This is a genomic window from Mesorhizobium sp. FG116 (assembly GCF_057809835.1).
In genome coordinates this window covers 170551-268685 of sequence record NZ_JBMDKS010000003.1, presented here as the reverse complement: position 1 = coordinate 268685, position 98135 = coordinate 170551, and the positions used below count along the sequence as shown (strand labels likewise).

99 protein-coding genes and 2 tRNA genes (1 of these 101 running past the window's edge) are annotated in these 98135 nt (G+C 61.5%); 71 read left to right on the top strand and 30 right to left on the bottom strand.

What is annotated here, in order from left to right; genetic code table 11:
- Positions 1-188 precede the first annotated feature (188 nt).
- The 5 genes from glcF to ACODTY_RS04920 form a co-directional block, all read right to left on the bottom strand.
- Positions 189-1499: a glycolate oxidase subunit GlcF gene (glcF, locus tag ACODTY_RS04940; RefSeq protein ID WP_488993177.1), complete on the bottom strand. Its 1311-nt coding sequence runs from the start codon at positions 1497-1499 to the stop codon at positions 189-191.
- Positions 1500-1579: 80 nt separating this feature from the next.
- Entirely contained in the window at positions 1580-1960 is a 381-nt protein-coding gene (locus ACODTY_RS04935; protein WP_488993160.1) for a DUF4870 family protein, read from the bottom strand.
- The gene (locus tag ACODTY_RS04930; protein WP_488993159.1) at positions 1957-3213 is read right to left on the bottom strand and encodes an FAD-binding protein; all 1257 of its coding nucleotides are present in this window, start codon (positions 3211-3213) and stop codon (positions 1957-1959) included. The genes ACODTY_RS04935 and ACODTY_RS04930 overlap by 4 nt, the downstream gene beginning before the upstream one ends.
- 3 nt (positions 3214-3216) lie before the next feature.
- Positions 3217-4713 (bottom strand): FAD-linked oxidase C-terminal domain-containing protein, encoded by a 1497-nt coding sequence (locus ACODTY_RS04925; protein WP_488993158.1) that lies wholly within the window; start codon positions 4711-4713, stop codon positions 3217-3219.
- 149 nt (positions 4714-4862) lie between these two features.
- A complete protein-coding gene (locus ACODTY_RS04920; RefSeq protein ID WP_488993157.1) occupies positions 4863-6185 on the bottom strand; it encodes a DUF3422 family protein in 1323 nt (440 codons plus the stop codon).
- A gap of 216 nt (positions 6186-6401) precedes the next feature.
- On the opposite strand from ACODTY_RS04920, the gene ACODTY_RS04915 reads away from it, so the two are divergent.
- From ACODTY_RS04915 to ACODTY_RS04905, 3 genes are read left to right on the top strand one after another with little or no spacing between them, the layout of a single operon-like run.
- A complete protein-coding gene (locus ACODTY_RS04915; protein WP_488993156.1) occupies positions 6402-7184 on the top strand; it encodes an FCD domain-containing protein in 783 nt (260 codons plus the stop codon).
- A gap of 54 nt (positions 7185-7238) precedes the next feature.
- On the top strand, positions 7239-8375 hold the full coding sequence (locus ACODTY_RS04910) for an alpha-hydroxy acid oxidase (RefSeq protein ID WP_488993155.1): 1137 nt from the start codon (positions 7239-7241) through the stop codon (positions 8373-8375).
- A gap of 13 nt (positions 8376-8388) precedes the next feature.
- On the top strand, positions 8389-9183 hold the full coding sequence (locus ACODTY_RS04905; RefSeq protein ID WP_488993154.1) for a metallophosphoesterase family protein: 795 nt from the start codon (positions 8389-8391) through the stop codon (positions 9181-9183).
- Here ACODTY_RS04905 and ACODTY_RS04900 read toward each other — a convergent pair.
- Both ACODTY_RS04900 and ACODTY_RS04895 read right to left on the bottom strand, forming a co-directional pair.
- Positions 9156-9287, bottom strand: coding sequence for a hypothetical protein (locus ACODTY_RS04900; RefSeq protein WP_488993178.1), 132 nt, complete (start codon positions 9285-9287; stop codon positions 9156-9158). The genes ACODTY_RS04905 and ACODTY_RS04900 overlap by 28 nt on opposite strands.
- Positions 9288-9608: 321 nt before the next feature.
- Positions 9609-10307: a type 1 glutamine amidotransferase gene (locus ACODTY_RS04895; protein WP_488993153.1), complete on the bottom strand. Its 699-nt coding sequence runs from the start codon at positions 10305-10307 to the stop codon at positions 9609-9611.
- Positions 10308-10415: 108 nt separating this feature from the next.
- Here ACODTY_RS04895 and ACODTY_RS04890 point away from each other — a divergent pair, with 108 nt between their 5' ends.
- On the top strand, positions 10416-11078 hold the full coding sequence (locus ACODTY_RS04890) for a hypothetical protein (protein ID WP_488993152.1): 663 nt from the start codon (positions 10416-10418) through the stop codon (positions 11076-11078).
- 31 nt (positions 11079-11109) lie between these two features.
- Positions 11110-11844 carry a 16S rRNA (uracil(1498)-N(3))-methyltransferase gene (locus ACODTY_RS04885; RefSeq protein WP_488993176.1) on the top strand — a complete coding sequence of 245 codons (735 nt, stop codon included), beginning with the start codon at positions 11110-11112 and terminating at the stop codon, positions 11842-11844.
- Between the two features lie 5 nt (positions 11845-11849).
- Here the strand turns inward: ACODTY_RS04885 and ACODTY_RS04880 are convergent, their stop codons facing one another.
- Complete coding sequence (locus ACODTY_RS04880) at positions 11850-13754, bottom strand: AI-2E family transporter (RefSeq protein ID WP_488993175.1); 1905 nt, start codon at positions 13752-13754, stop codon at positions 11850-11852.
- A gap of 398 nt (positions 13755-14152) precedes the next feature.
- On the opposite strand from ACODTY_RS04880, the gene ACODTY_RS04875 reads away from it, so the two are divergent.
- Together ACODTY_RS04875 and ACODTY_RS04870 are read left to right on the top strand one after the other, a co-directional pair.
- On the top strand, positions 14153-15526 hold the full coding sequence (locus ACODTY_RS04875; RefSeq protein ID WP_488993151.1) for a glutamate--cysteine ligase: 1374 nt from the start codon (positions 14153-14155) through the stop codon (positions 15524-15526).
- 102 nt (positions 15527-15628) lie between these two features.
- The gene (locus ACODTY_RS04870; RefSeq protein WP_488993150.1) at positions 15629-16540 is read left to right on the top strand and encodes a DUF937 domain-containing protein; all 912 of its coding nucleotides are present in this window, start codon (positions 15629-15631) and stop codon (positions 16538-16540) included.
- A 94-nt stretch (positions 16541-16634) separates the two neighbouring features.
- Here the strand turns inward: ACODTY_RS04870 and ACODTY_RS04865 are convergent, their stop codons facing one another.
- Positions 16635-16901, bottom strand: coding sequence for a DUF1127 domain-containing protein (locus tag ACODTY_RS04865; RefSeq protein WP_488993149.1), 267 nt, complete (start codon positions 16899-16901; stop codon positions 16635-16637).
- Positions 16902-17075: 174 nt separating this feature from the next.
- On the opposite strand from ACODTY_RS04865, the gene ACODTY_RS04860 reads away from it, so the two are divergent.
- Positions 17076-18032 (top strand): LysR substrate-binding domain-containing protein, encoded by a 957-nt coding sequence (locus ACODTY_RS04860; RefSeq protein ID WP_488993148.1) that lies wholly within the window; start codon positions 17076-17078, stop codon positions 18030-18032.
- A gap of 17 nt (positions 18033-18049) precedes the next feature.
- Here the strand turns inward: ACODTY_RS04860 and ACODTY_RS04855 are convergent, their stop codons facing one another.
- A complete protein-coding gene (locus tag ACODTY_RS04855) occupies positions 18050-19003 on the bottom strand; it encodes a DMT family transporter (RefSeq protein ID WP_488993147.1) in 954 nt (317 codons plus the stop codon).
- 139 nt (positions 19004-19142) lie between these two features.
- Between ACODTY_RS04855 and xseA the strand changes: the two genes are divergently transcribed.
- Positions 19143-20717: an exodeoxyribonuclease VII large subunit gene (gene xseA / locus ACODTY_RS04850; RefSeq protein ID WP_488993146.1), complete on the top strand. Its 1575-nt coding sequence runs from the start codon at positions 19143-19145 to the stop codon at positions 20715-20717.
- A 17-nt stretch (positions 20718-20734) separates the two neighbouring features.
- Here xseA and gnd read toward each other — a convergent pair whose 3' ends face one another.
- The 4 genes from gnd to ACODTY_RS04830 form a co-directional block, all read right to left on the bottom strand.
- Positions 20735-21733 (bottom strand): phosphogluconate dehydrogenase (NAD(+)-dependent, decarboxylating), encoded by a 999-nt coding sequence (gene gnd, locus ACODTY_RS04845; protein ID WP_488993145.1) that lies wholly within the window; start codon positions 21731-21733, stop codon positions 20735-20737.
- A 148-nt stretch (positions 21734-21881) separates the two neighbouring features.
- Entirely contained in the window at positions 21882-24191 is a 2310-nt protein-coding gene (locus ACODTY_RS04840) for a Tex family protein (RefSeq protein WP_488993144.1), read from the bottom strand.
- 93 nt (positions 24192-24284) lie between these two features.
- Positions 24285-24737, bottom strand: a complete 453-nt coding sequence (locus tag ACODTY_RS04835) for a TspO/MBR family protein (protein WP_488993143.1) — start codon at positions 24735-24737, stop codon at positions 24285-24287.
- A 74-nt stretch (positions 24738-24811) separates the two neighbouring features.
- Positions 24812-26101 carry an RsmB/NOP family class I SAM-dependent RNA methyltransferase gene (locus ACODTY_RS04830; protein WP_488993142.1) on the bottom strand — a complete coding sequence of 430 codons (1290 nt, stop codon included), beginning with the start codon at positions 26099-26101 and terminating at the stop codon, positions 24812-24814.
- 177 nt (positions 26102-26278) lie between these two features.
- Here ACODTY_RS04830 and ACODTY_RS04825 point away from each other — a divergent pair, with 177 nt between their 5' ends.
- On the top strand, positions 26279-26956 hold the full coding sequence (locus ACODTY_RS04825; RefSeq protein WP_488993141.1) for an aquaporin: 678 nt from the start codon (positions 26279-26281) through the stop codon (positions 26954-26956).
- 68 nt (positions 26957-27024) lie between these two features.
- On the opposite strand, the gene ACODTY_RS04820 is transcribed toward ACODTY_RS04825, so the two are convergent.
- Positions 27025-27201, bottom strand: a complete 177-nt coding sequence (locus ACODTY_RS04820) for a hypothetical protein (protein WP_488993140.1) — start codon at positions 27199-27201, stop codon at positions 27025-27027.
- A 337-nt stretch (positions 27202-27538) separates the two neighbouring features.
- On the opposite strand from ACODTY_RS04820, the gene ACODTY_RS04815 reads away from it, so the two are divergent.
- Together ACODTY_RS04815 and ACODTY_RS04810 are read left to right on the top strand one after the other, a co-directional pair.
- On the top strand, positions 27539-28726 hold the full coding sequence (locus ACODTY_RS04815) for a tyrosine-type recombinase/integrase (protein ID WP_488993139.1): 1188 nt from the start codon (positions 27539-27541) through the stop codon (positions 28724-28726).
- Between the two features lie 697 nt (positions 28727-29423).
- Entirely contained in the window at positions 29424-30251 is an 828-nt protein-coding gene (locus ACODTY_RS04810) for a KilA-N domain-containing protein (RefSeq protein ID WP_488993138.1), read from the top strand.
- A 109-nt stretch (positions 30252-30360) separates the two neighbouring features.
- Here ACODTY_RS04810 and ACODTY_RS04805 read toward each other — a convergent pair whose 3' ends face one another.
- Positions 30361-30921 (bottom strand): Arc family DNA-binding protein, encoded by a 561-nt coding sequence (locus tag ACODTY_RS04805; RefSeq protein WP_488993137.1) that lies wholly within the window; start codon positions 30919-30921, stop codon positions 30361-30363.
- Positions 30922-31036: 115 nt separating this feature from the next.
- Here ACODTY_RS04805 and ACODTY_RS04800 point away from each other — a divergent pair, with 115 nt between their 5' ends.
- From ACODTY_RS04800 to ACODTY_RS04635, 34 genes are all read left to right on the top strand, one after another.
- Positions 31037-31225 (top strand): Arc family DNA-binding protein, encoded by a 189-nt coding sequence (locus tag ACODTY_RS04800; protein WP_488993136.1) that lies wholly within the window; start codon positions 31037-31039, stop codon positions 31223-31225.
- 12 nt (positions 31226-31237) lie between these two features.
- Entirely contained in the window at positions 31238-31774 is a 537-nt protein-coding gene (locus tag ACODTY_RS04795; RefSeq protein ID WP_488993135.1) for a twin-arginine translocation signal domain-containing protein, read from the top strand.
- Positions 31771-32022, top strand: coding sequence for a hypothetical protein (locus ACODTY_RS04790; protein ID WP_488993134.1), 252 nt, complete (start codon positions 31771-31773; stop codon positions 32020-32022). Before ACODTY_RS04795 ends, ACODTY_RS04790 begins: the two co-directional genes overlap by 4 nt.
- Positions 32019-32216 carry a hypothetical protein gene (locus ACODTY_RS04785; RefSeq protein ID WP_488993133.1) on the top strand — a complete coding sequence of 66 codons (198 nt, stop codon included), beginning with the start codon at positions 32019-32021 and terminating at the stop codon, positions 32214-32216. The genes ACODTY_RS04790 and ACODTY_RS04785 overlap by 4 nt, the downstream gene beginning before the upstream one ends.
- Complete coding sequence (locus tag ACODTY_RS04780; protein ID WP_488993132.1) at positions 32213-32500, top strand: hypothetical protein; 288 nt, start codon at positions 32213-32215, stop codon at positions 32498-32500. Before ACODTY_RS04785 ends, ACODTY_RS04780 begins: the two co-directional genes overlap by 4 nt.
- Positions 32497-32739 carry a hypothetical protein gene (locus ACODTY_RS04775; protein WP_488993131.1) on the top strand — a complete coding sequence of 81 codons (243 nt, stop codon included), beginning with the start codon at positions 32497-32499 and terminating at the stop codon, positions 32737-32739. The genes ACODTY_RS04780 and ACODTY_RS04775 overlap by 4 nt, the downstream gene beginning before the upstream one ends.
- Positions 32736-32936 (top strand): hypothetical protein, encoded by a 201-nt coding sequence (locus tag ACODTY_RS04770; RefSeq protein ID WP_056243400.1) that lies wholly within the window; start codon positions 32736-32738, stop codon positions 32934-32936. Before ACODTY_RS04775 ends, ACODTY_RS04770 begins: the two co-directional genes overlap by 4 nt.
- On the top strand, positions 32933-33187 hold the full coding sequence (locus ACODTY_RS04765; protein WP_488993130.1) for a hypothetical protein: 255 nt from the start codon (positions 32933-32935) through the stop codon (positions 33185-33187). The genes ACODTY_RS04770 and ACODTY_RS04765 overlap by 4 nt, the downstream gene beginning before the upstream one ends.
- A complete protein-coding gene (locus ACODTY_RS04760; RefSeq protein ID WP_488993129.1) occupies positions 33184-33429 on the top strand; it encodes a transcriptional coactivator p15/PC4 family protein in 246 nt (81 codons plus the stop codon). Before ACODTY_RS04765 ends, ACODTY_RS04760 begins: the two co-directional genes overlap by 4 nt.
- A complete protein-coding gene (locus ACODTY_RS04755) occupies positions 33426-33602 on the top strand; it encodes a hypothetical protein (protein ID WP_488993128.1) in 177 nt (58 codons plus the stop codon). Before ACODTY_RS04760 ends, ACODTY_RS04755 begins: the two co-directional genes overlap by 4 nt.
- On the top strand, positions 33602-33886 hold the full coding sequence (locus tag ACODTY_RS04750; RefSeq protein WP_488993127.1) for a hypothetical protein: 285 nt from the start codon (positions 33602-33604) through the stop codon (positions 33884-33886). Before ACODTY_RS04755 ends, ACODTY_RS04750 begins: the two co-directional genes overlap by 1 nt.
- A complete protein-coding gene (locus ACODTY_RS04745) occupies positions 33886-34674 on the top strand; it encodes a hypothetical protein (RefSeq protein ID WP_488993126.1) in 789 nt (262 codons plus the stop codon). The genes ACODTY_RS04750 and ACODTY_RS04745 overlap by 1 nt, the downstream gene beginning before the upstream one ends.
- On the top strand, positions 34619-34972 hold the full coding sequence (locus ACODTY_RS04740) for a DUF6074 family protein (protein WP_488993125.1): 354 nt from the start codon (positions 34619-34621) through the stop codon (positions 34970-34972). Before ACODTY_RS04745 ends, ACODTY_RS04740 begins: the two co-directional genes overlap by 56 nt.
- Positions 34969-36060: a hypothetical protein gene (locus ACODTY_RS04735; RefSeq protein ID WP_488993124.1), complete on the top strand. Its 1092-nt coding sequence runs from the start codon at positions 34969-34971 to the stop codon at positions 36058-36060. Before ACODTY_RS04740 ends, ACODTY_RS04735 begins: the two co-directional genes overlap by 4 nt.
- Complete coding sequence (locus ACODTY_RS04730; protein WP_488993123.1) at positions 36057-36743, top strand: hypothetical protein; 687 nt, start codon at positions 36057-36059, stop codon at positions 36741-36743. The genes ACODTY_RS04735 and ACODTY_RS04730 overlap by 4 nt, the downstream gene beginning before the upstream one ends.
- Before the next feature lie 2 nt (positions 36744-36745).
- The gene (gene nusG, locus ACODTY_RS04725; protein WP_488993174.1) at positions 36746-37291 is read left to right on the top strand and encodes a transcription termination/antitermination protein NusG; all 546 of its coding nucleotides are present in this window, start codon (positions 36746-36748) and stop codon (positions 37289-37291) included.
- Between the two features lie 123 nt (positions 37292-37414).
- Positions 37415-37491, top strand: a tRNA-Met gene (locus ACODTY_RS04720).
- A gap of 526 nt (positions 37492-38017) precedes the next feature.
- Positions 38018-38587, top strand: coding sequence for a terminase small subunit (locus ACODTY_RS04715; RefSeq protein WP_488993122.1), 570 nt, complete (start codon positions 38018-38020; stop codon positions 38585-38587).
- Positions 38584-40152 carry a terminase gene (locus tag ACODTY_RS04710; RefSeq protein ID WP_488993121.1) on the top strand — a complete coding sequence of 523 codons (1569 nt, stop codon included), beginning with the start codon at positions 38584-38586 and terminating at the stop codon, positions 40150-40152. The genes ACODTY_RS04715 and ACODTY_RS04710 overlap by 4 nt, the downstream gene beginning before the upstream one ends.
- Entirely contained in the window at positions 40149-40409 is a 261-nt protein-coding gene (locus tag ACODTY_RS04705) for a hypothetical protein (protein WP_488993120.1), read from the top strand. The genes ACODTY_RS04710 and ACODTY_RS04705 overlap by 4 nt, the downstream gene beginning before the upstream one ends.
- Before the next feature lie 8 nt (positions 40410-40417).
- Complete coding sequence (locus tag ACODTY_RS04700) at positions 40418-40657, top strand: hypothetical protein (protein ID WP_488993119.1); 240 nt, start codon at positions 40418-40420, stop codon at positions 40655-40657.
- Between the two features lie 11 nt (positions 40658-40668).
- Positions 40669-40857, top strand: coding sequence for a hypothetical protein (locus ACODTY_RS04695; RefSeq protein ID WP_488993118.1), 189 nt, complete (start codon positions 40669-40671; stop codon positions 40855-40857).
- 5 nt (positions 40858-40862) lie between these two features.
- On the top strand, positions 40863-42497 hold the full coding sequence (locus tag ACODTY_RS04690) for a portal protein (RefSeq protein WP_488993117.1): 1635 nt from the start codon (positions 40863-40865) through the stop codon (positions 42495-42497).
- Positions 42494-42784 carry a hypothetical protein gene (locus ACODTY_RS04685; RefSeq protein WP_488993116.1) on the top strand — a complete coding sequence of 97 codons (291 nt, stop codon included), beginning with the start codon at positions 42494-42496 and terminating at the stop codon, positions 42782-42784. Before ACODTY_RS04690 ends, ACODTY_RS04685 begins: the two co-directional genes overlap by 4 nt.
- Entirely contained in the window at positions 42784-43761 is a 978-nt protein-coding gene (locus ACODTY_RS04680) for a hypothetical protein (RefSeq protein WP_488993115.1), read from the top strand. The genes ACODTY_RS04685 and ACODTY_RS04680 overlap by 1 nt, the downstream gene beginning before the upstream one ends.
- 176 nt (positions 43762-43937) lie before the next feature.
- On the top strand, positions 43938-44777 hold the full coding sequence (locus ACODTY_RS04675) for a phage capsid protein (RefSeq protein ID WP_488993114.1): 840 nt from the start codon (positions 43938-43940) through the stop codon (positions 44775-44777).
- Between the two features lie 14 nt (positions 44778-44791).
- Complete coding sequence (locus tag ACODTY_RS04670) at positions 44792-45049, top strand: hypothetical protein (RefSeq protein ID WP_488993113.1); 258 nt, start codon at positions 44792-44794, stop codon at positions 45047-45049.
- 63 nt (positions 45050-45112) lie between these two features.
- Entirely contained in the window at positions 45113-45571 is a 459-nt protein-coding gene (locus ACODTY_RS04665) for a hypothetical protein (RefSeq protein ID WP_488993112.1), read from the top strand.
- Between the two features lie 3 nt (positions 45572-45574).
- On the top strand, positions 45575-46198 hold the full coding sequence (locus ACODTY_RS04660) for a phage connector family protein (RefSeq protein ID WP_488993111.1): 624 nt from the start codon (positions 45575-45577) through the stop codon (positions 46196-46198).
- Positions 46198-48888, top strand: a complete 2691-nt coding sequence (locus tag ACODTY_RS04655; protein ID WP_488993110.1) for a phage tail protein — start codon at positions 46198-46200, stop codon at positions 48886-48888. The genes ACODTY_RS04660 and ACODTY_RS04655 overlap by 1 nt, the downstream gene beginning before the upstream one ends.
- Positions 48888-49247: a hypothetical protein gene (locus tag ACODTY_RS04650; protein WP_488993109.1), complete on the top strand. Its 360-nt coding sequence runs from the start codon at positions 48888-48890 to the stop codon at positions 49245-49247. Before ACODTY_RS04655 ends, ACODTY_RS04650 begins: the two co-directional genes overlap by 1 nt.
- The gene (locus ACODTY_RS04645) at positions 49229-49732 is read left to right on the top strand and encodes a hypothetical protein (protein WP_488993108.1); all 504 of its coding nucleotides are present in this window, start codon (positions 49229-49231) and stop codon (positions 49730-49732) included. The genes ACODTY_RS04650 and ACODTY_RS04645 overlap by 19 nt, the downstream gene beginning before the upstream one ends.
- 12 nt (positions 49733-49744) lie before the next feature.
- Positions 49745-52426: a lysozyme family protein gene (locus ACODTY_RS04640; RefSeq protein WP_488993107.1), complete on the top strand. Its 2682-nt coding sequence runs from the start codon at positions 49745-49747 to the stop codon at positions 52424-52426.
- A complete protein-coding gene (locus ACODTY_RS04635) occupies positions 52426-56661 on the top strand; it encodes a hypothetical protein (RefSeq protein ID WP_488993106.1) in 4236 nt (1411 codons plus the stop codon). The genes ACODTY_RS04640 and ACODTY_RS04635 overlap by 1 nt, the downstream gene beginning before the upstream one ends.
- Here ACODTY_RS04635 and ACODTY_RS04630 read toward each other — a convergent pair.
- Positions 56658-56882, bottom strand: a complete 225-nt coding sequence (locus ACODTY_RS04630) for a hypothetical protein (RefSeq protein WP_488993105.1) — start codon at positions 56880-56882, stop codon at positions 56658-56660. The genes ACODTY_RS04635 and ACODTY_RS04630 overlap by 4 nt on opposite strands.
- A complete protein-coding gene (locus ACODTY_RS04625) occupies positions 56861-57088 on the bottom strand; it encodes a hypothetical protein (RefSeq protein WP_488993104.1) in 228 nt (75 codons plus the stop codon). Before ACODTY_RS04625 ends, ACODTY_RS04630 begins: the two co-directional genes overlap by 22 nt.
- On the opposite strand from ACODTY_RS04625, the gene ACODTY_RS04620 reads away from it, so the two are divergent.
- The 7 genes from ACODTY_RS04620 (at position 57087) to ACODTY_RS04590 (ending at position 60886) form a co-directional block, all read left to right on the top strand.
- Complete coding sequence (locus tag ACODTY_RS04620; RefSeq protein ID WP_488993103.1) at positions 57087-58577, top strand: hypothetical protein; 1491 nt, start codon at positions 57087-57089, stop codon at positions 58575-58577. The genes ACODTY_RS04625 and ACODTY_RS04620 overlap by 2 nt on opposite strands.
- Before the next feature lie 8 nt (positions 58578-58585).
- Complete coding sequence (locus ACODTY_RS04615) at positions 58586-58921, top strand: hypothetical protein (protein WP_488993102.1); 336 nt, start codon at positions 58586-58588, stop codon at positions 58919-58921.
- Complete coding sequence (locus ACODTY_RS04610; RefSeq protein ID WP_488993101.1) at positions 58918-59244, top strand: hypothetical protein; 327 nt, start codon at positions 58918-58920, stop codon at positions 59242-59244. Before ACODTY_RS04615 ends, ACODTY_RS04610 begins: the two co-directional genes overlap by 4 nt.
- Positions 59245-59279: 35 nt before the next feature.
- Positions 59280-59954, top strand: a complete 675-nt coding sequence (locus tag ACODTY_RS04605) for a lysozyme family protein (RefSeq protein WP_488993100.1) — start codon at positions 59280-59282, stop codon at positions 59952-59954.
- Positions 59951-60154 (top strand): hypothetical protein, encoded by a 204-nt coding sequence (locus ACODTY_RS04600; protein WP_488993099.1) that lies wholly within the window; start codon positions 59951-59953, stop codon positions 60152-60154. The genes ACODTY_RS04605 and ACODTY_RS04600 overlap by 4 nt, the downstream gene beginning before the upstream one ends.
- Positions 60151-60399: a hypothetical protein gene (locus ACODTY_RS04595; protein ID WP_488993098.1), complete on the top strand. Its 249-nt coding sequence runs from the start codon at positions 60151-60153 to the stop codon at positions 60397-60399. The genes ACODTY_RS04600 and ACODTY_RS04595 overlap by 4 nt, the downstream gene beginning before the upstream one ends.
- A gap of 187 nt (positions 60400-60586) precedes the next feature.
- Positions 60587-60886 (top strand): hypothetical protein, encoded by a 300-nt coding sequence (locus ACODTY_RS04590; RefSeq protein ID WP_488993097.1) that lies wholly within the window; start codon positions 60587-60589, stop codon positions 60884-60886.
- On the opposite strand, the gene ACODTY_RS04585 is transcribed toward ACODTY_RS04590, so the two are convergent.
- Both ACODTY_RS04585 and ACODTY_RS04580 read right to left on the bottom strand, forming a co-directional pair.
- Positions 60876-61283, bottom strand: a complete 408-nt coding sequence (locus tag ACODTY_RS04585) for a hypothetical protein (protein WP_488993096.1) — start codon at positions 61281-61283, stop codon at positions 60876-60878. The genes ACODTY_RS04590 and ACODTY_RS04585 overlap by 11 nt on opposite strands.
- 105 nt (positions 61284-61388) lie before the next feature.
- Positions 61389-61464, bottom strand: a tRNA-Thr gene (locus tag ACODTY_RS04580).
- A gap of 223 nt (positions 61465-61687) precedes the next feature.
- Between ACODTY_RS04580 and ACODTY_RS04575 the strand changes: the two genes are divergently transcribed.
- Positions 61688-62941: a hypothetical protein gene (locus ACODTY_RS04575; RefSeq protein WP_488993095.1), complete on the top strand. Its 1254-nt coding sequence runs from the start codon at positions 61688-61690 to the stop codon at positions 62939-62941.
- Between the two features lie 10 nt (positions 62942-62951).
- Here the strand turns inward: ACODTY_RS04575 and ACODTY_RS04570 are convergent, their stop codons facing one another.
- Both ACODTY_RS04570 and ACODTY_RS04565 read right to left on the bottom strand, forming a co-directional pair.
- Complete coding sequence (locus tag ACODTY_RS04570; protein ID WP_488993094.1) at positions 62952-64550, bottom strand: cisplatin damage response ATP-dependent DNA ligase; 1599 nt, start codon at positions 64548-64550, stop codon at positions 62952-62954.
- 58 nt (positions 64551-64608) lie between these two features.
- On the bottom strand, positions 64609-65619 hold the full coding sequence (locus ACODTY_RS04565) for a ligase-associated DNA damage response exonuclease (RefSeq protein ID WP_488993173.1): 1011 nt from the start codon (positions 65617-65619) through the stop codon (positions 64609-64611).
- A gap of 131 nt (positions 65620-65750) precedes the next feature.
- Between ACODTY_RS04565 and ACODTY_RS04560 the strand changes: the two genes are divergently transcribed.
- Positions 65751-66665, top strand: coding sequence for a class I SAM-dependent DNA methyltransferase (locus ACODTY_RS04560; protein ID WP_488993093.1), 915 nt, complete (start codon positions 65751-65753; stop codon positions 66663-66665).
- A 992-nt stretch (positions 66666-67657) separates the two neighbouring features.
- On the opposite strand, the gene ACODTY_RS04555 is transcribed toward ACODTY_RS04560, so the two are convergent.
- Positions 67658-68137, bottom strand: a complete 480-nt coding sequence (locus ACODTY_RS04555; protein WP_488993092.1) for a VOC family protein — start codon at positions 68135-68137, stop codon at positions 67658-67660.
- A 199-nt stretch (positions 68138-68336) separates the two neighbouring features.
- On the opposite strand from ACODTY_RS04555, the gene ACODTY_RS04550 reads away from it, so the two are divergent.
- Complete coding sequence (locus ACODTY_RS04550) at positions 68337-71036, top strand: ligase-associated DNA damage response DEXH box helicase (protein WP_488993172.1); 2700 nt, start codon at positions 68337-68339, stop codon at positions 71034-71036.
- Positions 71033-71746: a ligase-associated DNA damage response endonuclease PdeM gene (gene pdeM, locus ACODTY_RS04545; protein WP_488993091.1), complete on the top strand. Its 714-nt coding sequence runs from the start codon at positions 71033-71035 to the stop codon at positions 71744-71746. The genes ACODTY_RS04550 and pdeM overlap by 4 nt, the downstream gene beginning before the upstream one ends.
- On the opposite strand, the gene ACODTY_RS04540 is transcribed toward pdeM, so the two are convergent.
- From ACODTY_RS04540 to ACODTY_RS04530, 3 genes are all read right to left on the bottom strand, one after another.
- Positions 71743-72519 (bottom strand): TIGR02186 family protein, encoded by a 777-nt coding sequence (locus ACODTY_RS04540; RefSeq protein WP_488993090.1) that lies wholly within the window; start codon positions 72517-72519, stop codon positions 71743-71745. The genes pdeM and ACODTY_RS04540 overlap by 4 nt on opposite strands.
- Positions 72519-73442, bottom strand: coding sequence for a sulfite exporter TauE/SafE family protein (locus ACODTY_RS04535; protein ID WP_488993089.1), 924 nt, complete (start codon positions 73440-73442; stop codon positions 72519-72521). The genes ACODTY_RS04540 and ACODTY_RS04535 overlap by 1 nt, the downstream gene beginning before the upstream one ends.
- A 180-nt stretch (positions 73443-73622) precedes the next feature.
- Positions 73623-77390, bottom strand: coding sequence for a peptidoglycan-binding protein (locus ACODTY_RS04530; RefSeq protein WP_488993088.1), 3768 nt, complete (start codon positions 77388-77390; stop codon positions 73623-73625).
- 472 nt (positions 77391-77862) lie between these two features.
- Here ACODTY_RS04530 and ACODTY_RS04525 point away from each other — a divergent pair, with 472 nt between their 5' ends.
- The 8 genes from ACODTY_RS04525 to ACODTY_RS04490 all read left to right on the top strand — a co-directional run bounded on the left by ACODTY_RS04525 (position 77863) and on the right by ACODTY_RS04490 (position 87206).
- Positions 77863-78315 carry a MerR family transcriptional regulator gene (locus tag ACODTY_RS04525; RefSeq protein ID WP_488993171.1) on the top strand — a complete coding sequence of 151 codons (453 nt, stop codon included), beginning with the start codon at positions 77863-77865 and terminating at the stop codon, positions 78313-78315.
- 284 nt (positions 78316-78599) lie between these two features.
- Positions 78600-80396, top strand: a complete 1797-nt coding sequence (locus ACODTY_RS04520; protein ID WP_488993087.1) for an acyl-CoA dehydrogenase — start codon at positions 78600-78602, stop codon at positions 80394-80396.
- Between the two features lie 29 nt (positions 80397-80425).
- Positions 80426-81595 (top strand): acyl-CoA dehydrogenase family protein, encoded by a 1170-nt coding sequence (locus ACODTY_RS04515; RefSeq protein ID WP_488993086.1) that lies wholly within the window; start codon positions 80426-80428, stop codon positions 81593-81595.
- A gap of 32 nt (positions 81596-81627) precedes the next feature.
- Positions 81628-82836 (top strand): acetyl-CoA C-acetyltransferase, encoded by a 1209-nt coding sequence (locus ACODTY_RS04510; RefSeq protein ID WP_488993085.1) that lies wholly within the window; start codon positions 81628-81630, stop codon positions 82834-82836.
- Between the two features lie 14 nt (positions 82837-82850).
- Complete coding sequence (locus ACODTY_RS04505; protein WP_488993084.1) at positions 82851-85070, top strand: 3-hydroxyacyl-CoA dehydrogenase NAD-binding domain-containing protein; 2220 nt, start codon at positions 82851-82853, stop codon at positions 85068-85070.
- A gap of 9 nt (positions 85071-85079) precedes the next feature.
- Positions 85080-85631, top strand: a complete 552-nt coding sequence (locus ACODTY_RS04500; RefSeq protein WP_488993083.1) for a thioesterase family protein — start codon at positions 85080-85082, stop codon at positions 85629-85631.
- A gap of 106 nt (positions 85632-85737) precedes the next feature.
- Complete coding sequence (locus ACODTY_RS04495) at positions 85738-86382, top strand: S24 family peptidase (protein ID WP_488993082.1); 645 nt, start codon at positions 85738-85740, stop codon at positions 86380-86382.
- Positions 86383-86390: 8 nt separating this feature from the next.
- Positions 86391-87206 (top strand): thermonuclease family protein, encoded by an 816-nt coding sequence (locus tag ACODTY_RS04490; RefSeq protein WP_488993170.1) that lies wholly within the window; start codon positions 86391-86393, stop codon positions 87204-87206.
- Here ACODTY_RS04490 and ACODTY_RS04485 read toward each other — a convergent pair.
- Positions 87169-88821 carry a lysine--tRNA ligase gene (locus ACODTY_RS04485; protein WP_488993081.1) on the bottom strand — a complete coding sequence of 551 codons (1653 nt, stop codon included), beginning with the start codon at positions 88819-88821 and terminating at the stop codon, positions 87169-87171. The genes ACODTY_RS04490 and ACODTY_RS04485 overlap by 38 nt on opposite strands.
- Before the next feature lie 160 nt (positions 88822-88981).
- A complete protein-coding gene (gene gstA, locus ACODTY_RS04480; protein WP_488993080.1) occupies positions 88982-89587 on the bottom strand; it encodes a glutathione transferase GstA in 606 nt (201 codons plus the stop codon).
- A 284-nt stretch (positions 89588-89871) separates the two neighbouring features.
- Here gstA and dnaK point away from each other — a divergent pair, with 284 nt between their 5' ends.
- The 6 genes from dnaK to ACODTY_RS04450 all read left to right on the top strand — a co-directional run bounded on the left by dnaK (position 89872) and on the right by ACODTY_RS04450 (position 95682).
- Positions 89872-91788: a molecular chaperone DnaK gene (gene dnaK / locus ACODTY_RS04475; RefSeq protein WP_488993079.1), complete on the top strand. Its 1917-nt coding sequence runs from the start codon at positions 89872-89874 to the stop codon at positions 91786-91788.
- A gap of 290 nt (positions 91789-92078) precedes the next feature.
- On the top strand, positions 92079-93209 hold the full coding sequence (dnaJ, locus tag ACODTY_RS04470) for a molecular chaperone DnaJ (protein WP_488993078.1): 1131 nt from the start codon (positions 92079-92081) through the stop codon (positions 93207-93209).
- 127 nt (positions 93210-93336) lie between these two features.
- Positions 93337-93942 carry a phospholipid N-methyltransferase PmtA gene (gene pmtA / locus ACODTY_RS04465; protein ID WP_488993077.1) on the top strand — a complete coding sequence of 202 codons (606 nt, stop codon included), beginning with the start codon at positions 93337-93339 and terminating at the stop codon, positions 93940-93942.
- 129 nt (positions 93943-94071) lie between these two features.
- On the top strand, positions 94072-94668 hold the full coding sequence (locus tag ACODTY_RS04460; RefSeq protein ID WP_488993076.1) for an NADPH-dependent FMN reductase: 597 nt from the start codon (positions 94072-94074) through the stop codon (positions 94666-94668).
- Positions 94665-95366: an orotidine-5'-phosphate decarboxylase gene (gene pyrF, locus ACODTY_RS04455; RefSeq protein ID WP_488993075.1), complete on the top strand. Its 702-nt coding sequence runs from the start codon at positions 94665-94667 to the stop codon at positions 95364-95366. Before ACODTY_RS04460 ends, pyrF begins: the two co-directional genes overlap by 4 nt.
- 28 nt (positions 95367-95394) lie before the next feature.
- Positions 95395-95682, top strand: a complete 288-nt coding sequence (locus ACODTY_RS04450; protein ID WP_488993074.1) for a DUF1330 domain-containing protein — start codon at positions 95395-95397, stop codon at positions 95680-95682.
- A 50-nt stretch (positions 95683-95732) separates the two neighbouring features.
- Here the strand turns inward: ACODTY_RS04450 and ACODTY_RS04445 are convergent, their stop codons facing one another.
- Both ACODTY_RS04445 and ACODTY_RS04440 read right to left on the bottom strand, forming a co-directional pair.
- Positions 95733-96800 carry an ABC transporter ATP-binding protein gene (locus ACODTY_RS04445; protein WP_488993073.1) on the bottom strand — a complete coding sequence of 356 codons (1068 nt, stop codon included), beginning with the start codon at positions 96798-96800 and terminating at the stop codon, positions 95733-95735.
- Positions 96800-98135, bottom strand: partial view of an ABC transporter permease gene (locus tag ACODTY_RS04440; protein WP_488993072.1) — the 3' portion only. It continues 338 nt past the right edge of the window; the window shows 1336 of its 1674 coding nt (coding positions 339-1674); its start codon lies beyond the right edge, outside the window; the stop codon is at positions 96800-96802. Before ACODTY_RS04440 ends, ACODTY_RS04445 begins: the two co-directional genes overlap by 1 nt.

Sequence of the window (98135 nt, the reverse complement as noted above, 5' to 3'; positions counted from 1 at the left end):
CTCATCCGCCTTCACTTCGTTCAGGCACCTTCTCCCACAAGGGGAGAAGGGAGGGCGAGCGACGCAGCTCTCCGGCGTCATCCCGGAAGCGAGCCGAGCGAAGTGAGGCGATGCTGTCCGGGATCCATTCCGTGAAGTTGGGGCAATCAAAAACCGAACCGGAAGTCCCTCGGACAGCCCCACCCAGTTCAATGCGTCGTCAGCCCCTCGGGCTTCGGCCCGCCATAGGCCCAGTCGAGCAGCTTGACGGTGTGCACCACCGGCAGATCCGCCGCCGATGCGATCTGGGTGATGCAGCCGATATTGCCGGTCGCGACGACCGCCGCACCGGTCGCCTTGATGTTCTTCACCTTGCGGTCGCGCAGCCGAGCCGAAATCTCAGGCTGCATGATATTGTAGGTGCCGGCCGAGCCGCAGCACAAATGCCCCTCGCGCGGTTCCTTGACCACAAAGCCGGCCTTGGCGAGCAGCGCTTTTGGCTGGCGGATGATCTTCTGCCCATGCTGCATCGAGCAGGCCGAATGATAGGCGACCACCGTGCCGGGCTTTTGCTTCGGCTCCGGCAGGTCGAGCGTGTCGAGATATTCCGTCACGTCCTTGGCCAGCGCCGAAACCCGTGCAGCCTTTTGCGCATAGGCCGGATCAAGTCGCAGCATATAGCCATAGTCCTTGATCGTCGTGCCGCAGCCCGACGCGGTGATCAGGATAGCGTCCAGGCCGCCCGTCTCGATCTCGCGTGTCCATACGTCAACGTTGCGGCGGGCGAAATCCAGCGCCTCGTCCTCGCGGCCCATATGATGAACCAGCGCCCCGCAACAGCCCTCGCCCTGCGGCACCACCACCTCGACGCCGAGGCGATTGAGCAGCGAGATCGTCGCCTCGTTGATGCCGGGGTCGAGCACCGGCTGGGCGCAGCCAGTGAGGATCGCGACGCGCCCACGCTGCGCCGCTCCCTTGGCACTGTGCGTGCCCGGCTTCGCCATCGCCGACTGGGCCGGCACCGTTGCCGGCGCAAGCTTCAGCATCGCCGTCAGCGGCTTCAGCGCGGCGACGCTCCCGAACAGGCCGGCGAACGGCCTGCCGAGCTTCGCCAGTTTGAGCGCGGTGCGGAAGCGCGCCGGATATGGCAGCACGAAGGCAAGCACGGCACGGATCAGCCGGTCCGCCAGTGGCCGCTTGTAGGTCTTTTCGATATGCGCGCGGGCATGGTCGACCAGATGCATGTAGTGGACGCCGGACGGGCAGGTCGTCATGCAGGCGAGGCAAGACAGGCAGCGGTCGATATGGGTGACGATCTCCTTGTCGGCGGCCCGACCTCCTTCCAGCATGTCCTTGATCAGGTAGATGCGGCCACGCGGGCTGTCGAGTTCGTTGCCGAGCGTGACATAGGTCGGGCAGGTCGCCGTGCAGAAGCCGCAATGCACGCACGCGCGCAGGATCTTCTCCGCTTCCGCGACATGCGGATCGGCAAGCTGGGCGAGCGAGAAATTGGTCTGCACGTCGGGTGCCTCTGGCTGGTGCAATTCCGGGAAAAGCGGGATGCGGTTTTCCATCCGGAATTGCGCAAAAAATGTTGGTCTCAGGTTCCGAGGAACCAGCTTGTCGGGTTCTTGATCGGTTCGTTGCGTTGCACCGCCTGCAATCCGATCAGGCAGCGCGCGATGATCCAGATGGCAACCGCCAGCATCAGCACGACGCCGATTGCGGCGACGATCAGCACCGCCGAGATCAGCGCGTAGGTAAGCCCGATCCAGAAGGTGCGGATCAGGAACGTGTAGTGGGTCTCGACCATGCCGCCGGCCTTGCCACGGTTGATGTAGGCCATCACCACGCCGACGATTGCCGTGATGCCGACGACGAAGCAGGCGAGGTAGAGGAAGTAGATCACCTGCGCGTTGGTCGAACCTGGCTCCAGCCAGCGGTCGGTCTTGCGCGGCGCAGTCGGGTCGGTGTCGCTCATGTCGATGCTCCTTCTGTTGCTGCATCGACTTTAACAGATACGCCGCCCGCCATCATGCGGCCCGGGTTGAGGATGTGGTTCGGATCGAACTCGGCCTTGAGGCGAGCAGAGAGCGCCGCAAGCGCAGGTGGCTGCGGCTGGAATACGGACATAGCCGCGCGATAGGCCGGTGCGGCTCGCACCAGCGTCGCGTGGCCGCCGCCGAATTTCTTGACCAGTGCGCGCACCAGCTCGGCCTCCGGGTCGCCGGCGGCCATGGCCAGCCAGATCAATCCGCCCTGCCAGTCGTAGAAGGCTTCGACCGCCGCCTGCATGCGCAGCGCCATCACCATGTGATGCCCGTCGGCAGGAGCCATAGAAATGCGCCACACCGGCGTGTCGCTGCCGTTAGCAAACGGGATGCAGTCGCGAACCTCCCGCCATAGCGCCTGCGAGGCGGCGCCCGTGATTTCCTCCAGCGGCCCGGCGTTCTTCAACAGGTCCTTCAGCTTGTTGATGCGGTAGGCGACCGATGGGCCGAACCCCTCGACCCTGAGCAGCGTCGCGCCGTCGCTGCCGAGCTTGCCGCCGGCAACACGTGTCACCGCCGGATAAGGCAGATGCGCTGCGCTCGAAACTTCCGCGCTCGACCCGAGCGCAAGCGCCATCGCCACGGCAGCGTTGTCGTCGAGCAGGCCGCGCACCGCAAGTGTGGTCTCGGTTTCCGCCGTGGGCAGCACCTTGAAGGTCACGTCGGTCGCCACAGCCAGCGTGCCCCAGCTATTGGCCATCACCTTGGAAAGGTCGTAGCCGGTCACGTTCTTCACCACGCGCCCGCCCGACTTGAAGGCTTCGCCCCGTCCGGAAACCGCATGGATGCCGAGGATGTGGTCGCGCGCCGCACCGGCCTTCAGCCGGCGTGGCCCGGAGAGATTGGCGGCAAGCACCCCGCCGATCGTGCCCTTGCCGGGCGCTTGCCCGAGCAGCGGGCCATAGTCCATCGGTTCGAAGGCGAGCTGCTGGTTGTTCTTGGCCAAAAGCGTCTCGATCTCGGCAAGCGGCGTTCCGGCCCCGGCCGAAAGCACCAGCTCCGCCGGCTCGTAAAGCGTAACGCCACTCAGCTTCGACAGGTCCAGCGTGTGTTCGCTCTGCGACGGCCGGCCGATGCCGCGCTTCGAACCATGCCCGATGGTCTCCAGCGGAGCCTGCTCGCCAGCCGCCCACTGGACGGTCGAAATCACGTCTTCGGCATGTTCGGGGGTGAAAGTGGTCATCCCTCAAAACCTCGGAATATCGGGAAATGCCACCTGCCCGCGATGGACATGCATGCGGCCAAGCTCGGCGCAGCGGCGCAGTTGCGGGAACACCTTGCCGGGATTGAGCAGGTGGTTGGGATCGAAAGCGCATTTGACCCGCATCTGCTGGTCGAGGTCGGTCTGGTTGAACATCTCCGGCATCAGGTCGCGTTTCTCGACACCGACGCCATGCTCGCCGGTCAATACGCCGCCAACCTTGACGCACAGCCGCAGGATGTCGGACCCGAAGGCTTCCGCCTTGTCCAGATCGCCCGGGATATTGGCGTCGTAGAGGATCAGCGGATGCAAATTGCCGTCGCCGGCGTGGAAAACATTGGCGACGCGTAGGCCATATTGCTCGGAAAGCTCGCGCATGCCGGCCAGAACGCGCGGCAGTTCCTTGCGCGGAATGGTGCCGTCCATGCAGTAATAGTCCGGCGAAATGCGGCCGACAGCCGGGAACGCTGCCTTGCGTCCGGCCCAGAATGTCAGCCGCTCCTGTTCGCTTTGCGAGATGCGGCAGGTCGTCGAGCCATTGTCGATAGCGATCTTCTCGACCAGCCCGATGAGGTGGTCGACCTCGACCGCTGGGCCGTCCAGTTCCACGATCAAAAGCGCTTCGCAATCGAGCGGATAGCCGGCATGGACGAAATCCTCGGCCGCATGGATCGCAGGCCGGTCCATCATCTCCATGCCGCCGGGAATGATGCCGGCGCCGATGATGTCGGCAACGCACTGGCCGCCCTGCTCGCTGGTTGGGAAGGCGATCAGCAGCGCGCGTGCCGTTTCCGGCTTCTTGAGAATACGCACCGTGACCTCGGTGACCACGCCGAGCAGACCTTCGGAACCCGTCATCACGCCAAGCAGGTCATAACCTTCCGAATCCAGATGTCTGCCGCCCAGTCGCACCACCTCGCCGTCCATCAGCACCATCTCGATGCCGAGCACGTTGTTCGCCGTCAGCCCGTATTTCAGGCAATGCACGCCGCCGGAGTTTTCCGCGACATTGCCGCCGATCGAGCAGGCGATCTGGGAGGATGGATCGGGGGCGTAATAAAAGCCCTCCTGCTCGACGGCGGTGGTGATGCCAAGATTGGTGACGCCGGGCTGCGCCACCACGGTGCGGTTGGGAAAATCGATCTCCAGGATGCGGTTGAAGCGGCTCATCACCAGAAGTACCGCGTCCTCCAGCGGCAGCGCGCCGCCGGAGAGCGACGTGCCCGAACCGCGCGGCACCACGCGAATGTTGCGCTCGTTGCAGTATTTCAGGACGCGTGACACCTGCGCCACCGTTTCCGGCAGCACCACCACCAGCGGTAGTTGCCGGTAGGCGGTCAGGCCGTCGCTCTCGAAGGCGCGCATTTCGTTGGTGGTATCGACCACGCCTTCGCCGGGTACGATGATGCGCATGTCGGCGACGATCTCGGCGCGCCGGCCAAGTGTCGCTGCATCGGGTTTCGGCATCGCCAGGCCGGTCATTGGCAGTCCCTATCAGTACTGGTAAAAAGCCTTTACCAGTTTGAATGCCTGCTTGCAAATTGTGCTTTGGTGGAGTTTTGGCGCACGACGCGCTTGAAATTCCGCAGCGTCAATCTGACGCTGCGGACCATCGAAATGGCGGGTAATGCCTATTCGCTGGCGGACTTGCCGTGCTCGGAATGATGATGACGGATACGGCGTACCGCCCACCAGACGAGAAGCAATGCCACCGGCACGGCAGCAGCGGTGACCACTTCGGGCGCAAAGGCGTGGCCGAACAGCGACGCGCCCTTGGCAAGATAGCTGATCAGACCGACGACATAGTAGGAAACGGCGGCGACCGACAGGCCCTCGACCGTCTGTTGCAGGCGCAGTTGCAGGCGGGCGCGGTTGTTCATTGAGGCGAGCAGGTCGCGGTTCTGCTTTTCGACCTCGACATCGACCCATGTGCGCAGCAGCGTGGTGGCGCGCGTCAGCTTGCGCGACAGATTGGCTTGCCTTTCCTCGACCGAACGACAGGTGCGCATGGCTGGAGCGACGCGCCTTTGCAGGAAGCCGCCCCAGGTGTCGTATCCGGGCACGGCTTGTTCATCGAGCGCTTCCAGCCTTTCGCGCACGATGCCGTCATAGGCACGGCTGGCCCCGAAGCGGTACAGGCTGGAGGCCGCATCCGCTTCCAGTTCCGCAGCAAGTTCCGTGAGGTCGGCAAGCAGCGTCTGGCTGTCGCGGGTCTCGGCGTCCTTCATTTCCCGCGTGATCACCGCCAAACGGTCCTCGATGCGGCGCACCCTGCCCGACAGTGAGAGCGCCAGCGGCAGGCCCAGCATGGCAAGCGTGCGGTAGGTCTCGATGTCGATCAGCCGTTGCGACAGCGCGCCCGTCCGTGCCGGCGTCAGGCCCCGGTCCAGCACGAGTATGCGGGTCAGGCCGTCGCCATCCTGTCGGAAATCGGTCACGATGGCGGCATTGCCCCGTTCCACCAGCGAATAGCACAGGCTGGTCGGGTCGAAGCCGGCGATCAGCTTCTCGCTTGCCGGCGTCCATTTGCGGATTTCGAGCCTGATGCCGGAAATCACTGTTCCCGGCGGCGAAAAGCCGTTGCCGAACGGCGAATCTTCCTGCGCCTTGCCGGCCTCGGACAGCGGACCTTCCCACAGATATGTCGAGAATTCCGTATGGCGTTCCCAGCGCAGCGTGCCCTTGCCCCAATTCATGGCATGGTGGCGGGCTTGCCGGTCGGGAGCTGCGATGCCAAGCCGGCGCGACAGTTCCGACAGCACGGCATGGTCGACGCTCGATCCGCCTTCGGTCATGAAGGAGAGTTGCACCAGCACGCGTGGCTTCTCGACCAGCGGATGCGGGCGGGAATGGACCTCGCCAAGCGCACCTGGCCGGCCTTCGTGCGCAGGAAACCCCATGACGGACCCCGTTGGGCGCGGCTTGAATTCCAGGTTCGATGGATCGTCCGACACGGTGGGGCCCCTAGGTCGTAGTGACGAATGCGCGCTTTTAAGCAACGCGTCCCTCTAGTGCCAAACCTGGGTCGACGCAAACAAGAACTTGCCCTGCATCGCCACATCGTTCGCAGCCGGAACCTCGCCGGGCAAGCCAAATTGGATAAATTATTTGACCACTATGGGCGGTTGCCTTAATGCTGGGCTCTACAGGCTCTTTCGTTGGGCACTTCGTTGACGGACATTTTTTCAAGGATCGAACATTCGCGCACTGCCGACGAGGTGGTGCAGCAGATCGAGATCCTTATTCTGGAAGGCGTTCTGCGCACCGGCGACCGCTTGCCGGGCGAGCGCGAACTGGCAAAGCAGTTCGAGGTGTCGCGGCCCATCCTGCGCGACGCGCTGAAACTGCTTGAGGCACGCGGGCTTCTCATCACCCGCCACGGCGGCGGCACCCATGTCGCCGACGTCATCGGGCAGGTATTTTCAAAACCGGTGATCGAGCTGATTTCCAGCCATCGCAAGGCCGCCGCGGATTATCTTGAGTATCGTCGCGAGATCGAGGGCGTCGCCGCCGAATACGCCGCGCGACGGGCCACCGCTGACGACCTCGCCCTTCTCGATGCAATCATCGCCCGCATGGACGAGGCGCATCGCAGCGGCGACTTCGTCGATGAAGCGCAAGTCGACGTCGAGTTCCACCACGCCGTCGGCGAGTGTGCACACAACATCATCCTGCTGCACACGCTGCGTTCCTGCTACCGGCTGTTGTCGGAAGACGTTTTCCAGAACCGTCTCACCGTTTTCGCACTGCCTGGCGCGCGTGAAAAACTTTTAGCGCAGCATCATGACATTCATGATGCGATCAGGGCCGGCGACCCCGCCGCTGCCCGCAAGGCCGCGATGGACCACATCACCTATGTCGAGCGCGCCGCAAACGAGGCGGAGCGTCATGGTGACTGGCAGCGTGTGTCGCGGCTGAGGCTACGGCAACGCTCCGACGTCAACGACACCTGACCGGCTCTCCGGCCCGATTTCAACCACCATCGCTTTTTCTTGATTGGAACATCCATGGGCGAAATCCTCACGATAGACGATCTCAAGCAGCGCGCTCAGCGGCGTGTACCGAAGATGTTCTTCGACTACGCCGATTCCGGCGCGTGGACTGAAAGCACCTATCGCGCCAACGAGGAAGATTTCGGCAAGATCAAGCTGCGCCAGCGCGTGCTGGTCGACATGACCAACCGCTCGCTAGAAACCACCATGCTGGGCGAGAAGGTTTCGATGCCGGTTGCACTGGCCCCGACCGGCCTGACCGGTATGCAGCATGCCGACGGCGAGATGCTGGCCGCACAGGCGGCAGAAGAATTCGGCGTGCCGTTTACACTTTCGACGATGAGCATCTGCTCGATCGAGGACGTTGCGGCGGTCACTAAGAAGCCGTTCTGGTTCCAGCTTTATGTCATGCGCGACCGCGACTTCGTCTACAATCTGATCGACCGCGCCAAGGCGGCGAAATGTTCGGCGCTGGTTCTTACGCTTGACCTGCAGATCCTCGGGCAGCGGCACAAGGACCTGCGCAACGGCCTGTCCGCGCCGCCCAAGTTTACGCCCAAGCATATCTGGCAGATGGCGACGCGGCCAGCTTGGTGCCTTGGCATGCTCGGCACCCAACGGCGCACCTTCCGCAACATTGTCGGCCACGCCAAGGGGGTCGGCGACCTTGCCTCGCTGTCGTCATGGACCAGCGAACAATTCGATCCGCAACTGTCGTGGAGCGACGTCGAGTGGATCAAGCAGCGTTGGGGCGGCAAGCTGATCCTCAAGGGCGTTCTCGACAATGAAGACGCCGTCATGGCGGCCAAGACCGGGGCGGATGCCATCATCGTCTCCAATCATGGTGGCCGTCAGCTCGACGGGGCGCCGTCCTCCATCTCGGTCCTGGAAGACATAGCCACAGCCGTGGGCGACAAGCTCGAAGTGTTCATGGATGGCGGCATCCGCTCCGGCCAGGATGTGCTGAAGGCGCTCTGCCTCGGCGCCAAGGGCACTTTCATCGGCCGTCCGTTCCTCTACGGCCTGGGCGCCGGCGGCAAAAAGGGCGTCACAACAACACTGGAAATCATCCGCAAGGAACTCGATACGACATTGGCGTTGTGCGGAAAGCGCGACATAAGGGACGCTGGCAAGAACCTTCTTCATCGGTGACCCTGGAGAACGCGTGACGGAAACCGGCATTCACTTCAACGAGTCGAAATCTCCGCAAGGCATGCGCCTTTATGCGATCGGCGATATCCACGGCCGGCTCGACTTGCTTGAGATCATGCATCGCCATATCGCGATTGAATTGGCGGCGGATCCGTCGTCGGATTGGCGTATCGTTCACCTTGGCGACTATGTCGATCGGGGGCCGGATTCGAAGGGTGTCCTCGATTTTCTGATCGCGGCGAGGGCACGCGATCCGCGTAATGTGATGCTGGCCGGCAACCATGATGTGGGCTTCGTCGATTTCATGGAAAATTCAGACCCCAATGGCCTCTTCATGACATTCGGCGGAATTGAGACAGCGCTTTCATACGGCATCAGTATGCAGCGCAAGGGGTTCTTCAAAAGCGCGGAACGCGCGGTGCAGGAAGGCCACGCGGCGCTTGTGGAAGCGGTGCCCGCCTCGCATCTTGATGCCTTGCGCGCTTTGCCGCGTTCATTCGAGGCCGGCGACTTCTTCTTCTGCCACGCAGGCATCAGGCCGGGCATTCCGCTCGCCGATCAACTGGAACATGACCTGATCTGGATACGTGGCGAGTTCCACGCACATGCGGCGCTCTATCCGAAGGTTATCGTGCACGGCCACACGCCCGTCACAGACGTCGATGTGCGGGCAAACCGCGTCAACGTCGACACCGGGGCTTACAACACAGGAAAGCTCAGCGCGCTCGCCGTTGACGGCGCGTCAAAAAATATCCTGACAGTGACGGAAGCAGGTGTTGTTCAGCGCAGCGTGGCGGTTACGCCGTAGCCGTCCACTGCGTTGTGGTCATTGGCTGCGTCGGCGGCGTAGATGCCGAGGCCACCGAATACGATTGCCGACAGCATGGCGAAGGTCAGGAGGGCTGCTTTCACGGATGTCATCTCAGATTGAGCCTTCCGAACGTCTTGCATGGACAGGTTACCGTTGCGTTGAAACGCGTAATTTTCTGAAAAGTTTCGTGACTGAAAGTTCGGCAGTCGCCATATTCCGGCTCTGTGTTGCCGATTGGTGACAGCGGCATCGCCAGCCCCGGCAGCGACGTCGGCGGGCTTCTAGCGCTACCGATGCACACAAGCCAAGGTGGAAAATTTCAATCCACAGCGGATTCGAAAGCGCGTGCCAAAATTGTCACTAGCGGCCCGCTCAGGATAGAAAATCCGCCCGCTTCCGGCCTGAAAAACCGTGACGTTTTTTCAGATCGCAGCAACCCATGCGCGCGCGATCGTTAGCCCTGCCGCGTCGGCTTGTGGGCCGTGCTGCGCCATCTCTTCGTCCAGCCGTCCGGCCCAACCGGGCTGCTTGGTGGCGATCAGTTCCGCGAAGCTTTCGCTCCACTGCCGCACCATCGGTCGGTCCGCCTCGAAGTGGAACTGGAAGCCGTAGGTAGCGCGGCCAATGCGGAACGCCTGGTTGCCGGTGACAGAGCTGGCGGCCAACCGTACAGCGTCCGGCGGCATCGAAAATGTGTCGTCATGCCATTGGAAGGTTGGAAACCTCTCCGGCAGTTCGCTCAGCACGCCGTCTTCGCTTGCTTCTTCGGTCAGCGAAACTTCCTGCCAGCCGAATTCGGTCGAACCTCCAATCCGGTTGTGCCCGCCAAAGGCCCGCGCGATCAGTTGGCTGCCAAGGCAGATGCCAAGCACGGCACGGTCCCTGGCCTCGAAGTCACGGATCAGATCGAGCAACGCCGGGAAATAGGGATAGGCTTGGTCTGCCAGCGCGTTCTGCCCACCGCCAAGTACCACCAGCGCATGATGGTCGCGGGAATCGCCGGGTAGCGCATCACCGAGATAAGGCTTGCACAGGTCGATCTCGCCCCCAACCTCTGCGATTGCCGCGCCGACTTGGCCAAGGCTGGTATTCTCGTAATTCTCGACGACAAGTACCCGCATCGAAACCCCGCCGTTCAGCCAATACGATGACAATGACGGTGCTTGCGTTATCATGTCGGCGGCGGATCAGCCAATAACCGGCTGGATGTAGAAATCGGAAAAAGCACTATGCCACTGCAGAACCGGGTCGATCCGTTCGGCTCGATCCATGCCGTCCCGGACCGAGGGCTGTTCACCGGCAATCGCGGCATCATCCACGACCCCGGCACCAGGACGCTGTTGAAGAAGCGTTGGGCATTGCATGCGTGGATCATCTGCGTATGCGAATTCCGCAACGTCCAACGCATACCGATGGGCCGCAATCGGCCGGGCGGCCCCGGCGAACCTGACAAAGCCGGTTGGACAGAACTGTTCTTCCTCGACGAGGTCACGGCGTTTGCCGCCGGTCATCGCCCCTGCTTCTACTGTCGCCGCGAGCGGGCCAAGGATTTCGTCGACCGCTTTGGCGAGGCATTCAAGATTGACGAGCCTCGTGCCCCGCAGCTCGACCAGCGCTTGCACAAGGAACGGCTGGCGTCGGGAGGAAAGCTGGTGCCGACTACTGCCGCACAACTTTCGGCCTTGCCGGAGGGCACGATGGTGACAGACGGGGCAGGCTGCTACGCCTTGCGCGGTGGCGCTGCCCTGCGCTGGTCCTTCGCCGGCTATGACAAGCCTGTCATTCCTGCCAGCCTGTCTGGCCGGCCTCTGCATCTACTCACCCCTGCGGCCACGCTGGCGGTGCTTCGGCTTGGCTACCGGCCTGTCTGGCATCCGTCCGCACCCGCTTGACGCTCAGCTCAGGCTGCCGCATGTCTGGCCGATGCGCGCAAATTACCGACTGCAACGCCTGTTCGTGCCGAACGACCTGTCTGCCGGAGCCGAGTTCGAGGCCGATCCGCAGCAGAGCCACTATCTTGCTCACGTCCTGCGCCTTGCAGACGGAGCCGAGCTTCTGTTGTTCAACGGGCGCGACGGTGAATGGTCGGCTTCGGTTGCCGGCAAGACGAAGAAGGCGGTACGCCTTGCCGTCGGCACCTTGCAGCGACCGCAGCCGCCTTTGCCTGATCTGGTCTACTGCTTCGCGCCGCTGAAACAGGGACGGCTCGATTACCTTGTACAGAAGGCCGTCGAGATGGGCGCGGGCGTCCTGCAGCCGATCATCACCCAGCACACGCAGGTGCCGAAGCTTGGAATCGACCGGCTGCAGGCCAATGTGGTCGAGGCCGCCGAGCAGTGCGGCATCCTTGCCATTCCCGAGGTGCGCCAAGCAGAAAAGCTCGAACGCGTGCTGGCTGGCTGGGATGTCGGGCGACGGCTGGTCTTTTGCGACGAGGATGCCTCCACCAACAATCCGATGCCGGCGCTGAAGAACATTTCGGAACGGAAACTTGCCCTTCTGGTCGGCCCCGAAGGCGGCTTTTCCGAAGAAGAGCGCAAAATGTTGCGGGCCTTGCCGTTCGTGACGGCAATTCCGCTCGGACCGCGCATCCTGCGTGCCGATACGGCGGCGGTTGCAGCACTTGCCGTCATCCAGGCCAGCATCGGCGACTGGTAAAACTGTCAGGCTTTCGCCGTCTCACGCGCCTTCGGCCGGCTTCGCTTGCGCGAAAGGCGGTTCGCCGTAGCCTTCAAGGGCACGGCCTTCTTGTCGGAAAGACCTGAAATCACGGCTTCGGCAATAGACTCAGCGACGAAATCCGCATTGACGGCTTCTGCTGTCAGCGGCTTGCCGTCGTCATCCTCGAGACGAGGAAGCAGGATGCCGACACGCAGCCCGCGCTTGGCCCGCTTCAGGCGGCGCACGGCGTAGCGGGCATGCGCGGCCGACCTCGAATTGAGAAAGGCGACAATTGCAGTATCGGCGTTCTTGAGGTCGAGCATGGCGACATTGCCGGGTTCCAGCGCAGCATGGCTTGCGCTGGTGGCAATCGCGCCTTGCACTTCCAGCACCTGAGCCAGCATCGCGGCGGCGGCATCGTCGATCTCGCCGCGCCCGCCGAGGCAAAGCAGTGTCCTGCCCTCGCCGTCGGGTAGGTCGGGCGTTTCGTCTTCCTCTGCCTGTTCGTCGAGCAGATCCGGCTCCTCCTTGGAAGCAGGCTCGTCTTCCTCCTCGCCCTCCTCCTCTTGCGCCACTTCCTCCAGGTTGGAAACGAGCGCTTGCGCGCTGGCGGCCAGCTTGCGACGTTGCTCGTCGGACATCACGCCTCGCTGGCGGTCCTGTTCGCCAAGCTGCAGGGCCGGAATGCCGATCCGGTCGTAGTAGTCGACCAGATAACGGTCCTCGAGAAATTCCTCGGCATTGTCCGTCGCCTCGTCCGGATCACCGGCCAGCAGGCGTTGGTAAAGCCGTGTATGCGGCTCCAGCACCGGTTCGTTGCCTAACAGCACGTCCAGAAACGCAAATTGCGGCACGTGACGTCCGAGCACCACAAGGCACACGGTCAACGGCGTCGACAGGATCAGGCCGAGCGGTCCCCACAGCCATGTCCAGAAGATCGCCGACACGATGATCGCCAACGGCGACAGGCCGGTGCGCGAGCCGTAAAGCCACGGCTCGACGATATTGTTGATGATGAGTTCCATCACGATGAACAGCGCAGCCGTCCAAAGCACCAGTGACCATCCCGGCGCGATGGCCAGCGCCAGAAGCAAGGGCAACAGCATGGCGATGGCTGGGCCGATATAGGGTACGAAGCGCAACACCAGCCCCAGCAAACCCCAGAGCGGCGCATTGGGAATGCCGATCAGCCACAATCCTATGGCAACGGGCACCGCGTAGCTGGTGTTCACCACCAATTGCATCAGCAGGTAGCGTCCCACCCGCTTGCCGGCATCCTGCAGCGCCTCGGTGGTGCGATGAAGGTCGCTATAGCCGACAAGCCGGATGAAGCGGTCGCGAAGGTCCTCGCGTTCCAGAAGCATGAAGATGACGACCACGATGATGAGACCGGCCGTGGCAAAGGGGCTGGCCAGCGGCACGATCACGTTCTTAAGCGTGTCGATGGTGGTCTGCCGCGTCACGATCTCGACCGGCATCGGCTTTTGCGGTTCGGTTTCCGCAGCCGTTGCGCTCTGCTGTTGCGTTCCCTTCTCCAGCTCGGCGCCGACACGTTCGACCGCGCCGCTCAGCCGTTCAATGATGCCGCCATTGGCGCCCATCTCTTTTAGCGAACGGACCTTTTCAAGAATGTTGGTCTGGTAGGTGGGGATGTTCTGGGCGACTGTGGTCACCTGCGATGCGACCACGAAGGAAAACAGCCCGATCGCCATGAATGCTAGCGCCACTGTGAGAATGACGGCCGGTATCTTGGGAAGCGACCGTTTGCGCAGCGCCGACACCATCGGCGCCAGCGCAAAAGTCAGCAGGAAAGCGACAGCGAGCGGTAAAAAGACCTCCCGACCCAGGTAAAGCACGGCGGTAACGCCAACCAGCGTGAACGCCGTCGGTATGACGGGCCGCACCATGTCGGCATTGTCTGCCGAGCCGGACCCGCTCCGTGCAGGCCTGTCGCGCGCATCGTCCGTGGCAGCCATGAAAGCCCCTCTCGCCAGTGCAATCACGCCGGCAACTGTGCGTGACGATAGTCTGTTTCCCGGGAAGACGCGACTGCAGGCATCGCATCGGTGCGGTCATCTCGAAAATGCCGGCGGGGCTGCAAGGTTCCGGTCCAGCGCCAGTTTGACAGGACGCAACGATCAAACCTTGCTGCCGGTGTCTCTATTCGCTGGATGGCTGGCGCGCAGACGCGGTACCTAAGTGAAGTTTCCTTGAGGCGACGCTTAATAGTTTTTGCTTGATCGGCCACTGACATATCGTCCAAGTAGCGCGGCGATTTTCCCCAATCGCCTCCGAAGAGGTTTTCATGGCGCGCGACACCACCGATTTCAGGCCGATAGAGGGCGTAGACGAACTGGTTGCCTATCTGGCGGCCGGCTGCAAGGCGCGTGACAAATGGCGCATCGGCACGGAGCACGAGAAGTTCCCCTTCTATGTCGACGGCAACGCGCCAGTCCCTTACGGCGGCGAACGCGGCATTCGCGCAATTTTGGAAGGCATGCAGCAGAAACTCGGCTGGGATCCCATAATCGACGCCGGCCGTATAATCGGCCTTGTCGAACCGACGGGTCAGGGCGCGATTTCGCTGGAGCCGGGTGGTCAGTTCGAGCTTTCCGGCGCGCCGCTGGAAAACATCCACCAGACCTGCCGCGAGGGCAACGCCCACTTGTCGCAAGTCCGCGAGATCGCCGAACCGCTCGGCATCCGCTTCCTCGGCCTCGGTGGCAGTCCGAAATGGACGCTGGCCGAGACGCCGAAAATGCCCAAGTCGCGTTACGAGATCATGACACGCTACATGCCCAAGGTCGGCACCAAGGGCCTCGACATGATGTACCGCACCTGCACTATCCAGGTGAACCTCGACTTCGAGAGCGAAGCCGATATGCGCCGAAAGATGCAGGTGTCGCTCAAGCTGCAACCCTTGTCGACGGCGCTTTTTGCCAATTCGCCGTTCACCAACGGCAAGCCGAACGGCATGCAAAGCTGGCGCGGCGATATCTGGCGCGACACCGACAACCAACGCGCCGGCATGCTGGAATTCTGCTTCTCGCCGGATTTCGGCTTTGCCGACTACGTGGAATGGGCACTCGACGCGCCGATGTATTTCGTCATCCGCGAAGGCGAATATCGCGACATGACGCATATGACCTTCCGCCAGTTCATGGCCGGTGCCGCCCGAAACGAAATTCCGGACGGCATGCCGACCATGGGTGACTGGGCGAACCACCTCTCCACGCTTTTCCCCGATGTGCGGCTGAAGCGGTTCCTCGAAATGCGTGGCGCCGATGGCGGACCGTGGCGTCGCATCTGTGCGCTGCCCGCCTTCTGGGTCGGCCTGCTCTACGACGACGAGGCGCTGGATGCGGCTGAAAGCTTGACCGCAAGCTGGAGCTATCAGGAAGTTCTGGCGATGCGCGACGCCGTGCCTGAAATGGGTATCTCCGCGCCGTTCCGAAACGCCACCTTGCGAGAGCTTGGCCGCGATGTGCTTGCCATTTCCAGGATTGGCCTCAAGAACCGCGCCAGGCTAAATCGCGACGGCTATGACGAAACTTCGTTCTTGCAGACGCTCGACGAAGTGGTCAGTCGCGGTACGACCAGCGCCGAGGAGATGCTTTCCGCCTACCACACTCGTTGGGGCGGCTCGATCGAGCCGGCTTTCCTGGAGTACGCTTACTAGTCCGAGCTGAGATTTAAGTTCGCGCTCTGGTGGAAATCGCTTCAACAGGGGCGGGAAAACCTCTAGCTTTCCTCTCCGGCGAAGTTTTTCGAGGAGACGGACATGCTGAACCTGTTTGACATGCTGAACCAGGCCCAGAACGGTCAGGGCATGGATATGCTGGCCCGGCAGTTCAATCTTTCTCGCCAGCAGGCAGACCTCGCGGTCGAGGCGCTTCTGCCGGCCTTCTCGCAAGGGTTGAAGCGCAACACTTCGGACCCCTATGGCCTTGGCGGCTTCCTCAACGCGATGGCGAGCGGCCAGCACGCCAAATATTTCGAGGACGCCAGCCGGGCCTTCTCGCCGCAGGGGGTCGACGAGGGCAATGGCATATTGGGCCATCTGTTCGGCTCGAAAGATCTCTCGCGCGCCGTAGCAGCCCAAGCAGCCCAAGCCACCGGCATCGGGCAGCAATTATTGCAGCAGATGCTGCCGGTCATCGCCTCGATGGTCATGGGTGGGTTGTTCAAGCAATCGACAAACCAGATGCAAGCTGGCGGCTTCGGTGGCGGCAACAATCCGCTCGGCCAGATCATCGAGGAGATGATGAAGCAGTCCGGTGGTCTGGGTGGCGGCCAGGCGGCTCCGCAACGGCGCGCGCCGCAGCCCTCGCAACAGGCCGACAACCCGTTCGGCAACAATCCGCTTGGTGACACGCCTTTCGGAAAGGTGTTGCAGGACATGTTTGGCGGTGGTGCGCAGCAAGCCCCGCAGGGCAGGGTCCAACAGCCGCAGAATCCACTTGGCGACAATCCGTGGGGCAAGGTGCTGCAGGACATGTTTGGCGGCGGACAGCCACAACAACAAACAGAGCCGCAACGGCGGGCCTCGCCTGAACCGCAGGTAAAGAAAAACCCGTACGACGATATTTTCGGACAGATGTTCGAGACTGGCCGCCAGCAACGCGACGACTACCAGAAGGGCGTCGAATCGGTCTTCGATCAGTTTCTGCGCGGCATGGACCGCAACAGGTAGCCACCAGTGAAAATGCCCGGTCCGCGAAGGACCGGGCAATGATGCAGGCGGCCGGAAGGGAAACCGGCGGGGAGTGGGGGAGCCTGCAGTAGAACTAGATGCGTTCGAGACGATCCGAGGCAATTGCTCTAAGCTTCACCGTCGGATCTGTGCCGAACGCGCCATCGATGGCGACGTGAAGGTCAGCGCGGGTCAGCCCGATATCGGCAAGTTCGGCGTCGGACATCTCGCCAAGACGATAGAACGCACGGCGGTTTTTCCACGCCTTGTAGAAATTGACGACAGCATTTCCCACGCGCGTCGCAATGGCTGGACGCGTGGAGATGCGTGAAGCTTCGGCGGCGAAATCATACGCGGTCATGTCAGTTTCCTTCAGTCTAGGACACACGAACCCGGTCGTTTGGCGCGGGAGGTCGCCAGACGTCGGTTCGATTCACATGCCTTCATGTGGACGATATCTATTTGCCGCCGGGCAATTGATTAATCCAACGAATGTTTCTAATCTTTATCATCAATCATGGTGATGGGTTAGAAGATGAAAGCTCCCCTTGATCTCGACCAGTTGCAGACATTCATCTCGATTGCCGATACCGGCAGCTTCACCCGCGCGGCGGAAGAAGTGCATCGAACCCAGTCGGCGGTGTCGATGCAGATGCGCCGCCTCGAGGAGCGCATCGGCAAGCCGCTGTTCGAAAAGGACGGCCGCACCAACAAGTTGACCGAGGAGGGCGAGAGGTTGCTCGCCTATGCGCGTCGATTGATTCACCTCAATCGTGAAACGCTTGCGGCTTTCGACGACCGCCGCCTGGAAGGCACCATCCGCATCGGCACTCCCGACGACTATGCCGATCGTTTTCTGCCTGAGATCATGGCGCGCTTCGCCCGTTCCAATCCCCGCGTCGAACTGACCGTCATCTGCGAACCGACCCCCGGGCTGGTCGAACACCTCAGACGCGGCAATCTCGATATTGCGCTGGTCACCCACAACGACGCCCGCGGCCAGTCGGAGGTGGTGCGGCGCGAGCCGCTTTTGTGGGTAAGCTCGGTCAATCATGCCACGCATGAGCAGGAAGTGCTCCCGATGGCCTTTGGCCGTCCGAACTGCATCTGGCGGCGCGCCGCCTGCGATGTGCTCGATGGAATGAACCGCGAGTACCGAATCCTGTTCACCAGCTTCTCCGCCACCGTCATCACCGCGGCAGTCCTGTCAGGCCTGGCCATTTCGGTGCTGCCGGAATGCGCCCTGCGGCCCGGCATGCGGGTGCTGAGTGAAGCGGATGGGTTCGGCGCGCTGCCCGATTGTCGCATCGGCATCATGCGCGGCCAGACCGATCAGCCCGAGATCGTCGATGCGTTGGCACGCCACATTGCCGAAAGCCTCGACAACATCTCCGTGCCATCTGGAGAAGAAACGGGAAGTTTCGACTTTGCTTCGCTTGCCTTTACCCGCATGAAGCGGACGCGCCCGAACCAGGTTCTGCCCGGCTGGTAGGCCGCAGAAGTTCTGCATTACGGCTTGCCGGTACGGATCACCAGCACATTGCCGATGGCGACGAAGACGAGTCCGGCAAGGGCGTAGGCGCTCCACTGATAGCCTTCCAGCACGGTCGAGACTAGCAGCGCAAAGATCGGAAACATCACTGTCGCATAGCCTGCCCGCGCCGGTCCGATACGCGAAAGCAACGTGAGGTAGGCGGAAAACGCGATCACCGTCGAGATCACGGCGAGGAACAGCAGCGAGGCGATGTAGGATACCGTGGGTTCGATAATGAAGGGTCGACCCAAAAGCAGGGCAAGCAACGCCGACCACAGCGTGCCGTAGACCATACCCCAGGCGCTCATCGGAATGAGTGGCAGGCCTTTGCGCAGGCCGGCTGCGGAAATCTGGTTGCCGATGCAAAAGCAAAGTGTTCCCGCAACGCACAGCAAGAGCCCGATCATGGTGTTGCCTGACAAGCCGTGAGCGGTGATTTCCGGCAGGAACATCAGGGCAATGCCGCAAAATCCGAGGATGCCGCCTGCCAGAACGCGCGGCGAGGGTCGTTCGCGCAGCGCAATCGCTGCCAGCATTATGTTGACAACCGAGGCCAACGAAAACACCACCGACAAAAGTCCGCTGACCAGATAGCCGGCACCATAGTAGAAAAACAGGAAGTTGGAAGAGAACAGCAATATGCCGAGCGCCGCGAAGCGGGCGTGGTCGCGCAGCGGAAAGTGGATGCGCCGCCCCGAGAAAACCACCCATGCAATCATCAGCGCCGTCGCGATGGCGAAACGCCAGACAAGATTGACCTCGTTCGGCACAGTGCCGACCTGCAAGCGGATGGCGAACCACGATACGCTCCAGGCAATGACCGTCAGGACATAGAGGCCGTAGTCGCGTGGCTCGAATGAGCGCTCGCCCGAGTTGCGAACTGGGCTTGCCGGGATCGGCGTGTCGATGGATTGCGACTGGATCGTCATGCGATAGGCTCCTTGGCGGCGAAGCGGTAGGCCTGCGCGGAGCGGGCGTCCATCATATTCTTTTCATCGATCGATTGAACGAAACGATGGGTGGCAGGGAAGTCTTGACCGGCACGGCCAAACGCGCCCCTATCCCCTCATGAGCGAAACGGGTCCCGAATCACGCACCAACGCTGCCGAATACACGGTGAGCGAAATCTCAGGCGCGCTGAAGCGCACGGTCGAAGATGTCTTCGGCAATGTGCGGGTGCGCGGCGAGATTTCCGGCTATCGCGGGCCGCATTCGTCGGGCCATGCCTATTTCGCGTTGAAGGACGACCGCGCCAAGCTGGATGCCGTCGTGTGGAAAGGCACGATGAGCCGGCTGAAGTTCCGTCCCGAGGAAGGGATGGAGGTCATCGCAACCGGCAAGCTCACCACCTATCCCGGCAAATCGAACTACCAGATCGTCATCGACAATCTGGAGCCGGCCGGCGCAGGCGCGCTGATGGCTTTGCTGGAAGAACGCAAGCGCCGTTTGCAGGCAGAAGGCCTGTTCGACCCCGCGCGCAAGCAGCTTCTGCCCTATATGCCGCGTATCATCGGCGTCATCACCTCGCCCACCGGCGCGGTCATCCGCGACATCCTGCATCGCATCAAGGACCGCTTCCCGCTGCATGTCATCGTCTGGCCGGTGCGCGTACAGGGCGAAACGGCTGGGGCGGAAGTCGCGGCGGCGGTCGAAGGCTTCAACGCGCTACCCTTCGACGGTCCTATCCGTCAACCGGACCTTCTGATCGTGGCGCGTGGCGGCGGCAGTCTCGAAGACCTGTGGGGGTTCAACGACGAGGGCCTGTCGCGCGCTGTTGCCGCCTCGAATATCCCGGTCATCTCCGCGGTTGGCCACGAGACGGACTGGACGCTTGTCGACTATGCCGCCGATGTACGCGCGCCGACGCCGACGGGCGCTGCCGAAATCGCCGTTCCGGTCAAGGCCGAACTGGAGGCGACGTTGGCGGCACTTGCCTCACGGCTGCGCACATCCATGTCGCGCGGCCTCGACCGCGACCGTAGCGCAGTACGCGCCGCTGCCCGCGCCCTGCCGTCGCCCGACCAGTTGCTGGCCTTGCCCCGTCGCCGCTTCGACGAGGCCGAGAACCGTCTCGGCCGCGCGCTGGAAGTCGGCGTCGAGCGCAAGCGCGCTCGGCTGTCCTCGCTCAGGCTTTCGCCGGCAACACTGGCCCGGCGCGTCAGCGAGGCGCGCACGCTGGTTGGGCGCGACCTTGCTCGCATACAGGCTGCATTCTCGTCGACCGTGCGCGAGCGCCGCGCCCGGTTTATGCGCACGGCGGCACGCCTTGTGCCGGACCAGATCGCGCGTCGACAGAAGCAGCAGGCCGAGCTGCTCGCAAGCGTCGCTCGGCGTGGCGATCAGGCCATGTCCGTTCGTCTCGATCGCTTGCGGGCGCGTCTGATACAGGCCGACCGCTTGCTTGCCACGCTGAAATTGTCCGAACAGGCTATCCTCGAGCGCGGCTATGCGCTCGTGCTTGACGATAGCGGCAAGCTGGTCAAGCGCGCGGCGGAGGTGGAGGCCGGGCAGGCTCTCGAACTGCGCTTTTCCGACGGCAGCACCTACGCAACGGCATCGGGCGCTGCCGCGCCCGAGTCACAACCCAAGCCGAAACCTGCGCCTAAGCCGAAGCCAGCGGGTGATCAGGGCTCGCTGTTTTAGCGGCGTTCGTCCCTGGATCAGGCCTTCGGCTTTTCGACGTGACCGCCGAAGGCATAGCGCATGGCTGAAAGCATCTTGTCGGCGAATTCTGAATGACCTTGCGAGGAGAAGCGATCGAACAGGGCCGACGACAGCACTGGTGCTGGCACGCCCATGTCGATTGCTGCCTTGAGTGTCCAGCGGCCTTCGCCTGAATCCGACACCCGCCCACCGAATTGCGAAAGTTGCGGATCTGCCTTCAGCGCGCCGGCGGTCAGATCGAGCAGCCATGAGCCGATGACACTGCCGTGCCGCCATACCTCGGCGACTTCGGCAATGTCGATGTCGAACTGGTAGTATTTTGGCTCAGAGAGTGGCGTCGTCTCCGCATCTGCTGCCCGGTCCTGCTTGCCGGCGTTGGCAGCTTTTAGGATGTTGAAGCCTTCGGAATAGGCCGCCATCATTCCGTACTCTATGCCGTTGTGTATCATCTTGACGAAATGGCCTGCCCCGCTCGGGCCGCAATGGAGATAGCCGCGCGAAGAGGTGCTAGCTTCGCTCGTATCCGCAGCGCCGCCCGGCGCCAGCGTGGCGAAAATCGGATCAAGCTGGCGCACCGCTTCGTCTGGCCCGCCGATCATCAGGCAATAGCCGCGCTCGAGCCCCCACACCCCGCCGCTGGTGCCGACATCGACGAAGTTCTGCTGCTTGGCCGAAAGCTTTGCGGCGATATCGACCGCGTCGCGGTAATTGGAATTGCCGCCGTCGATGATCGTGTCGCGTGCCTGCATGAGACCGGCAAGCTGATCGACGATCTTACCGGTGATGGCAGCCGGCAACATCAACCAAACATGGCGCGGCGCGGCAAGCTTGCGGACAAACTCTTCCATCGAGGCAGCGCCGACCGCGCCGTCCTTGACCAGAGCCGCAACGCTGTCTGGGTTGATGTCATAGACGACGCAGTCATGGCCGCCCTTCATCAGGCGTCGCACCATGTTGGCGCCCATCCTGCCCAAACCCATCATTCCGATCTGCATGGTCTGTCCTGCCTGTTTGATAGGCGCGAAGAGGCTACGGGAGAAAGCGACGCGCCAAAATTGGAAATCCGCGACTAAGCTATCGCCCACGCCAATTTCGGCAATGGCAAATCGTAATCTCGCTCGCTTGCTGGCTGCTGACGATGCGTTACTTGCGCTTCATCGCCTCGGCCAGTGCAGCTCCGAACGCACCTTGTTGGCTTGGCGCGGGGGTGGCCGGCCGGGGTCGGTCATGGCTTCGCGCCGACCCGCGCGGTGGAGTTTCTCCTCCGCGCTTTTCCTGGGGCATACCGCCTTCCTTGCGCATGGAAAGCCCGATGCGCTTGCGCTTGATGTCCACGTCGACCACGCGCACCTTCACCACGTCGCCGGCTTTCACGACTTCGTGCGCATCCTTGATGAAGCGGTCCGCCAGTTGCGACACGTGCACCAGCCCGTCCTGATGCACGCCGATATCCACGAACGCACCGAAGGCCGCGACATTGGTCACGGTCCCTTCCAGCAGCATGCCGGGCTTCAGGTCCTTGATGTCGTCCACGCCGTCGGCGAAGGTCGCCGTCTTGAAACCGGGGCGTGGATCGCGGCCGGGCTTTTCCAGTTCGCCAATGATGTCGCGCACTGTCGGCAGGCCGAATTTCTCATCGACGAAAATGCGCGGGTCGAGCGCCTTCAGCATCGCGCCGTCGCCCATCAGCGCACGCAAGTCACGGCCGCATGCGGCGACGATTTTCTTTGCTACGTCATACGCTTCCGGGTGAACCGCAGAGGCGTCGAGCGGTTCAGCCCCGTCGCGAATACGCAGGAAGCCGGCGCTCTGTTCGAAGGCGCGGGGCCCCAACCGTGACACCTTCAGCAAATCTCGTCGGGTCGCGAACGGACCGTTTACATCGCGGTGGGAGACGATTGCCTCGGCCAGCGACGCTCCCAGACCCGACACGCGCGCCAAAAGCGGTGCAGACGCTGTGTTCAGGTCGACGCCAACCGCGTTCACCGCATCTTCCACCACTGCTTCCAGTGCGCGGCCCAGCCGATACTGGTCGACATCGTGCTGATACTGTCCGACGCCGATCGACTTCGGCTCGATCTTGACCAGTTCAGCCAGCGGGTCCTGCAAGCGCCGCGCAATCGAAACCGCGCCGCGCAGCGATACGTCGAGGCCCGGAAACTCCGCCGCCGCCGTCGCAGATGCCGAATAGACCGACGCACCGGCTTCGCTGACGATCACCTTGGTCGGTTTCGGTGCCGGCATGTCGGAGAGCATGTCGGCCACCAGCTTCTCGGTCTCGCGGCTGCCCGTGCCATTGCCGATCGCGATCAATTCCACGCCATGCTGGCGCACCAGCGCCGACAACTCGGCTTGTGTGCCGCGCACGTCGTTCTTGGGTGGAAACGGATAGACCGTCGTGGTCGTCACCAGCTTGCCGGTGCCGTCCACCACCGCAACTTTCACCCCGGTTCGGATGCCCGGATCGAGCCCCATCGTGGCGCGCGACCCTGCCGGTGCCGCCAACAAAAGGTCTTTCAAATTGCGTCCGAAGACCTGGATGGCGCCATCCTCGGCCCGCTCGCGCAGGTCGCGCATCAGGTCGAGCGACAGGTGCAGCGAAAGCTTGATGCGCCACGTCCAGCCCACCACCTCCATCAGCCACTGGTCGCCCGGCAATTGCCGTTCTATGCCATAAGCTTCGGCTATCATGCGCTCCACCGGCTTCACCGGCGATGCATCGTCGGCATCCACCTCGATGTCCAGCGAAAGGATTTCCTCGTTACGGCCGCGCAGCATGGCGAGCGCCCTGTGGCTGGGCGCGGTCGCCCAGCGTTCGACATGGTCGAAATAGTCGGAAAATTTCGCGCCCTGTTCCCGCTTGCCATCCATCACGCGCGCCCGCAGCATGGCGCGTTCGTGCATATAGGCGCGCAGCTTCCCGACCAGTTCGGCATTTTCGGCGAACTGTTCGGACAGGATATCGCGCGCACCTTCCAGCGCCGCCTTCACGTCCGCCACCTCATCGGTAAGATAGGCTGCGGCAAGGTCAGCCGGCACGGCGGATCTGTCTGCAAGAATTGCCTCGGCCAGCGGACCCAAGCCGCGCTCGCGAGCAATTTCTGCCTTGGTGCGGCGCTTTGGCTTATAGGGCAGGTAGATGTCTTCCAATTCCGCCTTTGTCGCTGCCGCCGTGATCCGGGCCTCCAGTTCATCAGTCAGCTTGCCCTGTTCGCGAATGGAAGACAGGATCGTGTCGCGCCTTGCGTCAAGCTCACGCAGGTAGGCCAGTCGCTCTGAAAGCGTGCGCAACTGCGTGTCATCCAACCCGCCGGTCACTTCCTTGCGGTATCGTGCGACGAACGGCACGGTCGCCCCTTCGTCAAGCAGGCCGATAGCAGCCGCTGCCTGTTCTGGCCGGGCACTTATCTCGGTCGAAATGAGGGCTGCGAGGCGCTTTACGTCGGTGCTCATGCGGTTTCCCGTAGTGTCGATCGGGCCGGGAACATAGGCATCTTCGTCCGGCGCCGCCAGCGCCGGTTTTCCACAGGCAAGCGTATAGACGGCTCAATTCAGGACGACGATCGACGCGTTGAGCAGCGTGGCGAAGGCAACCCAGAGCGCGTAGGGCACGAACAGCCCTGCCGCCAAACGGTCGCTGCGGCGTGCAGCCCGTATGAACCAGACAATGGTTGCCAGCAGTGCGACGATGACGACAAGCCCGAGCGCCGGTTGCTTCGCACCGAAAAAGATCGGCGACCACGCGAAATTGAGGATGAGCTGCGCCACCCAAAGCTTCATCGGCGTGCTGTGGGCATCGTGTTCCCAGATGCGCCAACCGGCAATGGCGATGAGCACATAGAGCACCGTCCAAGTGGGGCCGAATATCCAGTTCGGCGGATTGAAGGGCGGCTTCGCAAGCGAGGCGTACCATTCGCCGGGCAGCGTGATGAAACCGATCACCAAGCCGCCGCCAACGACGATAACCAGAAAGATCGCCAACGACAGATAGTTTCGCAATGACGTCCCCACATTTGCCGGCATCAGCGCCACGCATGTCTTATCTGGCGCGCGCTTCCATCGCGTCAAGCAGGTCAGTTTGCGCGACGCAGGGCGCAGAAGTAAAAGCCGTCTGTGCCGGTGAGTGCAGGTGATAGCGAAATGCCGCCGCCGGTGCCGAAGCGGGCTACCGCGTCGTGGCCGGGAAGCCTCGCGCTCCAAAGCTCGCGATGGTCGACAGGGGCGAAATTGCCGCTACGTTTCAGGAAAGCCGAAACCTGCCCGCCGTTTTCTTCCTCGAACACTGAGCAGGTGACATAGGCAAGCAGACCGCCCCGCTTCACATAGCCTGCGGCTGTATCGAGGATCGCCGCCTGTTCGGATTTGCGAACCTCCAGTTGCCTTTGTGTCAGCCGCCACTTTGCGTCAGGCCGTCGCCGCCATGTGCCGCTGCCGGTGCAGGGCGCGTCGACCAGCACGATATCCATATTGTCTTCCAGTGGCATAAGCTCGGTTCGCTTTGAAACGACCTGTATGTTGTGACTGCCCGCGCGGCGGATACGGTCGAAGATGGGCGCCAGCCGCACCTTTTCCGCGTCGTGGGCGAAAACCTGGCCGTGATTGTCCATAGCGGCGGCCAAGGCCAGCGACTTGCCACCCGCCCCAGCGCAATAATCCAGAACCTGCATGCCGGCCGTGGCCCCTGTCAGTTCCGAAACCAGTTGCGACCCTTCGTCCTGAACCTCGAACCAACCCTTCTGGAAAGCCGGTTCGGCCTGCACGTTCGGATGCCTGCCGCTGCCTTCGATGGGTGCGATGCGGATGCCGTTGGAAGCGATTGCCGTTGCGCTTGCTCCGGTTTCCGCCAGTTCCGCCAGTACCTTGGCCCGATCGGCTTTCAGCGTGTTGACGCGCACGTCCAGCGGTGGGCGGGAGGCAAGCGCTGCGCCCTCCAGTGCCCAGTCTTCGCCGAAGGAAGCCTGGATCAAAGGAACGCACCAGTCGGGACAGTCGGCGCGTACTTCTTGCGGTGCCTCGGACGCCATTCGTTCCGAAATCGTCCGCAGTTCCGTCTCATCGAGCGGGGTTGGCGCGAATTTGTCGCCGTCGAGCGCCAAGTTCAGGGACTGAGCCGTCTCGCCCCATTCCAGCAAAAGCGCGCCGAAGGCCACTGCTCGAGGTGTATCGGCATCGAACAGCCATCCAGCCGATCGCCGCCGCCTCAGCGCGTCATAAACAATGTTGCCAATCGCCGCGCGGTCGCCCCCGCCGGCAAAGCGGTGCGACAAGCCCCAGTCCTTCAGCGCTTCAGCCGCTGGCCTGTGGCGCCGGCCGATGTCTTCCAGCACTTCGATGGCTGCTGCCAGCCGTCCGCCGATTCGCATTGTCGATATCCGCACGAAAAGTAACTTCACGCCGCTCTAAAGCGGCAAGGCCCGCTGCACAACCCACTCACTGGACTGATGCGATCCGGCTTCCAAACTTACAGCCTTATGACTACCCTTCGCTTGTGATTCGCAGGCGGGACCCAGACGGATCGGGACAATCACGAGGAGAGGGCAATGAAGACTTTTCTTGCAGAAGTACTTGGTACGTTTCTTTTGGTGTTCATCGGCACTGGCGCCGTTGTCACCGGCGGCTTCGGCGGCGCGCTGCCTATCGGCCAGGAAGGCATCGGTCTTGCGTTCGGCATTGGTTTGATCGCCGCGGCCTATGCAATCGGCCCCATTTCAGGCGCGCACCTCAACCCGGCAGTGACGCTCGGTGTCTTCCTCGCCGGACGCATGCCGGCCAAGGATGTCATCCCCTACTGGATCGCGCAGGTTATCGGCGGCTTGCTCGCGCCGCTGGCGCTTTGGGTCATCGTTGCCGGCAAGGTCGGCGGCCATACCACCGGCTTTGCGCCAAACGGATGGGATCCTGCGGCCTATGGCGTCTCGTCGGCATTCCTGACGGAAGTCATCGCAACATTCACCTTCGTCATCGTCATCCTCGGCGTCACCAGCGCCAAGCACACCACGGCCTTTGCCGGACTGGTCATCGGCCTGACGCTGGCGGCGCTGCACTTCGCCTTCATTCCGGTCTCCGGCAACTCGCTCAATCCGGCGCGTTCGATCGGTCCGGCGCTGTTTACTGGCGGCGCGGCGATTGGTCAGCTTTGGCTCTACATCGTCGCCCCGATGATCGGTGGCGCAATTGCCGGCATCGTTGCCAAGACCAACGTGTTCGAGAAGGATTGATCGAACACCTAGAACGACAAAAGGGCCCTGCGGGGCCCTTTTTTCTACTGGCGGCATCGCGGACTGCTTTAACGAATCGAACCCGTCATGGTGGTGTCGACACCATTTGCACGTGGCGTCCGTTCGTTTCCGGCAAATGTGGCAAGAAGGGCGAGCGCCACGACGACCGGAATGAACAACGCTGCGATACGGGCCTGAAGGCCGATGATCGCGCGCCAGTCGCTGCGCTTTTTGGAATCTGCCACGTCGGTACTCGCTCGTTGCGCGCCCCCACGCATCGCCGCATCAAATAGCAACCTGAGGTTAAGTGACTGTTACCGGTTGGTCCGAGGCATTACGAGACGCTTCAAGATTGGAAATCTTAGTGGTGCCGCTTAGGTGACTCGAACACCTGACCCCATCATTACGAATTTTATCATTCGGCGTTTCCAGAACTTTTCCCGACTTTTCTTGTAGCGGATTATCTACGCTATTTCAATGGGTTGTTCTTTCCTCATGTTTACCGGCACTTGACGACATAGGCCGCGATTTGCTTTCAGTTGGTTCCGCCGTGGTTCCGCGGAACTTATGATAGGGTCGATTGTGCCGAAGATTACCAAGCGCGTTGTAGATGCTTTCCAACCTGACAAGACGGCTGAGCGCTTCATATGGGATAGCGAACTGAAGGGTTTCGGGATCCGCATGATGCCAAGTGGCGTCGGCTCCTACATCGTCAAGTACCGCACCGCCGAAAACCGCCAACGCAAGATGACGATTGGCCGGATCGGCACAATGACGACGGAAGAGGCGCGGCAACTCGCCCGCGAGCATCTGACCAGCGCCAGCAAGGGCGGTGATCCTTCATCAGAGCGCAAGCAGCTTCGAAAGAACGCCACGCTCTCTGAGGTCTGTGTCGGCTACCTGGCCGAAGCCAAGACGCGGCTGAAGCCGAACAGCTACCTTTCGAACGAAAGCAACATCAACGTGCATATCCTGCCGCTGCTCGGCAACAAGTCGGTTGCTAGCATCACGCGCGCGGACGTGACGCGAATGCAAACGGACATCATGTCCGGTAAGACGGCCAAGAACAGGAAAGGGCGGGGCGGTCGAACGACTGGCGGTTCATCTGCGGCACACCGAGCGACCGTCATGCTCGGCTCGATCCTCGAACACGCGCGGGTGAATGGAGCCATAAGCGAGAATGTCGCCTTCGGGGTGCGCAAGCCGAAGACGAAAAAGCAAAAGCGCTACCTCAACGACGAGGAAATCAAGAAGCTCAGCAAGGCCATTCGGGAATCGAACGTTGCAAGTCCAGCCGCAAAAGGGGCTATCCGGTTCCTGCTGTTGTCTGGTTGCCGGCGCATGGAAGTTCTGTCCCTGCCGGTCAAGTGGATCGACCGCGACAATGGCTGCATCCGGTTCGACGACACGAAGACGGGGGCGCAAATCCGCCCGATTGGAAAGAGCGCCTTCGCGGCGCTGGATGAGGTCAAGCCGAAACACGGCTGGGCTTTTCCTTCGGAACATGGCGACGGCCATTTCGTCGGGCTTCCAAAGGTACTGCAGCGAATTTGCAAGGCGGCGGCGCTGGAAGGCGTGACGATCCACGTCCTGCGCCATACCTTCGCTTCGGTGGCCGCTGGGATGGGTTATTCGGAACTGACGATTGCCGGTCTGCTCGGGCATTCGGTGCCGGGTGTCACAGCTCGATATGCGCATGTGGCGGACAGTGCGCTTGTGTCGGCGGCTGATGCTGTGTCAGCAAAGATTGCGGGGCTGATGGCCGCGTGACATGACTTGAGCGTAACGACGAAAGATACTTAGATCGCTCATGCGCCACAGTGAGCTTCGATTCGATATCAACCTGCTTCCGGATTTCTCCGTCGTCACTAAAGACGGCGAATATCTAGGCACGTGGGACACGGATGAATCGGACGCGATCTATGAGTTTACGCCCGACGGGGCGACAGGGCCGCTCATATGTGACGTATTTATGGGGCGCTTTTGCAAGGCTATTGCGAATTGGCATGCTCGCTCAGCAGACGAGCCGGAAGGCAACGCCTGAGCGGCAGCCGAAGCGGCACACGCTCTCCCCGCTTTCCACAGAAGCCCCACACACAATGGTGGGGTGACACGTCTGGCAACTTGTGAGCCTTGACGACTCAAACCGAGTCGCCCTTAATACAGGAACGCTTCTGTTGCAGGCGTGGCCGGAAGGTTTCGAGCCCGGTCATTTTGCCGGATTTGTGCGTTTACCGCAGAGCCATTGAGGGGCACTGACGATAGCGCTCGGACATCCCAATCATCTCACGAATGACTGGCTTGCGTTTTCCGGCGACGCTAGATTTAGTATCTGTGTACGATTGTACTTGGTAACTGTTGTAATGCGTAAAATGGAGCGGCCCGGCAGTGTTACAGCACTGGCCGGGCCTGATATACACCTTGCGGTGGGGTTGTGATCACCTCGCATTCATGTGGGATTCTGCCCATGGATGTCAAGTGGTTTCTAGCCACATCGCATAACGACATAACGAAAGGTTTATGTCCTATGCTAGAACTAACACTTCGTGGAAAACGCATTCGCCGGGATGACGAAGGGCGGGTATCTCTCAATGATTTGCATCTGGCGGCGGGGTTTTCGAAAAACCACCGCCCCTCGGATTGGCTCAGTCTGCCCTCTGCAAAGCAGGCAGTCCCTGCGGTCCTAAAGCTAATTACCGGAAAATCCGGCAATTGGACTAAGGAGGAAATCAAGTCCGTCTACTGCACCAAGGTTGGTCCGGCAGGCGGGACGTGGGCTCATGAGAATCTTTCTTTGGCGTATGCCGAATATCTCTCACCCTCATTGGCCGTAGAGGTTCGCGACGTATTCCTTCGCTACAAGCGCGGCGACGAAACTCTCATCGCGGAGATCCGAGAGAACAAGGCGCGCCAAGAAGCTACTGACCACCAACTGCACCGCCAGGTCGGCAAAGAGGTCCGCAAGCGCTACACCAAGACATTGGACGAACATGGCGTAAAGCAATGGTTCGAGTACGCCGAGTGCACGAACGAGGTGTACAGATCCCTGTTGGGTGGAACAGCGGCTCAAATAAGGAAGAAGCGCGGCCTGTCACCCAAGGCCAATCTTCGGGACAATATGTCTCTGAGTGAGATGGCTTACACTATGGCCTCCGAAGCTCTGGCAGCAGAGCGCATCGAGCATCAGAACTCGGTGGGCTTTCTACAATGCAAGGATGCCACCAAGCAGGCGTCCACGGCGATTGTATCGGCTATTGAAGGTGACCGCCGCAACCGCCAGAAAAGTATGCTATAGGCTTCCCAGAAACCGCAAACAGAAGCCGCCTCCGGGCGGCTTTTTTGTGCGCGCGATTCTGGCGGTGGATGGCAAAAACGAACAAAGTTCGAATTTCAGTTGGTGACGATCACCTTTTAGTCGTCGGCGCGCTCGACGGGGCTTCTTTGTATGCATCGATCATTCGTCGAAGCTTTTCCTCATCGCCCTTTGCCGCATCATCTATTGCTATCCCAAACCTCATTAGCAAGCCAATCAAGCGGGTTTGCTCTTCTCCGGCTGTGCGAATAGTTTCCTGCATACGAGCTAGCATCGCGTCTCGGTCTCTATCGATCGCTGATCGCTCCTCGGTGAGGTCTGCAATTCGTGCCGACAACGCCTCCAGCATACTTCCAAGTCCTTGACTTTCGGACTGATTGTTTTCTCGACGCGCGGCATCCGTGATAACACCAGTCAAATACTCATTGTGGCTTTCTGCTGCTGCCAGTTTCTCCTTCAAAGCGTCTCGCTCGTGCTCAGCCGCCATTAATCGCTTTTCCAGCAAAGCGATGCGCGGGTGCTCTGCCAGGCGCGCCAATATCTCCGCGTTCATCGACCGATTGTTTATTTTAGCAACAGACTCGATCATTCCCTTGATCTCTGGCGTCAACCTCAATTTGAACTGCGGGTCGGTCTGCTTCGGCGTGGCCATACTTTTCCCCAAATAGTTCACTTCGCGTCTCTATGAACCAAAAAGGTCCTTGACGCCATATGAACCTTTAAGGTACCAAGGACCTGTTAGGTACGTGGTTAGTAGAGGATGAAGGATGGAGACATCGCACCAGCTTAAAATTCGGCTTCCCTCCGACGCGAAGGCCTTCATCAAGGCTGAAGCGAAGGAAAACGCGAGTTCGCAAAACAGTGAGATTGTTCGCGCCATACGCGCGGCCATGAAAGCAAAAGGCCCGGCAGAGGTTGCAGCCTCTCCGAGCCATGTCACCCACCAACCCGGCTAAGGGAAAGGAAAGATGATGTCTGAACATAGCACTATTGCGCCTGAAATCAACCGCAGGCGGTTTCTGACACAGACTGCGATGGCCGGCGCTGCCGTCGCGGTGGCTACCCCGGTTGTTGCGGCTGAACCAGAAATTCATCCGCTCGCAAGGCTTCATGAACTTCACGAAGAAGCCTCAAAACTCATGGTCGTTCACAATGAGTGGATGGGTGGAGAATGGGAATTGCGCATTCGTGCGCCTCACGGCCCTTGCCCAATCGCCTATAAGAACCTAGCTCCCGATCCGGTAAAGACGCCGCGTGAAAGGCTTGATGCGGCCATCGCGGAGTTGAAAGCCGCCAGTAATGCTATCTGGCCTACTGCGGATGACTGGATTGTGAAGGTCGATGCTAGTCCTTCAATCCCGCTTCTGATCACCAATTATGATCGGGAATGGAAGACTAGGGGTGAGTTCAAGGTCTACATCGATGACGGCTCGCCTCTCCTTGCGGACGATGTGACCGGAACCACGGCCTATGCCGATTGGGAGAAGCGGAGGGCGCAGTCATGAGCCTTCTCGTTTCTTACTCTGACATGGATGCCGACGATATCCGTACATGCAGCCGACAAGCCCAAGCTCTTGTGCGCTTGTTTCAAGCCGCAGTCGGGGGCGTCCGGTCAAATCGCGTTCCCTATGAAGATGCTATCGCGCCAATCGAGGAAACCGCCGAACTCTGTCTCGATCTGATGGAGCGTGTTCACGAAGCAGTTGTTCACTTGACCAAGGAAACCATCGACCAGGAAGGCGGTGAAGAATGAGCGCCCCCGCCTCCGACATCGACCGTCTCTGCCAGATCAGGGACACCCTTCACGTCATATGGATGGCGCTTGTTGCCGAAGCTGCGGATAGAGACGCCCGCGCCATTATAGAAGTCCTGAACGCCGCAAACAACGATTTGCACAGCGTCATTGAGGGCATGAGCAACAAGGCTCTGAAGGGTGGTGCGAAATGAGCGCTTCCCTTCACGAACTGATCGACGCCTTCGCCACTGCCCGGGCTGCATTTCTTGCCACTCCCGATGGCGACGACAACCCCGCCGAATGGGACGTCTACTGCAAGGTAGAAGACGCCATCATCAACTATCCCTGCCAGACGATAGAGGATGCGCGCCTAAAGGCCCGGTTCTTCCTCGACAACCCGCAGCCACACGAAACGCTGCGAAACTGCGTCGATGATGATGATGGTTGGGCTCTCGACCGGTTTCTTCGCTCTCTGCTTGGCGAGGTGCGGTCATGAACTGGATCGAACAAGCGGAAATTTCATCGGCTGAACTCGTCACGGTCTGCATTCAGGCGCGGGCAATCGTCAGCCTGTGCGAACGGGCAGCATGGAACGACCTTCAGAACGAAGCGAGCGGAACCATCCCGCAGGTGGCCGAAGATATCCAGTTCGCCTTGAAGCTGGCGGCGGGCTTGCTGGTTCCTATCCAAGATGCGCTTGAAGGCCAGAGGGATCAGGAAGGCGGTGGCGAATGAAGCCGCTCCGCTATTCCATCGCCATCCTTATCATGCGCGGTGCCGGCCTCGTTGCCGATCTGGTCGCGCCTGAAATCAAGAAAGATGCACCGGCCCGTCTCCCGATGCGTCCCATCGAGCAAATGCTTCTTGGCTCCATCGTGAGCCTGTCGATCTGCGCTTTGTGGGTCTGGTTCAGCATGAGGTCAGGACTATGAACGAAAACAATTTTATTCCCGCTCACCGTCCTCGCCTTCGTCGCAAGGACGTTCCGGCCTATCTGGCCGACCGGCACGGCATCGACATTGCCGTTGCCACGCTCTGCAAGCTCGCCACCATCGGCGGCGGGCCGGTCATGCAGTACAGCGGTCGCATTCCGCTCTACCACGTCGACGACCTCGATGCCTGGGCAGAAGCGCGTCTTTCCAAGCCTGTGAAGTCAACGGCGGAAAGGAGTGTTGCTGCATGAGTGTGTCCCAATCCATCCCGGTCTCCACCATTCCGAAGAACAAGAACGAGGAACTGCGCGTCTCGCTTGACCTGTTCAACGGCTACTGGCTGTTCAACACGCGCATCTTCTTCGAAGCCAGTGACGGTAGCATGCGACCCGGCAAGGGTGGCTTTGCCATCAAGGTCGACAAACTCGAAGCCTATGCAGAGGCGGTCACCGATGCCTTGATGCAGGTGCAGACGAAGGGGCTTTCGAAATGAGCGCCCCAGCCGACCAGCCCATCATCAAGCAGGCGGCGACATGGCTCGCCACCGGTGGCGCGACACAGGGCCGCGCGGTCCTTCCACAGCTTCGCGACAAGTTCAACCTCAGCGCCTCGGACGCCTGCGCGGCGATCCGTGAAGCGAACCTCATCAAAGCGAGGGCGCACTGATGGCAGAGAACGGCGAGCTTTTCAAAGACGAGCAACAGCCCGTCATCCCCATCGAGGACTGCGCCGATCCCGATCCTGAATGGAAGATGGATTGGATACGCGGACAGGAGGTCATCATTCAAGAACAGCGGGCGGTGGCCGTCTACCGCAACGGAAAGAACGGCATTGTCATCCGTGAGGAGCGCGCCTGGGACGAGGAAGAGGACAAGGTGATTGTCCTGTCGACGGCTGAAGCTGCCCACGCCCTGATCGACGCTATCAAGCGTGAGCTTGGGGGGCGTTGATGGCTGGAAAACACCACAGAAACCGCCGACAAATAGCCGGCGAACATTGGACCAAACTAATCCGCCACACGATGGAAGAGCCGGCCTATTCGGCTCTCTCCACAGCCGCACAGGCGCTCTATCCGTGGCTTAAACTTGAATGGCGCGGTCCTGATGCCAACAACAACGGCAAGATCAGGCTGAGCGTCCGGCAGGCGGCAACACGCATCGGGGTTATTCCCGACACCGCCGCTGAGGCATTCCGTGACCTTCAGCGCAAGGGTTTCATCGTCCAGACCGAAGCCGCATGTCTCGGCATTGCCGGGGCTGCTCGGTCGCCGGCCTATGAAATCACCGAACTGAAGATGCCCGGAACGGAGGGCGACGGGCGCAAGCTTTATCGTGACTGGCGACCCGAAAATGATTTCCCGGTGCCGGCATCATCTCCGAATAATCCGGGTGGCAGCAATGGTCGAAAATCAAAACCCTGTCATGAAAACCATGACGACGCTGTCATGAAAAGCATGACGAAAAGGCCTGACCCTGTCATGAAAAGCATGACGGCCTGTCATGAAAACCATGACGAACAAGCCCATTTGGCGGGTGAGAACGTCATGAAAACCATGACATCCTTATCCTACCATACCTCAACGCCAGCGAGCGGGCCGACGCAGCCTGCCGCCCACACGGGCAGGCAAGCGTCGAGAGCGCGAGCGAAGGCAGACAAGCGGGCAGAGTTCAAAGCCCTTCTGCATGACACGGCTGCGGCGCTCAGCCTCAAGACGGAGGGGGGTAGCGATGCGGCTTAGCCCTCAGCCCTGCACGGTCATCGCCTTCCCTGCTGAAAAGAGGTCGGGCCATGCATTCAGGGTCGCACACCAGCTTTCGAAAGCACGGACCAACAAAGAGGCCGATTGGGTGCTGACCCGCGCCCTTGTGTCCTATCACGACCGGTTATTTGCGGCGGGCTTTTCCGCTGCGGAAGCGGGGCGGCTCATGAGTGTCTTTCGCCGGCTCATCTTCAACGAATGTCTCGCAGTCGGCTCCAAGTGGACGCCGGACCTCGACGACGAATTCATTCCTTCAAACGGAGGCTCATGCGCATGAGCGCGCCTAACAATCCTCTTCGCCGGATAGAGCCGGTTTCCATTGCCGGCCTGAAACCTCGGACGCCACCAACCGGTCAACCGATCATGGAATACGTGAGCCCGCGCACACTCTACGTGGATCCGGCTTACCAGAGGTCCATCGGTGAGCGCGGCCTGAAGCAGATTCGGCGCATAATCGAGAATTTCGACTGGTCGAAGTTCAAGCTACCGACTTGCTGCTATGCGGAAAACTTTGCCGGTGAGACTGTTCTGTTCGTTCTCGATGGTCAGCACACCGCAATCGCCTGCGCCAGCCATCCTGACATCGATAGCATTCCGGTGCAGATCGTTGAAGCCGCTGGCGTCGAAGCTCAGGCAGAAGCCTTCATCGGCCTCAACACCGATCGGCTTGGCGTCACGAAGTTGCAGCTTCACCAAGCGTCAGTTGTTGCCGGTGACCCTGAAGCCGTCACAATCGAGCAAGTGTGCGAACGGGCAGGCGTCACGATCCTGCGGGGCACTCCCGGCAGCGGTCGCTACAAGCCCAAGGAAACCATTGCCGTTGCCGCACTGGCCGCACTGGTCAATCGCCGTGGGGCAATGCGGGCGCGGATCGTGCTTGACGTGCTGGCGGCTACGGACCTTTCGCCCATCGCCTCCATTCATATCCAGGCGGTCGACCTTCTGCTGCACGACAAGGAGTTCTGCGACCAGATCACCGGGCCAAACCTCTCGACGGCGATCAACGAAATGATCGTAGATGCCGAAGACGAAGCCAAGCTGTTCGGTCGGACGCATAAGATTCCGAAGTGGCGGGCGCTGGCTTCGGTCTGGTTCCGCAAGTGCCGCAAGACCCGCGCGACGAAAGCGGACGCAGGAAAGACGCAGCCAAGCCCTTCTGATGAAACAGAAAATCAGCCGCCCGAACGCATCATGGACGCACGGCGGACGCAAGGCGGCAACCTGACTGACATGCTTCGACCGGAAATCGCTCAACGTGCAGCGGCGGTTGCGGCTCGTCGGGTTGAGCAGAATGTCACGGCGTCCGTGATGGGCGATCCGCCTGCCGGTCGGTCGGCGCTCGATCAGAGAAAGGCAACGGCATGACGTACCTTCTCTGGATCAGAACTTCACGCGGGGTGGCAACGCTAGATGCCGAGATTGATCAGTTCATGGAGGCAATTTCCAATCCTCTGCCTGGGGAGTGCGTTGACGCTGACGAGCCGTTTGCAGGCGATGACCATCTGCTCATTGCCATTCATTGGCAGGGGACCATCCAGCATTTGAAAGCTGCCATAGCGGCTACATTGAAACGCGACTGGATCAACGATTGGTCTCTGACCGAAATCGGCACGGCCATAGCGCCAACCGTCGAGGATGACGAATATTGCAGGGACTATCGCTACAGCCTCGCAGGTGAACACTTCGGCGTATTGAAGTGGGATCGTATCCCCTACGGCGATGGTGCAACCGGTCTGTGGGTCGATCTGGACCGCGAACGGAAGGATCGCGACCAGTTCATCATGCAGGTGCAGCGCCTTCTACCAAGCGCGGCAACTTTCATGTGGCACGGTCGGTCTTCAATCCTTCTCGCCTATCAGTCGCCCAAGGCCAAGACCCCGTTCGGGGTATCGGCGGAACTTCTCGAATTGTTGGGCTCTGATGATGTGGCTTTCTGGATAGCCTTCCAGATCGGCAATTGGTCGGTCGGCGGCGTCTTTGAAAACATGAACCCAATGGCGGATTTCATTTGGCGGCAGCGGCGGTCTGTCAGCCGAAAGCGAGGTTGAGCGTGAGCAAAAGCGCAGTTGCAAACAATAATCTACCGACATGGGTCATAGTCCAGGTGCAAGCGAATTGCGAGCGCATCGCGGGCGAAGACCTGATCGGCATGGGCTTCACGGTCTTTGTGCCTCAGTATCGCAAGGAATACCGGCACCACCGGACCAAGCGATTTGAGACGAAGTACTTCCCACTGATGCGCGGCTATCTCTTCGTGATGGCCTCCCCCCATTGGTCCCGCATTCGCCAATGCAAGCAGGTGGTGGCCGTCCTGAGTAGCAGCGCCTTCGGCGGCGATGGCAATCCCATCCACATTGCCGACAAGGACGTGCAGGCGATCCGGGCCGCTCAGGACGCCGGCCTGTTCGACCAGATGAAGGTGCATGGCGGTGATGTGAAGGCCGGCGACATGGTGCGAATTGCAGACGGGGCATTCACCGGCATCAGCGCCGTAGTGGCGGAAGCAGGCGAAACGGACCTGAAAGTCCTGCTGTCAATTCTCGGGCGCGAGGTCAAAGCCTTGGTGCCTCTTGAAAAACTGGAAAAGGCAGGTTAATTTCGGAAACGAAACGATTTGGCGATTTGCCTGTCTGAGCGGGGCCGAAAGCGTCACACGCCGGGGCAATGTGGGAAACTCGCCTCCCACTGGTTGGGAAGGTACGCCCAAAATTCCGAACATAGCAGGGTAGAGCAGCCCGGTAGCTCGCTTGGCTCATAACCAAGAGGCCAGCGGTTCGAATCCGCTCCCTGCAACCAATCCGCCCCGGCAAGCTCCACTGCCGATGCCGGCTAGGCGGGCAAAGCTCAAGCTCATTTCCTCAGAAGAACTCGAAGGGGCGGCTGCGTCTTGGGCGCGACCATGATTCGAGAAAGCGCGAGCGCCGGTGCCTATGGGAGTGGGTCAAACCGCCAGCCGATTTCAGTCGTGCCCTTATGCTGCGCGATGGTGAGTTGGATGCGGTTTTCGCCCACACCTGTACAAAGCTCACAGGTGAAAGAGATCGCTAAGCCTTCTCGTCTGGAGCTTGGACTTGGTTCTTTGACAGGACCCTTCGAAGCATTGCCGTCGCGAACGGTAACAACCTCAATAGGTCCATCCTCCTTAGCTCGGTCGTAAAATACTACCTTGCCCTGATGGAGATATTCGCCACCGCAACGGGGGCAAAGCAAGGCTGAGACGTTATTCGAATAGGATTCTCTAATCCTGATGTTTTGGTCTTGGTCCATGTATTCCTCCGCTCACTCTGGAGCAGAAATCACAATATGCTGGCATTTATCAACAATGTCTGACCTGACTGCAAAACAGGCTCGCTTCGTCGACGAATACCTGATCGACCTGAACGCAACTCAGGCCGCAATCAGGGCGGGGTATAGTGAAAAGACGGCGTACTCCATCGGGCAAGAAAACCTGAGCAAACCTGAAATCGCTGAAGCGATCTGCGAAGCCAATGCTCAGCGCTCGGAACGCACCAAGATCGACGCCGATTGGGTGCTGAAGCGGCTGGCCGAAGAGGCTAACGCTGACGTGGCGGACCTCTATGGCGATGACGGTGCGCTCAAGCCTGTGAAGGAATGGCCTGCCATCTGGCGCAAGGGCTTGGTCGCCGGGGTCGAGGTTGCCGAAGAGTTCGAAACGGTCGACGGCAAGAAAGAGCGCGTTGGCGTCGTTCGCAAGGTCCGTCTGTCTGATCGGATCAAGCGCGTTGAACTGATCGGCAAGCACGTCAACGTGCAGGCGTTCCGCGAAAAGGTGTCGATAGAAAACCCTGACGGGACGCCGGTCGAGACTTCGCCGCGTGATCTGGCCCGCGAGATTGCTTTCGCTCTGGCTGCTGGCAAGGCTGGCAAGTGACAGTCAGTCAGACGCTCGACGACATTCTGCGGGCCTACGAGGCTCTTCCGCCTGAAAAGCAGGAAGAGATTGCGGAGAAGGCCAAGGCCGTCCGTGGCGCTCGTCTGATGGTGCCAAATCCCGGGCCTCAGACTGAAGCCTACTTCAGCCAGGCGGATGAGACGTTCTACGGCGGCTCGGCTGGTGGCGGGAAGACGACGCTCATCTGCGGTCTTGCGGTCGACGAGTTTCCGCATTCGCAAATCTTCCGGCGTGAAGCCACGCAGCTTCGCGGCATTGTCACCGAACTGACGCGCATCATCGGCAACACCGATGGGTACAACGCTCAGGAAAAGGTCTGGAAGCTGCCCGGTCGCATGATCGAACTGGCCGGCGTGAAGGACGAGGACGACAAGGAAAAGTGGCAGGGCCGTGCGGCTCCGCTCAAGGCATTCGATGAAATCACGCAATTCACCGAAAGCCAGTATGTGTACATCATCGGCTGGAATCGCTCTGCCGATCCGGGCCAACGCTGCCGAGTGGTGGCAACTGGCAATCCGCCGTCGACCGCCGAAGGGCAATGGGTAATCCGGCGCTGGGCACCGTGGCTTGATCCTACGCATGCCAATCCGGCCAAGCCTGGGGAACTGCGCTGGTTCACCACGATTAACGGCGAAGACACAGAGGTATCGCCTGACTACGTGGGGCCGAAGGGAGAGCGGCCAAGGTCGAGGACGTTCATCCCGTCATCGCTGGAAGATAACCCGGACCTTGCCGAGACTGGCTATGCGTCGGTTATCGAGAGCATGCCCGAGCCGCTGCGCACGATGCTCCGTGAAGGCCGGTTCGATGTCGCTCAGCAAGATGACCAGTGGCAAGTTATTCCGTCCCAATGGATCCGATTGGCGCAAGCCCGCTGGACCGCTGACGGCTATCAGAACCTCAGAATGTCGGCCATTGGCGTCGATGTGGCTCAGGGCGGGCCTGACGAAAGCACGTTCGCTCCGCGCTATGGCTCATGGTTCGCGCCTCTGCTGGTCAAGAAGGGTTCGGAAACGCCTGACGGTCCCGCCATCGGCGCGCAGGTGTTTCAGGTTCGGCGTGATGGGGCGCTGGTCATCATCGACGTTGGCGGCGGCTATGGCGGGGACGCCTACCGGTTCCTGACTGAGAACGGTGTCAACGTCGCCAAGTACAACGGGGCCAACGGCTCCAATGCCCGGACAAGGGACAAGACGCTAGGCTTCTTCAACAAGCGGGCGGAAGCATGGTGGCGGCTCCGTGAAGCGCTCGATCCGTCTCAGGAAGGCGGCTCCATCGTAGCATTGCCGCCTGACCCGCTGATGGTTGCCGATCTTGTCGCGCCAAGGTGGAAGCCACGCGGGACGGACATTCTTATCGAGAGCAAGGAAGAGCTCAAAAAGCGGCTCGGTCGCTCTCCTGATCGTGGCGATGCCGTCGTGATGTGCTGGTCGGAAGGGACTGCCCACGCAATCCGCAAGCTTCACTCTCAGGCTCTCGGCCTGAATGGCCGGCTGCCGCAAGTCAAACTCGGTCACGCCCAAGCGAAGAGGAATCGGCAATGAACTACGAAGACAGCATCACGATCCCGAAACCCGCCAAGGGTGCATCGCGTGGCCTTATCACGGTGAACGCCGCACAGGCATCACTTAACCGGGGGCTGAAGGAAGTCAGCAAGGTCTACGGCTTCGATCTGGCGGCGGACGATCCGCGCTTCAGTGTCGTCGCCACCTACCGCGATAGCGGCAAGGCCTATGTGAGCTACGGCGCGAACGGGCGGCAACTCGATGCCACCCAGCTTGCCTATGAACTGAACAACTGAGGCAGGCCATGAACCAGAACACATCAGGGGCCGTGCTGGTCCTGATCCTCGCGATTGCCGGCTTCACTACCCATCAGCCTGCGGTGTGGGGCCTTGCCGCTTTCACTGCGGCGCTCGCGTTCGTGAAGGCCGAACTCGATCTGGCGCACGTCCTGTTCCAGTGGCCCGAACTGCGATGGGCGGCGGTGGCCGCAACCCTTGCATCCTGGGTGGCCGTGGTGGTCGCCGCTCTCATCCTCGCCGTTTGAAAGGAAAGACGATGGCAAACCTGTTCAAGCCCAAGGCTGCCCCAAAGGTTGAGGCTCCTACCCGCATGCCTGACCCGGAAGACCCGGCCATCATTGCCGAACGTCGCCGCAAGATCGCTGAAGAGCGCCAGCGCGGCGGACGTGACAGCACGATCATGTCTGACAACCTGATTGGCGCAACCGGCAAGCTCGGGGCCTGATCCGAATGCCTCTGTCGCCTGTTCAACAGACGGTCATAGAGAACGGCAACGCGCTGTTTTCTGCCCGCTCCGGGCTTCTGCTTATGTGGCAGGAGTTTGCGGAGCATTTCTACTATGACCGGGCGCAATTCACCGGCTCCCTGACCTTGGGACAGGAATACGCCAAGCAGGCGTTCAACTCGGATGGGGCGCTGTACCGGCGCGAGATGGGCAACCTGCTTCAACCGATGTTGAGGCCGACAGACTTCTTCGAGGTCAAGGCTTCGGATGACGATAGGAACAAGAACAGCGAGGCGCGGGGCTGGTTGCAAGATGCGACCGAACTCATGCGCAAGGTGATGTTCTCCAATACCTCGCGGTTTCATTCGTCGACCGTGCTGACCGATCACGACTTCCTGACATTCGGGCAAGGCGTGGTCGAGCCTACGGCGCGCAAGGACCGTCGCGGCGTCTATTACCGCAACTGGCACCTGCGCGATGTGGTCTGGTCACAGGACTATGCCGGGGCTGTGTCGGACGTGCATCGCAACGACATGTCGACGCTGCGCAATCTCATTGCCACCTTTGGCGACAAGGTGCCGGAAGCACTTCGCAAGGATGCGGAGAAAGACCCGTTCAAGACGGTGAAGGCGCGTCATGTGGTGGTGCCTGCCGATGCCTACGACCTCGGCGTTCCGGTTCGTCCTGATCGCCCGTTCGTGTCGATGTGGGTGCTGCCCGATCACGGCGAAGTGCTGGAAACCGTTCCTCGCATGTACAAAGGCTATGTGATCCCTCGCGGCCTGCCGGTTGACGGGACGCAATACGGAAGCTCGCCCTTCACGTCTATCGTGGTGGCCGACGCCCGGACCTCTCAGGCTATCGAGCGCATTCTTCTGGAAGCCGGTGAAAAGGCGGTCGATCCGCCGATGGTCGCCACGCTGGACGTGGTTCGCAGTGACATGGGCCTTTATGCGGGCGGCGTCACATGGATCGATGCTGAATATGACGAACGGTTGGGCGAAGCTCTCAGGCCGTTGAACACCGATACTAGCGGCCTTGGCTTCGGCTCTCAGATGGCGGAACGCTTCGCCATGCGCCAGCGGCTCGGCTTCATGCTGGACAAGGTGAGCTTGCCGGAAACCAGCGGCAAGACGGCCTACGAGGTCCGCAAGATCGTCGAGCAACAGCTTCGGTCGCAAATCCCGATCTTCGCGCCTATCGAGGCGGAATATTCTGAGCCGCTTTGCTCCGAGACGTTCCTTGTGATGCGCTCGCTAGGCGCATTCCCGGCCAACGAGATACCGGACGCGCTTCAGGGTGAGAACGTCGATTTCTCGTTCAAGTCGCCGCTCTCCGATCTGGAAGCCGACAAGATGAAGGCCATGCTCTCGGAAGGCATGGAGGTCATCGGGGCAACCTCTCAGTTTGACCAGACCGTGGCGCAACTGCCCGATCCGATGGCGATAACGAAGGACATGCTTCAACGCCTCGGCTGGCCGGAAGAGTGGTTGCGAGATGAAAAGCGCCTGGCTGCCAAGATGGAAGAAATGCAGGAAGAGCAGGCCGCGCAATCCGCCGTCGCTGATGTCGGTGGCGCTGCCGAAGTAGCGAACAAGGCCGCGCCGATGGTCAAGGCTCTCATGGGTAAAGCCGCGTGACCGGCAAGCCTTTCACTCCATTCACGCCTGCCGGGTATTCCCGTTACGACGCGCTTGCCATCAAGGCGGTTGCGACCGGCAAGGCATCCGAAGCCCAGCAGCAAGCGGCAATGAAGTGGATCATCGAACGGGCGGCGATGACCTACGACGAAACATTCGTGCCCGGTCAGCAGGACCTTAGCGGTTACCTCGCTGGCCGGCGCAATGTCGGCCTTCAGATCGTCAAGCTGATCAACGTGCCGATTGACAAGCTGAAAACAGAAGACCAACCGAAAGGGAAATCCTGATGTCTGATGGTACTCTAGCAGCGGGCGCGGCATCTGCCGAAAACCCCGCTTCGAGTGACCCGAATGCTGGTGGCAATCCGCCTGCTCCTGTCAATGAACAGAAGGCGGTTGTCGACGCTGGCAACCCTCCTGCAGTAGACCCCGCAAAGTCCGCGGTCGATCCGGCCAAGGTGGAAGAGCCGAAAGGCATGTGGGGCGATGACTGGCGCGAGAAACTGGCCGGCTCTGACGAGAAGCGCCTTGAACGCCTGAAGCGTTTCGCCTCGCCTGAAGCTCTGTTGCAGGCCCAGGAAGAGGCACAACGCAAGATCAGCGAAGGGCTGAAGCCGAAGGGCAAGCCCGGTGACAAGGCAACCGACGACGATTGGGCCGCGTACCGCAAGGAAAACGGCATTCCCGACAAGGTTGAGGATTTCGTCAAGGCGATTGTCCTGCCCGATCAGCGCCAGATTGGCGAGGCTGACAAACCGGTGGTTGAGGCGTTCGCGGAACGGGCCATCAAGACTGGCATTGCGCCGGCTGACATGACTGTGTTGGTCGACGAATACTATCGCATGCAGGAAGAAACCCAATTCCAGCAGGCCGAAGAGGATTCGAAGTTCCGCAAGGAAGCCGAGAAGGATCTGAAAGAGGCGTGGGGCGGTGACTATGCCGGCAACATCGCAGCGATGCGGCCCTATTTCGATAGCGTCGATGCCGAACTGTTCGATGCCCTCATGGGTGGCCGCACGGCGGACGGTCGCAAGATCGGCAACCATCCCGGCATCATGAAGTTCTTTGCGGCCAAGGCGGTTGCGGAAAACCCGCTTGCCACGGTCCTGCCATCGGGTGCCAGCGGCGCGGATTCCATCGACACCGAAATTACCGCTCTCGAGAAACGCATGGGCGAAGATCGAGACGCATGGTTCAAGGACAGCAAGGCGCAAGCTCGCCTGCAAGCTCTTTACGACGCCAAAGATCGCATCAAGGCGAAGTAACCTTTCGACGGCTCGCGGCCAACCCGCCTAGCGGCTCCGTTCCCCGTCACACACCCCAAGCAATAGCCAGCACCAAGCGCACTGATGAGGCTCCGGGCAACCGGGCAACCCTCGGCTATGCGCGCCGGTCAACCTGCCTGCTGCTCTCCCTCACCAAACCCGAAGGAACCTGAAAAATGGCTGAGACAGCCTTTCAGAAACAGTACCGGCAGGAATACATCGCCGGTTTCGAGTTCGGCCAATCGATGCTGCGCGCAGCGGTCACGGTCGAACATCAGCGACAGGGCAATGAGGCGGTGTTCCTCGTTGCTGACAGTGGCGGCGCGTCAGCCGTTACTCGCGGCGTCAATGGTCGCATTCCGGCTCGTACGGACAACAACAACCAGCTCACCGCCACTCTGACCGAATGGCATGACCTGGTGAACAAGACCTCGTTCAACATCTTCGCTTCGCAGGGCAACCAGCGGAAGTTGATGCAGGACACGAGCCTGAAGGTCATGAACCGCAAGATCGACGATGATATCATTGCCGAACTTGCAACTGGCACGGTCAACACCGGTGCCGCCGTAACTGGCGGTCTGGCCCTTGTCACCAAGGCTCTCGGCATCCTCGGAAACGCCGATGTGGACCTTGAAGACCCGGACAAGGTGTTTGGCCTGATGACGCCGGCAATGGAGGCCTATCTTCTCCGCGATGCCAGCTTCACCAACTCGCAGTATGTCGACATCAAGCCGCTTGCCGGCCCGATGAAGAAATACCGCCGTTGGGCCGGTGTGAACTGGATCAAGCACACCCGTCTTCCGGGCAAGACCACGAATGCCGAAAAGTGCATCCTCTTCCACAAGGATGCCATCGGTCACGCCTGCGACACGGAAACCCTGAAGGCCATCGTCGGGTACGACGAAGAGCAGGACTATTCGTATGCCCGCGTGACGGCATTCATGGGTTCGAAGCTGCTGCAGAACAGCGGCGTCGTCATCATGAACCATGATGGCTCTGCCATCGCGGCATCGTAAGGAGGTCCTGAAAAATGGCATACGAAACCTCTAACCCTCCGAAGTGCATTGCTTCGGGTATCGGCTCCGGTCCTTCGACCTGGGTCTATGCCGATGGTGATGCGCACACCGATGTTGACGCTGCTGGGTATTTCACCAACGGCGCCAAGCTCGGCATGAAGGTCGGTGACCTTGTGTTCGTGCAGAACACCACCGGCTACACCACCACGCTTCATTCCGTGAGCGCGGTGTCTGCGGGTGCCGCGACCATCTCGGCTGCGGTTCTGGCCTGATCATAGGGCGGGGGCTTCGGCTCCCGCCTTTCTCTCCTTCGCTGAAACCACAAGGAAACCGATATGGAAGCGTCCCAAGACAAGGCCGCAATGATCCCGCTCGCCGCGAATGGCCTGAAAGTGGCGGAAACCGTTCGCAACGTCTACCAGGTCACGGCCTCGGCTGGCTCTGATCCTGAGCATCTGCTTGAGCCGAAGTATTGGACGCATGTCGGTCGGCTGCTGCGCATGGGCGACAGGATCGAAGTCCTCGCCGCTGATGCGTCCTGGTACGCTGAACTGCGCGTGATGGAAGTCGGTCGCAATGAAGCGTTCGGCGCTCGCGTGGCCTTCACCTTGCCGCCTGTCTCGCTGAAGAACGATGCTGTTCTGCCGGAACTGAACGACTATGTTGCCCGCCCCTACGGTGGCGCTTGGCAGGTCTACAAGGTCGGGCAGGATGAGCCGGTCAAGCGCGACCTTCCCGACAAGATCGCCGCTGAAAAGTGGATCGTCTCGCAGCGCCGCGCGATGGCGGCTTAAGCCATGACGGACCAACTCAGCCTCTACAATGGCGCGCTGGTCAAGTTGGGCCAGCCGCGTCTTGCCTCGTTGACCGACGAGAACAAATCGCGGCGCGCTCTCGACTTCGCCTATGCGAAGACGGTGAAGGCGTGTCTAGAGGCTGGGTTGTGGAATTTCGCCATGCGCTTCGCCTCTGCGACGGAATCGCCCTCGGTCGATACCACGCTGGGTTACCAGTTCGTGTTCGACAAGCCGAACGACTGGCTGCGCACCGCTGCAATCACCATCGACGCGCACGGCAAGGTGCCGCTGCTCGAATACGATGATCGCACCGATTACTGGCTGGCTGACATTGCCACGATCTACGTGCGCTATGTGTCGAACCACGACGATTACGGGCTCGACCTCGGGCGCTGGCCGGAAAGCTTCGTGACCTATGTCGAAACGGCTCTGGCCGTGGCGACGTGCGAGGAAATCACTGGATCCAATACCAAGCTCGACAAGCTGGAAAAGGATGCCGACAAGGCTTGGAAGAAGGCTTCCAACCGCGACGTGATGAATGAGGCCGTGACGAAATTCCCGCCTGTCGGGCGTCTTGTTCGCAGCCGCTTTCCCAGCATCAGCACTCGCGAGCATGGCCGCTAATGGCTAAGACCAACGCGCCTCTTCTCGCCTTCAATCGCGGGCTGGTGTCGTCATCGGCGCTGGTCCGCGTTGATGTTGATCGCATCCGGCTTTCCGCCGAGGTCATGACGAATTGGCTTCCGAAGACGGCGGGGGCCATGTTCCTGCGCCCGGGCTTCGAATGGCTGGGGTCGAGCCGAAACGACGCCTTTGCCATCGACATTCCGTTCGTTGCCGCGACCGACGACACGGCGCTGATTGAGATGGCGGACGGCAAGATGCGGGTTCGCGTCAATGACGCTCTGGTGTCTCGGGTGGCCGTTTCCACCACCATCAGCAATTCCAGTTTCGCCACGTCAAGCGGCTGGACAGATGCCTCTTCCGGTGGCGGAACTCTCGGCTTCGGCGGTTCCGGTCTGGTGCTGAACGCGGTCAACATCGGCGGTCGGGCGATCTGCCGCCGTGAAATCACGGTGTCGGGCGGCGATGCCGGCAAGCGCCATGCGCTCACCATCAGCGTGACGCGCGGGCCGGTGGTGTTCCGCAGCGGTTCTTCCAGTGGGTCCGATTCCTACATTTCCGAAACGCTGCTGAAGGCCGGTTCCCATAGCCTGGCTCTCACGCCTTCGGGGAATTTCTGGATTGAGTTCCAGAACGGCCGGGACGTTGACCGCATCGTGGCGTCATGCGCCGTTGCTGCATCCGGCACGATGGAATTGAACATTCCCTATTCAGCCGCCGATCTGCCGCATCTGCGATACGACCAATCGGCAGACGTGTTGTTCCTCTCCTGCAATGGCATCAAGCAGCGCCGCATTGAACGTCGGGCTGTCGATAGCTGGTCGGTTGTGGACTACCTGCCAGACACCGGGCCATTCTTCGTTGCCCGGTCGGCTGATGTGCGTCTGAAGGTGTCCGCCACCACAGGCAACACCACGCTGACGGCAGAACGACCCTTCTTCACGCCTCAGCACGTCGGCGCGCTGTTTCGCGTGTTTCTGCCGGGTCGCAACCAGTCTTTCAAACTTGGCGCGGATGGTGCCTTCACGCCAGCCTGGCGCGTCAACGGCGTTGGAAGCGACAATGATTTCACAATCACGTTGTCGGGCACATGGAGCGGCACGATTGCGTTGCAACGCTCCTATGACGGCCCGGATGAAGGCTTCATCGATCTTGGAACCGGGTTCTATTACACGATCAACGGCACCGGCACTATCGAGCCCGGACCTCAGCAAGACAATATGATCGTCTGGTATCGCATGGGCTTCAAGTCGGGTGATTACACTTCGGGAGCCGCGACGGCGAACATTCTCTATCGCGGCGACGGCACTTACGGGATTTGCCGCGTCATTGGTTATAGTTCGCAAACGAGCGTTTCAGTCGAGATTCTGGCACCCTTTGCCAGCACCGAATACAGCGACAATTGGCAAGAAGGCATCTGGTCTGATCGGCGAGGCTGGCCTAGCGCTGTCGCGTTCCACAAGGGGCGTTTGTGGTGGGCTGGCAAGACACGGTTCATCGGTTCAATCTCTGACGATTACGAGAACTTCAGTCCTGACTTTGAAGGTGACGGCGGGCCGATCAATCGCACCTTGGGCTCTGGTCCGGTAGATACTATCAACTTCATGCTCTCGCTTGGCCGGCTCATCATCGGAACGCCCGGCGCTGAATTTTCCATCAAATCGACCTCGATTGACGAGCCGCTGACGCCTCAGAATACACAAGCCGGCGATCCGTCAACGCAAGGGTCGCGGATGGGGGCAAATGCGGCCAAGGTCGACAACCGCGGCGTCTTTGCCCAACGCTCAGGCAAGAAGGTCATGGAACTGGTCTTCAACCCGGATACCTACGACTACGAGCCCCGCGACCTGACGCTGTTGACGCCTGACCTTACCGGCTCGGCCAAGGTGGTAGGCATGGAAGTCCAGCGCCAACCCGACACGCGCATTCATATCTGGCTGAGTGATGGAACGGTGGTTCTGCTCACCTATGAACCCAGCGAGGAAGTCGCCTGCTGGTCGAAGATTGAAACAGACGGCTTCGTTGAAGGCGTGGCTGTCCTGCCGGGCGAAGACGAGGATCAGGTTTACTATCGTGTCCGCCGCACCATCAACGGGCAAACCAAACGCTTTCTCGAAAAGATGGCGATGGAATCGGAAATCGTCGGCGGCACGATCAACAAGCAGGCCGATGCCTTTACGGTCGTGCCGAACGTGACGGGCACGACGGTTTCGGGTCTGTCCTATCTGGAAGGAAAGCAGGTCATTGTATGGGCCTCTGGCAAGGATATGGGCAGCTACACCGTCTCGGGCGGCTCGATCACGCTGAGCGAGGCGGTGACCGCCGCTGATGTGCTTGTGGGGCTGGGGTACACCGCCTCCTACAAGTCGACCAAACTGGCATATGCAGCTGCGGCGGGAACGGCTCTGTCGCAAATCAAGCGGGTCAATCTGGTCGCAATGATCCTTGGCCGCGTCCACAATAACGGCATCGCCTTCGGTCGGGACTTCACCAACATGGATCGCCTGCCGCGTCTCTATCGTGGCCGGCCCGTCGATCCGCATGAGGTCTTCGACCACTACGAAGAGCCGGCGATTGCCTTCCCCGGCGATTGGGATACTGACGCGCGTATCTGCCTGAAGGCGACGGCACCCCGGCCTTGCGTGGTCGAGGCGGCAATCGTGTCGGTCGAGACGAACGACAAGCTCTGATGCCCTACGAGATTGTGCCGCTCAAGCATGAGCATCTGGCCGAATGGTACGGCGAAGATGCCTACCAAGCGACCATCAAGGGCGTTGCCGCGTTCGTCGACGGCAAGCTGGCGGCGGTGGCCGGCTTCCATATCGTGAGGGGCACGGTGGTTGCGTTCTGCGGCCTGAGCGAAGCGGCGCGGCCCTACAGGAAGACGATCCACAAGACGGCGCTGGAACTGATGGAAGAGGCCAAGGGGCGGCACAAGCGCATTCTCGCGCTGTGCGACCCGAAGGAACCGACTGCGCCGAACTGGCTGAAGAGGCTGGGTTTCCGGCAAGGTGATGGAGATGTGTGGGAATGGCGGATTTCGGTCTAAGCACGATCATAGGCCTGATCGGCACTGGCGTCTCGGCGGCTGGTACGCTGGCCGCTGGTGCTGCTCAGAAGAGCGCTGCGGATTTTCAGGCTGAGCAGCTTGAACAACAGGCTGCGGAAGAGAGGGCGGCATCGCAGCGCGAGGCGGCACAGAAGAAGAAGGAAACCGACTTCGTTCTGTCCCGCCAACGGGCTGTCGCGTCCGCGTCCAACCTTGGCGCGCTCGATGAAACAGTCCTCGATCTGGCTGGCGACATCGCTCAGGAAGGCGCGTTTCAGGAAGGCATGATCCGCTACGGCGGCGACGAGCGGGCCAAGGGTCGACGCGCCCAAGCAGCGGCATCCCGAATGGAAGGGAAGGCCGCTCAGACCGGCTCCTACTTCGGGGCAGCCGGTACGCTCATGGGCGGGATTGGCGACTTCGCCAGCGATTACGGCATGGGCAAGAAAAAGGGCCGCTATGCCTACATTTACGACGATGCGTGAGGGCTTTAGCACATGGCATTGAAGCTTCCGGGCGCTGAAGACCTCGGCGGACCTGTCAGCGGTCGTTCTGGCCGTCCTATCGCCTCGCTGGACACGTCCGCAATCGGTCGGGGCGTGGCTCAGGCTGGGCAGGGCATGCGCGCGCTTAGCGCCGGCCTCAAGGTCCGTGAGCAGACGCAAAAGAAACAGGTCGACCAGTCGACGGCGTTCGACACTCAATCTCGCTATCTTCAGTTCGAAGACCAGCAGCGCAAGGCGTTTGCCGATAGCATCCTGAAGGCCCCTGTCGGGGCCGATGGGTTCACGGCTGGGCAGAAAGAGAACTATCGCAAGGCGGCGAAAGAGTTCTTCAAGACCGTTCCCGACGATCTGAAGCCGGAATACAACGAGACGCTGTTCAAGTTCGAAACGTCCCTGACCTCGAAGGCGGATGAGTTCGCCGTTGCAGAGAAGGACCGCGTTGCGAAGACGAAGATCGACGACGGGCAGAACGTCATCCTTCAAGGGTTGCAGGATAACCCCGACGGCTGGAAGGACGCGGACGCCCAGGCTGATGCACTGGTGAAAAATTCCGGCCGCTCGCCCATTGATCAGGACACCGATCTACGGGCATGGCGCAAGCGTCGGGCTGAAGCACTGTGGGAAATCGACACAAAGACCAATGGCGGCGCGGCGCGCGAACGGCTAGGCGTCGGTGGGGCTGTGCAGACTGTCGTTGGCAAGATCATCGGCGCGGAGAGCGGCGGCAATCCGAATGCCAAGAACCCGAATAGCTCGGCCTCTGGTGTGGGCCAGTTCACGGACTCGACATGGCTTGCGACTGTGCGCCGTCATCGCCCCGATCTGGCCGGCAAGTCCAATGGTGATCTGCTGGCACTGAAGGGCAATGCCTCGCTTGGCCGTGAGATGACCACGCGCCTGACGGAAGACAATCAAGCGTCTCTGGCGTCCTCGGGCATGCCTACCACGGCAGGCAATCTATACCTTGCCCACTTCGCCGGCATCGGTGGAGCCAAGGCGCTTCTGCGCGCGGACGACGGGCAGTCTGTGGCAAGCGTTCTCGGCCCGGAAGTCATGAAGGCCAACGGCTTTCTCAATGGCATGTCTGTCGGTGACATCAAGGCATGGGCGGCAAAGAAAATGGGGGGCGCTCACACTGAGGTCGCGCCTCAATATGCCGATCTGCCCTATGAGGATCGCGTCAAGCTCTATGACCATTCCGTGGTGGAAGAGCAGCAAGCGGCCAACGCTGCGGCGGTCCAGTTGAAGGCGCAACAGGCGTCGTTCAAAGACGCCTTGTCGCTCGGCATCGAGACAGGGACGGTTGTCAGCCAGCAAGAAATCCTGAGCGCCAACATCGACGATGGCGACAAGGCCACGCTGCTGAAGGCCTTGAACACGAAGCTGAAAGAAGACGGCGGCGTGAACGCCTTGACCGCCAGCATCGTCGCCGGTTCTCCGGAAGCGTCGATCAATTCCTTCGACGACGATCAGCGCAAGGTGGCCGATAAGACCTACGACGCTATGCAGAAGGCCGTTCCCGACGATCAGAAGGGCGTCGTCACTGACGCCTTTGTGCGCGCGACGGGCTACATTCCCCAGCCGGTGCAGGCAGTCATTCGGCAGGGTGCGGCATCGACCGATCCGGGCATTCTGGCCGCTGCCATGTCGCAGGCTGATGTTCTGCAGGTATCGGCGCCGATATCGTTCGACTCGTTCGCGGGTGGATCTGATGTGCGCACGAAACTGACGGATTTCCGCCATTTCGTGAATGATCTTGGAATGAGCGGGCAAGAAGCTGCATCCGAAATGCTGCGCCGAAACGATCCTGCAGTGAAGGCCAATCGCCAAATCCTGAAGCCGGAAGCTGACAAGTTCCTCAAGACGCTTTCGGTTGCACAGGTGACCGACGAGTTCGACCCTGGGGCGTTCTCTGCCGAACCCGGCGCTGGCATCATGCCGGAACAATCCTCCGCTCTCATGGCCGAATACAAGGAAATTGCGGAAGATGCCTTCTATGCCACTGGCGGCGATACGGGCTTGGCGCAGGCTCGGGCGCTGGCGGAAATCAAAACGCGCTGGAACGTGAGCAATATCTCGGGCTCCGCGAACCTGATGCGCCTGCCTCCAGAGCAACACTATCCGCCCATCGGCGGAAGCCATGAGTATCTGCGCACCGACGCGATGGAAACGGCGTCCAAGTTCGCGGAAGGGCTGGGCCGCAAGGTCGAGAACGTGGCGATCTGGCCTACGGCGCAAACGCGGGCCGATATCGAGATGGGCCGCGCTCCCCGATATCGCCTGTTCTACCAGTACACCGAAGACGGACAGACCAAGTTCGATGAGGTCTTGGGCAAGGGCTGGGGCGTCGACGCCAAGGCCATGCAGAAGACCTTCGACGAGAACAAGGCTTCGTTCCTTCGGTCGCATGAACGTGACGATGCGGCAAACCAGATTGAACGAGATGCCAATGCTCGGGCAGAAAAGGCGCTTGAAGAGACGCCCGGCCCTGACTGGATGAAGGCGCGGGCTGCTGAGGCCGAACGCGAGCGCGGCAAGGTCGAGGCTGACACGTTCCGCGCATCGCCTGATCCGGCTCTACCGGGCGGGGCCAAGCCAAGTCTTGGCGACGATCCCGAAGTGAGCCGTCGCCTTCGTGGCATTTCCACCACCACGCAAGAGGGTCAATTCTAATGCCGATGCTGGACTATCCAGAAGACCGGAAGCCTCTCGGCGGGTTCGCGGCGGTGGACTATACGCCCGAGCCTGACCACGAGATTGAAGCGGACACCATGTCCGTTATCGGCTCGGCGTGGCGTCAAACGAACATGATCGTTTCCAGCGCATCGAACAAGCTGGCCGGTGTCGATATCAAGACGCCTGACGGGCTGACCGGCGAAGAGATGTGGAAGGATATTCAAGGCACCCGCTACGAACGCGAATGGGACCGCATTTCCAAGGTGCACAACCGCATCGGGTTTGCGGCCATGAAGTCGCAAATCGACATGGAAGACGAAGACCGGCGCAATGTTGATTCGGCGGGTTGGCTCGGCACGGCTGCGACTTTCGGCGCTGCGGTGCTCGATGCTCCCTCACTGCTGCCTGGCGGCTCCGTGGTGCGTAGCGCGTCCACTGGTGCGACCATTCTCCGGTCGGCACTGACAACCGGCGCTGCCGGCGCTCTGGCGGCTGGCGTGTCGGAACTGGCATTGCAGCAATCCCAGCAAACACGCTCCGGCATGGAAAGCATGATCGGCGTGGGCTCGGGGGCAATCTTCGGGGCCTTGCTGGGCTCTGGCGCTGGTGCCTTGCTCTCGATGGCCGAACGCAAGGCGGCTCTCAAGAGCATCGACCAGGCTATGGGCAACCATTCTGGTTTTGCGCCGGTCGAAGGGCAAAGCGCTGGCGCTGCCGCAATTGACAGGCCGGTGTTGGAAGACTTCGACATTGCCAAGGGTGCAAAGACAGTCGGCGCGGTGCAGGCTCCGCTTAACCCGCTTCTCCGGGCCGCGCAAAGCCCGTCTGCCGTGCATCGATCGATCATGGCCGATCTGGCGGAAACCGGCTTCTATCTCGAAAAGAACGTGCGCGGGGATGGCAATATCGCCGTGGAAAGCGCCGTGAAGTATTGGGACCGTGGCGCTTTGACCAAGGGCCTGAGCGAGATGAACGCGATCTATCGCGAGGCTCGCAAATCGGCCGGTTTCGACATGACGGCGGAAGACTTTCGCACTGCGATTTCCAAGGCGATGCGCCGTAGCGATGAAGGCGTGAACGATGCCGTTTCAAAGGCGGCGCGATCTTGGCGCTCGGCTCTGTTTGATCCCTTGAAGGAACAGGCGATTGAGGTTGGCTTGCTTCCGCCTGACGTGAACGTGAAAACGGCAACGTCCTATCTCACTCGCCTCTGGAATGCGCCGCGCCTCAATGCAGAGGAAGCCCGGTTCAAGGCCATTGTTCGGCCTTGGCTGGACGATCAGCTTCAGCAATTGGAGTTCAAGGCCGATGAAATCAGGATCGGCAACAAGATCGTCGACACTGAGAAGATGCGGGAGGCGTTCGCCAAGGTGGACGAGCGCATGCAGGGCTTCGAAGAGCAACTGACACGTCGCGGCGGCATCCGCCAGCGCAAGGTGCAATCGCTCGAAGGGTTGCAGCAAACCCGCCTCGATGTGCTGAAGGAACGCGCACCGGCTGGTCTGGTGAAGATGCTGCGCGGCGCCGACGAAAACGCCGTGATGATTGACGCGGTAAAGCAGTCTCGCGCGGCGGCTCGGTCTGCCAACAAGAAACAGCCATTCGTCGACCGCTCGCCCGTCCTGGCTCTCATCAAGGGCAAGGGCGGCGTTCGCATCGGCTCCAAGCTCGATAGCGAACTGCGGGCGATGGACGTGACGCCGAAGACGCATCCGGGCCTATTCCGCAAGCAGGGCGGTATTGGCGATGTCGACAACTTCGTGAAGGCGGAAGACGAGATATTCGCGGACCTTCCAGACGACGGCAACGGCTATGTGAACCCGGTCGCCGTCATGGAGGCGATCAGGTCGGAACTCGGCGGCAATCCGCTACGGACGCCCGACGAGATTATGGCCGCTGAAGCTCTGGATCAGATCGACCGTGCTGCATCCGAATGGCTCGAAAAAGTCGGGCTGCCTGACAACGCCACGGTGAAAGATGTGCGGGCGTTCATCGACCGCGTGCTGGGCGCTGAAAAGAACGTCGACGGCATGGACAGCCGGATATCGCGCCTTGAACGGGAAATCGAAGAGTTCGACGCGGTAACGGACAAGCTGACTAACGAACGGGACATTTCGGGCGCTGAGGCGCGGGAAGTCTCGGCCAAGCTGGAAGCGCTCGAAAAGGAAATGGAAGAGGTTCGCGACCTTGCCAACGCCTCGCCGCGTGTGGGCCTCGTCGTGGACTATGGCACTGTGCGCCGCGATCTGTTCAAGGCCGGCTTGAAAGAGCGCAGCCTGTCCAAGCGTGTCGACGCTCTGAAGCGCATGGAGGCCGAAGGCAGGGCAAACGATGAAATGCTGGCCGAATTGTCAGCCAAGGAAATCGACCTTGGCCGGCTGCGCGCGAACATCGAGGGCATGAGGGTCAAGGCCAATAAGCTTGAACCGATGGTGCCGAAGATCAAGCAGGAAATCCCCGAGTTTCTATCGCCGGAAGATCGGGCCGATTACGTGAAGGGGATTGTCGACGACATTTTTACGCAACTTACCGGGCGGGCAAATCAGGGCATGCCGTCCTATGACATGACGATGGCCGCGCGCGGGCCGCTGAAGGAACGCACCTTCAACATTCCCGATCATCTGATTGAGGATTTCCTTGAACACGACATTGAATTGATCGGTCGGCGCTATGCCCGCGTGATGGCCGCTGATGTCGAACTGACCCGCATGGACAAGCGCCTCGGTGGCGATGGGAAGCCTACGCTCAAGGGACAGCTTGACCGCGTAACACAGGATTATCAGGCGTTGCGTGATGCCGTCCATGCGTCGGACATGGAGCAAGCGGCCAAGGAAAAGGCGCTCAAGGAACTGTCGGCGCGCGAAAAGAGCGACGTTGAAGACATTGCCGGCGTTCGCGATCTGCTGCGCGGCCAATACAAGATCAGCAGCCAGCACACCAATTTCGCCAAGGTGCTGAGGGCGGCGGGCACCTTCAACTATATCCGTACTCTCGGCGGCGTCTTGGTGTCGTCTCTGTCGGACGTGGTTCGGCCCATCATGGTCAATGGGCTGGGCCGCTACATGAGCGAGGGCATCGCGCCGCTGATGTCAAACATGAAGGCCGTCAAGCTTGCGGTCGAGGATGCAAAGCTGCTGGGTGCTGTCACTGAGCGCACCTTGCAATCTCGCATCGCCACGATGGCAGAACTCGCAGACCCTTATGCCCACAATTCACCGTTCGAACGGCTGCTAGACAACATGGGTTCGGCGTTCTCAAAGATGACGCTGCTGCCGTGGTGGAACGACATGCACAAGTCCATCGCTTCAGTGCTGACGCAAAACCGCGTCCTGAAGAACGTGCAGGTCGACTATGAGGCCCTGAGCGCTGCGGAGCGCAAGTACATGGGCTATGTCGGCATTGATGCCCACATGGCTGAGCGTGTGGCTCGCCAGTTTGCCGCGCATGGGGAGGTTGAGGGCAACGTGCACATTCCGGGCTTGGAGCGCTGGGACGACGAAGGCGCGCGCCGTGCTTTCGCTGCTGCGATCAACAAGGACGTGGACGCAACGATTGTCACCAAGTCAGTTGCCGACGTGCCGCTGTTCATCCACACGCCTGCCGGTCGTGCGCTGTTACAGTTCAAGAGCTTCGCCCTGGCATCGAACCAGCGCATGTTGATGCGTGGACTTCAGGAAGGGCCGGGCTCGGTCATGACGGGCATCATCGGCATGTCGGCTATGGGCATGCTGACCTACTTCCTCAAACAAGCGGAATCGGGCCGCGAGATTTCCAACAATCCGGGTACGTGGATGGCGGAAGGGCTGGATCGATCCGGCTTGTTCGCAACTGCGTTCGAAGTGAATAGCACGTGGGAAAAGCTCGGCGGGCCGGGGTTCTATGCCGCTGCTGCCGCTGCCGGTCGGCTGGTCAATCCTGATGCGGACAAGAGGCAAAGGGCATCACGCTTTGCCAACCGTGACGCTTTCGGCGCTCTGCTCGGGCCATCCTTCCAGCTCGGCACCGATGCGGCCCAGCTTCTCGGCGTTCCTCTTCGTGCGGCATCGGATTTGATAGACGGCGATCCGTCGACCAATCCCAGCATTGCGGAATCGGACATCAACCGCGCGGCGAAAATGATCCCGTTCCTGACCCTGCCCTATTGGCGCTGGATCATTGAAGGCGGCTTCGGGCTTGATAACCTCGATGCCTTCAGCGGCGTGAAGCCCGAGCTTCACGAACTGGTGAATTAGCAGACCCTCGGGCCGTAGCGGACGCACTCAAGATCAACATTCCAGCCGCTCAACAGAAGGGCACTGCTGAAGCCTATGGCGGCGATGATGGCGAGGGACGCCAACTTGTGACGCGGAAAAGGGTTGTTCTGCGTCCATGTGTTGAGCGCGGGAACGACGAACATCAGAGAAAAGAAACCGGCAGCCCCCAGCACAAAGGTCATGACCGCAAAACGGTCCATGCGTCTTTGACCTTGTGAAGCCAGCGCGGTCGCTCTGCCACCGCCGTTCCTTGGATATAGGCCACATTGAGGGCGGTCAGCGCCACACCGCCGCCGAAGACCAGCCAGGCTGTCCCGTAGTCTGTGATCCGCGACCACTCTTCTCGCAGGATGAGCAGAAGCCCGAGCATCGCAAGCAAGTTCGCAACGATAAGGAATATTCGCATGGCAACAGCCTATGTTGACCAGATAACCGGCAATGGCGAGACGGTAGCATACAAAGCGCCGTGTCGGGTAGCCACGACCGGCAACATCGTTCTGTCAGGGTTACTGACGGTCGACGGCGTTGTGGTCGCTGCTGATGACCGGGTGCTGGTGAAGAGCCAGACCGATCAGAAACAGAACGGCATCTATATCGCCAACTCTGGCGACTGGAAGCGCGCGCGGGACTTCGACAGCAACCGCGACGTGACGAAGGGAACGCGCGTCACGGTCACCGATGGTTCGACGCTGGCGGGCCGTGAGTACGTCCTGACCTCGGCCAATCCTATCCATGTCGGCACGTCGAACATAGTCATCACGGAATCGCTCTCAAGCGACAGTGCCGGAAGCGCCATTGCTGCTGCGGCAAGTGCTGCTGCGGCGCTGGTGTCGGAACAGAACGCGCATGCCGATGCCGTCGCCGTCGCCGCTGACAGAACGCAAACGGGGCTGGACCGCGTAGCGGTTGCTGCTGATCGGGTGCAAACCGGGCTTGATCGGGTGGCTACTGCGGCGGATCGTGTACAGACCGGCATCGACCGCGCCGCCGCCTCTGCTGACAGAACGCAAACCGGGCTGGACGCAATCGCCACGGCCGCGGATAGGGTGCAAACGGGCCTTGATGCTGCATCGTCCGGGGCGTCCTCTACCTTGGCGGGCAAGTGGGCCACTGAGGCTGAAGACGTGCCGGTAACGACTAGCCCGGATAAATTCTCCGCGTTCCATTGGGCTCAGAAGGCGGCAGGCGTCGTCACAGGCGGTATCGCTGCAGCTATTCACGCTGCGTCTTCGAAGGCGACACCAACCGGCGCTGACGAACTGGCTATTTCCGATAGCGCGGCGTCGTGGGGCCTGAAAAAGCTCACGTTGACGAACCTGGCCGCATGGCTGGCAGCGTTGACGCAAACGCTCACCAACAAGACGCTGACAAGCCCGGCCATCACTGGGGGCTCCTGGACTGGCGGAACGGACCTTGCCATTGCGGACGGCGGCACCGGGGCCAGCACGGCAGCAAATGCGTTCGCCGCGTTGAAACAGGCAGCCAGTGACACCGCAACCGGCGTTGTCGAGCTGGCGACGGCGGCGGAAGTGGCGACGGGCACGGACACGGCACGTGTGCCTTCGGTAGCGACGATGAAGAACCACCCTGGCGTTGCTGCCGCATGGGTCAATTTCGACGGTACGGGCACCGTGGCAATCAAGGCCAGCTACAACGTTTCATCGATAACCGACAACGGGACAGGTGACTATACGGTCAACTTTGCGACGGCGATGCCGGATGCGAACTATGCAGTTGCGCTTAGCTCGCGCGTCCTCGTCGGCGCTGGCGGCGGCGGAACGTGCCGCATCCTTGCTGCCACAGCGCCAACGGCCTCGGCCCTCCGCTTCGATACCCTGAATTACAGCGGCACGTTGGCCGATCCCGTGCTGGTGACAGCCACCGTTTTTAGATGAGGTTAAACATGGACAAGCGCATCATCTTCCCTACCGATAGCGGCGGCGTGGCCGTCCTGATCCCTGGCAATGGCTGGGACGCGACAGAGGCCGCGCGGAAAGACGTTCCTGCCGGCGTTGCGTATCGCATCGTAGACGCGAGCGACATTCCTTCAGACCGCAGCGAGCGCAATCAATGGGGTGCGGATTTCTCTGCGCCTGATGGGTACGGCATCGGCGCTGAAGCGTGGTTCGCGGAACAGGACGCGAAGCGCTTGGCTGAAGAAGAGGCGGCGCGCAAAGAGGCCGAACGCCTTGCCGCTGAAGAGGCCAAGATTGCATCCGAACAGGAGAAGGGCAAATGAGCGTCATCACCATTCGGCCCGCACCGCCGCCGCCAGTCCCTGTCTCAATATCGCGCCGTGAGTTCTATCAGGGGCTCGCTGCCGCTCAGAAGATCACGAAGGACGAAGCGCTTGCAGCTATCAAGACCGGGACCATACCGGCTGCGCTTCAAGCCATGATCGATGGCATGACGGATGGGGAAGCCGCCTTCAAAGCCGAATGCTTGCTGGCCGGCGCTTCCGACTTCGAACGCGACAACCCCTTGGTGATGATCTTCGCCATCAAGGAAGGCATGTCGGAAAAGGAAGTCGACGACTTCTGGCGGCTCTGCTCCGCGCAATAAACCTCAACTCCCTCAAAACCTGAAAGGTCCACAAGATGGATAAAACCGTGCCCATCGGCGCGGCCCTTCTGCTTGACTTCATTCGACAGACCGAAGTCGGGCGCAAGGATCGCGCATCCTATGATGTCATATTTGCCAACAAGCAGGGCAGGCTTGCGAAGCCGCTCACGTCCATGACGCTCGATGAGGTTCTGGCCGCGCAAAAAGGCTGGTCGAAGAACAATGGATCCAGTGCGGCGGGCGGCTATCAGTTCATGCGCGCGACACTGGTTGGGCTGATTGCGGAGCTTGGCCTTCGTGGCTCCCAGCTTCTGGACACCGATCTGCAAGACCGGCTGGGCTTCCACCTGCTGAAGCGGCGCGGCTATCAGCAATATGTCGACGGGACAATCAACGCGGTCGAGTTCGCCAAGCGCCTTGCGATGGAATGGGCAAGCTTCCCCGTCCTGGTCGACTGCATGGGCGCTCATCGGAAGTTGAAGCGCGGGCAGTCCTACTATGCCGGCGACGGGCTCAACAAGGCGCTGGTCGCTCCTGAGAAGATCGAGGCGCTGTTTCTGCTGGTGCGAAAGGCTCCTGACCCTCTGCCGGCTCCGCCACCCACTGTCCAGCCTGCGCCGGCTCCTGTGCCTGCGCCTGAGCCCCGCAAGGGCTTCTGGCAAGTCCTCGTCGAAGTCCTCACCAAGATCATTGAAAGGGTTTGGAAATGAGCGGTTTGATTGCGCGTATCGCGCTTCGTTACGTGGCGGGCGCTCTCGTCTTCCACGGTCTTTTCTCTGCCGATGATGCCCTGTGGCTCAACACCGATCCGGGCATCCTCGATGCGGTTTCAGCGGGCCTCGGCGTGGCAATCGGTGCCGGCACTGAGTTCGCTTACAAGCTCGCCCGCAAGTGGGGATGGGAAACGTGAGCGGCCTTGTCTCGGCGCTCATGGCGGACGCTGGCGGCTATCTGCTCGGGGCCGGCGCAATCCTGTTCGCCTTCGTGGTGACGTACATCAAGGGGCGGCTCTCCGGGGCCGCTCGCGAGCGTGACAAGCAAGCGGCCAAGGAAAGGGACAGCTATGCGAAACACCTTCGGGAAGTCTCTGATGCTGCTGACGCTCGCCCTTCTGGCGGGGTGCAGTCAGACCCTCGCAACCGCGACAACCGATAAGGCCGTCTGCGCGATCTGGACGCCGGCCACCTATTCGGCGTCACAGGACAGCCAAGAAACCGTTGACGGCATCCGGGCGTTGAATGCTCGACGCGATGCCTATTGCAAGTGAAAGGCCTAAACCTTGACCACAAAACTTGACGATATCTCTGAGGCCATCGGTCAGCTTAGGGCGGAAGTTCGCATCATGTCGGACCAACAGAAGACCGCGAACGAAAGTCGCAAGGCGATCTATGAAAAGCTCGAAGATGTCGACGGGAAAGTGGACGAAGCCGACGCCAAGATTGTTGCCGTCGACGAGCGCCTGAAGAACGTCGATGCCGCAATGGACAAGCGCCTCAAGAGTGTCGAGGAACCAGTTGCCGAGTTCAGCAAATGGCGTGAGCGCGCAATCGGGGCCGTGATGCTGGTCAGCGTTGTGTCGGCTCTGATCGGTGGCGGGTTCGTCGCTGCCTGGGGGAAGATAACCGCGTGGTTTACGACTTGACTGCCTTCACATAGCGGCGCTGCCGCCAATCGTACCCAAAGCCGGTCGGGGCCTGAAAGCCTCGCGCCGGCTTTTTCTTTTGGGGTATTGCCATCATGGCAACACCTTCCGGCAAGCCACCTGTATCATGCAGGTGGCTTGGGGTTCCCGCCACGCCCTGCCGCTTTGCCTTGGCGATCCGGGCGATGTCCGTCTTGTCCTTCTCCCTGCGGCAAGCCTCATGGGCCGGTGCGCAGTTCGTGTTGAGGTCGGGGCCAAGCAGCCCGAGGGCGGTTAAATGTTCGATGATCCACTGGTCTTTGTGCCGGTGGATCGGCTGGCCGCACAGGCAGCAAGGGGCGATGTTGTTGGCGTTGCAATGCTCGCTGAATATGTGGTGCCGGCGCTTGGCGGACATTGATTGCCTTGGAGTGGCTTGGTTCCGCCGTGGTTCCGCGAGTTTAGAAAGCCTCTCGGTCGCTGCCGTAGCATCGACGCAAGTATATGATTTTTCGGGGTTTTTTGGTGCCGCTTGCGTGACTCGAACACGCGACCCCATCATTACGAATGATGTGCTCTACCAACTGAGCTAAAGCGGCCCGGGAGGCAATGCCTCCAGAATGGCGCGGTTGATAACCGCAAGCCCGGATAAATTCAAGATGCGTTGTCACCAATTCGATATTGTCGGGCTGGATTGGAGAGCGTGCGAAATCTCTGCCGAGCCGTGTTTCCGCGGTGAATGCTGTATCCAGCCCCGTTGATTGATCGTCTTTCAACGTTTAACGATCATGAAAATGGGGGCGGCTCGCAAAGGACATCCGCTTGGACGCGATCGAAAAAGCGATTCGCAATGCCTTCGAGAAGGGCAATGCCGAGGACAGGTCGTTCCGCGAAAAGGTATATCGCTCGGCCTTTGCCGCGCTTGACCGGGCCTTGCAGGCCAATCCCGGCGTCACCGTCGAGACCGCAATCAACCGCCGCAAGGCGATGCAAGCCAAGATCGCCGAGATAGAATCGGAATTCTTGCCTGCAATCGAGCCGGCGCCGCAGGCTCCCACGCGAAACATTGAAGATGTCGCTTCAGACGCTTCGGACGACGAAGCTGCGCCTGTCGTCGAGGCGGTACCTTCGCCATCAAATCCTTCGGTGCCGACCATCGATATGCCGGACAGGACGGACGAAGCCGTCCGCGAGCCGACGCATGAAGCTCCTAACCTCGGTGCGGCATTGAGGGAAGCGGCGCCCGGTTCCGTCCAGGAAACCGTCGAACCACCGTTGGCGGCCACAGCCGCGACCGATGCGCCACGCGGGCGCGTCATGCCGGTGGTGCCGGACATCATGCCGGAACGGCCTTTGCCGGGATCGGTGCCTTTGGCCGGCTCTGGGGTCGACGTCGCGCCGGACCGCGATGAACGGCGGGCGCGAGGCAAGCGCCGCGGCATCCCGGCGCTGTTCGTCGGTCTGACGCTTCTTGGTCTGATCGCAATTGGCGCCTGGTGGCTCCATCAGGCCGGCGTGTTCAAGACGCTGGAGGAGCGTGGCCAACTGCCGTCGCAGCCAGCCACCGTCGAGGACGAGGATTTCACGCCTTCCGGCGATGCGGGCGAGCCGCTGAAACCGGGGCAGGCCGACACGTCCGGCACGTGGATTACCGTTTTCACGCCCAAGGACCCGACGCTGGTCAATGCGCCTTCCGACTCCAAGGCCGACGTGATGGAGGACGACACCGGTTCGTTCCTGCGCCTGCGCTCGGGCAATTCCGGCTCGGCTGTCAGTTTCGACGTCGGGCAAGGCATTCTCGAACAGCTTGCCGGAAAGCATGCAGTGTTCGTCATCAGCGCGCGCGCCGAGGAAGGCCAGGAAACGCAGCTTTCCGTCGATTGCAATTTCGGCGAGTTGGGGGACTGCGGGCGCAAGCGCTATGCCGTCGGCCACGAACGCAACGAATATCTGTTCGATGTGCAGATGCCGGACAAGCAGCCGGGCGCCGCCGGGACCATCGCGATCAATTCGGATTTCGACAACAAGGGCAAGTCGGTCGACATCTACGAGATACGTGTTTCGCCCGCCGAGTAGCTCTAACCTGCTATTTATCAAGCAGCGCCCTCAGCGTCTCGATGCGGTCGGCTTCGGCGGCGGGCTTGTCCCAGCGTAGCCGCGAAATGCGCGGGAAGCGCATCGCCACGCCCGACTTGTGCCGCGTCGAACGATTGAGCCCTTCGAAAGCGACTTCCAGCACAAGCCCGTTCTTCCGGTCTGCGCGAACCGAGCGCACCGGTCCGAAGCGCTCGATGGTATTATCGCGCACATATTTGTCGATCTGGCGCAATTCCTCGTCGGTGAAGCCGAAATAGGCCTTGCCGACGGGCACAAGTTCCTCCGCGCCTTCTGCCCCAGACCAGACCCCGAACGTATAGTCGGAATAAAAGCTTGAGCGCTTGCCGTGGCCACGCTGGGCATACATCAAGACGGCATCGACGGTATGCGGGTCGCGCTTCCATTTGAACCACGGCCCTTTCGGCCGCCCGGCAAGGTAGGGTGAGTCCCACCGCTTCAGCATCACCCCTTCGATGATCGGATGCGGGGGTGCGGCGCGCACCGCCTCAAGTTCCTGCCAGTTTCCGAAGGCCACCAGCGGTGACAGGTCGAAGCGCGTCGGATCGAGGCGTTCGACGAACGCTTCCAGCCGCTGGCGTCGTTCCGCAAAGGGAAGCCCGCGCAGGTCTTCGTCCTCGATCTGCAACAGGTCGTAGCAGCGCATGAAGGCCGGGTAGTCGCGCAGCATCTTTGGCGACACGGTCTTGCGGTTCAGCCGCTGCTGCAGGTCGGAAAAGCTGCCGGTGGCCGACGGCGTGCCGACCAGCAGTTCGCCGTCTATCGCGCCGGAAAAATCCATCGCCTCGGCAAGGTCGGGAAACGCGCCGGACACGTCGTCGCCGGTGCGTGAGTACAGCCGATGCACGCCGCCTTCGCGCACCGCCTGCACGCGGATGCCATCCCATTTCCATTCGGCCGCATAGTCGGCCGGATCGAGCTTGTCGAGATCGCTGTCGCCGACCGCATTGGCCAGCATGACAGGCCGAAACAGCGCCTGCGCCGATCTCTGCGGCTTGGCTGCGCGACCTTCCAGCCATGCGAAAAGGTCTGCATAGGGCGCGGTAAGCCCATGCCAAAGCTCCTCGATCTCGGCGACGTCGACCTTGCCAAGATCGGCGAGCGCCTGCTTGGCGAGCCGAGCCGACACACCGATGCGCAGGCCGCCGGTGACCAGCTTGATGATGGCAAAGCGTGCCGAGACGTCCGCCTCGTCGAGCAGCCTCGCCAGAACTTTCGGTCCGTCGGAGCGGCTTGCCGCCTGCAACTGCCGCACCACTTCGGCCACTGTCGGCACGGTCCCGCCCTGCATTTCTTTCGCCGCAGGCCACACCAGCGAGACCGTCTCGGCAAGGTCGCCGACATAGTCGTATGAGTAGCCGAACAGCACCGGGTCCATGCGCTCGGCAACCAGCGTGCGGAGCATTGCCGGCTTGACCGCGGCGATGTCGAGATTGCCGGTGATCGCCGCCAGCGCCAGCCCGCGGTCGGGGTCTTCGACGGCGCGGAAATAGTCGGTCAAAAGCGTCAGCTTGCCGTTGCGCGACGGCGTCAGCACCAGCCGGTCGAGCAGTTCGGCAAAGCGGTTCATGGCGTTTCCCGCTGCATGACCCCGGTCGGAAACGGGTTTTCACTTTCCGGGATCATGCTCAATCCCCCTCGTCTTCATAGCCGACGAGATGCAGCGGCCGCGCGGCGATGCCCTCGAGCTCGCACCAGCGCACCAGCGCTTCCTCGCGGCCGTGCGTCACCCACACTTCCGATGCGCCGGTGTCGTGGATGGTCGCCGTCAGCTCGTCCCAGTCCGAATGATCGGAAATGATCAGCGGCAGTTCCACGCCGCGCTGCTTGGCGCGCTGGCGGATACGCATCCAGCCTGATGCAAAGCATGAGACCGGATCGGGGAAGCGCCGCGCCCAGCGGTCGGAAAAGGCGGCTGGTGGCCCGATCACCACCGCGCCGGTAAAGTCGGGCTTGCCGCCGCTCTCTAGGGTCGCCGGCGAAAGTTCGCCAAGGTCGATGCCTGTCGCTTGATAGTAGTCGCTGATCTTCGCCAGCGCGCCGTGGATGTGGATCGGCTTGTCGTAGCCGGCCTGCCGCAGCAGCTTCATCACCCGCTGCGCTTTGCCGAGCGCATAGGCGCCGACCAGATGCGAGCGCTCTGGAAACTGCTTGACCGATTTCAGCAGCAGACCGACCTCGTGATGGTCCGGCGGATGGCGAAACACAGGCAGGCCGAAGGTCGCCTCGGTGATGAACACGTCGCACGGCACCACTTCGAACGGCGCGCAGGTTGCGTCAGGCTGCCGCTTATAGTCGCCGGATGCGACGATGCGCGTTGCCTGGTGCTCGACGCGGATCTGCGCCGATCCGAGCACATGTCCGGCAGGGTGAAACGAGACTTCGACGCCGTTCAGCGTCATCCGCTCGCCAAGCTTTGCCGCCTGTGTCGTGCCGGCAAAGCCTTCGCCATAGCGAAGCGCCATGATGGCAAGCGTTTCGCGTGTTGCCAGAACCGAGCGGTGGCCGGCGCGGGCATGGTCGGAATGGCCGTGCGTGATCAGAGCGCGCTCGACTGGCCGCACCGGATCGATGAAGAAATCGCCGGGCGGGCAGTAAAGCCCTTCGGGGCGGGGATGAAGCAGGTCGCTGGCGCGCATGGCTGAAACATAGGCAATTCCAGCCGTTCGGGAAGGCCGCATCGTCAGCCTGCTGACACCATCTTGAAATCCGCCAAGTCCTGAAGCATAGCAGCGCTCCCGGCAATTCCTGCCGGCGGAACCCATTGTTCATGAAACCGCTCCAGGCCTCGTCCGGCGACCTGATCGCCGACCGCCGCGCCGATTTTGCGGAAATGCTGCATGCTGCCGGCGACCACGCCCCGGCAGCCGACCTCATGCTTGAGGCGCTGGCGCTCGCTCCCGGCTGGGCTGCGGGCTGGTTCCTGCTGGGCGAGATGCAGGAAGCCGCCGGCCGCACCGAGCAGGCGGCATTGGCCTGGAACAAGGTGCTGGCGCTCGACCCTTCCGACCGGCTCGGCGCCACCTTGCGGCTTGGGTTGATTGGCGAAGCGACGGATTTGGCAACGCCCCCCTCGGCCTTCGTCGAGACCCTGTTCGACCAATATGCCGATACCTTCGATGCCGCGTTGGTCGAGAAACTGGCCTACCGCGTGCCGGCGCTGCTGTCCGAAGCAATCCACCTGCAGGGTGGCCGCATGTTCGGCCTCGCGCTCGACCTTGGCTGCGGCACCGGCCTGATGGGCGAGATGCTGCGCCCTTTCGTCGTGCGGCTGGAAGGCTACGACATTTCCGCCAGCATGTTGAAGAAGGCCGAGGCCAAGCACCTCTACGACCATCTGGCCAAGGCCGACCTGCAGGTCTTTTCCCATAGCGGGCCCAAGGTTGATCTCGTCACCGCCGCCGATGTCTTCATGTATCTCGGCGCGCTCGACAACATCTTTGCAAGGATCGCTCCTATGCTCGCCGCCGATGGGTTGTTTGCCTTCTCCGTCGAGAAACTGGCGGGAACGGATGACTACGCCTTGCAGCAGTCGCGCCGCTATGCGCACTCGGAAAGCTATCTTCGCAGGCTGCTTTCGGCCAACGGCCTCGCAGTGCTGTCGCTGGAGGAAAAGGTCATTCGCAAGGACCGCCTCGAACCTGTTATTGGCCTCATCGTCGTGGCGCGGCCCTTCGCGAATTAGGCGCTGGACGTGAGTGGGTGTCGCCCATGCTCGCCCTCCCTTCTCCCACAAGGGGAGAAGGGAAGTGCGCACTTGTTCATCGCCACGCTGCCTTTCGGCCCTGGCCTTTGTCAAAGAACTGACCTCGCTTAAGAGGTCGGGAGGACGGGCGGCCGTTCGGTCGCTCGTTTAGTTAAGTAGTGCGGCCTTGCGGCCGCCCGTCCGGTGGTCTTGCCTCACCGGGGGCAGCACTCACGCCGAAGGCCCCGATCAAGGCCCGGACTTGGGGGCTCATCACCCAGCCGCACACCGTTATGCGACCAATCCGGCACCGACGCCCTTCCCTGATACCCGGTGCGCACCAGGTCTCCCGCAAGGGCGATGGGACAGAGTATGGGGGAGACGCTGAGGGGGTGGATAAGTGGGGCGGATGTTTTTGTAGGAAGTGAGTGGGATCAAGGGGTTGGATTAATTTCAGCCTCAAATCGATCCACATTCTGAGATGCATTCACGCTGCCGAACCGTCACGGAATGGATCCCGGACATTCCTTTCTCGCTTCGCTCGAAAGAGAATTCCGGGATGACGAAGCGGAGACGTTGCACCCCTAGCGGACACGACGAAGCGGGGAGGTTGCGCTCCCACTTCAGGTGGCCAAGCGTAGGGATGCGCTCTCTTGACAACCATGACGATGCGGAGAGTGTGCGCTTTAGCCTGCTTCGGACATCAGGCCGAGCTAGCCAGCCTTGCATCCATCGAGGCAAGACCCACTCACCGCGTCATCCCGGAAGCGAGCCGAGCAAAGCGACGGCGATGCTGTCCGGGATCCATTCCGTGACAGTGCGGCAATGCTCAGGCGAGGTAGAAAACAGCATACGCAAAAGCGCGCCTTGCAATGAGTGGATGCGCCAAATTCCAACCGCCGAGAATGATCCCGGATATTCCTTCCTCGCGCCGCTCGAAAGAGAATTCCGGGATGACGAAGCGCACAGGTGAGGCTTCAGCCCTCTGCCCCTCAGCCGCGCCGGGCGGCGTCGATTGTGGCGACGTCGATCTTCTGCATTTTCATCATCGCGTCGAAGGCGCGCTTGGCCTCGGCACCGCCGGCGGCCATCGCCTCGGTCAAGGTGCGCGGCGTGATCTGCCAGTTGAGGCCCCAGCGATCCTTGCACCAGCCGCACTCGCTTTCCCTGCCGCCGTTTCCGACGATGGCGTTCCAGTAGCGGTCGGTCTCTTCCTGGTCGTCGGTGGCGATCTGGAACGAGAAGGATTCGCTTTGCGGGAACTGCAGACCGCCGTTCAGCCCGATGCAGGGTATGCCGCAGACGGTGAACTCGACCACCAGCACTTCGCCCTGCTTGCTGGACGGGTTGTCGCTGGGCGAACGCCAGATGGAGCCGACTTTGGAATCCGGAAAGACGCTGGCATAAAACCGCGCTGCGGCCTCGGCGTCCTTGTCGTACCACAGGCAGATCTGATTTTTCGGGGCAGGCATGGGCGGGTCTCCTCGTTGGTCGAACTGCACGTCCCTAAACGACGCTTGGACCTAGGACGTTCCGTGATGAGCCAAGCCGACATGGTGAGCCGCCGAAGAGGTAGAAAATTTTCGAACATAAAAGTGCCGATGGATAGATGATCACTTTTTGTTCCAGTTTTCTCTTGGCCTTCCCGCGCGCTCGCGCTACCTCTGGCGCGTGACCGCCAAGCCGCGCCCCACTGATGAGAGTGCCGAAATCCGCTTGCCCGAGCCGTTCGTCAGATGGTTCGCCGCAAAGGGTTGGGCGCCGCGCGCTCACCAGATGGAACTCCTGGCGCGGGCGCAAGCCGGACAGTCGGTGCTGCTGATAGCGCCGACCGGGGCCGGCAAGACGCTGGCCGGCTTCCTGCCGACGCTGACGGAGCTGGCCGAGCGGCCGAAGCGCAGGCCGGGTGAAGGGCACCGTGGCATCCATACGCTCTACATCTCGCCGCTCAAGGCGCTGGCCGTCGATATTGAGCGCAACCTCGGCAAGCCGGTCGAGGAAATCGGTCTGCCGGTCACCATCGAAACGCGCACCGGCGACACGCCGGCCCACAAGCGCCAGCGCCAGAAACTGGTGCCGCCCGACATTCTGCTCACCACGCCGGAGCAACTGGCGTTGCTGATTGCGGCATCCGACGCCAGGCGCTTCTTCGAGGATCTGCGCTACGTAATCTTCGATGAGCTGCATTCGCTGGTCACCTCCAAGCGCGGCCATCTTCTGGCACTGGGGTTGGCGCGGCTACGCACATTCGTGCCGGACCTGCGCGCCATCGGCCTTTCGGCGACGGTGGCCGAGCCGGACGAGTTGCGGCGGTGGCTGGTGGGGCAGAGGTCTTCAAATGTTACCCCCACCCCTGACCCCTCCCCGCAAGGGGGAGGGGAATCTTGCGGAGGTGTTTCTGGCAAGAATTTGCAGGCGGTTTTGCTTGCCGAGGAAGCGGAGACGTCCCCCTCCTCCTTGCGGGGAGGAGTCAGGGGTGGGGGTAGTGCGCAGCCTATCCAGCCGATGGCCGGCCTCATCACCGTTGCCGGCGGCGCCAAGCCGGAAATTTCCATTCTCGATTCGCGCGAGCGGGTGCCGTGGGCCGGCCATTCGGCGCGCTACGCCATACCCGAGATCTACGAGGCGATCAGGCAGCACAAGACGACGCTTTTGTTCGTCAACACGCGCAGCCAGGCCGAACTGCTGTTCCAGGAACTGTGGCGGGCGAACGAAGAAGCCTTGCCGATCGCTCTGCATCACGGCTCGCTCGATGTCGGCCAGCGCCGCCGGGTCGAAAAGGCGATGGCCGACAATGCGCTGCGGGCCATCGTCGCCACCTCGACGCTCGACCTCGGCATCGACTGGGGCGATGTCGATCTCGTCGTCCATGTCGGCGCGCCGAAGGGTGCCAGCCGGCTGGCGCAGCGCATCGGCCGCGCCAATCACCGCATGGACGAGCCATCGAAAGCCGTGCTCATTCCGGCCAACCGCTTCGAGGTGCTGGAATGCCGCGCCGCCCTCGACGCCAACTACATCGGCGCGCAGGACACGCCGCCCTTGCTGGAAGGCGCGCTCGACGTGCTGGCGCAGCATGTCCTCGGCACCGGATGCGCAGCGCCTTTCGATGCCGATCTTCTCTACGAGGAAGTGACGAGTGCTGCGCCCTATGCCGGGCTGGACCGGCCGACCTTCGATCGCGTCGTCGATTTCGTCGCCACCGGCGGCTACGCGCTGAAGAGCTACGAGCGCTATGCCCGCATCCGCAAGACCAAGGAAGGGTTGTGGCGGGTCACCCATCCGCGCATCGCGCAGCAATATCGACTGAACATAGGCACCATCGTCGAAATGCCGGAGCTGAACGTGCGCTATGTGCGGCAAGGCCGGGTGGCGGGCTATGGCGGGCGCGTACTGGGCAAGGTCGAGGAATATTTCGCCGAGACGCTCAGGCCCGGCGACAACTTCCTTTTTGCCGGCAAGGTGCTGCGCTTCGAAGGCATCCGCGAAAACGAGTGCGTCGTCTCCAGCGGCGGCGGCAAGACGCAGATCATCGTGCCTTCCTATGCCGGCGGCAAGTTTCCGCTTTCCACCTATCTCGCCGACCAGGTGCGGGCCATGCTGGCCGATCCCGACCGTTGGCGTACGCTGCCCGAACAGGTCGAGGACTGGCTGCGGCTGCAGAAGGAAAAGTCGGTGCTGCCGAAGCGCGGCGACCTTCTGGTCGAGACGTTTCCGCGCGCCGACCGCCACTACATGGTGGCCTACCCGTTCGAGGGCCGGCTGGCGCACCAGACGCTCGGCATGTTGTTGACGCGCCGACTGGAACGCGCCAATGCGCGCCCGCTCGGCTTTGTCGCCACCGACTATTCGCTGGCCGTGTGGGGACTGGACAACATGGGCGCGCTGTTTGCTGCCGGCAAGCCGACGCTTGGCGCGCTGTTCGACGAGGACATGCTGGGCGACGACCTCGAAGCCTGGCTGAACGACAGCTGGATGCTGAAGCGCATGTTCCGCACCTGCGCCGTCATCGCCGGGCTGATCGAGAAACGTTTTCCGGGCCAGGAGAAGACCGGGCGGCAGGTGACGGTGTCGGCCGATCTCATCTACGATGTGCTGAGAAGCCACGAACCCGACCACATCCTGTTGCAGGCGACGCGGGCCGATGCCGCCGCCGGCCTGCTCGATGTCAGCAGGCTTGCCGACATGCTCTCGCGTATCCGGGGGCGAATCGTGCATAAGAGGCTGGACCGGATTTCGCCGCTGGCGGTGCCGGTGATGCTGGAGATCGGCAAGGAATCGGTGAATGGCGAGGCCAACGAGACGCTGCTGATGGAGGCAGCCGATCTCGTCGAGGAAGCGATGGGGGCAGGATTGGCAGGCGGTTCGCGATGAACCTGGCGATCAGGACAACGGCAATCCTTCCGGCCGATCTCGTCACGATCGCCGGAGAACGCGCGGTGTGCGATCCACGCGGCGTGCTCTATTTTCCCGAGCTTGCGCTGCTTGCCGTTTCCGACCTTCATCTGGAAAAGGGGTCTTCGCTGGCAAGGCGGGGCGCGCTGATCCCGCCCTACGACACCGCCGCGACGCTTGCCCGCCTGCAGGCAGTGATTGCCGACTACGCGCCGCGCATCGTCATCAGCCTCGGCGACAGTTTTCACGATGGCGAAGGCGCAAGCCGCCTGCACGATGAGTTCCGCGAGCGGTTGGAAACCCTGATCTCAGGCCGCGACTGGTTCTGGATTGCCGGCAACCATGATCCGGACGCACCGGCCGACCTGCCTGGCGAGACGGTCAGGGAACTGGCGGTCGCCTCGCTGGTGTTCCGGCACGAGCCGTCGAAGGGTCAAGCTGCCGGCGAGGTCGCGGGACACCTGCATCCTTGCGCGCGCATCGTGCAGCGCGGCCGCTCGGTGAGGCGGCGCTGTTTTGCCGGCGATGGTTCGCGCATGATCATGCCGGCCTTCGGCGCCTATACCGGCTCGCTCAATGTGCTCGACCGCGCCTATTCAGGTCTGTTCAACCGCGAAAGCCTTGTCGCCTACATGATGGGCAAGGACCGGATTTTCGCGTTGCCGGGCGCGATGCTCAAGGCAGGCTAGTCCCTGCGGAATAAGATCCGCCCGAGCCAGCCCGTGACGATGGCAAGTCCGATCGACATCAGGCCATAGGCAAAGCCGTGATTGTGGGCGAGGCGGAATATGGCCTGCTCGAAGCCGGACTTGCGGATTTCGAGTTGGGCCGAGCTTTCCTTCACGAACATGCCGTTCTTGAACAGGAAGGCGCGCGCCTTGTGCGTTCCGACGGGGACGTCCGGGGCGAGCCTGACGGTTGCGCGGAACAGGTTCTGCGACAGGAAGCGCACGCCGCCCACGTTTTCGCTGTAGAGGCCGATGGCCGTCTTGCGTTCCCGCAAGGCCTTGGTGAAGGCGGCGATGGTGAAGGGGTTCTGGCTGCGGTCGGCGGGCTGGATGTAGATGTTGTTCGCACCGAGCGACAGTTGCTTGTAGCTGTTCGGTTCGGTGATGTCCTGGAAGGCACGGGTCGTGGCCACGGAGTAGGACACCGGGACGTTTTCGAACTGCTCGGATTCGAGGTTCATCCATACGCCGAGCACGCGGTCCTTGCGCCGCACGATGACCGGACGTGCAGGCCCCTCCAGCACCACGATGACATCGTAGCGGCCCTGACGCGAGACTTGCGGATCGGCATCTTCCAGCGAGCCGAAGATGGTGAGGTCGGCGCCGGCAAAGCCGGCCGTTATGGCGACGCTGTCGGTGGAGAGACCGATCTGGATATTTTCCTGGTGCGGCGACTGCGCGAATGCCGGAAAGGCAATCAACGATAGCGCAAGCAATGTCCCAACGCGCCTCATCAGCTCAGCCCCGGTGCGCTGAGCGAATAGAGGTTTGGCGGGGTTACGAACAGGTCGACGGCAAGGCGGATCGCAACTGCAAGCACAAGAAGTGCCAAAAGCGCGCGCAGTTGCTCGCCGCGCAGCTTCTGGCCGGCCTTGGCACCGTACTGGGCTCCGGCAACGCCGCCGATCATCAGCAGCAGCGCCAGCATGATGTCGACGGTGTAGTTCGTCGAAGCGTGGATCAGCGTCGTATAGCCCGAGGTGAAGATGATCTGGAACAGCGATGTGCCGACGACGACGTTGGTCGGGACACGCAGGAGATAGATCAGCGCCGGCACCATGATGAAGCCGCCGCCGACGCCCATGATCGAGGACAAAAAGCCGATGGCCGCGCCCAGCGCGAGGACCGGGATGACGCTGACGAACAGCTTCGATGTGCGAAAGCGCATCTTCAGCGGCAAGCGGTGGATCCAGTTGTGTTGGCCGGACTTCTTCAGGGTCGGCGCTGCGCCGCTGCGGGTGGCGCGCAGCGCGTTGACGCTTTCAAACAGCATCAATCCGCCGACGCTGCCCAGCAATGCCACGTAGAGCAGCGAAATGAACAGGTCGAGCTGGCCAAGGCTGCGCAGCACGGAAAACACATAGACGCCGGCCGTCGAGCCGACGATGCCGCCGGCCAGCAACACAAACCCCAGCTTGAAGTCGAGCGTACCTCGCTTCATGTGCGACAGCGCGCCGGAGAAGGACGAGGCGATGACCTGGTTGGCACCGGTGGCGACCGCGATGGCCGGGGGGATGTTGTAGAAAATCAGCAGCGGGGTGATGAGGAAGCCGCCGCCGACGCCGAAAAGACCCGACAGGAATCCGACCGCCGCGCCCATTGCCAGCAGCACGAACACGTTGACGGATATTTCCGCAATCGGGAGATAGATGCCCACCCGCTCGTCTCGATCACTTGTCGCCCCTCGGCAAAAACATAGTGCCGAAAAGCTAATCTGTTCTTGCACGATCGCCGCAGCGGGAATTTTTGCCCGCTACGGTGCTGAAAAAAGAAATATGTCAATCAGTTAACAGGCAAATGTGTGGCAGCGGCGTCGCAGAAGCGACGCCGCTTGCACTTATTTGCGCGCAAGGAGTGCGTTTACCAGCTTTTCATCGACTTCGCCGGTCTGCGCCATGTCGTGGTCGGCCTGGAACGCCATGATGGCGTCCTTGGTCTTGCCGCCCATGACGCCATCGGCGGTGCCGGCCGAGTAGCCGTTCTTGTTGAGGATCAACTGGATGTTCTGAACGGCCTTGGTCATGTCCACGCTTGCCGTGGTGGTAGGCGCATCTTGCCAGCCGTCGGGCAGTTCAACCGCATTTGCCGAAGGATCGACAGGCTTGGCTTTCCAGAGTTCGGTCGTCGCGCGGGCCTTTTCCAACTGCTCGGGCCGCAACACCTTGGCGATTTCGTCGCGCTTGGCGGCAGCATCCTTGTCTCCCGTCTTTGCGACGAGGGCGAACCATTTGTAGGATTCCTCAAGGTCCTGCTTCATGCCGACGCCTTTGGCCGACAGGATGCCGAGATTGAACTGGCTGTCCTTCACGCCAAGGTCCGCCGCTTCCTGGAACCAGCGTGCCGCCGCATCGTTGTCCGCCGTGCCATCGGCGCCCATCGCGAGCAGCACCGCAAGATTGTGCATGGCGCTGGCGTTGCCCTGCTGAGCGGCCATTTGATACCAGGTCTTGGCCTTGCCGACGTCGCGGGTGACGCCAATTCCCTTCTCGTAGAAATTGCCGATGCGGTACTGCGCCGGCGCGAGGCCCTGTTCGGCTGCCTTTTCGTACCATTTTGCGGCTGCCTTCAGGTCTTCCTTGATACCGCGCGCCTCGGCATAGCGAGAGCCGATTTCGAAAAGCGCCTTGGCATCCCCGTCGGCGGCTGCCTCACGCAGGGCAGGCGTACCGATTTCGCCGGGGATATCGAGGCCTGCCATGGTAGTGGCGGTCATTTTGGTTTCTTCGGTATCCGAAAGCGTCGAGGTCGAAGCGGGCGCCACGACCTTGTCAGACGGGGTCAAGGGAGCCGGCGTCTTTGCCGTGGGCTGCACCAGCATGGCCGCACCGCTATCTGCCTTCGCCGGTGCTGATGCGGCGACACTTTTGACCTCCGGCTTGGCCGGCTTTGCCGTGGCGGCAGTAGTCGTGGCATCCGTGGCCTTGGCGGTGGAAACCGCTGCTGGTTTTGCCTTTGCCGCTGCAGGCTGCGCCACCTTTTGCGCTATCGGCGGGACGACGGCCTTTTGCGCTACCTGCGCCGGGTCGGACAGGAAGGCCTTGCCGAGCTGAAGGCCTGCGAGTGCAAGCATGATGGCGCCAGCCGCCATCAGGATCGGCTTGCGGCGTGACTTGAGCAGGTCGCCGATGCGCAGCGCCTTGACCGGGCCGCCGAGCGACGATTGCCGCTTCAGCGTCTCGGCTTCCACGGCCGCCGCCTGCGCAGCGCGCCGCGCCGCCGCAATGAAATCGGACTTGGCCGCTTCTGTTTCCTGTCGCTTGTCTGGCGTTCCGCGCTCGTCGCGGACCCGTTTCATGATCGCGCTGAGATCGGGCGCACCGGAGCCGGGCTCGAGCGGGCGATTGATCAGGGCGGGTTCAAGCTGCTGCTCCGGGTCAAGCATTGGAAGTTCGGCAACAGGCTCCGAACCGGGAAGGGCCACGGCATCGGTGTTCTTGCGGCTCTTGAAGGCGCGGGCGATGCCGCCAAAGAGCGATTTTTTGCGGCCCGGCTCCTTTTCGCTTGGTGCCTGCCCGCCTGCGGCTGCCTTGGCAGCGTCGGCCGCGGCTTCAGCCGGCGTGCGCACCGGTGCGTCGCCGCGCATGACGGCGGCGACAAAATCCTCGTGCTCGTCATTTGCTTCCGACAATATTTCCGGTGTTTCCGACAGGGGCAGCGGTTCGTCCAGATCAAGGGTCGGCGCCTCTTGCACCATGATCTTGGCAACGGTCTCGGTTTGCGCCACCTCGTCGGCAATCGGCGTTTCCAGCGAGCTCAAGCGCTCGACGATCTTCAAAAGCGTGTCGTGGATAGCTTCGAAAGTCTTTGAATTGCGGTCATCCGAGCGCCGCGTCAGCGTCTCGAGGGTCTTCAGGTCCTGTGCGAGACCAGCGACGGCGGCATTTTCCACCGCCGTGCCGCTCATCGAGCGGACGGCGCTTTCGGCGGCTTCCCTTGCCGCGTCAAGGATGGAGTCGCGCGTGCCGCTGATGGACTGCTCGATCTGGCTGAGGCGCGGGCTGATGTCGTCGAAATCCGGCAGCGGTGTACCGGGTCGCGACAGGTGCGCCGAAAGCCCGGCCACTTGCGCTTCAAGGCTGCGGATCAGGTCGGGATCAAGTCCGGCGAACTGTGCCGTTGAACTGTCCAGACGGTCCGATATTTCCGTGAGCCGTGTTTCCAGGCCGCGAATGGCTTTCTGGCTTGCCCCGTCATTGGCGCGCGCCTCCAGCCCTTCGGTCAGGATATTGAAACGTGCATCGATGGCTTCGATGACGCCGGCGGTATCCAGCCCCGATTGCGGGGCAAGATGGCCAAGCCGGTCTGCGACTTCATCAAGCCGCCGCTCAAGATCGCGAAACAGGATGTTGCCCTGCTCGATGGCGTCACCTTGACGCCGCTCCAGCATGGCTGCCAGCACGTCGAACCGCTGTTCCAGTCCCTGAACGATGCGGTCGGCGTCGGGCATGGCAGGCGCGCGGTCGATCTTTTCGGCGATAACCGCGATCTGGCCGGCAAGCCGCTCCATCGCTTCTTCCGGCAGATGGCTGTTCGAGGCGAGTTCATCGACCCGCTGCGAGAGCGCGCTCAGCCGCTCTATGACTTCGCCGCTTGGCTTGTCTTCCGACACTTCCTCGATCTGTGCAGCCAAGGCGGAGACCCGCTGCTCGATGCGCTCAAGCGCCGAAGGATCGAAGGCATTCGCCTGAATGGCGACCGTCGAAGCGAGAATGGCCCGGGAAATCTCGTCGAGGCGCTCGTCGATGAGGCTGACGGTTTCGCCTGCCTGCCCGCTTTGCTGGGTGGCGAAATGATCGAGCGCGCCGGCAAGCGTGCGGACCTTGTCTTCGAGCGAACGTAGCGGCAGCGATTCGGGAAGGGTCTCGACGGCGCGGCTGATCTGCTCAAGCCGCTCGCCCAACAGGGCGATGCCTGCGTCTTCCGCCGGCGCCTGCCTGCCTGCCTCGAAACGCTCTTCGAATGCGGCCCAGCGGCGATTGAAATCGTCCCAGCGCGTGTCCACGGCGCGCACGCTTTCGTCGCTGGCCAAGGTCTCGATTGCGGCCTTCACCTGCTCAAGTTCCAGCCGAAGCATGCTGATGCTTCTGTCGTCGCTCTTGTCGGCCAGCGCCTGGATGGTGCCGGACAGGCGTTCCAGTTCGAGACCGAGTTCGGCGCTGTCCCTGGAAGCTTCATCGGGCTGGCGGGCCAGTTCGATGTCGTGGCGAAGCACCTCGAATTCCTGGTGCAGGCCATCCGTCATCTGGTGGCGCAGTTCCTCGCGCAGGCTGCGCAACTCGATGGCGATCTTGCTGACCGCTGCGAGGCTGTCTTCCTGGCTGCGGACGCGGTCGATGTCGCGTGCGATGGTCTGGTAGTTCGGCCCGAAGTTCGAACCCGCCTGCGGCTCTGCGGAGTGCTGCGAAAAGAACGGGTCGCGCAAGGGGTGGCTTTCGTAGCGGGGCTGCTCCGCATCGGCCATCAGGTGGCTGTCGGTTTCCCGCCGCGAGCGCTCCAGCCGCGCCTCGAGCGCGGCAAGCGAATGGTTGAGCTGTTCCAGCGTGGTGTGCGGCTTGCGCTGCCGATTGGTGTTAAGAGTCTCGAGATAGGACCGTTTGTTGCTCATCGCGACGCCCATTTCTGGAAGTGGCTGGCACTGAGCCAGATTCCCCTCAAATATTCCGTCGGCGACGAATGCGGCCACGCCAATGCCTTGCGGCAGGAGCACCAGCTTCCAGGACCTTGGCCCACGCTTCGAAAATCCGTGAAAACTTCGCTACAGGATAACCACGGCGAACCGACATGCGCACAATTCGCCCAACGTGGTAAACAAGATGTTAATCAAACTTAAGAAGCTTAACCTTTATTGAGAAAATCCTTCGATCCGCCGCGCAAAGCGGAGTGATCGGGGTGCATCACGACCCCCTTGAATTTTCCCGCTGATGCAAGTTCATACTTACGTAAACGTAAGCGGAACTTTGTCGTGCCGCTTTTTGTGGAAGTTGAAACCAGAACCGGAAGTGGAAACGCGCTTCCGCATGCGCCGCAGGCCTTTCGAGCGCCATGCCGCAACCCAGGAAAACCAGATGATGAAATCGATGCCGGCCGTCGACACCGCGGCCTTTCAAAATGACATTCTGAGCGATCCGGCCGGCGAGCTGGCGCGCATCGGCGAAATGGCCAAGCAGTTCGGCGTGACTTTGCGCACCTTGCGCTTCTATGAGGACAAGGGCCTGATCAGCCCGCTGCGCGACGGCGCGACGAGACTTTATTCGCACCGCGACAAGGCGCGGCTGAAGCTGATCCTGCTCGGCCGCAAGGTTGGCTTTTCCCTGCGCGACGTGAAGCAGCTGATGGACCTCTACGATCCGTCCGGCGCCAACATCAAGCAGCTCAAAGTGGCGTTGGACAAGTCGGACAAGCAACTGGCGCGGCTGCACAAGCAGCGCGCGCTTCTCGACGAAGCCATCAACGAGCTGAGCAACTCGATGGCGGATATCCGCCGCATGCTGGCCGAGCGGTCGGCGGCGCCGTCGGGCACCGCCAACTAGGGCGGCTGTTTCCAACCTGACAACACATGTCTGCGGCCAGATGCGCGCCGGCCACGCCGGCGTCATCGGGCCGTTGCAGCATTTTGGCAGGTTTGCGCAGGCGGCAATTTCGCTTCAGATTGCCCGGCGAGGCTCCCGGATCTCGACGGAGAGCCAAAATTTGCCGCTTCCGAAATATTGACGTTTACGCAAACGTCAATATTTGATAGAGGGACGCATTGCCGGACCCTGCGCGATCTGACACGGTCGAACGCTGGCGGCACACGGGCTGGAGGAAAGACAGGATGCCGATCTATCATGCGCCGGTTCAGGACACGCTGTACCTGCTGAACGACGTACTCGGCTACGGCCGCTACTCGAACTTGCCCGGCTTTGCCGATGCCTCGCCCGACGTGCTTGAGGCAATCCTGGCCGAAGGGGCAAAGCTGGCCGAAAACGTCATGCAGCCGGTCAACCGGATCGGCGACATGGAAGGCTGCGAGCGTCATGATGACGGGTCGGTGACCACACCCAAGGGCTTCAAGGAGGCCTTCGACCAGTATCGCGACGGTGGCTGGATGGGACTTGCGGCGCCTGCCGAATTCGGCGGCCAGGGCCTGCCCTATACGGTGCACACGGCGGTCGGCGAATTCCTCTCCTCCGCCAACATGGCGCTGATGATGTATCCGGGCCTGACGCAAGGCGCGATCGCGGCCATCGTGGTCCATGGCAGCGACGAACAGAAACAGACCTTCCTGCCGAAGATGATCGAGGGCGCGTGGACAGGCACCATGAACCTGACCGAACCGCATTGCGGCACGGACCTCGGTCTTTTGCGCACCAAGGCGGTGCCGAACGGCGACGGCACCTACCGGATTTCCGGCCAGAAGATTTTCATCTCCGCCGGCGAGCACGACATGTCGGATAACATCGTCCATCTCGTTCTGGCCCGCATCGAAGGCGCGCCGGAGGGCGTGAAGGGCATTTCGCTGTTCATCGTGCCGAAGTTCAAGCTGGACGGGGCCGGCAATCCCGGCGAGCGCAACAAGGTGTCGTGCGGCTCGATCGAAGAGAAGATGGGCATCCACGGCAATGCCACCTGCGTCATGAACTATGACGAGGCCGAAGGCACCTTGCTCGGCGAGGAGAATGGCGGCCTCAAGGCGATGTTCGTGATGATGAACGAAGCCCGTCTCGGTGTCGGCCTGCAGGGGCTTTCGCTGTCGGAAGTCGCCTACCAGAACGCGGTGAATTACGCGAGGGAACGCCTGCAGGGCCGCTCACTGACCGGGCCGAAGAATAAGGACGGCAAGGCCGATCCGATCATCGTCCACCCCGATGTCCGCCGCAACCTGATGACGATGAAGGCCTTCAACGAGGCGGGCCGCGCGCTGCTGCTGTGGACGGCGTTGAATTCGGACGTTGCGCACCGCTCCGCCGACGACAAGGACCGCCAGGCGGCCGACGATCAGCTGAGCCTGATGACGCCGATCGTGAAGGGCGTGTTGACCGACAAGGGCTTCGACCATGCGGTCATGGCGCAGCAGGTTTTCGGCGGTCACGGCTATATCGAAGAACACGGCATGAGCCAGTTCGTGCGCGATGCCCGCATCGCCATGATCTATGAAGGGGCGAACGGCATCCAGGCGCTCGATCTGGTCGGCCGCAAGCTGGCGCAGAACGGCGGCCGCGCCGTGCAGGCCTTCTTCAAGGAGGTCGGCGACTTCTGCGAGGAAAATCGCGGCGACGAAAAGCTGGCCCCGTTCACCAAGGCGCTCAAGAAGGGCCTCAACGACCTGCAGGCTGCCACCATGTGGCTGATGCAGAACGCCATGCAGAAGCCGGACAATGCCGGTGCGGCCTCGACCGACTACCTGCATCTCTTCGGGCTGGTGGCGCTTGGCTACATGTGGGGCCGCATGGTCAAGGTCTCGCAGGCGAGGCTTGGCGAAACCGCCGACGGCGTGGCATCCTTCCATGAGAACAAGATTGTCACCGGCCGCTACTTCATGGAGCGCGTCATGCCGGAAACGGCGGCGCATCTCGCCCGCATTTCTTCCGGCGCGGACACCATGATGGCATTGCCGGCAGAGGCGTTTTGATCGGGTAGATATTTCAGGAGCAGCTTGCCTTGGCCAACCCGTCGGAAATCCTGTCCCTGCCGAAGCCTGACTGGGTAAGTGAAGACGTCGCCATGCTCTACGACATGGCGAACCGCTTCATGGCGGACGAGATTGCGCCGCACTACGACACCTACGAAAAGAACGAGGTGGTCGATCGCTCCGCCTGGAAGAAGGCCGGCGAAGCAGGACTTCTCTGCGCTTCCATGCCGGAACAATATGGTGGTGCCGGCGGAAGCTTTGCCCATGAGAGCGCGATCATCGAGGCGATCGGCCATGTCGGCGTCGATGGCTTCGGCATCGGCCTGCACAACGCCATCGTAACCCCCTACATCCTTCATTACGGCTCGGAAGAGCAGAAGAAGAAATGGCTGCCGCGCCTGGCAAGCGGCGAACTGATCGGCGCGATTGCCATGACGGAGCCCGGCGCGGGTTCCGATCTGCAGGGCGTCAAGACGCGTGCGGAGCGCGACGGCAACCAGTACCGCATCAATGGCTCGAAGACCTTCATCACCAACGGTCAGTTGGCCAATCTCATTGTCGTGGTCACCAAGACCGATCCGGCCAAGGGTGCCAAGGGCACGTCGCTTATCGTCGTCGAGACCGACGAGGTCGAGGGTTTCGAGCGCGGGCGCAACCTCGACAAGATCGGGCTGAAGGCCAACGACACGTCCGAGCTGTTCTTCAACGACGTGCGCGTGCCGACCGCCAATCTTTTGGGACATGAAGAGGGCCAGGGCTTCGTCCAGCTGATGCAGCAATTGCCGCAGGAGCGCCTGATGATCGGCACCACGGCGATTGCCATGGCGGAACGCGCGCTCGCGCTCACCATCGACTACGTCAAGGAACGCAAGGCCTTCGGCCAGAAGATCATCGACTTCCAGAACACCCAGTTCAAGCTGGCCGAACTCAAGACCGAAATCACCATCGGCCGGGTTTTTTACAACGACTGCGTCAAACGGCACATCGCCGGCGGCCTCGACCCTGTTACAGCTTCGATGGCCAAATACTGGCTGTCCGATCTTCAGGGCAAGGTGATGGACGAGTGCCTGCAGTTGCACGGCGGCTACGGCTACATGAACGAATATCCGATTGCGCGCATGTGGCGCGATGCCCGCGTGCAGCGCATCTATGGCGGCACCAACGAAATCATGAAGCTTTTGATCGGGCGCTCGCTGTGAGCAGCCGGGTCCACATAACAAGGAGCTGAAAAATGGCTGAAGCTTATGTCTATGATGCCGTGCGCACGCCGCGCGGCCGTGGCAAGAAGGACGGGTCGCTGCACGAGGTGCCGGCGGTACGCCTGGCGGCAAAGACGCTGGAAGCCATCCGCGACCGCAACGGCATGGATACGGGAACGGTCGACGATATCATTTTTGGCTGCGTCGATCCGGTTGGCGAAGCCGGCGCGGTGATCCCGCGCGCCGCCGCCTTCGAGGCCGGCTATGACGACAAGGCGCCCGGCATGCAGATCTCGCGCTTCTGCGCCTCCGGCCTCGACGCCATCAATTTCGGCGCGGCCAAGATCGCGCAGGGCGCTGACGACATCGTCATTGCCGGCGGCGTGGAATCGATGAGCCGCGTCGGCATGGGTGCCGCCGGCGGCGCATGGTTCATGGACCCCTCCGTCGGCCTGCCGGGCTGGTTCGTGCCGCAGGGCATTTCGGCCGATCTCATCGCCACCAAATACGGGTTCTCCCGCGACGACGTCGATGCCTACGCGGTCGAGAGCCAGAAGCGCGCCGCGCACGCCTGGGACAAGGGCTGGTTCAAGAATTCAGTCGTTCCGATCAAGGACCAGAATGGCCTGACCATTCTCGACCGCGACGAACATATGCGGCCCTCGACCGACATGCAGTCGCTGGCGGCGCTAAATCCCTCCTTTGTCATGCCGGGTGAAATGGGCGGTTTCGATGCCGTCGCCGTGCAGAAACATCCGGAGATCGAGGAGGTGAACCACGTCCACCATGCCGGCAATTCGTCCGGCATCGTCGATGGGGCGGCTGCCGTTCTGCTGGGCTCGAAGAAGGCCGGCAAGATGCTGGGAATGAAGCCGCGCGCCCGTATCCGCGCCTTCGCCAATATCGGCTCGGAGCCGGTGCTGATGCTGACCGGGCCGGTCGACGTGACGGAAAAGCTTTTGAAGCGCGCCGGGATGAAGATCTCGGACATCGACCTGTTCGAACTCAACGAGGCCTTTGCCTCGGTGGTGCTGCGCTACATGCAGGCTTTCGACATTCCGCACGACAAGATCAACGTCAATGGCGGTGCGATCGCCATGGGTCACCCGTTGGGAGCCACCGGGGCGATGATCTTCGGAACGGTGCTGGATGAGCTTGAAAGGCGCAACCTCAACACCGCCTTGGTGACCTTGTGCATCGGTGCCGGCATGGGCACCGCCACCATCATCGAACGCGTCTGACCGGAGGCGGAACAATGACCTACAAGAACTTCACGCTGGAAACCGACGCCGACGGCATTGCCCTGATCACCTGGGACATGCCCGACCGTTCGATGAACGTGTTTACCGAAGAGGTGATGCGCGAACTGAACACCATCGTTGACCGGGTGACCGGCGAGGCCGGCATCAAGGGCGCGGTAATCACGTCGGGCAAGGACACCTTCTCCGGCGGTGCGGACATCACCATGCTGCAGACGATGCTGAAAACCTTTGCCAAGGAAAAGGCCGGCAACGTCGAGAAGGCGACGCAGAAGCTGTTCGAGACGGCCGGCTACATGACCGGCCTGTTCCGCAAGCTCGAGACCTGCGGCAAGCCATGGGTTTCAGCCATCAACGGAACCTGCATGGGCGGGGCTTTCGAACTCTCGCTCGCCTGTCATGGCCGTGTCGCCGCCAACTCAGACAAGGTGAAGATGGCGCTGCCGGAAGTGAAGATCGGCATTTTCCCGGGCGCCGGCGGCACCCAGCGCGTGCCGCGCCTGGCCGACACGCAGGCTGCCTTACAGATGCTGACGTCCGGCCAGACGCTGACGCCTCAGAAGGCCAAGGGCATGGGGCTTGTCCATGAAGTTGCTGAACCGGCCAAGCTGGTCGAGACGGCAAAGGCAATGATCAAGAACGGTCTCAGCGCCGTTGCGCCATGGGACCAGAAGGGTTTCAAGATTCCCGGCGGACCGGTTTACTCGATGGCAGGCGCAAACCTTTGGCCGCCGGCCATCGCCATCCTGCGCCGCGAAACCTTTGGCAATTATCCGGCGGCTTCGGCGATCCTGAAATGCGTCTATGAGGGCCTTTTGGTGCCGTTCGATACGGCGCTGCGCATCGAGCAGCGCTATTTCACCGAGATCATGCAGACCAAGGAAGCGGCGGCGATGATCCGCTCGCTGTTTGTCTCGCTGCAGGAATTGAACAAGGGCGCGCGCCGGCCGGAAGGCGTGCCGGACACCAAGTTCAAGAAGATCGGCATATTGGGCGCAGGCTTCATGGGTGCGGGCATTGCCCATGTCACCGCCAAGGCCGGCATTCCGGTGGTGTTGCTGGACCGCGATACCGCGTCGGCGGAAAAGGGCAAGGCGCATTCCGCCGAGCTGATGGACGGGCTGATCAAGAAGGGCCGGGCCAAGCCGGAGGACAAGGAAAAGCTGTTGTCGCTGATCACGCCGACCGCAAGCTATGCGGACCTGGCTGGCTGCGATCTTGTCGTCGAGGCGGTGTTCGAGGATTCGGCTGTCAAGAAGAGCGCGACCGAACAGGCTGAGGCGGTGCTGAAGCCATCGGCGGTGTTTGCCTCCAACACCTCGACCATTCCGATTACCGCGCTTGCCAAGAATTCGGTGCGGCCGAAGAATTTCGTTGGCATCCATTTCTTCTCGCCGGTCGACAAGATGATGCTGGTCGAGATCATCCTCGGCAAGAAGACGGGCGACAAGGCGCTGGCAACGGCGATCGACTTCGTGCGCGCCATCAAGAAGACGCCGATCGTCGTCAACGACACGCGCGGTTTCTACGTCAATCGCTGCGTGCTGCGCTACATGTCGGAAGCCTACAAGATGCTGATCGAGGGCGTGCCGGCACCGATGATCGAGAACGCCGCCAAGGCGGCTGGCATGCCGGTTGGGCCGCTGGCGCTGACCGACGAGACGGCTGTCGATCTCGCCCAGAAGATCATGAAGCAGACCATCCGCGACCTTGGCGAAAGGGCGGTGGACCCCAAGCAGATGGCGCTGATCAACACCATGGTGGATACCCATCAGCGCTTTGGCCGCAAGAACGGCAAGGGCTTTTATGATTATCCGGCCAAGCCGGCCAAGAAGAAGCTGTGGCCGGGCCTCAAGGACCTCTATCCGCAGAAGAAGGCCGACGAGGTTGATTTCGAGGAACTGAAGCAGCGCCTTTTGACGGTGATTGCGCTGGAAGCGGCGCGCGTCATGGAAGAAAAGATCGTCGTCGATCCGCGCGAGGCCGATGTCGGCTCGATCCTGGCGTTCGGCTTCGCGCCTTATACCGGTGGCGCGCTGTCCTACATCGACGGAATCGGCGTGAAGGAATTCGTCCAGATAGCCAAGCGGCTGCAGAAGAAGTACGGCGCGGAGTTCAAGGCGCCCAAGCTGCTGCTCGACATGGCTGACAAGGGCGAGACCTTCTATCAGCGCTTCAATCCCTATGGCGGGGAGCAGGCGAAGAAGGCCGCCTGACCAGCCGCCATGTATGTCTGGGCGCGACTGGCGCGGGTGGTGGCCACGGCACGAAGCCGTGGCGCTTATGTTCCCGGCGGGGAAGGCCGGCTGGCCTTCCGCTGCTTGCCGAGCGATATCGATTCCAACCTGCATCTCAATAATGCGCGTTACATGATGCTGGCCGACCTTGGCCGCATCGACATTTTCGTGCGCGCCGGCCTGCTTGGCGTGGCGCGCAAGCGCAGATGGGCGCCGATGCTGGGCGGCCTGCAGGTCGTCTATGCGCGCGAAATCAGGCTTTGGCAGCACTTCGAGGTGCTGTCGTCGATCCAGACCTGGGAGGGAACGCAGGTTGTCGGCAAGCACCGCTTCATTCTCGAAAGTGGCGAGGTTGCCGCAACTGTGATGACGACTGCCGGCGTCTACGACCGTTCAGAGCGCCGCTTTGTGCCTATGGACGACGTTGTCGCAGCGCTTGGGTATCCGGCAAGGCCGCGCCCCTTGAGCGACATTGAAGAGGCATTCCTGAGATCGCACCGGATGCTGCGCGCCGAGACGAAAGCCAATCCCACCGAATAGGGAAACGGCCCGTGCCGGCGTCGTTCGGCCCGCCCAAGGTGGACAAGCGCCCACTCGGGGGCTAAAACGAAATCACAGGTATTTTTTCCTCTCAGGGAGAGCCCCCATGCTCTCGCATGACGGTGTTTGGGCTGCCATTGACGCGCTCGCGGAGCGCTATTCGCTGTCGGCATCGGGTCTTGCCCGGCGTGCGGGGCTGGATTCGACGGCCTTCAACAAGTCGAAGCGGCTGTCCTCGGATGGACGTCCGCGCTGGCCCTCGACGGAATCGCTGGCCAAGATCATGGAAGCGACCGGGGCGTCGCTGGACGAGTTCATGAAACTGCTCGGGACGCGTCCGGAGGCGGATGCGCTGCCGGTGCAGCGTCCCACCGTGCCGTTGGTGGGCTTTGCCCAGGCGGGCGCTGGCGGTTTCTTCGACGATGCGGGATTTCCGGTCGGCCATGGCTGGGACCTTGTCGAACTGCCGGCGCAATCGACGGCCGCGTCCTATGCGCTGAAGGTGCAGGGCGATTCCATGCTGCCGCTCTACCGCAATGGCGATGTCCTGATCGTGGAGCCCGGCGCGCGCGTCCACAAGGGCGACCGCGTCGTCGTCAAGACGACGGCCGGCGAGGTGATGGCCAAGGTTTTGAACCGGCAGACGGAAAAGTCGATCCTTCTCGTTTCATTGAACCCGGAACATCCAAATCGCGACATTCCTGCTCACGAGATCGAATGGGTGGCGCGGATCGTCTGGGCGAGCCAGTAGGGGCCGGCATGCGGCTGCTGCACGCAGGATTTGCAGCCTTATGCGTCGTGGTGACGGGCGCGCTGATCGTTGCGGGAGGCCGGGCACTGCTTCCTACGCCGATTGAACCGGAACCTTCAACGGTTGAGGCCGAGGCTCCTGCAGCCGTACCAACAGCGCCGTCGCCCGGACCCAAACCGACGCCTGCGAAGTCGAGGTCGATCGACCCGCTCGTCGTCGCGCCGCCGCAGTTGGATGGCGTGGAACTGGAGCGCGTCGCGCCGCGCCAGCCGCTGAGCGACCTGGCATTGGCCGAGCCGCCCAAGCCGAAGCTTTCCGGCGACTGGAAGGGCACGACCCTGTTTCGGCCATTCGCCTCGTCGGCCGGGATGGTTGCCGCGCAACGCTATTCGGTCACCATTGCCGGCATCGATGTTGTGCAGAGCGACGAAACCTGCCTCGACAATGGCAAGTCATGGACCTGCGGCGCACATGCGCTTGGCGCGTTCCGGGCCTTCCTGCGCGGACTGGCGGTCGTCTGCGCCATTCCCGCTGACAAGGATCGCGGCGAATTTACCGTGCGTTGCCGGTCCGGCAAGAAGGACGTCGGCGAATGGCTGGTCGAAAACGGCTGGGCGCGGGCCGAGAAGGGCAGTCCCTACGAAGAGGCCGGCGAAAAGGCGCGCAGCCTGCGCAAGGGCATCTACGGCGCGGCACCGGAAAACACCGACGTTCCACCGCTGACCGGAAGCACCGAAGCCGCGCCTTCGACGCCGGACACGATCATCGACCTGTCCGGCGAGGAGCTTACGCCGCCAGTTGCCCTGCCAGAGCCTGCGCAATGAGCGCGCGGGTTTCGGCGATGCCGTAGAGCGCGGCGAACGAGCCGAAGCGCGGGCCGCGTTCCTGGCCGATCAGCACCTGGTAGATCATCTGGAAGAAGGCGACCGAAACGCCGGGGCCGCCTTCCGGGCTCTGCTTGGTGTGATCCTGATAGCGCTCGATCTTGCGGGCAACGTTGAGCGTTGCCGTCTGGATCGCTTCGCCGTCGGCGTCTGCCGGCAGCGCGGAAAGTGCGTCCGACAGCCTGGCAAGCGCATCGCGCTCGACGTCGTCGGGAGCACGATAGACCTTCGACGGCTTCACGAAGTCCTCGAAGTAGCGGATCGCATAGCCGGTCAGGCGGTCCAGTTCCGGGTTCTTTTCAGGCGACACGCCGGGTGCATAGCGCGAGATGAAGCCCCACAATACGTCCTTGTTCTGGGCGTTCGAGGCGCTGACAAGGTTGAGCAGCAGCGAGAACGGCACGGCAAGGTCGATGGCCGGCGGATTGCCGCTGTGCATGTGCCAGACCGGATTGCCGAGCCGGTTCTTCCAGTCCTGCCGCGGATAGGCCGACAGGAAGGTGTAGTATTCCTCGACGGCGCGCGGGATGACGTCGAAGTAGAGCTTCTTCGCCACCCTCGGCTTCTGGTACATGTAAAGGCCGAGGCTCTCGGTCGGGGCGTAGGTCAGCCATTCGTCGATGGTGAGCCCATTGCCCTTCGACTTCGATATCTTCTGGCCGTTCTCGTCGAGGAACAGTTCATAGACGAAATGTTCCGGTGCGCGGCCGCCGAGGATTTCGCAGATGCGGTCGTAGATCGGCGCGTTGGTCTGGTGGTCCTTGCCGAACATCTCGAAATCGACGCCGAGCGCTGCCCAGCGCATGCCGAAATCGGGCTTCCACTGCATCTTCACCTTGCCGCCGGTTACGGCAAGCGTGGTTTCGGTGCCGTCCTCGTCGTTGAAGGTGATGGTGCCGGCCTTGGCATCGACATGCTTCATCGGCACGTAGAGCACACGGCCGGTCTTTGGCGAGATCGGCAGGAACGGGCTGTAGGTCGCCTGCCGCTCTTCGCCCAGCGTCGGCAGCATCACCTTCATGATGGCGTCGTAGCGTTCGGCGGCGCGCAGCAGCACGTCATCGAATCGGCCCGACTTGTAGTAGTCGGTCGCGCTGGCGAACTCGTAGTCGAAGCCGAAGGTGTCGAGGAAGCGGCGCAGCATCGCGTTGTTGTGATGGCCGAAGCTCTCGTAGTCGCCGCCGAAGGGATTGGGCACCGAGGTCAGCGGCATGTGCAGATAGGGTTCCAGGAACGCCTTGTCCGGCACGTTGTCGGGTATCTTGCGCATCCCGTCCATGTCGTCGGAGAAGCACAAGAGCCGCGTCTTCACCTTGTCTTGGGTGAGGATGCGGAAGGCGTGGCGCACCATGGTCGTACGCGCGACTTCGCCGAAGGTGCCGATATGCGGCAGGCCTGACGGGCCATAACCTGTCTCGAACAGGACGGTGTCCGGAAGCCCGCTTTTTGCGTAGCGGGCGATGATTTTCTTGGCTTCCTCGAACGGCCAGGCTTTGCTCTCCGCCGCAGCGGAAAGAAGTTCCGGGTTGAGATCGAGGATGCCTGTTCCGGCCATTTTGATGGTCCTGCTAGCGCCGCCGGCCAAGCTGCCGGCGCGCCTGCTCTATGCGGGCAGCGCTGCAAGGTCAAATTTTTCGATGGATTTTGATATAAGGCAGCGCAATTGCCAGCCTGGCCGCGGGCCTGCCGCGTAACCAGGCTGGCATTTCGAGGATTTACGCCAGGCCTTCTTCGCGCAGGCTCTTCTGCACGGCGGGCCGTGCTGCGACGGTGCCGAGGAAGCGCTGGACATTGGCAAAGCCGGAAAGGTCGAGGCCGACATGCTTTGCCCAGCCGAGCACGGTCCAGAGATAGGCGTCGGCCACGCTGAAGGCATCGCCCATCAGGTAGGAACGATCGGCAAGGCGCGTGTCGAGAAACTTGACGCGCTTGGTCAGGTGCTCCTTGTTGATGACCTTGGTTTCCTCAGGCGTGTTGGGCCGGAACAGAGGAGCAAAGCCCTTGTGCAGTTCCGTGGCGACGAAGTTCAGCCATTGCTGCACCCGGTAGCGGTTCATTTCGCCCGATGCCGGGATCAGGCCGCTGTCGGGCTTGCGGTCGGCAAGATACTGCATGACGACTGAAGCCTCGGTCAGCGTTTCGCCGTCGTCGAGGACGAGTGCCGGCACATAGCCATTGGGATTGGTGGCCAGATAGTCCTGTTTCGCCTCGGTCGTCTTGCTGGCGCCATCGACCTTTACCAGCTCCAGGTCGATACCTGCTTCATTGGCAACGATATGCGGGGCCAGTGAGCAGGCGCCGGGCATGTAGAAAAGCTTCATTTCAAGGATACTCCGTCAGATTGATCGGCATCCTTTCACATGCGCACCCTTCAAGCTCAAATCCCATTCGGGTGAACACAGCGTTGCCTTAAACGCACCGCCTGTTTGTTACGTGCACGCAAGGTGGAGAACGCTTGCACGCCGCGCGGCCTGTTCTTATATACGCCGCACAACCGTGCCGGCCGCGCAATGCGCGGGCGTGTACGGAATTTCTGTGAACAGGGGCTTTCGCCGGAACGCCTGACAGGGTCCTTGAAAGCCTGCTTAGTGGAGAGACTGAACCAATGGCAAAAGTAATCGGCATCGACCTCGGAACGACCAATTCCTGCGTCGCCGTCATGGATGGCAAGGACGCCAAGGTTATCGAAAATGCGGAAGGCGCGCGCACCACGCCTTCGATCGTCGCTTTTAGCGGCGACGGCGAGCGCCTCGTCGGCCAGCCGGCCAAGCGGCAGGCGGTCACCAATCCTGAAAACACCGTTTTCGCGGTCAAGCGCCTGATCGGCCGCCGCTATGACGATCCGGTCACCGCCAAGGACAAGGATCTCGTCCCCTACAACATCGTCAATGGCGACAATGGCGACGCATGGGTCGATGCAGGCGGCAAGAAGCAGTCGCCGTCGCAGATTTCCGCGATGATCCTGCAGAAGATGAAGGAAACGGCGGAAGCCTATCTCGGCGAGACGGTCGAGAAGGCGGTCATCACCGTTCCGGCCTATTTCAACGATGCCCAGCGTCAGGCCACCAAGGACGCCGGCAAGATTGCCGGTCTTGAAGTGCTGCGCATTATCAACGAGCCGACCGCCGCGGCGCTCGCCTACGGCCTCGACAAGAAGGAAGGCAAGACCATCGCCGTCTACGACCTTGGCGGCGGCACCTTCGATATCTCCGTCCTCGAGATCGGCGACGGCGTGTTCGAGGTGAAGTCGACCAATGGCGACACCTTCCTCGGCGGCGAGGATTTCGACATGCGCCTGGTCGAATATCTGGCGGCCGAGTTCAAGAAGGAACAGGGCATCGACCTGAAGAACGACAAGCTCGCCCTTCAGCGCCTCAAGGAGGCCGCCGAAAAGGCCAAGATCGAGCTGTCGTCCACGACGCAGACCGAAATCAACCTGCCCTTCATCACCGCTGACGCGACCGGCCCCAAGCACCTGACCTTGAAGCTGACCCGCGCCAAGTTCGAGAGCCTGGTCGATGATCTCGTCCAGCGCACCATCGCGCCGTGCAAGGCAGCGCTGAAGGATGCTGGCCTGAAGGCAGGCGAGATCGACGAAGTGGTTCTAGTCGGCGGCATGACCCGCATGCCCAAGATCCAGGAGATCGTGAAGCAGTTCTTCGGCAAGGAGCCGCACAAGGGCGTCAACCCCGATGAGGTCGTGGCGCTTGGCGCTGCCATTCAGGCCGGCGTGCTGCAGGGCGACGTCAAGGATGTGCTGTTGCTCGACGTGACGCCGCTGTCGCTCGGCATCGAGACGCTGGGCGGTGTGTTCACGCGCCTTATCGAGCGCAACACGACGATTCCGACCAAGAAGAGCCAGACCTTCTCGACCGCCGAGGACTCGCAGTCGGCCGTCACCATCCGCGTCTTCCAGGGCGAGCGCGAAATGGCGGCGGACAACAAACTGCTCGGCCAGTTCGACCTGGTTGGCATTCCGCCGGCACCGCGCGGCGTGCCGCAGATCGAGGTCACCTTCGACATCGACGCCAACGGCATCGTCAACGTGTCGGCCAAGGACAAGGGCACCGGCAAGGAGCACCAGATCCGCATCCAGGCATCCGGTGGCCTGAGCGATTCCGACATCGAGAAGATGGTGAAGGATGCCGAGGCGAACGCCGAGGCCGACAAGAAGCGCAAGGCGCTTGTTGAGGCCCGCAACCAGGCCGAAGCGCTGGCGCATTCTTCGGAGAAGTCGCTGAAGGAATATGGCGACAAGGTTACGGAAGCCGAGCGTACCGCGATTTCCGACGCGATTGCCGGACTGAAGACGGCTGCCGAAGGCGACGACGTTGCCGAGATCGAGGCCAAGACCCAGGCGCTTGCCGAAGCTTCGATGAAGCTTGGCCAGGCCATGTACGAGGCCTCGCAGAAGGAAGCGGCCGAAGCGGACGCCAAGGCGGATGCCGCCAAGGATAGCGACGTGGTCGACGCCGACTTCGAGGAAATCGACGAAGACGACGACAAGAAGAAGTCGGCTTAACTTCCTTTTGCGCATGGAATGGCGGAAGCCCGGTGTAAAAACCGGGCTTTTCTGCAAAATGAATGAAAAATCGCTGCGAAACGGACCGCGGCTCTGGCATCCGGGCAACCGGACGCTTAAATCGAAACGCTAGAGCAATTCCGGGAAACGGTCGGTTTCCTGTCGGGTTGCCTGAACAAGAAGGATTGGGCGGTTCATCGACCCCGGATGGGGATCGGAACGGGTCCAGGCAGGAACGCAATGCGCCGAGACATTGAACATCCGGTCGAACATCCTGGTCACGGGACAAGATGAAAGCCGATTTCTACGAGACGCTCGGGGTCAGCAAGGGCGCTGACGACAAGGAACTGAAGAGCGCATTCCGCAAGCTCGCCATGCAGTTCCATCCGGACCGCAATCCCGGCGATCACGCCTGCGAGCACAAGTTCAAGGAAATCAACGAAGCCTACGAGACGTTGAAGGATCCGCAAAAGCGCGCGGCCTATGATCGCTTCGGCCATGCCGCCTTCGAAAATGGCGGCATGAACGGCGGCGGCGCCGGTTTCGGCGCGGGCGGCTTTGCCGACATCTTCGAAGACATTTTCGGCGACATGATGGGCGGCGGACGCCGCCGGTCGTCGGGCGGTCGCGAGCGCGGCGCCGACCTGCGCTACAATATGGAAATTTCGCTGGAAGAGGCTTTTGCCGGCAAGACCGCCCAAATTCACGTGCCGGCTTCCGTTTCCTGCACCGAGTGTTCGGGTTCGGGCGCCAAGCCCGGCACGCAGCCGGTGACCTGCACCATGTGCAACGGCCATGGCAAGGTTCGGGCGAGCCAGGGCTTCTTTTCGATCGAACGCACCTGCCCGCAATGCCAGGGACGCGGCCAGACGATCAAGGACCCATGCGCGAAATGTGCCGGCCAAGGCCGCGTGACCGAGGAGCGCTCGCTTTCCGTCAACATTCCGGCCGGCATCGAGGACGGCACCCGCATCCGGCTGGCTGGCGAAGGCGAAGCGGGACTGCGCGGCGGACCGACGGGCGATCTCTACATTTTCCTCAGCGTGAAGCCGCATGAGTTCTTCCAGCGCGACGGCGCCGACCTTTACTGCAAGGTGCCGATCTCGATGACGACCGCCGCCCTTGGCGGTTCCTTCGAAGTGGCGACGCTGGACGGCACGCAGACGCGGGTGAAGGTGCCGGAAGGCACCCAGAACGGCCGCCAGTTCCGCCTCAAGGCCAAGGGCATGCCGGTGCTGCGCCAGCCGCAACTTGGCGATCTCTACATCCAGACCGCTGTCGAGACGCCGCAGAACCTGACGCGCCGGCAGCGCGAATTGCTGGAGGAATTCGAGCAATTGTCGTCGAAGGACAATTCGCCCCAGTCGAGCGGCTTTTTTGCCCGCATGAAGGACTTCTTCGAGTCGTTCGGCGAGAATTGATGCGAGGCTGGCCTCGCCGAAAAAAAGCGAGGCTTCCGTAGCGTCATCAACAGCTTGTACCAGAGTATGCCTTGCATGGGGCCACGCAAGTGCTAAGTAGCGCGTGGGGAGCCTCAGGAGAATTGGCATGACAAGAGGGTCCGGACTGCGCAAGACGCTGGCGGCAAAATTCGACGATGAACTGAAGTTCTTCAAGGGCTGGATTCACAAGCCCAAGGCCGTAGGCGCGATTGTGCCGACCAGTTCCATCACCGCCCGCCGCATGGTCTCGGTGATCGACATCAAGTCGGGCTTGCCTGTGCTTGAGCTCGGGCCGGGAACCGGCGTCATCACCAAGGCGATTCTGGCGCACGGCGTGAAGCCGGAGAACCTCTATGCCATCGAATATTCGCACGAATTCGTGCACCATCTGCGCAGCCATTTTCCGCGCGTCAACGTGATTGAGGGCGACGCCTTCAACCTCGACAAGACGCTGGGCGACAAGCGCGATTTGAAGTTCGATTCGGTTGTCTCTGGCGTGCCGCTGCTGAACTTCCCGGTCAGGCAACGCATTGCCTATCTCAACGGTCTGCTCGACCGCCTTCCGCACGGCCGTCCCGTGGTGCAACTCACCTATGGCCCGATGTCGCCGATCCCGGTCGGTCGTGGCGACTACACCGTGGAGCATTTCGACTTCATCCTCCGCAACATCCCGCCGACGAGGCTTTGGATCTACCGGCGCGCCACGCACTAGGCGCGACGGCAGGCTGGCGGTGGCGCAAACTGCGGTTGCCGGGAAGCGCGTGGCCGAGACCCGGTTACGGGTTGCACATAGTGCCTACGCCGTATTGATTCCGCCTGCGAACTGCTTGTAGGTGGGCACATGCCAATCATCCCACGTATCCTGGTCTTCGCCGGTCCGGTGCGCAGTGGCGCCTATAGCGGCAAGACCGCGGATGCGGGCCAGAAGGCGCTCGTCTTGCAAGGTGCTGAGGTGACGCGCATCTCGCTTGGCGACTATCCCTTGCCGATTTTCGATCAGGATGTGGAAAAGCTCGACGGCATGCCGGAAAGCGCCATGAAGCTGGCGCGGCTGATCGACCGGCATGACGGCCTGCTTGTCGCGACGCCCGAATACAATGGCTCGCTGCCGCCCTTGTTGAAGAATTCCATCGACTGGGTGAGCCGCGTTCGGCGTGACGGCAATCAGGTGTTGAAGCCGTTTTCCGGCAAGGTCGCAGCACTTTGCTCGTCGTCGGAAGGCCAGTTCGCGGGCGTTCGCGCCATCAACCATCTGCGCGCGGTTCTTGTGCGCTGCCGGGTCGACGTCATCGTTCCGGAGTGCTCCGTGCCCAACGGAGCGGACGCTTTCGACGACAAGGGCGATTTCCGCGACGAGCGCTTGCGCCGGGCGATGGAAAATGTTGCAAGCGCGCTGGCCGAGCGGGCCGCGCAATTGTCCAGGAGGAACGAGCCATGATCCCAGCCCACGATATGCGCGACCGCCTGATCGTTGGCCTCGACGTGCCGACGCTGGCCGAAGCCGAAAAAGTGGTGCGCGACCTCGACGGCGTCGTTTCCTTCTACAAGATCGGCTACCAGCTCGCCTTCGCCGGCGGTCTCGACTTTGCGCGCGAGCTTGCGAGCGGCGGAACCAGGGTGTTCCTCGACATGAAGCTGCTCGACATCGACAACACGGTGGCCAAGGGCGTCGAGAACATCGTCAAGATGGGCATGACCATGCTTACCTTGCACGCATATCCGAAGACGATGCGGGCAGCGGTGGAGGCCGCGCGCGGCAGCGACCTCACCTTGCTGGCGGTGACCGTGCTGACATCGATGGATGAGAACGATGTCGTCGAAGCCGGCTACGAATACGATCCGCACACGCTGGTGTTGCGGCGCGCCGAACAGGCCTTGCACGCTGGCATGGGCGGCATCGTATGCTCAGCCCATGAGGCGGCTGCGGTGCGCAAGATCGTCGGCCCCGATCTCGCTTTGGTGACGCCGGGCATCCGCCCCGCCGGCGCCGAGCATGGCGACCAGAAGCGGGTGGTGACGCCGCGCGACGCCATACGCAACGGGTCCAGCCACCTTGTCGTGGCGCGCCCGATCGTCGGCGCGGTTGACAGGCGGGCGGCTGCTCAAGCTATTTTGGACGACATGCGCTCAGCCTGATCGCATGGGACTTTTTGGAGGAATTGGAATGCCCAAGGGATACTGGATCGCTCGCGTCGATATTCGCGATCCTGAACGCTACAAGGATTATGTTGCCGCTGCCAAGCCGGCGTTCGAGCGCTTCGGAGCCAAGTTCCTGGCGCGCGGCGGCGAGCACGAAAACGCCGAAGGTCCCGGCCGGGCGCGCAATGTCATCATCGAGTTCGACTCGCTGGCAACGGCGCATGATTGCTACCATTCGCCGGAATACCAGCGCGCCGCCGCCATCCGCCAGCAGGTCGCGGACGGTGAGATCGTCCTGGTCGAGGGCAGCTGAGCCCTCGACGTGCTGCTGTCGTGTCCCCGTTCCGTCTGTCCGCCAGTTTTCTATGCGCGGTCGAGAACGTGGATCGACGGCCGGCTGGGGGACAGGTGGATGGCTTGGCCGACTTCGAACAGGCCGGTTTCGCCGGGGTTCGGGCTATCCACCAGCCAATAGCCGATGCCCGGTATCTTGATCAGGTATTCGGCGATATTGCCGAGGAACATGACGCGGCTGACTGTGCCGATGAAGTCGCCTTTTGCGGCGTCAAGTCTGACAGCTTCCGGCCGTACGACCAGCGTAACCCTCGACTTTTTCTCAAGTCCCGGCGTGCCCGGAAGGGTCAGGGTCTTGCCGGCCACTTCCACGGAATTTTTGTCCACGACAGTCGCCGACACAAAATTGGCCTTGCCGATGAAGTCGGCAACAAAGCGGCTGGCCGGGCGGGCGTAGACCGTGTGGGGCGACCCAACCTGCTCGACGACACCCCCATTCATCACGACGATATCGTCGGAAATGCTCATGGCCTCGACCTGGTCGTGGGTGACGTAGATGCTAGTTATGCCGAGCCGCTGCTGCAGTTCGCGGATTTCGATGCGCATCTGGTCACGCAGCTTGGCATCGAGATTGGAGAGCGGTTCGTCGAACAAAAGGACGCGCGGCTCCATGACGATGCAACGCGCCAGCGCAACGCGCTGCTGTTGCCCGCCGGACAGCTGGTTCGGCGAGCGGCGGGCGAGATTGTTTAGCCCGGTCTGCTCAAGCACCCGCTTCACGCGCTCTTCGATGTCCGCCTTGGAGAATTTGCGAAGGCGCAGACCGAAGGCGACGTTTTCGAACACGTCGAGATGCGGGAAGATGGCATAGGACTGGAACACCATCGCCGCGTCGCGCGTGTTCGGCGGCTCGTCATTGATGCGCTTGTCGCCGAACCAGATGTCGCCGGATGTCGGCTCCTCGAAGCCGGCGATCATGCGCAAAAGCGTGGTCTTGCCGCAGCCAGACGGGCCGAGCAGGGTAACCAACTTGCCCTCGGCAATTTCGAGGTTGACGTCCTTGACCGCTGCGACCGATGTGCCGTCGGGGCCCGGAAACAGCTTGTTGAGCCCGGCTATCCTGATTCCTTGAGCCATTAATATCTCACCATCGATGTGTGGCGAGACCAGCGCCCCACGAATGCACTTATGACGCCGATCGCGACCAGCACGATCAGGATCACGACAACACTATAGGCGGCGGCGACGCCGAGGCGGCCGGAGCCGACCTGATTGAGGATCTGCACTGTCATCAGGTTCCAGTTCGCCGACACGAGGAATATGGCCGCGCTGATCGCCGTCATCGCGCGCACGAAGGCGTAGACAAGACCCGAGAAAAAGGCCGGCGCGATCAGCGGCAGCGTGACTTTTCTAAATGTCGTCAACCCATCGGCGCCGAGGTTCTGCGCCGCTTCCTCGATCGACGGATCGATCTGGCGTAGCACGGCGATGCCGGATTGAATGCCGACCGGCATGTAGCGGAACACGAAGCACAGGACGAGGATCGCCAGGGTGCCGGTCAAGACGATCGGCTGGGAATTGAAGGCAAGGATGTAGCCGATGCCGACAACCGTTCCGGGGACGGCGAAGCTGAGGATCGATCCGAATTCCAGCGCGGTTCGGCCCGGGAAGGTTCGCCGCACCACCAGGAACGCCACCAGCATGCCGAAGATGCCGCTGATCGGGGTCGAGACGATGGCCACGATCAATGTGTCCTTCACCGTGTCGAGGCCGACATCGAAGACATAGATGAAATGGTCGGCCGTCGGTGTGTAGTTGAAGCCCCAGACCTTGGTGAATGCGCCGACGAAGATGACGGCGTAGAAGGCTGAGACGAAGAGAGCAAACAGCAACACGAAGGCATAAAGCATCCACTTCGCCGGCTCACTGACGATCTTCGATGTCGAGGCGGTCGGTTTGCCGGTGACGGTGATGTACTGGCGCTTGGCCAGATAGTAGCGCTGGATGGCAAAAGCGGTCAGCGAAGGGATCAGCAAGATGATCGCAAGCGTTGCGCCCCGCGCGAGGTTGAATGAGCCCGTGATCTCCAGATAGGCCTGCGGCGCCAGCATTGGGAACGCCGCGCCGGCAAGAACCAGCGGATTGCCGAAATCGGCCATGGATTCGATGAAAACGACGAGAAAGGCTCCCGCGATGCCCGGCAGCGACAAGGGGAAGCTGACCTTCCAGAAAGTCTGCCAGCGCGTCGCGCCGATGTTGAGCGCGGCGTCCTCCAGGGTCGGGCTGATCGAGGCCAGCACGCCTCGCAGCGACAGGTAGGCGATCGGCGCGAAGGTGAACACCTGCGACAGCACCACGCCGTGGAAGCCGTAGATTGAAAAATCCTCCAGACCCAGCAACTGCCGTGTGATGAGCCCGTTGAATCCGAACAGGAACAGGATCGATACCGCGCTGACGAAGGGCGGTGAGACG

Coding starts and splice junctions, on each gene's coding strand:
- ACODTY_RS04780 (WP_488993132.1), top strand. CDS start 32,213: ATGAGCGCTTCCCTTCACGAACTGATCGACGCCTTCGCCACTGCCCGG.
- ACODTY_RS04735 (WP_488993124.1), top strand. CDS start 34,969: ATGAGCGCGCCTAACAATCCTCTTCGCCGGATAGAGCCGGTTTCCATT.
- ACODTY_RS04655 (WP_488993110.1), top strand. CDS start 46,198: ATGGCTAAGACCAACGCGCCTCTTCTCGCCTTCAATCGCGGGCTGGTG.
- ACODTY_RS04525 (WP_488993171.1), top strand. CDS start 77,863: ATGCCGGCCGTCGACACCGCGGCCTTTCAAAATGACATTCTGAGCGAT.
- dnaK (WP_488993079.1), top strand. CDS start 89,872: ATGGCAAAAGTAATCGGCATCGACCTCGGAACGACCAATTCCTGCGTC.
- pyrF (WP_488993075.1), top strand. CDS start 94,665: ATGATCCCAGCCCACGATATGCGCGACCGCCTGATCGTTGGCCTCGAC.
- ACODTY_RS04555 (WP_488993092.1), bottom strand. CDS start 68,137: ATGCCTGCCCCGAAAAATCAGATCTGCCTGTGGTACGACAAGGACGCC.
- ACODTY_RS04600 (WP_488993099.1), top strand. CDS start 59,951: ATGAGCGGTTTGATTGCGCGTATCGCGCTTCGTTACGTGGCGGGCGCT.
- ACODTY_RS04505 (WP_488993084.1), top strand. CDS start 82,851: ATGACCTACAAGAACTTCACGCTGGAAACCGACGCCGACGGCATTGCC.
- ACODTY_RS04460 (WP_488993076.1), top strand. CDS start 94,072: ATGCCAATCATCCCACGTATCCTGGTCTTCGCCGGTCCGGTGCGCAGT.
- ACODTY_RS04605 (WP_488993100.1), top strand. CDS start 59,280: ATGGATAAAACCGTGCCCATCGGCGCGGCCCTTCTGCTTGACTTCATT.
- ACODTY_RS04890 (WP_488993152.1), top strand. CDS start 10,416: ATGCCACTGCAGAACCGGGTCGATCCGTTCGGCTCGATCCATGCCGTC.
- xseA (WP_488993146.1), top strand. CDS start 19,143: ATGAGCGAAACGGGTCCCGAATCACGCACCAACGCTGCCGAATACACG.
- ACODTY_RS04825 (WP_488993141.1), top strand. CDS start 26,279: ATGAAGACTTTTCTTGCAGAAGTACTTGGTACGTTTCTTTTGGTGTTC.
- ACODTY_RS04925 (WP_488993158.1), bottom strand. CDS start 4,713: ATGACCGGCCTGGCGATGCCGAAACCCGATGCAGCGACACTTGGCCGG.
- ACODTY_RS04885 (WP_488993176.1), top strand. CDS start 11,110: ATGCGCGCAAATTACCGACTGCAACGCCTGTTCGTGCCGAACGACCTG.
- ACODTY_RS04860 (WP_488993148.1), top strand. CDS start 17,076: ATGAAAGCTCCCCTTGATCTCGACCAGTTGCAGACATTCATCTCGATT.
- ACODTY_RS04615 (WP_488993102.1), top strand. CDS start 58,586: ATGGACAAGCGCATCATCTTCCCTACCGATAGCGGCGGCGTGGCCGTC.
- ACODTY_RS04800 (WP_488993136.1), top strand. CDS start 31,037: ATGGAGACATCGCACCAGCTTAAAATTCGGCTTCCCTCCGACGCGAAG.
- ACODTY_RS04565 (WP_488993173.1), bottom strand. CDS start 65,619: ATGCGCGCCAGCGACCTGCTTCATCCCCGCCCCGAAGGGCTTTACTGC.
- ACODTY_RS04765 (WP_488993130.1), top strand. CDS start 32,933: ATGAACGAAAACAATTTTATTCCCGCTCACCGTCCTCGCCTTCGTCGC.
- ACODTY_RS04620 (WP_488993103.1), top strand. CDS start 57,087: ATGGCAACAGCCTATGTTGACCAGATAACCGGCAATGGCGAGACGGTA.
- ACODTY_RS04520 (WP_488993087.1), top strand. CDS start 78,600: ATGCCGATCTATCATGCGCCGGTTCAGGACACGCTGTACCTGCTGAAC.
- ACODTY_RS04635 (WP_488993106.1), top strand. CDS start 52,426: ATGCCGATGCTGGACTATCCAGAAGACCGGAAGCCTCTCGGCGGGTTC.
- ACODTY_RS04500 (WP_488993083.1), top strand. CDS start 85,080: ATGTATGTCTGGGCGCGACTGGCGCGGGTGGTGGCCACGGCACGAAGC.
- ACODTY_RS04855 (WP_488993147.1), bottom strand. CDS start 19,003: ATGACGATCCAGTCGCAATCCATCGACACGCCGATCCCGGCAAGCCCA.
- pdeM (WP_488993091.1), top strand. CDS start 71,033: ATGAACCTGGCGATCAGGACAACGGCAATCCTTCCGGCCGATCTCGTC.
- ACODTY_RS04675 (WP_488993114.1), top strand. CDS start 43,938: ATGGCTGAGACAGCCTTTCAGAAACAGTACCGGCAGGAATACATCGCC.
- ACODTY_RS04895 (WP_488993153.1), bottom strand. CDS start 10,307: ATGCGGGTACTTGTCGTCGAGAATTACGAGAATACCAGCCTTGGCCAA.
- ACODTY_RS04590 (WP_488993097.1), top strand. CDS start 60,587: ATGTCGGACCAACAGAAGACCGCGAACGAAAGTCGCAAGGCGATCTAT.
- ACODTY_RS04640 (WP_488993107.1), top strand. CDS start 49,745: ATGGCATTGAAGCTTCCGGGCGCTGAAGACCTCGGCGGACCTGTCAGC.
- gnd (WP_488993145.1), bottom strand. CDS start 21,733: ATGCAGATCGGAATGATGGGTTTGGGCAGGATGGGCGCCAACATGGTG.
- ACODTY_RS04760 (WP_488993129.1), top strand. CDS start 33,184: ATGAGTGTGTCCCAATCCATCCCGGTCTCCACCATTCCGAAGAACAAG.
- ACODTY_RS04740 (WP_488993125.1), top strand. CDS start 34,619: ATGACACGGCTGCGGCGCTCAGCCTCAAGACGGAGGGGGGTAGCGATG.
- ACODTY_RS04875 (WP_488993151.1), top strand. CDS start 14,153: ATGGCGCGCGACACCACCGATTTCAGGCCGATAGAGGGCGTAGACGAA.
- ACODTY_RS04695 (WP_488993118.1), top strand. CDS start 40,669: ATGGCAAACCTGTTCAAGCCCAAGGCTGCCCCAAAGGTTGAGGCTCCT.
- ACODTY_RS04645 (WP_488993108.1), top strand. CDS start 49,229: ATGGCGGATTTCGGTCTAAGCACGATCATAGGCCTGATCGGCACTGGC.
- pmtA (WP_488993077.1), top strand. CDS start 93,337: ATGACAAGAGGGTCCGGACTGCGCAAGACGCTGGCGGCAAAATTCGAC.
- ACODTY_RS04785 (WP_488993133.1), top strand. CDS start 32,019: ATGAGCGCCCCCGCCTCCGACATCGACCGTCTCTGCCAGATCAGGGAC.
- ACODTY_RS04585 (WP_488993096.1), bottom strand. CDS start 61,283: ATGTCCGCCAAGCGCCGGCACCACATATTCAGCGAGCATTGCAACGCC.
- ACODTY_RS04830 (WP_488993142.1), bottom strand. CDS start 26,101: ATGCGAATCGGCGGACGGCTGGCAGCAGCCATCGAAGTGCTGGAAGAC.
- ACODTY_RS04705 (WP_488993120.1), top strand. CDS start 40,149: ATGAACTACGAAGACAGCATCACGATCCCGAAACCCGCCAAGGGTGCA.
- ACODTY_RS04490 (WP_488993170.1), top strand. CDS start 86,391: ATGCGGCTGCTGCACGCAGGATTTGCAGCCTTATGCGTCGTGGTGACG.
- ACODTY_RS04870 (WP_488993150.1), top strand. CDS start 15,629: ATGCTGAACCTGTTTGACATGCTGAACCAGGCCCAGAACGGTCAGGGC.
- ACODTY_RS04630 (WP_488993105.1), bottom strand. CDS start 56,882: ATGGACCGTTTTGCGGTCATGACCTTTGTGCTGGGGGCTGCCGGTTTC.
- ACODTY_RS04745 (WP_488993126.1), top strand. CDS start 33,886: ATGGCTGGAAAACACCACAGAAACCGCCGACAAATAGCCGGCGAACAT.
- ACODTY_RS04810 (WP_488993138.1), top strand. CDS start 29,424: ATGGATGTCAAGTGGTTTCTAGCCACATCGCATAACGACATAACGAAA.
- ACODTY_RS04530 (WP_488993088.1), bottom strand. CDS start 77,390: ATGAGCAACAAACGGTCCTATCTCGAGACTCTTAACACCAATCGGCAG.
- ACODTY_RS04770 (WP_056243400.1), top strand. CDS start 32,736: ATGAAGCCGCTCCGCTATTCCATCGCCATCCTTATCATGCGCGGTGCC.
- ACODTY_RS04880 (WP_488993175.1), bottom strand. CDS start 13,754: ATGGTGCGGCCCGTCATACCGACGGCGTTCACGCTGGTTGGCGTTACC.
- ACODTY_RS04840 (WP_488993144.1), bottom strand. CDS start 24,191: ATGAGCACCGACGTAAAGCGCCTCGCAGCCCTCATTTCGACCGAGATA.
- ACODTY_RS04610 (WP_488993101.1), top strand. CDS start 58,918: ATGAGCGTCATCACCATTCGGCCCGCACCGCCGCCGCCAGTCCCTGTC.
- ACODTY_RS04750 (WP_488993127.1), top strand. CDS start 33,602: ATGGCAGAGAACGGCGAGCTTTTCAAAGACGAGCAACAGCCCGTCATC.
- ACODTY_RS04930 (WP_488993159.1), bottom strand. CDS start 3,213: ATGACCACTTTCACCCCCGAACATGCCGAAGACGTGATTTCGACCGTC.
- ACODTY_RS04730 (WP_488993123.1), top strand. CDS start 36,057: ATGACGTACCTTCTCTGGATCAGAACTTCACGCGGGGTGGCAACGCTA.
- ACODTY_RS04790 (WP_488993134.1), top strand. CDS start 31,771: ATGAGCCTTCTCGTTTCTTACTCTGACATGGATGCCGACGATATCCGT.
- ACODTY_RS04775 (WP_488993131.1), top strand. CDS start 32,497: ATGAACTGGATCGAACAAGCGGAAATTTCATCGGCTGAACTCGTCACG.
- ACODTY_RS04865 (WP_488993149.1), bottom strand. CDS start 16,901: ATGACCGCGTATGATTTCGCCGCCGAAGCTTCACGCATCTCCACGCGT.
- ACODTY_RS04715 (WP_488993122.1), top strand. CDS start 38,018: ATGTCTGACCTGACTGCAAAACAGGCTCGCTTCGTCGACGAATACCTG.
- ACODTY_RS04570 (WP_488993094.1), bottom strand. CDS start 64,550: ATGAACCGCTTTGCCGAACTGCTCGACCGGCTGGTGCTGACGCCGTCG.
- ACODTY_RS04660 (WP_488993111.1), top strand. CDS start 45,575: ATGACGGACCAACTCAGCCTCTACAATGGCGCGCTGGTCAAGTTGGGC.
- ACODTY_RS04670 (WP_488993113.1), top strand. CDS start 44,792: ATGGCATACGAAACCTCTAACCCTCCGAAGTGCATTGCTTCGGGTATC.
- gstA (WP_488993080.1), bottom strand. CDS start 89,587: ATGAAGCTTTTCTACATGCCCGGCGCCTGCTCACTGGCCCCGCATATC.
- ACODTY_RS04665 (WP_488993112.1), top strand. CDS start 45,113: ATGGAAGCGTCCCAAGACAAGGCCGCAATGATCCCGCTCGCCGCGAAT.
- ACODTY_RS04510 (WP_488993085.1), top strand. CDS start 81,628: ATGGCTGAAGCTTATGTCTATGATGCCGTGCGCACGCCGCGCGGCCGT.
- ACODTY_RS04680 (WP_488993115.1), top strand. CDS start 42,784: ATGTCTGATGGTACTCTAGCAGCGGGCGCGGCATCTGCCGAAAACCCC.
- ACODTY_RS04910 (WP_488993155.1), top strand. CDS start 7,239: ATGGGCGAAATCCTCACGATAGACGATCTCAAGCAGCGCGCTCAGCGG.
- ACODTY_RS04650 (WP_488993109.1), top strand. CDS start 48,888: ATGCCCTACGAGATTGTGCCGCTCAAGCATGAGCATCTGGCCGAATGG.
- ACODTY_RS04495 (WP_488993082.1), top strand. CDS start 85,738: ATGCTCTCGCATGACGGTGTTTGGGCTGCCATTGACGCGCTCGCGGAG.
- ACODTY_RS04450 (WP_488993074.1), top strand. CDS start 95,395: ATGCCCAAGGGATACTGGATCGCTCGCGTCGATATTCGCGATCCTGAA.
- ACODTY_RS04805 (WP_488993137.1), bottom strand. CDS start 30,921: ATGGCCACGCCGAAGCAGACCGACCCGCAGTTCAAATTGAGGTTGACG.
- ACODTY_RS04690 (WP_488993117.1), top strand. CDS start 40,863: ATGCCTCTGTCGCCTGTTCAACAGACGGTCATAGAGAACGGCAACGCG.
- ACODTY_RS04935 (WP_488993160.1), bottom strand. CDS start 1,960: ATGAGCGACACCGACCCGACTGCGCCGCGCAAGACCGACCGCTGGCTG.
- ACODTY_RS04445 (WP_488993073.1), bottom strand. CDS start 96,800: ATGGCTCAAGGAATCAGGATAGCCGGGCTCAACAAGCTGTTTCCGGGC.
- ACODTY_RS04540 (WP_488993090.1), bottom strand. CDS start 72,519: ATGAGGCGCGTTGGGACATTGCTTGCGCTATCGTTGATTGCCTTTCCG.
- ACODTY_RS04560 (WP_488993093.1), top strand. CDS start 65,751: ATGAAACCGCTCCAGGCCTCGTCCGGCGACCTGATCGCCGACCGCCGC.
- dnaJ (WP_488993078.1), top strand. CDS start 92,079: ATGAAAGCCGATTTCTACGAGACGCTCGGGGTCAGCAAGGGCGCTGAC.
- ACODTY_RS04755 (WP_488993128.1), top strand. CDS start 33,426: ATGAGCGCCCCAGCCGACCAGCCCATCATCAAGCAGGCGGCGACATGG.
- ACODTY_RS04795 (WP_488993135.1), top strand. CDS start 31,238: ATGATGTCTGAACATAGCACTATTGCGCCTGAAATCAACCGCAGGCGG.
- ACODTY_RS04485 (WP_488993081.1), bottom strand. CDS start 88,821: ATGGCCGGAACAGGCATCCTCGATCTCAACCCGGAACTTCTTTCCGCT.
- ACODTY_RS04700 (WP_488993119.1), top strand. CDS start 40,418: ATGAACCAGAACACATCAGGGGCCGTGCTGGTCCTGATCCTCGCGATT.
- ACODTY_RS04625 (WP_488993104.1), bottom strand. CDS start 57,088: ATGCGAATATTCCTTATCGTTGCGAACTTGCTTGCGATGCTCGGGCTT.